The 115,343-nt window shown below is 65.2% G+C and carries 102 protein-coding genes and 1 tRNA gene (2 of these 103 cut by a window edge); 65 read left to right on the forward strand and 38 right to left on the reverse strand.

Annotation, left to right across the window (positions count from 1 at the left end):
- The 4 genes in view from mvaD to H6718_25870 are tightly spaced (at most 27 nt apart) and all read left to right on the forward strand, a layout consistent with a single transcriptional unit that may run on beyond the window.
- Positions 1–379: the end of a diphosphomevalonate decarboxylase gene (mvaD, locus tag H6718_25855; protein MCB9588863.1), read on the forward strand. Its footprint begins 590 nt before the window's first position; 379 of the gene's 969 nt are visible here — the last part of the coding sequence; its start codon lies off the left edge, out of view; the stop codon is at positions 377–379.
- Positions 376–1,284 (forward strand): hypothetical protein, encoded by a 909-nt coding sequence (locus H6718_25860; GenBank protein MCB9588864.1) that lies wholly within the window; start codon positions 376–378, stop codon positions 1,282–1,284. Before mvaD ends, H6718_25860 begins: the two co-directional genes overlap by 4 nt.
- A gap of 27 nt (positions 1,285–1,311) precedes the next feature.
- The gene (locus tag H6718_25865) at positions 1,312–2,598 is read left to right on the forward strand and encodes a hydroxymethylglutaryl-CoA reductase, degradative (GenBank protein ID MCB9588865.1); all 1,287 of its coding nucleotides are present in this window, start codon (positions 1,312–1,314) and stop codon (positions 2,596–2,598) included.
- A complete protein-coding gene (locus tag H6718_25870) occupies positions 2,595–3,629 on the forward strand; it encodes a tetratricopeptide repeat protein (protein ID MCB9588866.1) in 1,035 nt (344 codons plus the stop codon). Before H6718_25865 ends, H6718_25870 begins: the two co-directional genes overlap by 4 nt.
- A gap of 105 nt (positions 3,630–3,734) precedes the next feature.
- Here H6718_25870 and H6718_25875 read toward each other — a convergent pair whose 3' ends face one another.
- Complete coding sequence (locus H6718_25875; GenBank protein MCB9588867.1) at positions 3,735–4,658, reverse strand: hypothetical protein; 924 nt, start codon at positions 4,656–4,658, stop codon at positions 3,735–3,737.
- Between the two features lie 384 nt (positions 4,659–5,042).
- Here H6718_25875 and H6718_25880 point away from each other — a divergent pair, with 384 nt between their 5' ends.
- From H6718_25880 to H6718_25890, 3 genes are all read left to right on the forward strand, one after another.
- Positions 5,043–5,612: a DUF4352 domain-containing protein gene (locus tag H6718_25880; GenBank protein ID MCB9588868.1), complete on the forward strand. Its 570-nt coding sequence runs from the start codon at positions 5,043–5,045 to the stop codon at positions 5,610–5,612.
- Positions 5,613–5,790: 178 nt separating this feature from the next.
- Complete coding sequence (locus H6718_25885; protein ID MCB9588869.1) at positions 5,791–6,357, forward strand: DUF4352 domain-containing protein; 567 nt, start codon at positions 5,791–5,793, stop codon at positions 6,355–6,357.
- A gap of 51 nt (positions 6,358–6,408) precedes the next feature.
- Positions 6,409–7,017 carry a DUF4352 domain-containing protein gene (locus H6718_25890; GenBank protein MCB9588870.1) on the forward strand — a complete coding sequence of 203 codons (609 nt, stop codon included), beginning with the start codon at positions 6,409–6,411 and terminating at the stop codon, positions 7,015–7,017.
- Positions 7,018–7,117: 100 nt separating this feature from the next.
- Here the strand turns inward: H6718_25890 and H6718_25895 are convergent, their stop codons facing one another.
- Genes H6718_25895 through H6718_25925 form a run of 7 tightly spaced genes read right to left on the reverse strand, consistent with a single transcriptional unit; the run spans position 7,118 to position 15,934 of the window.
- Positions 7,118–8,659, reverse strand: coding sequence for an NADH-quinone oxidoreductase subunit N (locus H6718_25895; GenBank protein ID MCB9588871.1), 1,542 nt, complete (start codon positions 8,657–8,659; stop codon positions 7,118–7,120).
- On the reverse strand, positions 8,656–10,485 hold the full coding sequence (locus H6718_25900; protein ID MCB9588872.1) for an NADH-quinone oxidoreductase subunit M: 1,830 nt from the start codon (positions 10,483–10,485) through the stop codon (positions 8,656–8,658). The genes H6718_25895 and H6718_25900 overlap by 4 nt, the downstream gene beginning before the upstream one ends.
- A 17-nt stretch (positions 10,486–10,502) precedes the next feature.
- Positions 10,503–13,094, reverse strand: coding sequence for an NADH-quinone oxidoreductase subunit L (gene nuoL, locus H6718_25905; GenBank protein ID MCB9588873.1), 2,592 nt, complete (start codon positions 13,092–13,094; stop codon positions 10,503–10,505).
- Between the two features lie 17 nt (positions 13,095–13,111).
- Complete coding sequence (nuoK, locus tag H6718_25910) at positions 13,112–13,393, reverse strand: NADH-quinone oxidoreductase subunit NuoK (GenBank protein MCB9588874.1); 282 nt, start codon at positions 13,391–13,393, stop codon at positions 13,112–13,114.
- Positions 13,394–13,425: 32 nt separating this feature from the next.
- A complete protein-coding gene (locus H6718_25915) occupies positions 13,426–14,046 on the reverse strand; it encodes an NADH-quinone oxidoreductase subunit J (GenBank protein MCB9588875.1) in 621 nt (206 codons plus the stop codon).
- Between the two features lie 21 nt (positions 14,047–14,067).
- Positions 14,068–15,441, reverse strand: coding sequence for an NADH-quinone oxidoreductase subunit NuoF (nuoF, locus tag H6718_25920; GenBank protein MCB9588876.1), 1,374 nt, complete (start codon positions 15,439–15,441; stop codon positions 14,068–14,070).
- A 7-nt stretch (positions 15,442–15,448) separates the two neighbouring features.
- Positions 15,449–15,934, reverse strand: coding sequence for an NAD(P)H-dependent oxidoreductase subunit E (locus H6718_25925; protein ID MCB9588877.1), 486 nt, complete (start codon positions 15,932–15,934; stop codon positions 15,449–15,451).
- 503 nt (positions 15,935–16,437) lie between these two features.
- On the opposite strand from H6718_25925, the gene H6718_25930 reads away from it, so the two are divergent.
- Entirely contained in the window at positions 16,438–17,442 is a 1,005-nt protein-coding gene (locus H6718_25930) for a zinc ribbon domain-containing protein (GenBank protein MCB9588878.1), read from the forward strand.
- A 324-nt stretch (positions 17,443–17,766) separates the two neighbouring features.
- Entirely contained in the window at positions 17,767–18,114 is a 348-nt protein-coding gene (locus H6718_25935; GenBank protein MCB9588879.1) for a DUF2752 domain-containing protein, read from the forward strand.
- Positions 18,115–18,192: 78 nt separating this feature from the next.
- Here H6718_25935 and ychF read toward each other — a convergent pair whose 3' ends face one another.
- Positions 18,193–19,296, reverse strand: coding sequence for a redox-regulated ATPase YchF (ychF, locus tag H6718_25940; GenBank protein MCB9588880.1), 1,104 nt, complete (start codon positions 19,294–19,296; stop codon positions 18,193–18,195).
- A 423-nt stretch (positions 19,297–19,719) separates the two neighbouring features.
- On the opposite strand from ychF, the gene H6718_25945 reads away from it, so the two are divergent.
- From H6718_25945 to H6718_25955, 3 genes are all read left to right on the forward strand, one after another.
- Positions 19,720–20,904 carry an acyl-CoA dehydrogenase family protein gene (locus H6718_25945; GenBank protein ID MCB9588881.1) on the forward strand — a complete coding sequence of 395 codons (1,185 nt, stop codon included), beginning with the start codon at positions 19,720–19,722 and terminating at the stop codon, positions 20,902–20,904.
- 12 nt (positions 20,905–20,916) lie between these two features.
- Positions 20,917–22,059 (forward strand): acyl-CoA dehydrogenase family protein, encoded by a 1,143-nt coding sequence (locus H6718_25950; protein MCB9588882.1) that lies wholly within the window; start codon positions 20,917–20,919, stop codon positions 22,057–22,059.
- A gap of 150 nt (positions 22,060–22,209) precedes the next feature.
- The gene (locus H6718_25955; protein ID MCB9588883.1) at positions 22,210–22,614 is read left to right on the forward strand and encodes a TerB family tellurite resistance protein; all 405 of its coding nucleotides are present in this window, start codon (positions 22,210–22,212) and stop codon (positions 22,612–22,614) included.
- A 46-nt stretch (positions 22,615–22,660) separates the two neighbouring features.
- Here the strand turns inward: H6718_25955 and H6718_25960 are convergent, their stop codons facing one another.
- Together H6718_25960 and H6718_25965 are read right to left on the reverse strand one after the other, a co-directional pair.
- Positions 22,661–23,371, reverse strand: coding sequence for a glutamine amidotransferase (locus H6718_25960; protein ID MCB9588884.1), 711 nt, complete (start codon positions 23,369–23,371; stop codon positions 22,661–22,663).
- Between the two features lie 163 nt (positions 23,372–23,534).
- Complete coding sequence (locus tag H6718_25965; GenBank protein MCB9588885.1) at positions 23,535–25,001, reverse strand: VWA domain-containing protein; 1,467 nt, start codon at positions 24,999–25,001, stop codon at positions 23,535–23,537.
- A gap of 256 nt (positions 25,002–25,257) precedes the next feature.
- Here H6718_25965 and H6718_25970 point away from each other — a divergent pair, with 256 nt between their 5' ends.
- The 14 genes from H6718_25970 (at position 25,258) to H6718_26035 (ending at position 39,328) form a co-directional block, all read left to right on the forward strand.
- Positions 25,258–26,358, forward strand: coding sequence for a dipeptide epimerase (locus H6718_25970; GenBank protein MCB9588886.1), 1,101 nt, complete (start codon positions 25,258–25,260; stop codon positions 26,356–26,358).
- A gap of 62 nt (positions 26,359–26,420) precedes the next feature.
- Positions 26,421–27,905: an HAD-IG family 5'-nucleotidase gene (locus tag H6718_25975; protein MCB9588887.1), complete on the forward strand. Its 1,485-nt coding sequence runs from the start codon at positions 26,421–26,423 to the stop codon at positions 27,903–27,905.
- 110 nt (positions 27,906–28,015) lie between these two features.
- Positions 28,016–29,053, forward strand: coding sequence for a hypothetical protein (locus H6718_25980; protein MCB9588888.1), 1,038 nt, complete (start codon positions 28,016–28,018; stop codon positions 29,051–29,053).
- Between the two features lie 197 nt (positions 29,054–29,250).
- On the forward strand, positions 29,251–30,063 hold the full coding sequence (locus H6718_25985; protein ID MCB9588889.1) for an SUMF1/EgtB/PvdO family nonheme iron enzyme: 813 nt from the start codon (positions 29,251–29,253) through the stop codon (positions 30,061–30,063).
- 302 nt (positions 30,064–30,365) lie between these two features.
- Positions 30,366–31,046, forward strand: coding sequence for a MotA/TolQ/ExbB proton channel family protein (locus H6718_25990; GenBank protein ID MCB9588890.1), 681 nt, complete (start codon positions 30,366–30,368; stop codon positions 31,044–31,046).
- 3 nt (positions 31,047–31,049) lie between these two features.
- Entirely contained in the window at positions 31,050–31,499 is a 450-nt protein-coding gene (locus tag H6718_25995; protein ID MCB9588891.1) for a biopolymer transporter ExbD, read from the forward strand.
- Between the two features lie 2 nt (positions 31,500–31,501).
- Positions 31,502–32,386: a hypothetical protein gene (locus H6718_26000; GenBank protein MCB9588892.1), complete on the forward strand. Its 885-nt coding sequence runs from the start codon at positions 31,502–31,504 to the stop codon at positions 32,384–32,386.
- 72 nt (positions 32,387–32,458) lie between these two features.
- A complete protein-coding gene (locus H6718_26005; protein MCB9588893.1) occupies positions 32,459–32,929 on the forward strand; it encodes a cyclic nucleotide-binding domain-containing protein in 471 nt (156 codons plus the stop codon).
- Positions 32,930–33,073: 144 nt separating this feature from the next.
- A complete protein-coding gene (lexA, locus tag H6718_26010; protein ID MCB9588894.1) occupies positions 33,074–33,736 on the forward strand; it encodes a transcriptional repressor LexA in 663 nt (220 codons plus the stop codon).
- Positions 33,737–34,311: 575 nt separating this feature from the next.
- Positions 34,312–34,677 (forward strand): DUF4398 domain-containing protein, encoded by a 366-nt coding sequence (locus H6718_26015; GenBank protein MCB9588895.1) that lies wholly within the window; start codon positions 34,312–34,314, stop codon positions 34,675–34,677.
- Complete coding sequence (locus H6718_26020) at positions 34,674–35,819, forward strand: OmpA family protein (protein ID MCB9588896.1); 1,146 nt, start codon at positions 34,674–34,676, stop codon at positions 35,817–35,819. Before H6718_26015 ends, H6718_26020 begins: the two co-directional genes overlap by 4 nt.
- A gap of 168 nt (positions 35,820–35,987) precedes the next feature.
- Positions 35,988–37,712 (forward strand): hypothetical protein, encoded by a 1,725-nt coding sequence (locus H6718_26025; GenBank protein MCB9588897.1) that lies wholly within the window; start codon positions 35,988–35,990, stop codon positions 37,710–37,712.
- 193 nt (positions 37,713–37,905) lie between these two features.
- Positions 37,906–38,820, forward strand: coding sequence for a uracil-DNA glycosylase (locus H6718_26030; GenBank protein ID MCB9588898.1), 915 nt, complete (start codon positions 37,906–37,908; stop codon positions 38,818–38,820).
- A 7-nt stretch (positions 38,821–38,827) separates the two neighbouring features.
- A complete protein-coding gene (locus H6718_26035) occupies positions 38,828–39,328 on the forward strand; it encodes a DUF2085 domain-containing protein (GenBank protein ID MCB9588899.1) in 501 nt (166 codons plus the stop codon).
- 49 nt (positions 39,329–39,377) lie between these two features.
- Here the strand turns inward: H6718_26035 and trxB are convergent, their stop codons facing one another.
- The 4 genes from trxB to H6718_26055 form a co-directional block, all read right to left on the reverse strand.
- A complete protein-coding gene (gene trxB, locus H6718_26040) occupies positions 39,378–40,343 on the reverse strand; it encodes a thioredoxin-disulfide reductase (GenBank protein MCB9588900.1) in 966 nt (321 codons plus the stop codon).
- 283 nt (positions 40,344–40,626) lie between these two features.
- The gene (locus H6718_26045) at positions 40,627–42,288 is read right to left on the reverse strand and encodes an outer membrane protein transport protein (protein MCB9588901.1); all 1,662 of its coding nucleotides are present in this window, start codon (positions 42,286–42,288) and stop codon (positions 40,627–40,629) included.
- 25 nt (positions 42,289–42,313) lie between these two features.
- Positions 42,314–44,023: a hypothetical protein gene (locus H6718_26050; protein ID MCB9588902.1), complete on the reverse strand. Its 1,710-nt coding sequence runs from the start codon at positions 44,021–44,023 to the stop codon at positions 42,314–42,316.
- Positions 44,024–44,824, reverse strand: a complete 801-nt coding sequence (locus H6718_26055; GenBank protein MCB9588903.1) for a hypothetical protein — start codon at positions 44,822–44,824, stop codon at positions 44,024–44,026.
- A gap of 710 nt (positions 44,825–45,534) precedes the next feature.
- On the opposite strand from H6718_26055, the gene H6718_26060 reads away from it, so the two are divergent.
- Positions 45,535–48,228, forward strand: a complete 2,694-nt coding sequence (locus tag H6718_26060) for a hypothetical protein (protein ID MCB9588904.1) — start codon at positions 45,535–45,537, stop codon at positions 48,226–48,228.
- A gap of 103 nt (positions 48,229–48,331) precedes the next feature.
- Here H6718_26060 and H6718_26065 read toward each other — a convergent pair whose 3' ends face one another.
- The 4 genes from H6718_26065 to H6718_26080 form a co-directional block, all read right to left on the reverse strand.
- Positions 48,332–49,129 (reverse strand): helix-turn-helix transcriptional regulator, encoded by a 798-nt coding sequence (locus H6718_26065; GenBank protein ID MCB9588905.1) that lies wholly within the window; start codon positions 49,127–49,129, stop codon positions 48,332–48,334.
- A gap of 3 nt (positions 49,130–49,132) precedes the next feature.
- Complete coding sequence (locus tag H6718_26070; protein ID MCB9588906.1) at positions 49,133–50,992, reverse strand: sigma 54-interacting transcriptional regulator; 1,860 nt, start codon at positions 50,990–50,992, stop codon at positions 49,133–49,135.
- Positions 50,993–51,123: 131 nt separating this feature from the next.
- A complete protein-coding gene (locus tag H6718_26075; GenBank protein ID MCB9588907.1) occupies positions 51,124–52,278 on the reverse strand; it encodes a hypothetical protein in 1,155 nt (384 codons plus the stop codon).
- A 56-nt stretch (positions 52,279–52,334) separates the two neighbouring features.
- On the reverse strand, positions 52,335–53,378 hold the full coding sequence (locus H6718_26080; GenBank protein ID MCB9588908.1) for an NAD(P)-dependent glycerol-3-phosphate dehydrogenase: 1,044 nt from the start codon (positions 53,376–53,378) through the stop codon (positions 52,335–52,337).
- 82 nt (positions 53,379–53,460) lie between these two features.
- On the opposite strand from H6718_26080, the gene H6718_26085 reads away from it, so the two are divergent.
- From H6718_26085 to H6718_26120, 8 genes are all read left to right on the forward strand, one after another.
- On the forward strand, positions 53,461–54,540 hold the full coding sequence (locus tag H6718_26085) for a hypothetical protein (GenBank protein MCB9588909.1): 1,080 nt from the start codon (positions 53,461–53,463) through the stop codon (positions 54,538–54,540).
- A 102-nt stretch (positions 54,541–54,642) separates the two neighbouring features.
- Positions 54,643–55,965, forward strand: coding sequence for a signal peptidase I (gene lepB / locus H6718_26090; GenBank protein ID MCB9588910.1), 1,323 nt, complete (start codon positions 54,643–54,645; stop codon positions 55,963–55,965).
- Between the two features lie 310 nt (positions 55,966–56,275).
- On the forward strand, positions 56,276–56,944 hold the full coding sequence (locus H6718_26095) for a hypothetical protein (GenBank protein MCB9588911.1): 669 nt from the start codon (positions 56,276–56,278) through the stop codon (positions 56,942–56,944).
- A gap of 206 nt (positions 56,945–57,150) precedes the next feature.
- On the forward strand, positions 57,151–58,332 hold the full coding sequence (locus tag H6718_26100; GenBank protein MCB9588912.1) for a zinc-binding dehydrogenase: 1,182 nt from the start codon (positions 57,151–57,153) through the stop codon (positions 58,330–58,332).
- A 58-nt stretch (positions 58,333–58,390) separates the two neighbouring features.
- Positions 58,391–59,578, forward strand: a complete 1,188-nt coding sequence (gene kbl, locus H6718_26105; GenBank protein MCB9588913.1) for a glycine C-acetyltransferase — start codon at positions 58,391–58,393, stop codon at positions 59,576–59,578.
- A gap of 65 nt (positions 59,579–59,643) precedes the next feature.
- Positions 59,644–61,209, forward strand: coding sequence for a hypothetical protein (locus H6718_26110; GenBank protein ID MCB9588914.1), 1,566 nt, complete (start codon positions 59,644–59,646; stop codon positions 61,207–61,209).
- A 22-nt stretch (positions 61,210–61,231) separates the two neighbouring features.
- A complete protein-coding gene (locus tag H6718_26115) occupies positions 61,232–62,968 on the forward strand; it encodes a hypothetical protein (protein ID MCB9588915.1) in 1,737 nt (578 codons plus the stop codon).
- A 342-nt stretch (positions 62,969–63,310) separates the two neighbouring features.
- A complete protein-coding gene (locus H6718_26120) occupies positions 63,311–64,042 on the forward strand; it encodes a TetR/AcrR family transcriptional regulator (GenBank protein ID MCB9588916.1) in 732 nt (243 codons plus the stop codon).
- 173 nt (positions 64,043–64,215) lie between these two features.
- Here H6718_26120 and H6718_26125 read toward each other — a convergent pair whose 3' ends face one another.
- From H6718_26125 to H6718_26140, 4 genes are all read right to left on the reverse strand, one after another.
- On the reverse strand, positions 64,216–64,398 hold the full coding sequence (locus H6718_26125) for a hypothetical protein (protein MCB9588917.1): 183 nt from the start codon (positions 64,396–64,398) through the stop codon (positions 64,216–64,218).
- A gap of 191 nt (positions 64,399–64,589) precedes the next feature.
- Positions 64,590–64,961 carry a hypothetical protein gene (locus H6718_26130; GenBank protein MCB9588918.1) on the reverse strand — a complete coding sequence of 124 codons (372 nt, stop codon included), beginning with the start codon at positions 64,959–64,961 and terminating at the stop codon, positions 64,590–64,592.
- Between the two features lie 66 nt (positions 64,962–65,027).
- Positions 65,028–65,780: a serine/threonine protein phosphatase gene (locus H6718_26135; protein MCB9588919.1), complete on the reverse strand. Its 753-nt coding sequence runs from the start codon at positions 65,778–65,780 to the stop codon at positions 65,028–65,030.
- Positions 65,781–65,823: 43 nt separating this feature from the next.
- Complete coding sequence (locus H6718_26140; GenBank protein ID MCB9588920.1) at positions 65,824–67,245, reverse strand: MBL fold metallo-hydrolase; 1,422 nt, start codon at positions 67,243–67,245, stop codon at positions 65,824–65,826.
- A gap of 349 nt (positions 67,246–67,594) precedes the next feature.
- Between H6718_26140 and H6718_26145 the strand changes: the two genes are divergently transcribed.
- Positions 67,595–68,299 carry a peptidoglycan-binding protein gene (locus H6718_26145; protein MCB9588921.1) on the forward strand — a complete coding sequence of 235 codons (705 nt, stop codon included), beginning with the start codon at positions 67,595–67,597 and terminating at the stop codon, positions 68,297–68,299.
- Positions 68,300–68,317: 18 nt separating this feature from the next.
- The gene (locus H6718_26150; GenBank protein ID MCB9588922.1) at positions 68,318–69,061 is read left to right on the forward strand and encodes a hypothetical protein; all 744 of its coding nucleotides are present in this window, start codon (positions 68,318–68,320) and stop codon (positions 69,059–69,061) included.
- Positions 69,062–69,076: 15 nt separating this feature from the next.
- On the opposite strand, the gene H6718_26155 is transcribed toward H6718_26150, so the two are convergent.
- From H6718_26155 to H6718_26185, 7 genes are all read right to left on the reverse strand, one after another.
- Positions 69,077–71,683: a hypothetical protein gene (locus tag H6718_26155; GenBank protein MCB9588923.1), complete on the reverse strand. Its 2,607-nt coding sequence runs from the start codon at positions 71,681–71,683 to the stop codon at positions 69,077–69,079.
- Positions 71,680–73,080, reverse strand: coding sequence for a DEAD/DEAH box helicase (locus tag H6718_26160; protein MCB9588924.1), 1,401 nt, complete (start codon positions 73,078–73,080; stop codon positions 71,680–71,682). The genes H6718_26155 and H6718_26160 overlap by 4 nt, the downstream gene beginning before the upstream one ends.
- The gene (locus H6718_26165; GenBank protein MCB9588925.1) at positions 73,064–74,998 is read right to left on the reverse strand and encodes an ATP-dependent DNA helicase; all 1,935 of its coding nucleotides are present in this window, start codon (positions 74,996–74,998) and stop codon (positions 73,064–73,066) included. Before H6718_26165 ends, H6718_26160 begins: the two co-directional genes overlap by 17 nt.
- Positions 74,999–75,019: 21 nt before the next feature.
- Complete coding sequence (locus tag H6718_26170; protein MCB9588926.1) at positions 75,020–75,772, reverse strand: hypothetical protein; 753 nt, start codon at positions 75,770–75,772, stop codon at positions 75,020–75,022.
- 3 nt (positions 75,773–75,775) lie between these two features.
- The gene (locus H6718_26175) at positions 75,776–76,024 is read right to left on the reverse strand and encodes a hypothetical protein (protein ID MCB9588927.1); all 249 of its coding nucleotides are present in this window, start codon (positions 76,022–76,024) and stop codon (positions 75,776–75,778) included.
- A complete protein-coding gene (locus H6718_26180; protein MCB9588928.1) occupies positions 76,021–76,899 on the reverse strand; it encodes a hypothetical protein in 879 nt (292 codons plus the stop codon). Before H6718_26180 ends, H6718_26175 begins: the two co-directional genes overlap by 4 nt.
- Positions 76,900–76,996: 97 nt before the next feature.
- Positions 76,997–77,239 (reverse strand): hypothetical protein, encoded by a 243-nt coding sequence (locus tag H6718_26185; protein MCB9588929.1) that lies wholly within the window; start codon positions 77,237–77,239, stop codon positions 76,997–76,999.
- Positions 77,240–77,481: 242 nt separating this feature from the next.
- On the opposite strand from H6718_26185, the gene H6718_26190 reads away from it, so the two are divergent.
- The 15 genes from H6718_26190 to H6718_26260 all read left to right on the forward strand — a co-directional run bounded on the left by H6718_26190 (position 77,482) and on the right by H6718_26260 (position 88,296).
- Positions 77,482–78,102, forward strand: coding sequence for a TetR/AcrR family transcriptional regulator (locus tag H6718_26190; GenBank protein ID MCB9588930.1), 621 nt, complete (start codon positions 77,482–77,484; stop codon positions 78,100–78,102).
- On the forward strand, positions 78,099–78,536 hold the full coding sequence (locus H6718_26195; GenBank protein MCB9588931.1) for a hypothetical protein: 438 nt from the start codon (positions 78,099–78,101) through the stop codon (positions 78,534–78,536). Before H6718_26190 ends, H6718_26195 begins: the two co-directional genes overlap by 4 nt.
- On the forward strand, positions 78,533–78,958 hold the full coding sequence (locus tag H6718_26200) for a hypothetical protein (protein ID MCB9588932.1): 426 nt from the start codon (positions 78,533–78,535) through the stop codon (positions 78,956–78,958). Before H6718_26195 ends, H6718_26200 begins: the two co-directional genes overlap by 4 nt.
- Positions 78,955–79,377 (forward strand): hypothetical protein, encoded by a 423-nt coding sequence (locus H6718_26205; GenBank protein MCB9588933.1) that lies wholly within the window; start codon positions 78,955–78,957, stop codon positions 79,375–79,377. The genes H6718_26200 and H6718_26205 overlap by 4 nt, the downstream gene beginning before the upstream one ends.
- Entirely contained in the window at positions 79,374–79,922 is a 549-nt protein-coding gene (locus H6718_26210) for a cytochrome b/b6 domain-containing protein (GenBank protein MCB9588934.1), read from the forward strand. Before H6718_26205 ends, H6718_26210 begins: the two co-directional genes overlap by 4 nt.
- A complete protein-coding gene (locus H6718_26215; GenBank protein MCB9588935.1) occupies positions 79,922–81,100 on the forward strand; it encodes an efflux RND transporter periplasmic adaptor subunit in 1,179 nt (392 codons plus the stop codon). Before H6718_26210 ends, H6718_26215 begins: the two co-directional genes overlap by 1 nt.
- Positions 81,097–82,308, forward strand: a complete 1,212-nt coding sequence (locus tag H6718_26220; protein MCB9588936.1) for an ABC transporter permease — start codon at positions 81,097–81,099, stop codon at positions 82,306–82,308. The genes H6718_26215 and H6718_26220 overlap by 4 nt, the downstream gene beginning before the upstream one ends.
- A gap of 2 nt (positions 82,309–82,310) precedes the next feature.
- Positions 82,311–83,021, forward strand: a complete 711-nt coding sequence (locus H6718_26225) for an ABC transporter ATP-binding protein (GenBank protein MCB9588937.1) — start codon at positions 82,311–82,313, stop codon at positions 83,019–83,021.
- A gap of 515 nt (positions 83,022–83,536) precedes the next feature.
- Positions 83,537–84,058, forward strand: coding sequence for a hypothetical protein (locus tag H6718_26230; GenBank protein MCB9588938.1), 522 nt, complete (start codon positions 83,537–83,539; stop codon positions 84,056–84,058).
- A gap of 54 nt (positions 84,059–84,112) precedes the next feature.
- On the forward strand, positions 84,113–84,766 hold the full coding sequence (locus H6718_26235) for a hypothetical protein (GenBank protein MCB9588939.1): 654 nt from the start codon (positions 84,113–84,115) through the stop codon (positions 84,764–84,766).
- The gene (locus H6718_26240; GenBank protein ID MCB9588940.1) at positions 84,763–85,947 is read left to right on the forward strand and encodes a PD-(D/E)XK nuclease family protein; all 1,185 of its coding nucleotides are present in this window, start codon (positions 84,763–84,765) and stop codon (positions 85,945–85,947) included. Before H6718_26235 ends, H6718_26240 begins: the two co-directional genes overlap by 4 nt.
- On the forward strand, positions 85,947–87,083 hold the full coding sequence (locus H6718_26245; protein ID MCB9588941.1) for a 3'-5' exonuclease: 1,137 nt from the start codon (positions 85,947–85,949) through the stop codon (positions 87,081–87,083). The genes H6718_26240 and H6718_26245 overlap by 1 nt, the downstream gene beginning before the upstream one ends.
- Positions 87,080–87,418 carry a hypothetical protein gene (locus H6718_26250; protein ID MCB9588942.1) on the forward strand — a complete coding sequence of 113 codons (339 nt, stop codon included), beginning with the start codon at positions 87,080–87,082 and terminating at the stop codon, positions 87,416–87,418. Before H6718_26245 ends, H6718_26250 begins: the two co-directional genes overlap by 4 nt.
- Positions 87,415–87,840 (forward strand): hypothetical protein, encoded by a 426-nt coding sequence (locus tag H6718_26255; GenBank protein ID MCB9588943.1) that lies wholly within the window; start codon positions 87,415–87,417, stop codon positions 87,838–87,840. The genes H6718_26250 and H6718_26255 overlap by 4 nt, the downstream gene beginning before the upstream one ends.
- Positions 87,841–88,200: 360 nt before the next feature.
- Positions 88,201–88,296, forward strand: a tRNA-Sec gene (locus tag H6718_26260).
- A 50-nt stretch (positions 88,297–88,346) separates the two neighbouring features.
- Here the strand turns inward: H6718_26260 and H6718_26265 are convergent.
- From H6718_26265 to H6718_26275, 3 genes are all read right to left on the reverse strand, one after another.
- Positions 88,347–88,928: a hypothetical protein gene (locus H6718_26265; GenBank protein MCB9588944.1), complete on the reverse strand. Its 582-nt coding sequence runs from the start codon at positions 88,926–88,928 to the stop codon at positions 88,347–88,349.
- Positions 88,925–89,482: a recombination-associated protein RdgC gene (rdgC, locus tag H6718_26270; protein ID MCB9588945.1), complete on the reverse strand. Its 558-nt coding sequence runs from the start codon at positions 89,480–89,482 to the stop codon at positions 88,925–88,927. The genes H6718_26265 and rdgC overlap by 4 nt, the downstream gene beginning before the upstream one ends.
- 196 nt (positions 89,483–89,678) lie before the next feature.
- Positions 89,679–90,434, reverse strand: a complete 756-nt coding sequence (locus H6718_26275) for a hypothetical protein (GenBank protein MCB9588946.1) — start codon at positions 90,432–90,434, stop codon at positions 89,679–89,681.
- Here H6718_26275 and pip point away from each other — a divergent pair.
- The 3 genes from pip (at position 90,417) to H6718_26290 (ending at position 93,718) form a co-directional block, all read left to right on the forward strand.
- Positions 90,417–91,499: a prolyl aminopeptidase gene (gene pip / locus H6718_26280; protein ID MCB9588947.1), complete on the forward strand. Its 1,083-nt coding sequence runs from the start codon at positions 90,417–90,419 to the stop codon at positions 91,497–91,499. The two genes, H6718_26275 and pip, sit on opposite strands and share 18 nt — an antisense overlap.
- A gap of 162 nt (positions 91,500–91,661) precedes the next feature.
- On the forward strand, positions 91,662–92,615 hold the full coding sequence (locus H6718_26285) for an ABC transporter ATP-binding protein (protein ID MCB9588948.1): 954 nt from the start codon (positions 91,662–91,664) through the stop codon (positions 92,613–92,615).
- The gene (locus H6718_26290) at positions 92,612–93,718 is read left to right on the forward strand and encodes an ABC transporter permease subunit (GenBank protein ID MCB9588949.1); all 1,107 of its coding nucleotides are present in this window, start codon (positions 92,612–92,614) and stop codon (positions 93,716–93,718) included. Before H6718_26285 ends, H6718_26290 begins: the two co-directional genes overlap by 4 nt.
- A gap of 57 nt (positions 93,719–93,775) precedes the next feature.
- Here the strand turns inward: H6718_26290 and H6718_26295 are convergent, their stop codons facing one another.
- Positions 93,776–95,854, reverse strand: coding sequence for a response regulator (locus tag H6718_26295; protein ID MCB9588950.1), 2,079 nt, complete (start codon positions 95,852–95,854; stop codon positions 93,776–93,778).
- A gap of 139 nt (positions 95,855–95,993) precedes the next feature.
- Between H6718_26295 and H6718_26300 the strand changes: the two genes are divergently transcribed.
- The 3 genes from H6718_26300 to H6718_26310 all read left to right on the forward strand — a co-directional run bounded on the left by H6718_26300 (position 95,994) and on the right by H6718_26310 (position 99,318).
- Positions 95,994–97,049, forward strand: coding sequence for an alpha/beta hydrolase (locus tag H6718_26300; GenBank protein ID MCB9588951.1), 1,056 nt, complete (start codon positions 95,994–95,996; stop codon positions 97,047–97,049).
- The gene (locus H6718_26305; protein ID MCB9588952.1) at positions 97,046–98,473 is read left to right on the forward strand and encodes an MFS transporter; all 1,428 of its coding nucleotides are present in this window, start codon (positions 97,046–97,048) and stop codon (positions 98,471–98,473) included. The genes H6718_26300 and H6718_26305 overlap by 4 nt, the downstream gene beginning before the upstream one ends.
- A gap of 203 nt (positions 98,474–98,676) precedes the next feature.
- Positions 98,677–99,318 (forward strand): hypothetical protein, encoded by a 642-nt coding sequence (locus H6718_26310; GenBank protein ID MCB9588953.1) that lies wholly within the window; start codon positions 98,677–98,679, stop codon positions 99,316–99,318.
- A 39-nt stretch (positions 99,319–99,357) separates the two neighbouring features.
- Here H6718_26310 and H6718_26315 read toward each other — a convergent pair whose 3' ends face one another.
- Positions 99,358–100,356 (reverse strand): NADP-dependent oxidoreductase, encoded by a 999-nt coding sequence (locus H6718_26315; GenBank protein ID MCB9588954.1) that lies wholly within the window; start codon positions 100,354–100,356, stop codon positions 99,358–99,360.
- A 113-nt stretch (positions 100,357–100,469) separates the two neighbouring features.
- On the opposite strand from H6718_26315, the gene H6718_26320 reads away from it, so the two are divergent.
- Positions 100,470–101,456, forward strand: a complete 987-nt coding sequence (locus tag H6718_26320; GenBank protein ID MCB9588955.1) for a hypothetical protein — start codon at positions 100,470–100,472, stop codon at positions 101,454–101,456.
- On the opposite strand, the gene H6718_26325 is transcribed toward H6718_26320, so the two are convergent.
- Complete coding sequence (locus H6718_26325; GenBank protein MCB9588956.1) at positions 101,450–102,991, reverse strand: hypothetical protein; 1,542 nt, start codon at positions 102,989–102,991, stop codon at positions 101,450–101,452. The two genes, H6718_26320 and H6718_26325, sit on opposite strands and share 7 nt — an antisense overlap.
- A 58-nt stretch (positions 102,992–103,049) precedes the next feature.
- Complete coding sequence (locus H6718_26330; protein MCB9588957.1) at positions 103,050–104,507, reverse strand: serine/threonine protein kinase; 1,458 nt, start codon at positions 104,505–104,507, stop codon at positions 103,050–103,052.
- A gap of 357 nt (positions 104,508–104,864) precedes the next feature.
- Between H6718_26330 and H6718_26335 the strand changes: the two genes are divergently transcribed.
- From H6718_26335 to selB, 6 genes are all read left to right on the forward strand, one after another.
- Positions 104,865–107,441, forward strand: coding sequence for a PAS domain S-box protein (locus H6718_26335; protein MCB9588958.1), 2,577 nt, complete (start codon positions 104,865–104,867; stop codon positions 107,439–107,441).
- 225 nt (positions 107,442–107,666) lie between these two features.
- Complete coding sequence (locus H6718_26340; protein ID MCB9588959.1) at positions 107,667–109,058, forward strand: ATP-grasp domain-containing protein; 1,392 nt, start codon at positions 107,667–107,669, stop codon at positions 109,056–109,058.
- 102 nt (positions 109,059–109,160) lie between these two features.
- The gene (locus H6718_26345; GenBank protein MCB9588960.1) at positions 109,161–110,891 is read left to right on the forward strand and encodes a propionyl-CoA carboxylase; all 1,731 of its coding nucleotides are present in this window, start codon (positions 109,161–109,163) and stop codon (positions 110,889–110,891) included.
- Positions 110,891–111,484, forward strand: a complete 594-nt coding sequence (locus H6718_26350; GenBank protein MCB9588961.1) for a hypothetical protein — start codon at positions 110,891–110,893, stop codon at positions 111,482–111,484. Before H6718_26345 ends, H6718_26350 begins: the two co-directional genes overlap by 1 nt.
- Positions 111,485–111,521: 37 nt before the next feature.
- A complete protein-coding gene (locus H6718_26355; protein MCB9588962.1) occupies positions 111,522–112,295 on the forward strand; it encodes a dienelactone hydrolase family protein in 774 nt (257 codons plus the stop codon).
- Positions 112,292–114,292: a selenocysteine-specific translation elongation factor gene (gene selB / locus H6718_26360; GenBank protein ID MCB9588963.1), complete on the forward strand. Its 2,001-nt coding sequence runs from the start codon at positions 112,292–112,294 to the stop codon at positions 114,290–114,292. Before H6718_26355 ends, selB begins: the two co-directional genes overlap by 4 nt.
- A gap of 14 nt (positions 114,293–114,306) precedes the next feature.
- Here selB and H6718_26365 read toward each other — a convergent pair whose 3' ends face one another.
- Positions 114,307–115,343, reverse strand: partial view of an MFS transporter gene (locus H6718_26365; GenBank protein ID MCB9588964.1) — the end only. 1,132 nt of this gene lie beyond the right edge of the window; the window shows 1,037 of its 2,169 coding nt (coding positions 1,133–2,169); its start codon lies off the right edge, out of view; its stop codon occupies positions 114,307–114,309.

Here is a 115,343-nt window from a genome sequence, read left to right on the forward strand (position 1 = left end):
CCCATATTACCCGGCGTGGGTTGAGTCTGCGCCGGCGGTGTTCGAGCGCGGCAAAGCGGCACTGCTAGCGAAGGACCTTCACGGCCTGGGCCACGCCATGGAACACAGCACGCTGTTGATGCATGCCTCGATGCTCGCTGCGGACCCTGGGGTGCTCTACCTGGCACCAGCCAGCATCGCGCTGATTGACTGTGTGCGCTCGTTGCGCGAATCCGGCGTAGAAGCATTCTTCACCATGGACGCTGGTCCCCACGTCAAAGTCCTCACCCGCAGCGACAACGCTGCCCAGGTGGCGCGAGCGCTCGAGGGCGTCCCCGGCGTACTCGAGGTGCTCCGCTGCACCCCCGGTCCCGGCGTAGAAATATTGGAAGCCCCGTGAGGACTGCGGCTCCGGGAAAGCTGGTGCTCTCCGGAGCCTACGCGGTGCTCCACGGCGCGCCTGCCCTGGTCACCGCAGTGGATCGCTACGTATTCGCTGATTCCGCAGGGCAACCCGCGTTTGAGCCTCCCGAGGTGCTAGCCGCGCTGAGGCACTACCCTGGACGCCAGGTCCCGAGGTTTGATGCCTCCGAGCTGCGCAGCGGCGACCAGAAGCTCGGCCTCGGCTCGAGCGCCGCGATCACGGTGAGCGCCGTCGCGCTCTGGGAACTCGAGGCGGGGGCCGATCCCCAAGCGAGCGACCTCGGCGCACTCGCCTATCCCGCGGCACTAGCCGCCCATCGAGAGGCCCAAGGAGGCGGCAGCGGCATCGACGTCGCTGCGGCGAGCTTCGGCGGCACGCTACGGGCGCGTCGGGCCGACAACGGAGACCTCGAGCTTCGCTCCGTCGAGCTTCCCCCTGAGCTCGCCGTGGAAGTGTGGTGGACCGGCGTGCCTGCCAGTACGCCTCAGCTGCTGCGCCAGGTCGCGGCGCTCGAAGCCAACGAACCCGCGCGCTTCGAGCGCCTGATGGGCGCCCAGGCGGAAGCGGCGGAGCGCACCGCAACCGCAGTTGAAGAGCAGCGGCTGGAGGCGACGTTGGCAGGCCTGCAAGCGCAGTTTCAAGCGCTCGCTGCACTGGGTGAGGCCGCGACCGCGCCAATCGTGAGCGTCGAACTCAGACAAGCTTGCGCCAAGCTCGATGCAACGGAAGAAGTCTGGCTGCCCGCCGGTGCGGGTGGTGGCGACGTGCTAATGCGCTACCGGCACCCCGCGTCGACTGCTGCGCCGCCGTCTGCTATCGAGCGCTCCGCGCAGCGTTTGCCCCTCACCTTGGCGGCGCGTGGCGTCCACTTTCGTCCCTGATCGGCTTTACGCTTTCCGTTTCAAACCATGAGTCAAGGTTCACGATTTCCAGGCTTCTACAAGCTTACCATCGACGAACGCCGGGAGCGTGTGTGTCAGGCCGCGGGCCTCGATCCCGCCGACCTCAGCCAAGCACTGACGAGCGGCGGCCTCGACCCGCACACCGCGGACAAGGTCGTCGAGAACGTGCTGGGGATCTACGGACTCCCTTTCGGCGTCGCGCTGAATGTGCGCGTAAACGGCAACGACCGCCTGGTGCCGATGGTGGTAGAGGAGCCCAGCGTCATCGCCGCGGCTTCTAACGCCGCGAAGATGATCCGTGCCGGCGGTGGCTTCGAAGCGAAGATGGCAGAGGACCTGATGATCAGTCAGGTGCAACTCTACGACGTCCCCGACCGCGCGGCTGCCGTGCGGAAGCTAGAAGCTCACAAGCAGGAGCTGTTGGAGCTCGCCGCGACTGCGGCAGGCGGGCTGATCGCCCGCGGCGGGGGGCCCAGGGAGATCGAGGTTCGCGATCTCGGACACGGCTGTGTGGTGCTGCACCTGCTCGTCGATTGTCGCGACGCGATGGGCGCCAACCTCGTCAACGGCATGGCCGAACAGATCGGGCCCCGCGCCGCCGAGCTTGCCAAAGGCAAGCTCGGCCTGCGCATCCTGAGCAACTTGTGCGATCGTCGCCGAGTGCATGTGCGCTGCAGGGTGCATGCAAAAGCGCTCACGCTGTCCCGCGGTGGCCACGTCGTGGTGCCGGGCGAAGAGGTGCTCGACGGTATCGTCCAAGCGTCACGCTTCGCTGAGCTGGATCCTTACCGCGCTGCAACCCACAACAAAGGCATCATGAACGGCGTGGACGCCGTGGTGCTCGCAACCGGGAATGATTTCCGCGCGGTAGAGGCGGGCGCTCACGCCTACGCCGCCCGAAGCGGTCGCTACGCGCCCCTGGCCGTGTGGCGCCGCGACGGCGAAGACCTGATCGGCGAGCTCGAAATGCCCCTCGCCCTGGGCATCGTGGGAGGCACGCTGCGTGTGCACCCAGTGGCGCGTACGGCACTGGCGCTCATGCGGGTCGAGTCAGCCGCGGAGCTGAGCCAAATCGCGGCGAGCGTCGGGCTCGCGTCCAACTTGGCAGCGCTGCGCGCGCTGGCAACCGAGGGCATCCAGCGTGGACACATGTCACTTCACGCCCGCAGCGTCGCAATCGCCGCTGGCGCCGCCGGCTCGGAGGTCGAGGCAGTGGCTCACGCCATCGCCGATGCTGGACAGATCAACGTCGAGGCCGCCGAGCGTGCCCTCGAGAGGATCCGCAACGCGTGAAGGCCCGCGGCGCCAAGCAGAGCGTTCGCCGCGCGTCGGCGCCGACATCACTCTTGCGCGCGGGCGGCGCGGTAGCGGTAGCCGCTTGGGCCATCCTCTCGGGTTGCTCTCCGTACGGAAGCGGTGTGACGCGCATCGTCGACGGGCGCACCCAGGAAGGGCGCTACATCCCCGTCACTGCTTACGCTGACTACGCGCTCGCTTCCTACCTTGAGGCTTCTGGAGAGCCTGAGCAGGCAGAGAATGCGTATATGCGTGCGCTGGCGGACGACCCGCGCAGTCCAGAAATGTGGACGCGCCTGGCAGCGCTGCGCTGCCGCCGTCAGCCGATGTCTGGCATGTCTGCCTTGGAGCGCGCATTCGCGCTGGCCCCCGAGTACGAACCGGCGTGGCGCGAAAAGGCCGCCTGCCATCTCGGAGCCAGGCAGCTCGATCAAGCCCAAGCTGCTGCGGAAAGAGCCGTCGCCCTCGATCCTGAACAGGAGCGCGCGACGCTGCTCCTCGCGCAAATCTACGAAGCTCGCGGGGAGAAGCAGCGTGCCCGTACTTGGCTCAACGCTTGGGTAGTGCTCCATCCAAGCTCCGATATCGGCTGGACGGCGTTCCTCGAACTCGCGGAGCGCGAAGGCAACGTGGTCGATCAACTGCGTGCCCATCGCGCCCTCCGGCTCCACCAAGACCCAATGCGCACCCCAGTCCTCACGGCTCCCCCCAGCGGGAAGGCGCCAGAGGACGCGCTGGACGTGGCAATCGGGAGAGACGACCTCGACGCTGCGCGGCGCGCCTGCCTCGCGCTGCACCTGCCAGCGGTAGAAGTCGCGATCCGCAGCTATCTGCGCGGAAACAAGAAGCTCGCGCGGGCCCAGGCAGAGCTAGTGCTTGGCGCCGACCCGAGCAACTCGGACGCGCGCGCCCTGCTGCTGCTGCTCGGCGATCAAGCTGCATCGAGTGAGCTGTGGGCGTCGCCCGATGCGTTGAGCCCACGGGTGCGCCAGCTGCTAGACGCCGAGCTAGCTCGCATCGCGGAGTGAACGACGCCCGCGACTCGCGTTTGGAAGTGAGCGCGCTGCGGCGCCGAGCGTCGAACCCAGAGGCACCTGGCGCGCCTCACCCCCAAATGCGCGGCAATCGAAAGCTCACTTCGACGCGCTAGGAGCTGCAGCCCCGGAAGGCGCTGAAGGGGCCGCGGAGCTCGAAGGAGCTGCTGAGGCTGAAGGCGCCGCGGCGGCAGCGCGATGCTGAATCACGAGTTCAACCTGCAGGGCCTCGCCCGCCTTGATCTCGACCTCTTTCCCCACGGATTCCATCGTGGGTGGCAGTAGGGCGTTGATCTTCACCTTGCCGACGGGGATCCCCTTGATCTCGAACGCGCCTCGCTCATCGGTCACGTCATGAGTCGGATACTGCAGCACGAACACAGCCGCAGTCGAAAACGGGTGAGAAGTATCGACGAGCTTGTAGCTCCTCGGGTGCTCCGGAGTGAGCGTGACGCCCTCGCGGTGAGGCGGAGCGACGAAGACCACACCCATGCGGTTCGGGCGCAGCTCGGGGATGTAGCTGAAGTCATCGCCGCTCTTGATCTCGAGCTGTTGGCCAAACGTCATCGCGATCGTCTGAGTGCCCCAAGAGCAGCCCTTGCCGACCACCTGCACCTTTTCTTGCTTCTCTGGCAGGTAGCCTTGGTAGCCAGTCACCGCGACCAACGCATCGACCAAGCCGCCCCCCTCAGCGACTCGGAACTGCTTGCCGTGAATCGCTCGCGCGGACTCGCACTTGGGCGTGAACTCAGCTTGGACATCCGCCGCCGCAGGTGGATCTCCAGCGACCCGCACGATGCCCTTCACACTCCCGGTGGGGCCCGCGTAAGGAGCGAGTCCTTTAGGATTCAAGGATTTCGCCAGGAGCGCGGGGTCCAGCCCACCCGGAGTATTGCTCGCGGCAGCGCTTGGGCTGGGACCGCTACTGCTCGAGTGATCGTCGCAACCGCTCAAGATCACAGCTGCTAGAAGTCCGATTGCCTGTGGAAAAACGCGCTGTGTGAAGGTGGGAGGGAAGCTCACTTCGTGTGGTCTCGTAGTAGGTGCGTCGGCTTATGAAAGTCGACTTGGTGTGCGGCTTACAACAGGACGGGGCGGCCTGTCTTCCCCGCCTTCTCCCCTTTCGTGCCCGGCCCAGGTGTTTGCCTCTGGGGCACGACGACCTCCCCTAACTTTGAAGCGTGCGTTGCTGGGGACGCAACGTAAGAAACATTGTTTCCGACGCGGAAGCTGAGTGATTTCGGCCGGATCCGCGGGCCGATACCGCCGGTGTTGGCCGATTTGAGTCGCCCCAGAGGAACGCAACAAAAATTTGCAGCCGTACGGTCGTGCATGGGTTTCCTGCCCTAGGTCGGTCGTGTAAGGTCGCTCGGCTCGCCAAACTGTCGAGAAAGGATCTTCGAGGAAATGAACACTCGCCGAGACACATTGGTCGTTGCCCTGTTGGTGATGGGCAGCTTGCTTGCTTGCAAGAAGAAGGAAACCCCTGCCCCCGTCGCCACCGAGGACCCGGTGGCCACCACCACCGCCACCGCGACGGCCACGGCCGCGCCGGCCGCCGACAAGACCTTCAAGGTCGGCGAGGAAGCCACTCAGCTGGACTACAAGATCAAGGTCAGCGAAGTGAAGGAGTGCAAGGCGCGCTACTACGAGAAGTCTTCGTTGAAGAAGGCGGGTCACCGTCTGGTCGGCGTGGAGATGACCATCGAGTCGATCAGCGACAAGCAGTTCACGCCCGGTACCTACAACATGAAGATCGTCGACGACGAGGGGCTGACCTACAAGTACAGCTTCCGCGGCACCTGTGAGCCCCGCTTGCAGAGCGGATCGCTGAACAAGGGTGAGAAGGCCAAGGGTTGGGTCACCTTCGAGGTGGGCGACAAGGCCAAGGGTCTGAAGTTCGCTTACGACCACCTGTCGATCCTGGGTCCGAAGCAGAACGTCAAGTTCGAGCTCGGCGACGTCGCCTCCAAGTGAGCCAGGGCGTCGGGGCGGGGTAACCCGCCGCTGACAGAGAACGGGCCGCGAGCAATCGAGGCCCGTTTCGTTTTGTGCGTCGTCCAGCGAGTCCCCTGCATTTGGCCCATGGCGGGCGCAGGCCGCTCGCATAAGCTCCGGCGGCTCGCCATGCCGTTTCGAAAAGGAGCGTCGAGCAATGAAGACCCACAGAGACACATTGGTCCTTTCCCTACTGGTGATGGGGAGCCTCCTTGCTTGCAAGAAGAAGGAAGCCCCCGTCGTAACCGAAGATCCAATCGCGACTTCGACTGCAACCACTCCCGACACGCCCGCGCCTGCCGCCGACAACACGTTCAAGCTGGGCGAAGAAGCGACGCAGCTCGAGTACAAGATCAAGGTGACCGAGGCCAAGGAGTGCAAGCCTCGCTACTACGAGAAGGCGCAGCTCAAGAAAGCGGGGCATCGCCTGATCGCCGTTGAGATGATCTTCGAAGCGATCGCGGATCAGCCCGTCACGCCGGCGACCTACAACATGAAGATCGTCGACGACGAGGGCCTCACCTACAAGTACAGCTACATGGGTAGCTGCGAGCCTCGTTTACAGAGCGGTAGCTTGAACAAGGGTGAGAAAGCCAAGGGCTGGGTTACCTTCGAGGTTGGCGAAAACGCGAAGGGTCTGAAGTTCGCCTACGATCACTTCGCCATCCTGGGACCGAAACAGAACGTGAAGTTCGACATCGGCGAAGTCGCGGCAGCCAAATAACCCTGAACTTTTCCGCTGCCCGCGGCCAATGCTAGAGGTTCTTGCAGAGCCATGAGCATCCCCGGCACACACACGAGCGCGCGTCCGAATCGGGCGCGCGCGTTGTTTTGTGTGGCGCTACTGCTGGGCCTAGTGGGCTGCAAGCGCGAGGCCGAAGCGGATGCAGTTGAACCCCCGCCGGACGCGGGCACGGAGACGAAACTTGCTGCCACGAGCTCGGCGGCGGCAAACGATGTCGGGGGCAAACCGCGCGGAATCGGCCAGGTCGCTCACGCTCCCAGCTACGAGATGGTGTTGCTCGGCGCGAAGACTTGTCCGCCCCCCGCGTGGCACCACATCAAGGCTGGCTACACGCGCCTTGGCGTGGAGGTCGAGCTGCGAGGTAAGTCGAAGTCTCAGCGCGTGCCGGCCAACCCGTTTTATGCGCGCCTGGTGGATCCCGAGGGAAAAGCCTATCGCCCGGTGTTCGGCGGTTGCGAACCGGATCTACGGCACACGCCCCTCGGGGTTGACGACAGCGTGCGCGCCTACATCACCTTCGAGATCCCAGAGGCCACGGGTCGCCTCCAGCTCCGCTATGACCCGCAACTGAAGAGCCCCGAAGCGTTGGAGTTCGACCTCGGCGTGTCGCCCGCTACCGCCGACTCCGCCAAGCCCTGAGCTTCGCCGAGGGCATCAAAGCGAACGAGCCGCCTCCGATGTAGGGGCGGCTCGAGCTGCTTTGGGGTTTGGGGGGGAGAGTGAACTCCCTGCACTCAACTCAAGGAGAGACTGCTCCGAGCGCCATCGCGAGGGGTGTGCCTGGAGCGATGCCCAGCGCGAGCACCAAGAAGCCCGCGATCACGAGCGCACCCGTCACCAAACCGGAGCGCATCGGCACCGCGAGGGGTGCACCGGGCGCCGGCTCACGGAAGTACATGAACACGATCACGCGCAGGTAGTAGTAGGCGCCGAGCAAGCTGTTCAACAGGCCCAACACTGCCAGCAGATAGAGTTCGCTCCCCATTGCCGCGCGGAAGATGTAGAGCTTGCCGAAGAAGCCAGCAGTCGGCGGCATGCCAGCCAACGACAGCAGGAAAACCGTGAACGCCAGCGCAGCCGCCGGATGGCGCTTACCAAGGCCCGCCAGATCTTCGTAGCTCACCGCCTCTGCGCCGCGGCTACCACACAGGATCAGCGCGCCGAACGCACCGGCCGTCGAGACCGTGTAGGTCAAGAGGTAGAACATCACGCTCGCCTGGCCTTCCGCCGGAGCGCGCATGGTGGCAACCAAACCGACGAGCACGTAACCCGCGTGGGCAATCGAGGAGTACGCGAGCATGCGCTTCACGGACTCCTGCCGGCCGGCAATCACGTTCGCGACGGTCATCGTCAGGATGGCGAGGAACGCCAGCACCGGCGGCCAGCCCGTGCCCCAGCTCATCAGGCGCTCGTCGCCAAAGCTGGTGAGCAACACGCGCATCATCACCGCGAACGCCGCGGTCTTCACAGCCACGGCCATGAACGTCGTGGCCGGCGTGGGGGCGCCTTCGTAGGCGTCGGGGGTCCACATGTGGAATGGCACGGCGCTCACCTTGAAGGCGAGACCGGCCAGGTTCAGCACCAAGCCGAGCACCACGAGTGCGGCGTTCACCTTGCTGTCTGGCTGGCCAATGCTCGCAACGGCTTCACCGATCCCCTTGAGGTCGGTGTGCCCCGTCGCACCGTAGAGCAGCGCTGCGCCGAAGAGCATGAGCGCGGCAGCGAAACTCCCGAGCAGGAAGTACTTCAGCGACGCCTCGGCAGCGCGAGGGCTGCCACGACGTAGACCGATGAGGGCGTACACGCCGAGGCTCATCGTCTCGAGTCCGATGAACAGGCTCAGCAGGTCACCCGAGGCCGCGAGCACCTGAGCGCCGAACGTCGCCAGGATCACCAGTGGGAAAAACTCGCCGCGGTCGATGTTGTGCTCGGGCAGGTAGCCCCCAGCGAGCAACGCCGCGAATGCGCCACCCAGGCAGAGCACGAAGCTCATGAAGAGCGCCACGCGGTCCATGACGAGCCACGGCTCGAGCAGCTTGAGTTCGGGCAGGTTCTGAGGCCCAACCATCCACACGGCGACGCTCAGCACAGCGCCCGCGAATAGAATCACCGCGGCGCCGAGGCCCAGCTCGCCACTGCGGCCAGCTCCAGCGTCGACGATGTGCTCAGTGCCATGCAGCTCTTTGTCGACCTGCGGCTTGCCGAACGCCTCAGCGAGCATCAGGAGCAGCGCGCCGAAGCCGACCGCCAGAAGCGGGGAGAGAGGGAACAGCAGATTCATTGTGCGCTCTCCTTGTCGAGCGCGGCAGTCGCGCCCTCAGGAGCCTCAGTTTGTTTCTTCGGATCCTCGGGGTAACCCGAACTCAACGCTCCCGAAAGCCGCGGCAGCAGCACAGCGCGGTCGGGGTTCGTGTCCATCGCGTTGCGGAACTCCCGAGTGGAGTCCATGAAGCGGGCGGTCACGCCTGCGACGCTTGGTTTCATCACGTCCAGGAACAAATTCGGGAACAGGCCCAGCACGAACACCATGGCGATGAGCGGTGCGAGCACCACTGTCTCGCGGATGTTCAGATCCTTGAGGTTCTTGTTCTTGGGATTCGACAGCGGACCAAAGAAGGTCTTCTGCACCATGCTGAGCATGTACACCGCAGCCAAGATGACGCCGAAGGCGGCGAGGCCACCTTGGAGCTTGCCGTGGCTGCCGAGGACGCTGGAGGTGAACGAACCCATGATCACCATGAACTCGCCCACGAAGCCGTTGGTGCCCGGAACGCCGATGCTCGACATCGTGATCAGCACGAAGCACGCGGTGTAGATCGGCATCACCTTCGCAAGGCCACCGAACTCGCTGACCAAGCGCGTGTGGCGGCGGTCGTAGATCACGCCGACCAAGATGAAGAGCGCGCCGGTCGAGATGCCGTGGTTCACCATCTGAAGCACGCCACCGGCGATGCCGGCCTCAGTTGCGGTAAACAGGCCAAGCATCACAAAGCCCAGGTGCGCCACCGAGGAGTAGGCAATCAGCTTTTTGATGTCGCTCTGTTTCCAGGCAACCAGCGCGGCGTACAGGATGCCGCCGCCGATCGCCACGCCCGCCAGGTTCGCTGCGGCGGCATACGCCGGCCCGGCAAACATCCCCATGCAGAAGCGAATGTAGGCGTAGGTCCCGAGCTTCAACAGCACCGCGGCCAGAATCACGGAGCCGCCCGTTGGCGCCTGGACGTGAGCGTCTGGAAGCCACGTGTGCAGCGGGAACATCGGGACCTTGATCAAGAAGGCCAAGGCGAACGCCGCGAAGCACAGGTAGGCGGCGGTCTGGGGCAACACCAGACGGCTGAGCGCCAGGTAGTCGAAGGTCACGTAGCCAGCGACCTGCTCGTGAGTCCAGACCATGTACAGAATGGCGGCGAGCATCAGCAAGCTGCCGGCCATGGTGTAGAGGAAGAACTTGTAGGAAGCCTTGATCTTCTCAACGCCACCCCAGATGCCGATGAGGATCAGCATCGGCACCAGCATCAGCTCCCAGAACACGTAGAACAGGAACAGGTCGAGGCTGACGAACGCGCCGAGCATCGCGCCGTGCAGCAGCAGCAAGCTGAAGCACAGGTCCTTGGTGCGTTTCTTCAGGGAACCGAAGCTCGCGTACGCGGCGAGCGGCGTGGTGAAGGTCGATAGGATGACCAGCCAGATGCTGATGCCGTCGACCGCCACGTGGTAGCGGATACCAAATCCAGGGAGCCACTCTCGCACATACTGGAAGTGCCAGCCGTCGGTCATCGGCACCTTGAGGAGCCAGAGCGAAGCCACGAAATCCAGGCCGAGGATGACCATCGTCACGCGTCGCAAGAGCTCGGGCGACTGCCTGGGCATGAACAGGATCGCGACCGCACCGACAATCGGCAGGAAGACGATCAAGTTGAGCAGCTGATCCCACTCCATGGGGGGCGCTGCCGCGGTCTCGACGGCCTTCTCGGGCCACATCGAGGAGATGAAGGCTGCTGCGAGGAGCCCGACAATGCCCAACGCGAAGCGCTCGAACTTCGACTCGCGACGCGGAATCAACGCGCCAACGGCGAAGGCGGCGGCGTAGGGCCACGCCTGGACCAAAGAGCTTGAAAGCGAGTTCACTGCGTGTCTCCCTGCGGAGCCGGATGGCCAGGCGGCATCACGATATGCGGGCGGCCTTGCGCGTCCTGTTGAATCACCATGTTGGCGGGCGCTGAACCAGGCGGCCGATCGTCCTTGGGACGGGTGACCTCGTACTCCCAGCTCGAGTGATGCCCGAACGCATCTTGCACTTCGAGGCGGACAGTGCGCGCAGCGCCCCGATCCAAATTGAAGCTGGTTGTGCGCTGGGTGCCGAACTCCTCACCGCCGTCGTACTGGAAGTCCCCTTCCCCTTGCTTGCTGCTCCAGCGATAGGAGTAGCCAAGGCCGGGTGCCGCTTCCACGCGGTAGCTACCGGTGCGGTGGTTCTCGAATGGCTTTGCCGAGGCGTGAGGCGTCAGCATGAACCAGCCAAGGCACGCGGTGCCGGCCACCATCGCGGCGGCGTAAGCTTGCACACGCCCTGTCTGGGCGTAGCGCAGCACGGTTCCGGTGACTTGCACGATGCCAGCCGTGAGCCTGGCCACGATGCCGTCGACGATCCACTTGTCAGCCCAGGTGAAGAACTCCGCGAGAGCGTCCACAGCGCCGATGAAGGTCTCTTCGTAGAACTCGTCGACCCACCACTTGTTCATCAGGAAGCGATGCACACCGGGAGCCTTCTCCGCGAGCTGCGCGGCGGGTTCGCCCCCCTTCGAGATGTAGAAGAACCAAGCCAGCCCGACGCCGGCCACTCCGACCAGCACTCCGGGCACGGCCAGGGTCAACATCATGTGGTGATCCGGGTCGATGCTCTTCACGCCGGTGGAGGCGAGCTTGAACACCGGTTCGAGCCAGTGCTCGAGAGCGTGCATGTGGAGCAACGGGGCGTTCAGGAAGCCAGCGACCGCCGCCAGACCCGCCAGGATGACCAGCGGAGTGGTCATCTGCCAGGGCGATTCGTGGGGCGTGGGCCCCTCTCGAGGCTCTTCGGGATCGAACGCGTGGTGATCGTGTTCGTCGTGGTGGTCGTCCCCGTGAGCGTCGTGCGCGTGGGGGTCGACCCAATTCTTCACGATCTTCCAGCCCTTGAATTCTCCGTGGAAAATCCGGAAGTAGAGGCGGAACATGTAGAACGCCGTCATCACAGCGCCCAACAAGCCCATGCCGTAGATCGCCTTGCCAGCCCAAGCTGGCCACTGAGCGAGCTCTGGATAAGCCGCGCGGACCGAGTCCGGCGCCGTCACCCCTTGGGTGTACGCCATGTAGAGGATCTCGTCCTTGGACCAGAAACCGGCGAGGGGCGGGATGCCCGCGATCGCGATGCAGCTGATCAGGAAGGTCCAGTGGGTCAGGGGCATGAACGCCTTCATGCCGCCCATGTTCCGCATGTCCTGGCTTGCGTCCGTGTCATGGATCCGCGCGTGCATCGCGTGGATCACCGAACCCGCACCGAGGAACAAACACGCCTTGAAGAAGGCGTGGGTCATCACGTGGAAGAACCCCGCGGTGAAAGCACCGACGCCGGTACCGATGAACATGTACCCAAGCTGGCTGACGGTTGAGTACGCCAGCACCTTCTTGATGTCGTTCTGTACCAGCGCGATGGTCGCTGCGAGCAATGCGGTGAACGCGCCCACGAGGGCGATCACCAACATCGCCGTCGGCGCCATCACGAACACTCCCGACATGCGGCACATCAGGTAGACACCTGCGGTCACCATCGTCGCGGCGTGAATCAGCGCGGAGACCGGGGTCGGGCCCGCCATGGCGTCCGGTAGCCAGACGTACAACGGGAACTGGGCGCTCTTGCCGGCGCAGCCCAAGAACAGGAATAACGCGACCAGCGTGGAGCGGTCGGCGTAACGGGGCTGGCTCAACCAGTCGCCCAGGTAGTGAGCCAGCGGAACGTCGTTACCAAGCGGCCAGATCTGGGTCTTGCCAGCCAGGCCGGCCGCTCCAGCATCGATACCAGCCCAGTCGAGTGCGCCGGTGTAGCTGAGCAATAGGCCCATCGCACAGAGCAGGCCGAAGTCGCCGATACGGTTCGCGATGAACGCCTTCTTGCCCGCCGCCGCGTTTGCATCCTCGTGGAACCAGAATCCAATCAGGAGGTAGCTGCAGAGGCCGACGCCTTCCCAACCCACGAACAGGATTGGCAGGCTATCGCCCAAGATCAAAACCAGCATCGAGAAGATGAACAGGTTCAGATAGGCGAAGAAGCGGTAGTACCCAGGGTCTTCCTCCATGTACTTCGAGGAGTACAAGTGGATGAGGAAGCCGACGCCGGTCACGATCAAGCTCATCGTGGAGTTCAGCGCGTCGAGGCTGAACTTCACCGACAGAGTCGGTCGGGCATTGGGCGTGCTCAGGGATAGCCACTCCCACGCGGTCCAGCTGAAGCGAACCGCGTGCTCCTCATGCCCCTGCGCGGTGCGCAGCATGAAGAAGGCGGTCACCGCCGCGATGAAGGCACCCCCCACGGCGCTGAGCGCCATCAGCGTCACGCCCTGACGGCCGAGACGCTTGCCGAAGACGCCGTTGATGAAGGCACCAATCAGCGGCAGGCCAAGAATGACCGCGAGCAGCGTGAAATCTGTGTCCGGGAAAACAACTTGCAGCGTGTGCATGGTCTCGAGTTGCCCGTCTAGTGGCGCAGAGCGTCTGCCTCGTCACTCTGGACGGAGGAGCGCAAGCGGTAGAAAGCGATGACGATCGCCAGGCCGACGGCGGCTTCAGCTGCCGCGACGGCGATCACGAAGAAGGCGAAAACGTTGCCGGTCATGTTGCCGACGTGGACGCGGTTGTAAGCAACCAGCGCGAGATTGACTGAGTTGAGCATCAGCTCGATGCACATCAACTGAACCAGCACGTTCCTACGCACCAAGAACCCAACGGCGCCGATCGAGAAGATCAGCCCCGAGAGCATGACGTAGTGCTCGAGTACGTTTCCGAGCAGATTCAATGTGCACCGTCCTTCCGGACTCCAGTGTCGACCTGAGCGGCCACGTCCCGGGGGTGAGCCGGGCCACCGAAGTACTTGCCCTTGGGTAGGGCACGAGGCTTGTCGATTCGCACAGCCTTGCCGCGCGCGATAGCGATGGCGCCGATGGCCGCGGCGATGAGCAGCGCGGTAGCGAGCTCGAAAGGCACGATGCCCTGGGTGAAGAGCTGGCCGCCCACTGCCTCGACGTCACCGTGGCCGGGCATGACCTTGGCGAACACCGTCGGGGTCGGTCCGCCCTTGGCCAGAAGAAACAGCGCGCCCGCAGCGAGCAACGCCATCAGCCCACCAGCGAACGCGCGGGAGATTTGCGCCTTGCCGGCTTCGACATCGGTTCGCGCGTCGGGGCCAAGCACCATGATCACGAACACGAACAAGACGACGACGGCCCCCGCGTACACCATCAGCTGGATTGCCGCGAGGAACTGCGCATCCAGCTTCAGGAACAGGCCCGCGATGCCCAAGATCGTCGCCAAGAGCCCGACGGCGCTGCGAATCGGATTGTGCGAGGTGACCGTGCCTAGAGCGCCCACGAGGGCCACCAGGGCGCACACCACGAAGAAGAGATTTCCAGCCATAGGTGACTCCGTTCGGCTTCCCTACTCCGCCGCCCGGCGGTCGGTCGCGAGCCAGCCGAGTTCACCGGTCTGGTTCTTTCCACCGGTCTGCACGTAGTCCTCGAAGTGCTTTCGGAACTTGCGGATGAAGGCCAGCATGGGGGTGGCAGCACCGTCGCCGAACGCGCAGATGGTGTTGCCCGTGATGTTCGAGGCGATCTCGTGCACCCGATCGAGTTCTTCCATCGTGGCGGTGCCTTGCACCACCTTGTCGAAGATGCGCTCGAGCCAACCGCAGCCTTCGCGGCAGGGCGTGCACTGACCACAAGACTCGTGCTTGTAGAAGTGAATCAGGTTCTGGCAGGCCAACACCGGGTCGGCGCGATCGCTCAGCACGATGGCGCAGCAAGTGCCGAGCATGTTCCCCGTGCGGCGGTAGGTGTCGACGCCCATCGGCAGGTCTAGGACGCTCTTGCCGTTGTACGCAGCGAAGCGCTCGTCGCCTTCGATGTTGACGATCTCGTCCTCCAGCATGATTGGGCAGCTGGATCCGCCGGGAATCACACCGAGCAACGGGCGGTCGTCCAGCATGCCGCCGCCCAGGTCGAAAATGAGTTCACGCAACGTGAGGCCCACGGCGGCTTCGTAGACGCCCGGCTTCTTCACGTGGCCGCTGACCCCAAACAACCGCGCCCCGCCATCGTTGAAGGCGTGAAGCTCGCTGAGCTTGGAGAAGGTGTCACCACCCACCTCGAAGACCGACGGCATGATGGCGATGGTCTCCACGTTGTTCACCGTGGAGGGCATGCCAAACACGCCGTACTGCGCAGGGAACGGAGGCTTCAGGCGAGGCTCACCGCGCCGACCCTCGAGAGAGTTGATGAGCGCGGTCTCTTCTCCGCAGATGTAAGCGCCTGCGCCCGTGTGGACGTAGACCTGCATCGCGTAGTCTTTACCGAAGGGCTTTTCCCCGAGGTAACCCTTGGCGCGGGCCTCCTCGATAGCGGCCCAGAGCCGCGCCTTGGACAAGTGCAGCTCGTCGCGCACGTAGATATACGCCGCGTGAGCGCCGATGCCGTAGCCGGCGATGATGCACCCCTCGATCAACGCGTGAGGGTTCATCTCCATGATCGTGCGGTCTTTGAAGGTACCAGGCTCCCCTTCGTCCGCGTTGACGACCAGGTAGTGAGGCTTGTCCCCCGGCGGAGGCATGAAGCTCCACTTGGTGCCAGCGTCGAAGCCTGCGCCGCCGCGGCCGCGGATGTGCGCAGCCTTCGCCTCTTCGATGACTTGCTCGCGAGTCATCGAGAGCGCTTTACGCGCGCTCTTGTAGCCCCCGCCTTGCTCGTACATCTCGAGCTTCCAGCTGTCGGGCTTCCCGTAGTTCTTGGACAGGTACTGCGTCTGCTTCAGCATCCGGACCTCAACCCTCGTACATCAGGCGGTCGAGGATTCGGTCGACCTGCTCGATGCTGAGGTTCTCGTAGTAGTCCTTGTCGACCTGCATCATCGGCGCGGTGCCGCATGAAGCGAGGCACTCGGCGGTGCGCAGGGTGACGCGGCCGTCTTTAGTCGTTTCTCCGCAGCGCACACCAAGCTTCTTTTCGCAGTGCGCGAGAATTTGGTCGGAGCCTCGTAGCGCGCAGGAAAGCGTGCGGCAGACCCACACCTGGTGCTTGCCGGGTTTGTGCTGGTTGAAGAGCGTATAGAAGGTGACGACGCCTTTGACGTGCGCCGCCGACAGCTCGAGCCGTTCTGCGACGAACTGGATGACGTCTTCGTTCACCCAGTTCTCGTTGGCTTCCTGGCACAAGTGCAGCGTGGGAATGCACGCCGCCATCTTGTTTGGGTAGCGCTCGAGAATGCTCTTCAGCTGGCGCTCCTGCTCCTCGTTCAGGGCGAATGCCATGACTTGTTCAATCCTGTGTAGTCGATGGGGTTGGCCAAGGACTGGTGCTGCGCCTGGCGCCCGCCGCCTCGGGGTGGGTTCTGGGGAGTTTGGTGCGCGCCAACGAGCGCGACCGGACAGACAAAACTGGCTTGAAAGACAGTCCCTGTGGCCAGGGCGAGCGCACCGTAGTGAGGTGCCAAGTCGGGTGTCAAGAGCGCTCTAGACGGGCTAAGTCAGCGAGACGCACGGCCAAACCCAGGGCTGTCTCGAGCCGTTGCTTACTCGGGGAGGAATCGAGTGGCCATGCCGCCTTCAGCCTCCCCGTAGCCGGGCCGGGTCAGCGTCCGGTTTCGCCACGAAGTGGGCTGACTCGGGGGCGGCACGAATCGGCTCTGCGGAAACGTGCGTGGGGAGCCCCAGCAACTTCCGCTCGAAACGCAACGCTGTGGGCTTGAGTCTCGGGCACTTAGCCGTGTAGGCTGGCGCCCTCGCTGAACCAGCGACAATGGAGGTAGGGCCGAGTGTTTTGTCCGAACTGTGGGACGCAGAACGAGGATAGTGCGAATAGCTGCGTCAAGTGCGGTTTCAACTTGAAGGGCTCTGCGGCGCCCAAGTTCAAGGGCACCATGCTGATGATGAATGCCCCCACCATCCCCAAGCCCGGGGAAGGGGCAGCACCACCAGCACCGGGAGGAGCTCCAGCGGCTCCGAAGCCCAAGCTAAAGGGCACGATGCTCGGCGTTGCGCCGCCGTCGGCCGGTGGCGTCGCGCCGCCTGACGCTCCAGCCCCCGCTGCACCTCCGCCACCAGCTCCCCCCGCACCGGAACCTCCGGGTGGTGGCGTGAATCCGCTGGGTGGAACGATGGTCGCGGACATGAGCCCCGTGGGTGATATCCCCGCTCCGCCCGCGCCTCCGATGCCAGATGCTGGTGGTGGCTTCCCGCCGCCCGGCGGTGATCCGATGGGCCCGCCGCCCGGTGCTCCAATGGGTGGACCGCCGCCGGGTGCACCGATGGGTGGACCGCCAGACATGGGTGGACCTCCTCCGGGTGCGCCGATGGGTGGACCGCCACCAGGTGGACCGCCGCCTGGTGCACCAATGGGCGGTGCACCAATGGGCGGTGCGCCGATGGGTGGACCGCCGCCAGGTGGACCGATGGGAGGAGCGCCGATGGGTGCGCCGCCGCCTGGTGCGCCGATGGGTGGACCTCCCATGGGCGGACCGATGGCTGGCCCAGTGGGTGGCGCGATGGCCGGCATGAATCAGATGGCCGGTGGCGACGACATCAAGAAGCAGGCTCAGACCTGGCTGATCTTGTCGATCGTTACCTTCTTCTGCGGCTGTGGTCTGCTCGCCGCTGCTCCTGCGTTCTTCGCTTGGAAGGCGAAGCAAGCGGCTGAAGCAGGAGACGTCCAGGAGTTCCAGTCGAAGATCAAGATCGCAAAGATCCTGACCATCCTCGGTTTCGTCTGGTTCGTCGTGATTGTGATCCTCCAGATCGTCTTGCAAGTGATGGCCAGCTAACCAATCGCGCCAACCCAACCCAACGCGCGGGCTCCTTCGAGCCCGCGCGTTTCGTTTGTGCTCCTGCACTTGGTGAAACCCGTGTGCGCTTTGAAAGAGGCTCGAGAGCGCTCTGGTTTTGTGCGCCTCGAGTTGCCCGAGCGACCGTTCGGCGGTACTCGAGTCGAAGTGCAGGTCGCAACGGGGACAACGGGGACAGCCGCTCAACCGAGCAATGAGCGTTCGATCAGGGACTGGGTGCTGCGCATCCTGCTCTGGGCGCTCGTGGTGGGTCCGCTCTTCTTCAGTCTGTTCACCGACTTCGTCGCCTGCCCTTCGGCGCGCATGTTCAATCAGCCCTGCCCTGGCTGCGGCCTGACCCGCGCCACCATGGCGGCGCTGCACGGGCACCTCGGTGAGGCCTTCCACATGCACCCGCTGTTTTTCCTCGCGGCACCGTTCAACGCGCTCGCGCTGATCTACGGCAGCTGGCTCTTGCTCGCGCCCAAGCGCTTTCAGCCGTCAAACGAGAAGCTCTTCTCCGCGGGCAAGCGCATCGGTCAAGCCTATATCGTGATCTCGATCCTGCTCACCGTGCTCTGGGTGGCGCGCTTCTTCGGTGCGTTCGGCGGACCCGTGCCAGTCGGCGCCAAGGCCGCTCAAGAGTGGCACCAGTCCGGTGAGGCGCTCTGAAACTGCGGCGCTCTAAAGCTGCAGCGCCGTGAGACGGCAGCGCGTCAAGCCACAGCGCCTATCTCGAAACCGAGCGGCTCAGACGTTGAAGCGGAAGTGGATCACGTCGCCATCGCGCACGACGTACTCCTTGCCTTCGATCGCGAGCTTGCCAGCGTCACGGCACTTGGCTTCCGACCCATACTTGATCAGGTCCTCCCACCAAATCACCTCGGCCTTGATGAAGCCTCGCTGAAAATCGCTGTGGATGGCCCCGGCGCACTCGGGCGCCGTTGAGCCTTTCCGCACGGTCCATGCACGGCACTCCTTCTCACCGGCGGTGAGGAAGGTCAGCAAACCGAGCAGCTCGTACCCCGTGCGAATCACCGAGTTCAGGCCCGGCTCCTTGAGCCCGACGCTCTCGAGGAACTCTGGTCGATCAGCGGGCTCGAGCTCCGCGATTTGCTCCTCGAGCTGCGCGCAAATCGGGATCACCTTCGCGCCCTCGGCCTCGGCGTAAGCCTTGAGCTTCATGAGGTGCGGGTTCGCGTCGAGATCAGCGAGGGAGCCTTCGTCCACGTTGGCCACGTAGAACACTGGCTTGCTCGTCAAGAGCTGCATATCCCTGAGGATATTGTTCTCGGTCTCGCCGTCGACCTTGAAGGAGCGCGCCGGCTTCCCTTCGTCCAGATGCTTGGCGAGCGCCTCGCACACCACGATGGCCGCCTTCTCTACGGCGTCGCCACCCTTGCTCTGACGGCGAGCGCGATCGAGGCGCTTGTTCACCGTGTCCATGTCCTTGAGCGCCAGTTCCGTGTGGATCGTCTCGATGTCGTCTACGGGGCTCACCTTGCCCTCGACGTGCACGACGTTCTCGTCTTCGAAGCAACGCACCACGTGGGCAACCGCGTCGACCTCGCGGATATGCGACAAGAACTGGTTGCCGAGGCCCTCACCCTTGGAGGCGCCACGCACCAAGCCAGCGATGTCCACGAACTGAATCGTGGTCGGCACTTCGCGCTGTGTCTTGTAGACCACGCTCAGCTGCTTCAGGCGCTCGTCGGGGACTGGCACCACGCCGACGTTCGGCTCGATGGTGCAGAACGCGTAGTTCGCCGCCTCCGCCTTGGCGGTGCTGAGGGAGTTGAAGAGAGTGCTCTTACCGACGTTCGGCAGGCCAACGATGCCGCAAGAAAAGCCCATGGGGGCGGGGCTCTACACCCGAGGCGCAGCCAAGTCGAGCACCGGCTGACCGGCAGCGCGCCTCCCCCCCGAAAAACTCGAGAGAACTCGCGGCAGCTCCACGTCGGCGAGCCTCAGCCGGCGTTGCTCGAGTGGCCTTGCGGCGCGCGTTGGGAGTCGCCGTGCGCTGATCCCCAATGCGCTGTGGGTGACGAACGCGTGCGGAGTCAGACTCCAGAATCCCGCGCTTGCTTCTCCGCTCTGCGCGCTCGAGCGAGGCTGGTTTTGGGGGTGAGGTCCTACGGTTTCCACTGAAGCTCGAGCGGGTTTCCGCCCTGGTCTCGCTTGCGCGCTGTGATACGGTCTCACGCCCGGGCCACTACGGAGCCCGACTACATAGTTGGCTCGCGACGCGGGCCCTGCGTGTCAGCGAGGAGAACAGCCATGGACATGTCGTTCACCCCCGAACAGGAGGCATTCCGCAGCGAAGTGCGCGAGTGGATTGCCCAGGCGATGCCGCCCCACATCGCGACCAAAGCGAACAACGACGGTGCGTTCTCGAACGCCGAAGTGATGGAGTGGCACAAGGTGCTCGCCGCCAAGGGCTGGGTGGCGCCCCACTGGCCCAAGGAGTTCGGCGGCCCAGGCTTCGACGCGACTCAGCGCTTCATCTTTGGCCAAGAGATGGAGCTCGCTGGCACCCCGCAGCTCTCGCCGTTCGGCCTTTCGATGGTAGGCCCGCTCATCATGCAGTTCGGTAACGACGCGCAGAAGCAGCGCTTCTTGCCGAAGATCTTGAGCGGTGAAGAGGTGTGGTGTCAGGGCTACTCCGAGCCCAACGCTGGCAGCGACCTGGCTTCGCTGAAAACCCGCGCGGAAAAAAACGCGGCGGGCAACTACGTGCTCAACGGGCAGAAGACCTGGACCACGTACGCGCAGTACGCCGACTGGATCTTCGTGCTCGCGCGCACCAACCCCGACGTGAAGCAGCAGGCGGGTATCAGCTTCTTCCTGGTAGACATGAAGACGCCGGGTCTCACCGTGAAGCCGTTCCTCACCACCGGTGGCACGCCGGCCTTCTGCGAGACCTGGTTCGAGAACGTCGAGGTCCCCAAGGAGAACCTGATCGGCCAGGAAAACATGGGCTGGACGTACGCCAAGGCGCTGCTCGGTCACGAGCGCACCCTGGTGAGCGGCGTGGGCATCAGCGCCCGCACACTGCTCCGCACGAAGCGCCTGGCGAAGGAAATCCAGAAGGACGGCAGGCCGCTCCTCGAGGATCCGGGTTTCCGCGCGAAAATTGCACGCTCGGAGATCAAGCTCGAAGCACTCCGCATGACCGTGCTCCGCTCACTGGCGAGCGCTCAGCTCGGCCACGCACCAGGCCCCGAGAGCTCCATCCTCAAGCTGCGCGGCACTGACCTCCAGCAAGAGACGGTCGACCTGTTGATGGAGGTGCTGGGCCACGACAGCCTCACCTGGTTCAACCCGGAAGGCACCGTGAACCCCCGCGGCGAGTCCGCACCGAGCATCTTCAACTACGTGCGCGCCGCGACCATCTACGCCGGCTCCAACGAGATCCAGAAGAACATCATCGCCAAGATGATCCTTGGCCTACCGAGCGCCTGAGGGAAACTGACCATGAACTTCGATCTGAATGACGACCAGAAGCTCCTCGTCGGTACCGTCGCGGACTTCTGCAAGAAGGAATCCACCGTGGAGCGCATGCGCAAGCTGCGTGAGACGGAGCTTGGCTATGCCAAGGAAACCTGGGCCAAGATGGGTGAGCTCGGCTGGCTCAGCGTGCTCTTCCCGGAGGAAATGGGCGGCCTTGGCGGCAGCTTCACCGACGCCGCGCTGATCATCGAGCAGCTCGGCACGACGCTGGTGCCGGAGCCCTACATCGCCTCCGTGGTGCTCGCTGGATTGGCGATCCGTCACTCCGTCAGCGACGAAGAAGGCGCGGAGCTCCTCGCCTCCTTGATCGATGGCTCCGAGGTGTTCGCCCTGGCGTACACTGAAGCTCAGAGCCGCCACGACGTGACCAACGTCACCACTCGTGCGGAAAAGAGCGGCGCTGGCTACAAGCTGACGGGCAAGAAGCGCTGGGTGCTCGCGGGCCATGGCGCGGACAAGCTGGTGGTCAGCGCGCGCACCTCCGGTGAGACGCGGGACCGCGAAGGCGTCTCGCTTTTCCTGGTGGACGCGAATGCGAGCGGCGTGAAGCGCACCCGCGTTGACATGATGGACGGCCACAAAGCCGCGATGATCGACTTCGAGGGCGCGGAAGCGCGTCTCCTCGGGGAAGCAGGCAAGGCAGCCGCCGTGCTCGAGCAGGTCATGGACTACGGCGCGGCCGCCGTCTGCGCCGAAGGCGCCGGCATCATGCAGACCGTGCTCGGCATGACTCGCAACTACCTGTGTGAGCGCGAGCAATTCGGCACCAAAATTGGCACCTTCCAGGCGCTGCAACACCGCACCGTCGATATGTTCGTGGAGACGCAGCTCGCCAAGAGCAGCGCCATCATGGCGATGATCAAGGCGGACGACGCGGATCCCGCTGAGCGCGCCCGCGCCATCAGCGCCGCCAAGTGCCAGCTCGCCCTGAGCGGCGGCTTCGTAGTGCGCCAAGGCACGCAGCTCCACGGCGGCATCGGCGTCACCGACGAGCACGACATCGGGCTCTACTTCAAGCGCATGCACAGCCTGCTCACGCTGTTCGGTGACGAGGAGTTCCACACCCAGCGCTACGCCAGCTCCGAGGCCTTCACCGCGCACGTGTGAGAGCAGAGACGTCGAGAACCGAGCGCCGGTGCCCGACGGGGGCCGGCGCTCTGCGTTTTTGTAGGCATTTTTCGATACTTCGTAACCCGCCGCTTGCCGGACGCGAATTTTCGGGCTCGCGTGACGCCCTGCGTCTAGACTCAGCGCGTCATGAGTGGCTACGACACTGAAGCACTTACCGAAGGTCAGCTGGGCGCGCTGATCGAGATCATGTTCCTGGCGGCCTTCGCCGACGGCGAGTTCAGCGCTCAGGAGCAGGCGAATTTCCGCGAGGTAGTGAGCCGCTTGGGCGACTCGCGGCTGACCAGCGACGCGCTGAGTGGCCTCATGCTGCGCGCCGCGGTGCAGCTCGAGCGTGAAGGTCGCGCCGCACGCCTCGCCGCCGCACGCACGGAGCTACAGGATCAAGACGCGCGTCGCATCGCCCTCGCCCTGGCCGCGGACGTCGCCGGAGCCGACGGCATCGAGAGCCGCGAGCGTGAGCAGCTGAAGGAAACCGCCAAGGCGCTCGAAATCAGCGACTCCGAGCTGGCGCGCCTCGTCGGCCAAGCCTGAGCAGATCAACGATATTGCCGCGGGCCAAAGCGCCCTCGAGCCAACGTCACTCGAGTGCAGCGCAGAAGCGCTCGATCACCGCTGCGCTCTCGGGTGTGTCGCGTGCATCGGCGAGGATCTGCTCGCCGTTCAGCCCCTCTTGCTCCAGCGCAGCCATGCGCGCGCTGATGTAGTCCCGCATCACGTCGCCATCGACCTCGGGGTGAAACTGCACGCCCCAAATCCGAGGCGCGAACTCCACGGCAGCGAACGGCTCCAAATCCGTGGTCGCGAGGATCTTCGCTTGGGGTGGCAGCTCCACGATGGAATCGAGGTGCGTCATGTTGGCCATGAGCTGCCCCTCGGGGAGCAGGGGGTGAGGCGCGCTCACTCGCACTTCGACACTCCCAATCTCCCGTCCGCGCGGGTTGCGGTCCACACGGCCTCCCAAGGCCTCACCGAGCATCTGGTGCCCGAAGCAAATCCCGAGAATGGGCGTGCCGGCATCGGTCAGCGAACGCAACCACTCGAGCCCACGCAGCATCCACGGCTCCTGATCCGTCAAGTGCGCCGCTGAGCCGGTCACGATCACGCCCGCGAGTTCTTCAGGTGCCGGGAGTGTTGCACCGCCGGGGAGATCGACGTCGAGCCACTCGCCTCCCCAGGCCCCTCGCGCCTGCTCGCGGATGAGCTTGGTGAAGCCACCGCGACGCTGTTCGGTATGAGGTAACGGGGCACCTGTGATCAGTACGGCGAGCCTTCCCACACACGCACTCATGGCTCAGGGGTGCGGTGATGTCCAGCCCACAGGTGCCAGCAGACAAACGCGCTGTTCCCGCACAGGCACCTCTACGAAGCGATTCCGTGCGGGAACGATAGCCAGCAACAGGGCCTCCGCCAGCGGAGCTAGCGAGGCCCATCTGCGGGAACCCGCTCAGGAATCAGCGCGGGATGTCTTCACGCTTGCAACCCAGGCGAACATCGACAGTTGCCGCGCCGGAAGCGGCGGTGAACTGATCGCAGGTCACGGGGCACATCACGATCGTCGACGGCGTCCCACCAGCGGCAGGATCGACGTCGTAGTACCAGCCCCCGAGAGTCGCGTCACAGCTCCCCGCGTCACCCACGTAAGGCACGGTGACGGTGCTGCTGCCGTCTTTGAACTCGACGTTGACCTTGTCGTAGTCGAGGGTGCCGGTGCTGGGCATCGGGATGCTGTACTCACACGAAAGCGCGGTACCTCGGATGTCGTTCAGCGCCTGGGTGAACTGCGCGCCAAGGGAACTGGATGCCGCGTCGACGACGAAAGCCGTCCCAGTACCACCGGCGTTGGCGATCGAGTTCGCGTTGCTCTGACCCGTGGTGTCGCCGTTCTCGAACACGCCAATCACGAAGGTCTGCACGGACGGCGTACCGTTGAGCGCCGCGGTCGCGAGGGCAGAGATCTGGTTGATGTTGGTGGGGTTGCAGCTCGTCGGCGTGCCGTCGGTGACGAGCACCACGACTACCTGATGCCCTGTATGGCTACCGGCCCAGCTCTGGGCGTGCTGAATCGCACCTTGGAGCGCGGGCCCGGTGGGCGTCGCACCTCGCGGCATCTGAGCGTTGAGAGAAGCTGTGATCGCCGCAGCATTCCCTGGCAGCTCCGCGATCCCCACGTCGGGCGCCTGGTAGTCGCCAACCAGGCAGGAGTCAGACTCGGTGCAGAAGCTGCTCGTCATTTGGTTGCAGGTCAGACCCCCGCCGCAGACGCTGGTGTCGCCCACCGGTGCGCACACGCTGTTCACGTCGGTTCCGCAGTTGCCCAGGTTCACGCACGATCCGAGGAAGCCGCAGTCGCTGTTGTTGCTGCACGGAACGAGGTTCGGAAACTGATTCGAGCATGCCTTGAGCACGCACAGCCCACCAGCGCCACTGCATTGACTATTGCTAGTGCAGCTCCATGCGGAACCAGCAGCGAGCAGGGGGAAGTACTGGATGCCTACGCCGATCCCTGCGGATTCCGGTGCAGTGAGGAAGCCCTGCAGCGCGGGCCGCACCGCGTCCCACTTGGTCACGCCAGGCGCGGCCTCGGCGCCCATCGACCCCGACATGTCGAACATCACGTACATATCGAGGGGCTTGCGCTCCCCTTGAGTCACCTCGCCCGCGCAGGTGTCCGCGTCGGGATCGAAGCCGCCAGTGCCTCCGTTGTTGCCACCATCGATGAGGCCACCGCTGCCACCGAAGTTGCCGGTGTTGCCGCTGCCCGCGACACCACCACTACCGCCGCCTCCGGTCCCGCCGCTGGCGGCGCTCCCGCCGGTCCCGCCACTGACCTGGTTTCCGTTTCCGGAGCTCGCGCTGCAGGCAGCGACCACTCCAACCGCACACATCGAGACCAACGCTCCCAGGAGGGGGCGCGACAACTGGGTTCCAAAAGCCATGACCAATTAGACCATGAGGCCGTGCGCTTCGCTATGGCGAGCTAGGCGCACATGCGGTGGATTGCGCTCGCTTCCGTACCGCGTGGTCAAGAACCCGCGGAACCGCTTTGGAGCCGCGTTCTTCGCCAGTACCGCGGGAACACGGAGGAATCCGAGCCAAACGAGCGTTTGTCCTCGGCAACTTGAGACACCCCGGAAACACTCGCCTTGATGCATCGGGCTGTGCCATGAGCAGCCCATGCATCGCGTGCAGAGCTTCCGTTGGCAACGGCTGGATATCCCCATGCGGGAACCCTTCGGTATCGCGGGTGGAGCGCAGCTCGTCGCAAACAACGGCTTGGTGATCGTGACGTTGGCGGATGGTACCCAGGGCGTGGGAGAGGCCGCGCCTTTCCCTGCGGTGAACGCTGAGACTCAGGCAGCCGTGGAGGCGAACCTCCTCGGCGCGCTTCCGAACCTAGAAGGGCTGGAGTTTAGCGACTGGCAGACGCTGCCCAAAAGCGTCCCGGCGTTCGACACAACACCCACCGCACGCACCGCCTTGGAGCTCGCGCTCGTGGACGCGGCGCTCAGGAGTGAAGGCAGGTCGCTGTGGGAGGTGTGCGGCAAGCAAGAACTCGAGCTCGAAACCGACATCACGGTAGGCACCGGTGACATCGAATCCGCACGGCAAGCATCACTGCGAGCGGCGGGGGACGGCTTTCGCTGCCTGAAGATCAAGGTCGGCAGCAAGCTCGACGACCCGCGCGCCGCACTCGAGCTCGACCGGGCGCGTATTCTCGCAGTCGGCGAGAGCGCCCCCGAGGCATCGCTCATCTTGGATGGCAACGCGGCGTACGACTCGATCCACGCCGTTGAGTTGGTGGAGTCGCTCGGCGACCTCAGGCGACGCGTCGCGCTCTTCGAGCAGCCCACTGCAAAACACGACATCCGAGGACTCCTGGAGGTTCAACAGCGAGCCCAGGTCGCTGTCGCAGCGGACGAGAGCTGCCAGGGTCCGGAGTCGCTCGCAGAGCTGCGTGGTGTCGCGGTGATCAACGTGAAGCTAATGAAGAGCGGCGTGCTGGGTGCCGTGAGGCTGATCGAGGAGGCAAAGGCGCGCGGATTCGGACTCATGATGGGCGGCATGGTGGAGTCCCGACTGGCTATGGGAGCGGCGGCGAGCATCGCGGCGGGCTTCGGAGGTTTCAGCTTCATCGACCTCGATACGCCGCTGTGGCTCGCGGAAGATCCCTGCTGCGAGGGGTACACCCAGGTGGGCCCCAGCATCCGGCTTGCGCCTGACGCGAAGGGGCACGGAGCGCGCGTCGCTCCTGCGTGGCTTAACGAACCAGCCTGAGCCGCCAGCGCTTTTGTCGCGAAACGTGGAAAGATCCGCAAACTGCAACTAGAACGGGGACTGTGAGAGCCAATTCGAGCTCCAGCGCTCCGACTCAGCTGTTCCTGCCGCTCCCAGGTATCGCCGTCACACCACCCGTCGCGCCGCGCATCCCGCGCAACGACCGAGTGTTCGTGAACCGCAACCTCGCGATGGCGAACATCGACTGGATAGGCTTCGACATGGACTACACGCTGGCGATCTACAACCAGCGCGCCATGGACACCTTGAGCATCGAGCTCTCGGTGGAGCGCCTCTTGAAGCGCGGCTATCCAAGCTACCTCCAGGACGTTCACTACGACACGCGATTCCCCATCCGCGGGCTCTTGATCGACAAGCGCCTGGGGCACGTGCTCAAGATGAACCGCTACAAGGCCGTGTTCACGGGCTACCACGGCCTGAAGAAGCTCCCTCGAGAGACCCTCGACGAGCTCTACTTGAACAAGAAGATCCGACCGAGTACCCCGCGCTACCACTGGATCGATACGCTCTTCGCCCTCTGCGAGGTCACTCTCTACTCGGTAGCCGTGGACGCGATGGAGAAGCGAGGGGAGCAGGTCGACTACGCCAAGCTCTTCGGAGACATTCGCGAGTCCATCGATGAAGCGCATCGCGACGGCTCTGTTTACCGCGCGGTAACGGCTGATCTGGCCAAATACGTCGAGAGGGACGAAGACCTCGCGCGCGCGCTGCACAAGTTCCGTTCGTCAGGCAAGAAGCTGTTTCTGCTCACGAACTCACCTTGGCACTACACGAACCGGATGATGACCTACCTGCTCGGTGAAGCCATGCAGGAGTATCCCAGCTGGCGTCATTACTTCGATGTCATCGTGGTGAGCGCGCAGAAGCCCAACTGGTTCAAAGAAGGGCGCCCCTTGATGGAGCGCGACGGTGAGGTCTTGAAGGACCTCAACGGCCCGCTGGAGCGCGGAAAGATTTATGAGGGCGGGAACCTCCGCGAGTTCGAGCGCCTGACTCGCACCGTTGGTTCGAAGATCCTCTACGTCGGTGACCACATCTACGGAGACATCCTGCGCAGCAAGAAGGAAAGCGCCTGGCACACGGCGATGATCATCCAAGAGCTCGACCAGGAGGTCGCTGCCCTGGAGATGTGCCTCGGGGAAATGGCACGTCAGCGAGAGCTGAACGAAAGCCGCGATCGACTCGAAGATGAGCTGCGCTTCTACCAAGCACGCTTCAAAGAGCTGTCGAAGCAACCGACCGAAGAAGGCGACGCGGACCGTCTGCGCGTCAAGCGCGCCCTCGAGCAGGTGCGCGGCGAGCTCCGTTCCATCGAACGCGAGCTGACGAGCCTGGCAGAGACGGTGAACCTTACGTTCCACCCATACTGGGGCTCACTCCTCAAGGAAGACAACGAGATGAGCAGCTTCGGCCTGCAGGTCGACACCTACGCGGACCTCTACAGCCGTCGGGTGAGTTGCTTCCGCGAGTACTCCCCGCACCAGCACTTCCGCTCGCCTCACGACCTGATGCCCCACGAACTCTAGCAGGCTGCGGATTAGCGGCGTGTCCTTCAACACCCGCTAGGCGGAGCTTTTTTGCGAGCAACTCGAGCTGCGCATGGCCGACAGGGGACCACTTCCCTGAAGACCTCGCCATGCCTCGTCGACCAACTGCCATCCGCTTCGCCACTCTGCTCACTGCCTCGTGGCTCGGCCTATCCGCCACTGCCCAGGCGCAAACCCCCCAGGAGATCGCGACGGCGAGGGAGCACTTCCGGAAGGCACAGCTGCTCGAGACCAAGAAAGACTGGAGTGGTGCGGCGAACGAGCTCGAGGCGGCGCTCGCCGTCAAGGAGACGCCGGGCCTCCGCTATCACCTCGCCTATTGCCAAGAGCAGCTGGCGAACTACGCAGCCGCGCTTCGCGACTATCAGCGCGCCCAGCAGCTACTGGCCGAAGGACAGAAAGCGGCGGATGTCTCACGCTTGCTCGGCCCAGCTCTGGAGCGCGTCCGTGCTCTGGTCGCTGAGGTCATCGTCGTCGCTCCAGACGCAGGGGACTACGAGGTGCTTCTCGACGGCAACCCGACGAGCTTGGGCGTTTCCGTGCACATCGATCCCGGCTTGCACACTGTGAAGGCGATCCGCGGGAAACAAACCCAGCTGCACCAGTTCGTTGCGTCACCCAAAGACGAACACCGTATCGTTCTCACCCCCCCTCCCGCGTCAGAGCCGACGCAGAGCCAAGCCGCTCCGTTGCCCACGCTGCCAGACACAGCACCGCCAGAGCGATCCGCTGGGACGCTGAGGGTCCCGCTCCTGATCGGAGAAGCTTCGCTCACGGCGCTCGCGCTCGGTGTGGGCGTCGGGTTCACGTTGCGCGCGGCTCAAGCAGGAGCCGAAGCAGATCGTGCCCTTCTGGATGTGAACACGCGAGCTCCCGATGCACAGTGCTCGAGTTCGGATCCTGGCGTTCAGTCCGCGTGCAGCCAACTCGCTGACTTCAAGCAGCGGGAACAACGCGCGCGCACCACGGCCACCGTGGGTTTCGCCGCTGCCGGCGCAGGAGCTGCGCTCTTCCTCGCAACCTGGTTTCTCTGGCCAGAATCAACTGAGGAGGCGACAGGCGCGCCTCGCGTCCTCGCTGGATCCGATGGGCACCGAAGCTTCGTCAGCCTGCAGGGAAGCTTCTGAGTTCGAGCGGCTGTCCTACAAAAGCGCTTCAGTAACTTGACGAAGCCGGCTCCGTGCTTCTGAGTGGGGGTCCAATGCTCGGACACGGACAACCCCGCTCCGCTCCGAACGGCTCTCGCAGGCGTGCCGCACGGCTCTTTCTGGGAGGACGCGCATGGGAACGCGTTGCTCTGCCGTTGTGCGTTTTGAGTGCAGTGGTGGCCACCGTGCTGATCGCGCCGAATACCCAGGGAGCCAAAGGCTGCCCAAGCGGCATGGCGAGCATTCTTGGGCGCTACTGCATCGACCGCTACGAAGCGAGCATGGTCGTGGTCAACAGCAAGGGCAAGCGCCTACGCAACCACTCCCCGTACTTCTCTCCGAGCCCCGATCAGCTCGTCATGGCCACCAGCCGCCGCGGCGTGGTCCCCCAAGCGTACCTCACCCAAGAAGAAGCGACGATCGCCTGCGAGTCCGCGGGGAAACGTCTCTGCACGGATGAGGAATGGGTCACAGCCTGCAAGGGTCGCGACCCGACCCAATATCCCTACGGAGACAAGCACATCGTCGGGCGCTGTAATGACGCCGGAGAGTCGTCGCTGCTCCGCGTCTTCGGCAAGTTGCCGGACGCGGAGCTGTACCACATCGACCGTATGAACGATCCGCGGCTGAACCGTCTGCCCAAGACCCTCGCCAAGACCGGCGCCTACAAAGGCTGCAAGAACTCGTTCGGGCTGTACGACATGGTCGGCAACCTGCACGAGTGGACGGCGAACCGAGGCGGAACGTTTCGGGGCGGTTACTACTTGGACACGCACATCAACGGTGAGGGCTGCGGGTACCTCACGACGGGCCACAACACGAAGTACTCGGACTATTCCATCGGCTTTCGTTGTTGCAGCCGCCTGGGCGGAGAATCTCGCCCGAAAAAACTCCGCAGCCCGATCCCCGCAGGCTCGCCCCGCGCTCGCGATTTCGAGCGCAAGAAGCGTGAACGCGCGCGAAAGCGAGCGGCCGCCAAATCCCGCTGAGCAGCGCAAATTAGGCTTCGGAAACACCGAGGTGTGACGAAGTGCGCCTAGCTCGGGTGTGAACCACGGGGCGCACCGAACCCATCAAGAATTCGAAAGTGTCACTCGCAAACCGTAGAGCTGGCTAAAACGTAGGGAAGTTTGCCCCTTGTCAGCCGCCCTCCGCTGCGCTTTGTTCTCGGCCCGATTGGGCACGCAAGTTGCCGCATTACCGGGTGGACGGGAGCCGCACTGGGCCCCATCAAGCAAACACTTCCCTCCCCCCTCCCGCTGACACACGTCCGACTGCACGAGGAATCCCGATGACCAACAACCTGGTCCACTGGCTCGAACGCCTAATGACCAACTTTGGAGCCGGCTGGGTAATGTGGCTCCTGATCGGCTTGAGCATCATCTCCGTCGCCATCATGCTGGAGCGCGCCTATTTCTACTGGCGCCTGCGAGACGACATCGGGGGTCTCGCCCACGAGCTCCGCAGCTTACTCCGCAAGAACGACATCCCGGGCGCCATCAAGCGCATGCAACAGTCTCCGAGCGCAGAGGCCGCGGTGGTCGTCGCCGGGCTCCTGGAGGCCGATCGCGGCGCCAAGTCCGCCGAGGAGGCCATGCAGGGCGCCGCGGCGCTGCAGCGCATGAAGCTCGAGAAGTGGCTCGCTTACCTCGGCACCCTCGGCAACAACGCGCCGTTCATCGGGCTGTTTGGTACCGTCATCGGTATCGTTCAGGCGTTCAAGGCGCTCGGGAAATCCGATGCTGCCACCAACGCCATGGCAGCAGCGCCGCAAGAGGTAATGGCAGCCATCGCCGAAGCACTGATCGCAACCGCGATCGGTCTCTTGGTGGCCATCCCAGCGGTCGCGATGTTCAACCTTTTCATGCGCATGTCGAAGTCGATCCTCGCCAACACCGAGGCGCTGACCCGGGTACTCCTGAGTCACCTCACCGCAGAAGGCGCTGGTGAGTCTGCCAGCGAAGAGGAGTAATCAGTGGCTGGCGGAGCTTCCAACGACGACGATGGAATGATCGCGGGTATCAACGTGACGCCGCTGGTCGACGTCACGCTGGTGCTGCTCATCATCTTCATGGTCACCGCCAAGATGATCGTGAGCCAGGGCATGCCGATGGACCTGCCGAAGGCTGCGAGCGGCCAAGACATCCAGACGGTGTTCAGCGTCGAGCTGAGCGCCGACGGCAAGACCATGGTCGATTCGAAAGAGGTCCCTGACGACGAGGCCGTTAGTGGCCTCGCAAAGTCGGCGAAGGCCAAGAACAAGGACATCCGTGCCGTTATCCGCGCGGATAAAAAGGTAGAGCACGGTCGCGTGATTCACGTGCTCGATCTGCTGAACCGTGCAGGCATCAGCAAGGTCGCGTTCGGCGTCCAGCAAGCCGCCCCGGGGGAAACCACCGCAAAGCCAGCCAGTAGTGACGGATAGCTATGACTGTCGCCGCCCGCCCCACAGCAGTTGATTCCCATGCAATTGGACAAAAGAACCTCGACCCACTCGTCGCGGTGCTGTCGCTCGATCGTGGGATCACGCGTTGGGGCATGCTCCTCGGCGTCGTAGGTGGGCTGTTCCTGCACGGAGCCGCGGCGGCGAAGGGGCTCAGAACCCCGTTCTGGATGGATGAGTTCACGTCGGCCGTGAGCTACGCGGTGGACAACGCCGTCGTCGACGAGATCGATATCCAGATGGATAAAGAGCCGCCGAAGCCGCCGGAGCCGGAACCCGAGCCTGAGCCGCAAGAGCAAGAGGTGGTTCAGGAGCAGGTCGCGGATCCGATCAAAGAGACGGCGGCTCAACCCGCGAGCGCGGGCAAGACGCTCACCGCAGAGGCCGACCCCACGGAGCCCGTTGACATGACGGACTTCACCATGACCCAAGGTGAAGGGGACCGGTATGCGGGTGGAACCACCGCTTCCTACGGCACTTCGGACACCGCCGTGCGCAATCCAGTGACCAGCAAAGACGGCGTGAAGGGTGGCGAAGGCACGAAGTCGAAGCCCCCACCTGCGCTCCCGCCTCCGCCGAAGGAAAACAAGTCGCGGGCCGCGGGAGCCCGTGGCACCAACTGGTCAAGCTGCGGCTTCCCGGCTCAGGCCGACATGGAGCAGATCGACTTCGCTCGCGTGCGGCTGAGCGTCACTGTGGATCCGAGTGGAAAGGCCACCTCGGTTCAGGTGCTCTCCGATCCAGGAAATGGCTTTGGCTCCCTGGCGCGCTCCTGCGCATTCCGGATGCGCTACACGCCGGCGCTCGATCCCAGCGGGAAAGCCATCACCGCCAGCACGCCACCATTCACCGTGACCTTCACGCGCTGAGGACGCCGCCGCTCACGCTTGGTGGGCGCCAGAAAGGCTACGCGGAGCCATCAGGTCGTGTAGAGTCCGTTCATCATGGCCTCCGAGCGAGTCGAACAGCTGCGCAAGGTGGAACTGTTTGCCGGCCTGAAGGACGAAGCTCTGGAGCTGATCGCCAAGGTTGCCGTCGAAGAGACACACCAGCTCGGCACCAAGATCTTCGAACACGGCGACGCGGGGGATAAGCTCTACCTGATTCTCGATGGTCGCGTGCGCATCAGCCGCGAGGTACCGGGCATGGGTGAAGAAGCGCTGGCCATCCTGGGACCGGGACAGATGTTCGGCGAGATGGCTCTGCTCGACGAGTCGCCGCGCTCCGCCGACGCACGGGTTCACAATACCTGCCGCGTCCTGGCCATCCCGAAGGATGGTTTTGACGACCTGCTCTTCCTCCACAAAGACCTCGCTTACGAAGTGCTGTGGTCCATCGTTCGCATGCTCGTTGGGCGCCTTCGCGAGACCACCAACAAGCTGACGTTCCTCTCCATCAGCGGGAAATTCTGAGCGCTCGAACGCGGAATATGCCTGCGCTCTGCCCCCAGAGGCGCTTCCGGGGCCCGCATGAAAAGCCTTGATTTTCAAGCTTCTAGAAAATCAACGTGCACAGAATTTGACGCCCACACACCCGTTCAGTAGCCTACGCGAACCATGCAAGGGCTGACCAAGCGCCAAGCGCAGACGCTGGATTACATTCGCAAGTCGATCGAAGAGCGCGGCTATCCCCCGACGCTACGAGAGATTGGCGAGTACATGGGCATTCGCTCCACGAACGGGGTGAATGACCACCTGCGCGCTCTGGAGCGCAAGGGCTACCTGCGGCGGGAAGACATGAAGAGCCGCGCGCTCCGCCTGGTGAACCAGAGCGACGACACGCCAGAGAGCGTCGCGGAAGCCGCTCGGGTCGCGGGCGACGACGACTCGATGGAGATCCAGATCCTCGGCCGAGTTGCCGCTGGCCTTCCGCTGCTCGCCGACGAAAACGTGATCGACACGGTGCGCATCGACCGGGTCCGGGTCAAAGGCGGTGGGCGCGATGTCTTCGGCCTGCGAGTCCAAGGTGACTCGATGATCGAAGCCGGTATTTTGAGTGGCGATTACATCTTCGTACGCAAGCAGTCCACGGCGAGTCGCGGTGACATCGTGGTGGCGCTGATCGGCGACGAAGCCACGGTGAAGTACTACTACCCCGAGAAGGACTACGTGCGCTTCCAGCCCGCAAACAGCGGGATGGCGCCGATCCTGGTGCGGGCGACGGACTTCCGCGACACGATGTTGCTCGGTGTCGTGATTGGTCTGTATCGCGAAATCTGAGTACCAGCTCAGCCACCGCGGTCGCGTACCGCGGGTCTCCAAGCCGCGCCGAGTCTAGCCTCCGCGCGGCTTTTTCCGTGCTGAAGCAGCCGGCCGAACTGATCCCTGAAAAGCCGGCAATGGGGCTCGCGCCCGGGAGCGCGAACGAACAACGATTGGGGGGTGAGGCGCGCTGCTCGGTCGCTCCATCCAACCTAGGAAGACCTGCAGGGTGTGTCAGCCCAGCCGCAAACAGACTGTAGTCTGTTTCAGGAAGTGACGGCCAAAGGCGCTTCCGCTGGAAACTTCCAGAAGTCCGACTTGGAGGCTCGATCCACTAGAAAAGTCGGTAGTTGACGCATGAGTCGTCGCGTTGCTAGCGTCGCATCCGGCTTTGGTGAGAGTCGTCGACTCGCGTTCACACGGACCCGTGCGGACCACCTCGGCTGCTGCGTTTTGCAGCGTGAAGGGATCCCTCGGCTGGCTACGGCGCGAGGCGGCGGAGGCTAGCTCCTTCGGAGCAAGTCAGAAGTGAGATCGAAGAAACATCCAACGTGGAGTTCGATGTGATCGAAGGTGACGGTTCTTGCGTGCGAATGACTCGCGCGGCCCGCAATCCAAGGCTGCCTCTGAAAGCTAACTTGCAAGCCACCGGTCTCGGTGCGCGTGTGCTCTTTGCTTTGACCCTGCTCGTTGCCGCAGGCAGCGCTGGCTGTGGCAACACGCTCTATGCCATCCAAGCCAACTCCGCCTCCAACAAGGTGGAAGAGGCTCGCGAGCTGGACGCTGAGAAGTACGCTCCCTACGAGTACTATTACGCGAAGGAGCATCTCGAAAAGGCCGAGATGGAAGCCGCTGAAGCCGACTACAGCGACGCCTCGAACCTCGCGGAAGTCGCTGAAGAGTACGCGGACAAAGCCATTCGTCTCACGCGCGAAGCGCGGCGAGGAGCCGGACGATGAAGCAGCGTCTGTTGCGTAGCTTCGCGCTCTTGGCGGTGAGCAGTGTCGCCGTCGGTTGCGGACAAGCGCCGAAGCTCAAAGGCCAGATCGCGGGCCTCGAAGAGATCACCAAGCAGGCCGAGCGCAACGGCGCGGTCCGCTGCGCGCCTCGCGAGCTGGCGATGGCCCAGAGCCACCTCAAGTTCGCGCAGATCGAACTCGAGCAAGGCTTCATCTCCAAGGCGCAGAAGCACTTGTGGATCGCCGAGCCCAACGCCCACGCCGCAAACTTCCTGTCGCCTCCGGAGTACTGCGCGGAGCGCGGCTTCGTGGAGGCTGCTCCTCCCCCCAAGCCGAAGCCCAAGCCGGCTCCTGGGGATCGCGACGGCGACGGCTACTTGGATCCCGAAGATGCCTGTCCGGATGAACCGGAGAACTTCCAGGGCTACCAAGACTCCGACGGTTGCCCGGACGATCCCGACACCGACGGCGATGGCCTGACCGACTCCGTCGACTCGTGTGAGCTCGAGCCGGAGGACAAGGACGGCTACCTGGACGCCGATGGCTGCCCGGAGCTCGACAACGACTCCGACGGCGTGCTCGACGCGACCGACAAGTGTCCGAACGATCCGGAAGATCCCGACGGATACGAGGACGACGACGGCTGTCCGGACCCAGACAACGACGGCGACAAGGTCCCCGATATCAAGGACCAGTGTCCGAACACCCCCGGCTCGGAGACTCAGGAGCCCCTGGGCTGCCCGACCAAGCCGGCGCTCGTCGTGGTCACGGACTGCGAAGTCAAGATCAAGCAACAGATCCACTTCGAGTTCAACAAGTCCAAGATCCGCCCGGAAAGCTTCCCGGTGCTCGACGCAGTCGTCGAGGTCATGGAGAAGAACCCGAAGATCAAGCTCGAGGTCCAAGGTCACACCGACAACAAGGGCAGCAAGGCGTACAACAAGAAGTTGAGCGGTGCGCGTGCCGAGTCGGTGATGAAGTACCTGGTCAGCCACGGCATCGATCCAGACCGTTTGACCAGCAATGGCTACGGCTTCGATCGACCGCTGGTGCCAAACACCTCGGAGCGCAACCGAGCCCTCAACCGTCGCGTGCAGTTCGTCCGCACCGAGGGCTCAAAGGAAGGCTGCGACAAACCCTGAAGTTCTGGGTCGCCTCGAGCGACCCTGAGCTGCTTCAGCCTCAGCTCGCTGCACTCCCCTCACCCCCAACTCTGCCCAGGCGAGTTGCTTTAAACCTCAAGTACCTTCATGGTGCTTTCGCTAGAACCCACCCTTCCGAACTACCGCTCGCTCAGCGGAGGATGACCCGTGTACCGCCGTCTACTTTGGCTCTCTGCCCTCGCCGTCGCGCTCTTCGCAGCGACGGCTTTCGCCGCGCCTCGCGACAACGCCGCCACCAAGAAGATCGACGAGGCGATCAACCAGCACTACCTCGCGACGGAGTTCGACAAGGCCGAAGCCATCCTCACCGGCACCATCAAGGCCTGTGGCGATAAGTGCAGCGGCCCGGTCATCGCCAAAGCGTGGATGTACGTCGGCATCGTTCGCGGAAGCGGCAAGAACGATCTCGCTGGCGCGACCGACGCGTTCCAGCAGGCGCTCAGCATCGACCCCAAGGTTTCCTTGGACAACGCGCTGGCGACCGATGACACGAAGAAGGCGTTCGCTGACGCTGCCGCTGCTGTGGGTGCGAACCCGAGCACCGGCGGGAGCGGCGGTGGCGGCGGCACCGACACGCCTCCAACCCCGAAGCCCCCGAAGCCCGCGGCGGGCGCCATGGACTGCCAGCCCCGGGTCAGCGAAGTGGAGACGCGGCGGCCCATCCCGGTCAGCTGCACCACCGAGGAAGACGCGACGTCAGCCGAGCTCAAGTACAAGGAGTTCGGCGGAGACAAGTGGGCGACGCTGAAGATGCAGAAGAAGGGCGACGCGTTCGTCGCCGAGATCCCCTGCACCGCAACCAAGCTCGTGGGCGCCCTGAAGTTCTACGTCCGCGCGAAGGACGCCGCAGGCGACACCATCGACAACTACGGCACCAAGCGCGAGCCGGTCTCCATCAACGCCGTCAACGCGACGGATGAGGAGCCGCCCTCCTTCCCCGACCAAGACCCGCCGAACCGCTGCGCTGAAGAGGTCGAGTGTCCCCCCGGGATGCCGGGCTGTGGCGCGGGCAAGCGCGGCGACAAGGGCTGGGGCGCCACCTGTGAAGAGACCCGCGAGTGCCAGTCAGGCCTCGTCTGCGCAAACGGCACCTGTGAGACCGGCGGGCAGTGCTCCTCCGACTCCGACTGCAGCGATGGCGCTTCGTGCGTCGACGGCGAGTGCGCTGGCGGCGGCGGTGGCGGCAGCGGCAAGAAGCACAAGCTGTGGATCGGTGCGGAGGTCGGCTTCGACCTGGCCTTCCTGAGCGGCGACGACGTCTGCTCTCAAGACAGCCAAGCGAACGAAGGCTTCGCCTGCTTCGATCCCGGCACGGAGAACCAGTACGCCGAGAACCCCCAGCCTGGTCAAGGCAACAAGATCAGCGGTGGTTTCGCCCTGGGCACCATCCGCGTGATGCTCCACCCCGAGTACTTCGTGACGCCGAACATCAGCCTCGGCGGGCGCCTGGGCTACGCGTTCAACGGTGGTCCGACGCCAGAAGGTGGCAACGCCTTCTTGCCGTTTCACGCGGAGGTGCGCGGCTCCTACTGGCTCGGCGACTCGAGCGCCCTTGGCTTGCGCCCGTTCCTCCACCTGGGTGGTGGCATGGCCCAGGTCGACGCGAGCTTGAAGGTCACCATCTCCGACTGTGGTCCGTTGCAAGGGACGAACGAATATGAGCCTTGCATTACGGGTGAGGGTGCCAACGCTCCGGCGAGGCAGCTCGACGCGTTCAAGAAGCTCGGCCAGGGCTTCGGCGCGATTGGCGGTGGCGCCATGTACGCCATGACCGACAGCATGGGCCTGGTGCTCGACTTGAACATCATGTTCATGCTGCCCTCCTCGGGTCAGGTGATCGAGCCGAGCCTTGGCATCATGATGGGCTTCTGAGCCTTCGCAACCCAACACGCAAACGCGCCGCCTCCCCCGGGAAGCGGCGCGTTATTGCATTTGCTATAAGACGACAATGAGCGAGCCCGACGCCTCAGCAGCCAGCGACTACGAGCTGGATCCGAGCGCCGAGCTGCTCGAACTCACGCGCCTGTTGAGGGTCCACCTCGAGTGGCAAGTGGAGACCGGCGCGATGGGCCTCTCCATCGCAGACCCCGAGCTGCTCGCGGCGCGCCCGAGTGCGCTCGGTGAGCCGCCCGCCGAAGAGCCGCAACGGGAGCGACCGCCGGAAGCTTTCCGCGCGGCAGCGCCGGCGAGTACGCCGGCACATTCCGCTCCAGAGCGGACACCAGCCCCCCACGCACCTTCACCTGAGCGCATTCGCGCACCAGAGCCCCCGCTCCCCGCGCCGCCGACGCACGGGAGTCCGCTGCCGCCGAGCGCCGCCTGGGAGCGCGACCGGGGAAGCGCTCAGCTGCCTGCGGCAGCACCGCCGTTGCCGCCACGGGAGCTCCCGGATTTCGCTGACCGGCAGTCGGCCCTGCTGGCGCTAGCCCAACGCATCACGCCGTGTCAACAGTGCCGGCTGTGTGAACAGCGCACTCAGACAGTGTTTGCACGCGGAAACGGCCAAAGCGGCGTGTGCTTCGTCGGTGAGGGGCCCGGCTTCGACGAAGATCAGCAGGGGCAGCCGTTCGTGGGCAAGGCAGGGCAGCTGCTGGACAAGATGATCGGCGCCATGGGTATCGAGCGGGAAGACGTCTACGTTTGCAACATCGTGAAGTGCCGCCCGCCGAACAACCGCAAGCCGGCTCCCGACGAGATGCTAGCCTGCCGCGATTACCTCACGGAACAGCTCGAGCTCGTGTCGCCGCGGGTGATCGTCGCGCTCGGCGCCACCGCCGTCGAGGGCCTGCTCGGCAGCACCGGAGGTATCACACGCATCCGTGGCCGCTGGCGGCTCTACAAGGGCCGCATCCCCGTGATGCCGACGTTCCACCCCGCATACCTGCTGCGTAATCCGCGGGCCAAGCGCGAAGTGTGGGACGACCTCAAGGCGGTGATGGCGCACCTGAAGAACCCTCCAGGTAGCACGCCTCAAGGCTGAAGCGACCGTGGCCGAGCCCGACCTCAGCGAACCCACGCCGACTGTGCGCCGGTACAAGGCGCTCTACTGGAGCGTGCGCGTCGCGCTTCTGGTGATCGGCTTTTCGCCGCTCTGGGTGTGGGCGATCAGCGACATCCCAGCGCTCTCCTGGCTCGGCGCACCCTTCGACGCCTGGTTCAGCTACCAGTGCCATCGCGAGCCCGAACGCTCCTTCGAGATCCTCGGGCGTTTCCTCCCGGTATGTAATCGCTGCCTAGGGATCTACTTGGGTTTGGGGTTAGGCGCGTTGTTCATGCGCCCGCGCCTCAGCGTGTGGCCGCTCCGTCTATGGGTCGGCTTTGCGGCGGCCGCGATGATCCTCGACGTGTGGACCGAAGCCTTGGGCATGCGACCGCCGAGTAGCGCCATGCGGCTCGTGACCGGCATCTTGCTCGCCTACCCCGTCGCCGTGGCGGTGGCGTGGACCGCGAAAGAAGCGGGACAGAGCGAAGACACACCCCCAGACTGAATTGTCGCGCGGAAATTGCTAGCCTTCCGCGCGACGGGCTCGCGGACGCTCAGTGGCTGTCTTGGGCGCTGAGCCAACGCTCGGCGTCCAGGGCTGCCATGCAGCCGGTGCCGGCGGCGGTGACGGCCTGACGGTAGGTCCAGTCAGCGACGTCGCCGGCGGCGAAGACGCCTTCCATGCTGGTGCGGGTCGAGCCGGGGGTGACCTTGAGGTAGCCGTTGTCGTGGACATCGAGCTTGCCCTTGAAAAGATCCGTGAGCGGGGTGTGACCAATGGCGACGAACATCGCCTTGGCAGGGACGTCGCTGAGCTCATCCGACTTCAGGTTCTTCACTCGCACGCCGCTCACCGCGTCCTCAGCAACGCCGAGCACCTCGGTCACGACGTGGCTGTAGAGGATCTTGATCTTGGGGTGGTTCACCACGCGATCCTGCATGGCCTTGGAAGCGCGGAAGTCATCGCGACGGTGGATGAGCGTCACGCTCTTGCAGAGGCCGGCGAGGTAGTGCGCCTCTTCCATCGCGGTGTCACCACCGCCCACGACGATCACGTCTTGCTCACGGAAGAGCGCGCCATCGCACACCGCACAGGCGCTGACGCCTTTGTTCTTGAGCTTGTCCTCGCTCTCGAGGCCGAGGTAGTTCGCGCGCGCGCCGGTGGAGATGATCAACGCCTTCGCGAGGTGGAGCTCACGCTCCTCACCGACGTAGACCTTGAATGGCCGCGCGGAAAGGTCGACCTCCGTGACGTCGTTGGTGATGAACTCGGTGCCCTGGCGCTCCGCTTGCTCGCGGAAGTCCGCCATCATCTTCTGGCCGCTCACTCCCTGGGGATACCCCGGGTAGTTCTCCACATCGGTCGTGAACATCAGCTGGCCACCCGGCATCAGGCCACCGGCGTTGAAGCCCTCGATACACAGCGGCTTCAGGTTGGCGCGCGCGGCGTAGATGGCCGCGGTGAGTCCCGCGGGGCCGGAGCCGATGATGATGACGTTGTGAGTGGCTGCTTCGCTCATGGGGTGGTCCTGTGACTAGCTGGGCGCGCACGGGGCGCGATGGGTCGCTCTGGCGGTTGGAGCCAGCTCGGGGGAATACGATTCGGCGCGGCTATGCCTCGCTGGCGCCGCCCCGGGTTGCTCCGAGGGATGGATGCTTAGTGCCAGCGGACGGGTGACGCAATCCGCTCCGGCCTCTAGGCGAAACGGCTTGAATGCGGCGGCTAGGTCGGAAAACGCCGCCCCTCACCCCCGAAAAACGGAAGGGGACAGCCGTCTCCTCCCGCTCCATGAGCTAGGCCGTTCAGAACTTGGCGCCGACGCCGGCCGAGATGATGTGGGCGGTGCCGCTGATCTTGCCGCCGTTGACTGCGTAGGGCGAGCGACTGCCAAGGCCCTGGTTGCCGCTGATGGCGGTGATGGATCCCTTACCCTTGTTGTCCATCTCCTGCAGGCTCACCAGCATGTAGCCGAGCTCGATGTCTACGGGGGCGATACGGAACTGACCGCCCCCAGACAAGCCGAAGCGCGCGCCGCCGACGGGCGAAGGATGCAAGTACTCGCTGTCCGCCGCGGCGGTCTGAAACCACATGCCGGCGCGGACAGCGAGCATATCGGGAACCGCAACGAAGTCGCCGCCAAGGCGCACGCCGAAGGTGTCCTTCATGTTCAGCGCGATGTCTGAGTTCTCCGGTACGGCGCCAACCGAGGCGGTGCCGCTGTAGATCAGGACCGTATCCTTGGGGACCCGCACCTTGATCGCGTCGAAGTCGCTGTTCTTCGTGTACTCGAGATCGAGCTCGATATCGAAGACGTCTTGGCTCAAAGGATCGCGCTCTGCCGCTTCCGCGAGGTAACCAGGCGCCCCGTCTCGAGGTTGGCGAAACGCGACGCCAAGGCGCACCTGCAGCGGATTCGGGATCTCCAGAGAAACCAGATCCTCTCCTGCGTCCTGACTCTTGGACGCGGTGCCACCATCCGGCGAGAGGCGGCCGTTGGCTCCCCAGTAGCCCGAGGTCGCCGTGATGTCGCCCTTGCCCTTGAAGGCATCCTGCCAGTGCAAAGCGAAACCGATGTCGATCTGATCGGTCGCTGAGTACAGCGCACCAAACACGAACCCCGGGATGAACAGGTCCGTGACGTCGACCTCCGCCTTCACATCGCCGGAGACGTTGTCGCGCGTATCATTCGCGCTCGGCTGAGCCATGGCGGCATTGGAGAGCTTCAGGTTGCCAAAGCCGGCGACAAAGCCGAGGCCGAGACGGATTTGATCGCTGACGGCGTAACCCACGCTCAGCGTCGGGTTGAGCAGCACGCCGTCGACCTCGAGGATCATGTAGCGTTGAGGCGATGCGAACTGCACCGTCGTGTTGCCCGCCTTGGCATCCGAAACCTCGGGGAAGGTGATCTTGCCGAGGGACGACGGAGGCAGGAACGCCAGACCGATCCCCAGGGAATCGCTAAGTCGCAGGTTGCCAGCGAGGTGCGGGATGGGGTTTGGCGTACCCGAGTTCTCGTTGCAGACCTCTTGGTAGGTCACGCCTGGCACGTTCGGCCGAGCCGGCTGGCCATCGGTGTCGAGCCGCGTGAAGCACTCCTTGTTGAACACCAGGTTGGTGCCCAAGAGCGCGCCGCTTTGCAGGCCGCTGAGGGCCGCCGGATTGTAGTAGGTCGCCAGGGAGTTGCTTGCCCGCGCCACCCAGGCGCCGCCGCGCGCCATCTGTTGTGTGCCATTGTCGGGCACTTCCAGCGCGCTGGTCGCGAAGGCAGAGCTCGCAACCAGACTAGCGCCGAGGGCGACTCCCAGCGTGGTCAGCCGACGTATGCCACGACGTCTACTTCCCCGAGGAAGCGACCGCCGCTCCTCTTCAGTGGCCCCACCGCCGAGAGCCTGAGCTCCAGCGGGAGAGCGACCGGACAGCCGGCTGGCGACGCGAATGGCGAGTGTCTCCTGTGGTCCCTGCATCTGTTCCCCTGCTTCGAACCCGGCCTTAGTCCTTGATCGGACTTGCCTTGAGGGCGGCCTTGCCGTCCTTCACGTAGACGCTGAACTTGACCCGGCTGCACTGGTGGCGGCTCATCAAGGCCTCCCGGGTCTTCTTCAGGGTCTGCTCGAACTTCTCGTAAGTGAAGCCCTCCGTCTTTTCGCCGCATTGCTGCTTGGTGGCAACGAAGTCTTCATACACCTGACGCCATTCCTCGGCCTCGGAGGGCTCGCCCCCGGCTTCGGCGGACGCAGCGGCCTCAGCCGCGGGCGCGGCGTTGGGCGCTGACGCACCGGGTCGACCTGGGGGCTTCGGGAGCGGACGCTTCGGCGGGCTCGGCGCAGCGCCAGGGGAAGATGCAGCAACTGGGGAGGACACCACGGGGGAAGGCGCAGAGCCTTGAGTCTCCGCCATGGGCGCCTTGGGCTTCGGCTTCGGCCGCGAGGGCTCAGGCGCGGCGCCCGGGCTCGAGGGCTCGGGCGTCGCATTTGAATCCCCGGGGAAACTAAACGCGCTCATCACCGGTTGGTCCGGGATGTCGCCGAGCACTCTGCCGAGGTCCGCTGCGCGTCTGGGAGAGCCGCCGCCCTTGGCCACGACCTGGTCAATGCCGTCGTTCACATCCGAGGCGATCTTACGGAAGATGCCGCGGAACTTCGACGGAGTGAGCTGATCGATCTCACCCTTCGCGAGCTTGATGCACTCGTTCTTGAAGGTGTTGATAGGCCGCGTGTGCTCGAGGAACGAGAAAATCAGGCCCAGGAACGCCGCAATGGCGACCGCACCTGCCACCAGCCCAACATTGGCCTGCGCCTTGTCCTTGTCGTCCGCCTGCTTGAAGAAGGCCAACGGGGAATCGACTTGTGCGGGAAGACGACCCACGACGTAGCCTGCGCCGAGCTGCCCAGCCTCACCGGGTAGCTGCGAGTAGACGACGCGAACGTTTCCGCCCAGGGTGCGCGCCGGGCTACGCCCCACGGAAACGTAGTTCTCATCGAGCAGCGCCTCGCTGAGGTCGCTGTTGATTTGATCGAGCTGGCTCTTGTCGAAGCCTTCGGGGGCTGCGGAGACGGTGCTCGCGCCGTCCATGTAGAAAGCCACGGCCGCGCCAGTACGCTGAGAGAGCGTGCGCGCAAACTTCTGGTCGATGACGCGCGCGCCGATCACCGCACCTGCAGGCATTGACCCAAGGTCGAACTCGACGGGTCGCGCAACCACACGGTAGAGCCGGTCGAGCTGGAGGGTGTCGTCCCGAATGTAGCCGTGGAGTGCGTCAGCCACTACGGGGTAGCCGCCGAGCTCAAAGTCTTCCATACCGCTCGCCTGCTCATAGCCCAGGTGGGCCACGACGCGACCGTTTTGGTCCACCGCGAACACCGCGTCGAAGGCGTCTTCCTCGGGGATACGTGAGTTGACCTTCTTCAGCGCGTCGAGGAGCTTGTCCCGCACGTCGCTCGGGATCTTGCCCTCCGCCGCGGAGGCCTTGGAGAGCTGCTTGGCGATGTCCTGGTTGAGGGCGAACTTGATCAGCTGGGCCGAGCGCTCGCGCGCGTCGTTCTTCAAGTACCAGCTGACGACCTGCGAGTCGGAACTCAGGCCCTCATCCATCGCGCGCAGACCCGCGCGGTTGTACATGCTGGTCGCCAGCAGCAAGACGAAGATGCTCGCACCGAGCACCAACGCCAGCACCACGTACCAAAAGCGTGAGGCGAGCATCTACTTCTTGTCCTTGTCCTTTGCCTTCTCGTCGTCGTCGTCCTTCGCCTTTTCCTTCTTCGGATCGGGCGCGACCTTGATCTCATCCTTGATGGTCAAGTCACGCGAGACGCTGACGGGAGTCGCTGGGCCGACCTTCTTGCCGGCGAAGAATGCCTGGATGTCGTAGTCGCCGGCCTCTTTGGCATCGAGCAAGAACTCACCCTTGAGGTTGGGATACGCGATCGCCGCGACGTTGCTCTCGGCGACGATCCACATGCGGAGCGACGGAGCGCGCTTGTCGCGGATCTCGTAGCTGCCGGCCTTCGGCACCGTCCAGTCGCGGGTCCCACCGCGCACCGTGTTCGCCGGGTTGAACGTCGGGATCCCGACACCATAGAGCTGGTGGACGAACGGGTCCGTGTTCTGGAACGTGAACTGAGTTCCCGGAGGAACCACGATGGTCACCGGGGTGGTTCGCCCGCCACCGACGCGGATCAGGATCGGCTTCGGCGGCTTCTGTACGGACTTTGCGATGAGAGCGACGCACAGCTCTTTGGGGATGTGGGGGAAGAGCTTGCGGAACTTCGCGGGCACGGTGGGGACCGGCTCACGGAAGGAATAGCCGCGATTCTTGGGCTCTTTCGCCTCGGCCCAAACCGGGTTCTCCAACTCCATGAAGTTGGTGACCTTGCCCTTTACCTTCGCCGCCTCGACCCCTGGAGCGAGGAACGCGAGACCCGCCAAGACCATCGCTGGTAAGCCGAGTCGTCCACCCAATCGCCTCCAGTGGAGGCGCGCTGTGATCCCGTCAGTCCCCATATCGCGCTGACCGTAGCCGACCGAGCCGCGCGACGGAAGCCTTGGAAGATTCTCACGTTTCCGTACACGACTCGCCGTGACAGGATGTTTCCACGCTGGCTTGGGCCAGCCTCCGTGGGCTATCGGGCGACGCTGCAACCTGTCGCTGACAGTGGATCCGCGAGGTGTCGCTACGCGTCTTCGGAAAGGGGAGACAGCCCCCCAAAGGCGAACGGGCCGGCATAGCCAGCCCGTTCAGGGAAGCCCGTACCGCAAAGTTCGCTGGTATTGCAGGACGAATGAACCCCTAGCTTAGCTAGGTGGGCGACTCCTCACATCGATCTGGCTTCCCAGTGAGTTGGTCTGGGCCTAGCGCTCCTGATGTGTTCGGTCTCCCGGGTTCAACGCATTGTAAGGGATTCAATTGTCTGCACCTGGCGAACCCCGCAGAGGGGCCATGGACGAATGTATTTGTCCCGGACGAGCTACGTCAACGGGGTCAGATCAAGCTTCTTCGAATTCCCCAAGTGGCTGGATTCAGCCGGCTTGATAGAGCGCGTCGAATTCCCTTGCGCCAGGTCGACTGACCCAGGTGGTCACGACCGGCTCGATCTCGCCGCTAGGGTAGCGCTTTGCAACAGCGCTGAGGGACGCCCGGGGCCCGCCCAGCGACGCCCGAGCTTTGCCAAAAACTTTTCCCAGCTCGGGTCTCTCTGGCACTGGGGTTATGTATGTCGATGCATAGCGAGTGGGAACGCGGTGCTGCTTTCAGCCGGGATGCGGTGCTTGGCCCCGCGGGTGATGCCCTGAAGCTGACGGGGGCAACGCCGCTGCCCTCGCTAGGGACAAGTGTAGTTTCCGCGCTGAGTTGGCCCGTCACCGCCGAGGCGCGGCTGGTCACCCGCAAAGAACGGTCCGAGCTGCGCGCCCGCGCGGAAAAGGCGGGCCTGTTGTGGGTCAGCGTCCCGGCGCCCAGCGCGCAGCAGCGGGGACAACTCGCGCTGGTAGTCGATGCCGCGATCGAGGAGCAGCTAGCCGGAAGGGCCGCCGGCCCCGCTGGCTTTGGAGCAGCAACGAACCTCGAGGCAACGTTGAGCGATCAGCTCTACCGCGCGCGCAGCGTTGGCGCGACGGGCCTCGTGTTGATGTTCGACACCCTCGCGCGCCTGACGAACCTGGCTGGGGCGCTGGACGCTGAAGACAGCGCGGTGCTTCGCTGGTGGCTGCGAGCGGCCACCGAGAAGCGGGTGCGACTGTTGTTCGATGTGCGCGATCGCTACCTCGGGATCTACACGCGCCCCGTCGCGCTCGAGACGCTCCTCGTGGACAGTCCCGTGGGGATTCAGCTCGAGGCAGACACCGAGGAGGAGAGCGAGCAGCTCTCGGACTGGTTGGACGACGACGGCCAGTACTCCCCCGCCGACCTCGCGAGGGCACTGCACGATGCGAGCCCGCCGCCTCCGCCCAGCCGTCTCAGCGCACCTCCCCCGCCTCCCCCGCGGGCGGGCGTCGCTCCTGCCGCACTAGCGGAAGAAACCAGCGCGCTGGAAGCTGACGTCGAGTCAACCGAATCAGAGCTCGAAGAGCCGTCGCCCCAGCTGGAACTCGGACTAGATGCTTCCCCCGCGGAAGCGCAAGCTGCCGCGCCTGAAGGCGAACCCGAGACGCGGCTCGAGCCGTCCGAAGCTGCCCTCGGCTTGGCGGAAGCCGCAGCAAGTCAGCCGGAGCCTCCGGCCGCAGACGCAGCGCACGCGAGCGACGAGGTGGATCCCAGCGACGAGATCGCTGCAAACGCCGGCGACCAAGTCAGCAGCGAACTGCCGCCTGCAGCGCACGACGTCGCGGCGCCCATCGCCGCACTGGCCGAGGTACCCCAAGATTCCCCTGCGGAAATTGAAGGCGGCGCACGCCAACTGGCTTTCCGCTCCGTGCTAGCAGCCCTGGAAGCCATCGAGCACGAAGAGCTGGACGAGTCTCCCATGCTGCCCGAGAGCGACTGGCAAGCCGCCGACGAGGCAACGGCTGAGGCCGCAGCTCAAGCCGACGCGGAAGACGTCGCGTTTGGGGGGGAGAGCGAGCCGGACGAGGCGCCTGCACCCATCGCAGTGCCCGAGCCCTCACCGTTGAGCGACGGGTTCACCGCCATGCTCACCCAAGAGGAGAGCCCGCTGCCGACGCGTGCGATCCACTACGATTCCAGCGCGCCGAGCGCGTCTTTCGAGGCGAGCGACTATCACCAGGACGCGATGGACCGCAGCTCTCGGGCTCCCGAGGTCGCCCCCATCGACCCGCCCTTCAGCTCCGACGAGGAAGCACCGCTGGTGAGCGCGGATGCTGAGGTCGAAAGCGACCTAGCCACGGACATCGTGAACGAGGAGGCGGAGTCGCAGCACACCGTGGTCGAAGCCCCCGTCGCCGCGGTCGAGGGTGAGCGCCTCGCCCTCGTACCCAGCGAGAGCGAAGCGGTCGCCGCACCCAGCCTCGAGGTGCTCGAGGGTGACCTCGACACCTCAGCCCCGCTACCCGAAGCCGAGGCGGCCGCGCTCGAGCCGGAGCCCGCCGAGAGCAGCGAGTGTGAGTTCGACCCCGTCCCTGACGCGACCTGGCAAGCGTGGGTGCGCGACCTGGAAGCGGCGCGGGGCCCGAAGCCTCTCGCCGTGGTCGAGCGGCTCTTCACCTCGGCATACATGCCGTTGGTCGAAACTCGCCTCGGGCAACCCCTGAATGCCCAGGCAGACGCCGCCATCGAGAGTTGGGGGACGGCCTTCGCGAAGAGCTACTCCGAAGCCTTTGATGCCCTGCGGATCCGCGGCAAGCGGCCGACCATGGTGCTCGACGTGCCTGACATCGCGCTGCGCCATGGTCGCATGCACGGCGCTCGGCAAGCGCAGCTGCTGTTGGTCGATGGGCTGCGCTTCGACCTCGGTCAGATGGTGCACGAACACCTCAAGGAGCTTGCTGGACGAGACGCAGCATGCGTTGAGCGCCTGCTGCTCTGGTCCGCGCTGCCCGCGAACACTGCAACCCAACTCGAGCTCCTGGGGCGCGGTCCCCAGGGCCTACGCGAACCCGTAGCGAGCGAACGAGATGCACCGGTGGCAAGGGGCCGCGCGGCGTCGACCCTACGACGGGTACGCGCTGGACACCGCGACGTGATGAAGCTCGACCTCGTGGAGTCTCGCATCACAGAACCGGGCGCCGCGCGCCCAGGCGCGCTCTGGAGCCTCGCGGCGGAGGTGGCAGAGGTACTCTGGGCTCACATGGCTGGCTTGCCGCCCCGCACATTGGTCATGATCTTCGGCGACCATGGCTTCCGCGTGGATCCAAAGAACGGCCGCGTCAGTCACAGTCCGGGACAAGGCCTCGCAAGCCCCGAAGAAGTGATGGTGCCGGCCTTTGCCTGGCTGACCGGCAGCGTGCACTGAGCTCTGACACCCGAAGCACCTCGAGGGGCGCCGAGCATCGGCGCCCCTCTTGTCATTTGACCACACCCAAGCTGCGACAACACCCCCGGCATGGTCGCGCGGACTACTCGCGGCGGGCGATGCTCGTGACGAGCAGCGCGCCGATGCGGTCTGCCCAAGACAGCTGGCCTGGGCGTTGCTCGAGATCACGCAACAACGTCTCGAGTACCGCGATCCAAGCCTCGATGTCGTTGCCTGGTTCCAGCTCTCTCCGCCGGGCGAGCACGGACAGCCACTCCGCAACGCCTCGCCGAAAGTCGCGCTCGCTCTCGTCTAGCAGCGTCTGGGCGTCCTCTGGGCCCGCGCGCCGCAACCAGGCGAGCGCCATGGTCGTGCGGGGAACCGCACGGCAAAACTCCAAGCGACGCCTGAGCAAGAGATCCACACCGAGTCGAAGCTCGATTGCTGCGCCTCCCCCACGGGTACCCTCACTTCGCGATCCGCCGCGCGCCGGCGCTTGCCCCTCTCCCCCCCACAAACCGGAAGTGTCGTAGAGGCCGGTGAGGTACTCCGCGATGGCGACCAAGAGGTCGCGCTTGTGGGAGAAATGCCAGCTGATGCTGCTTTTGGCTACGCCCGCCGCAGCGGCGAGCTCCGCAACCGACGGTGCCCCTTCACCGCTCGTGCCCCACTGGGCTAGCGCGAGGTGCACCAAGCGTTCGCGCAGGGACTCTGGGGCATGGGCGCCTCGAGTTTCCTCAAGGATACGTCGCAGGCGCTGCTTGTCGCCCAGATGGCGCACCACGGTGGGTCGGCTGACACCCGCTCGTTCTGCCACATCGATGATCGCGATGCGGTCTAGAGGACGTTCGTGGGCCAACTCGGCCAGTGCGACGAGCAGGCGCTGCTTGGTCGTGGTCACCGCTCAGGAGTCGCGCTCAGCGCCGCCAGTCGCTCCGCTTGGCATGGGATTCTGCTCTTTCTCGAGGTAGCGGAAGATGGTTCGCGGATCGACGCCCAGGTCACGGGCCGTCTGAGTGCGGTTGCCGTTGTTGCGCTCGAGCACTTCGAGCACATAGCGACGCTGGAAGTCTTCTTTGGCCTTCTCGAGGGGGACGATGGGCTCCTGCGCCTCGGGGCCGAGGTCCATGTCCTCGGGGGAGAGCAGGCTCTGGTCGCACAACACGAGCGCCTTCTTGATGCGGTTTTCCAGCTGCCGGATGTTGCCCGGCCAGTTGTACTTTTTGATCGCCGCCAGCGCCTGAGGGGAGTAGCCGCGCACGCTGCTCGCCATCTCGTCAGCGTACTTGCTGAGCAGCGCCTTGGCGATGATGAAGACGTCGTCTCCGCGGTCTCTGAGCGGCGGGAGCCACAGGTTGACGACGTTGAGCCGGTAGTACAGATCCTCGCGGAACTCCCCGGTCTTGATCATCTCGTCCAAGTTGCGGTTCGTTGCGGCGACGATGCGGATGTCGCACTTCTCGGGCTTGCTGTCTCCGACGCGCATCACGACGCGCTCTTGGATGGCGCGCAGGAGCTTCACCTGGAGGGACAAGGGCAGCTCCCCCACCTCGTCCAGGAACAATGTGCCACCGTCGGCCTGCTGAAACTTGCCGGGACGACTCGCGATGGCACCCGTGAATGCGCCCTTCACGTGGCCGAACATCTCGCTCTCGATCAGGTTCTCCGGGATGGCGCCGCAATTCACGGTGATGAATGGCCCGCGCTCACGATTGCTGCGGCGATGGATCTCCCGGGCGATCAGCTCCTTGCCGGTGCCCGTTTCCCCGGTGATCAACACACCGATGTCCGTCGCGGCCACTTTCTGCAGCTTGCGGAAGACTTCCATCATCGAGGGGCACGCACCAATGATCTGCCCGAAGCGCTTGTCACTGAGCTCCGCCTCGAGCTTGCGCTTGTCGGCGCGGAGCGCCGTCAGCAGCATCGCGTTCTGCAAGATGAGCGACGCCTGCCCCGCAAACACCGTGAGCACATCCAGCTGATTGCGCTCGAACAGGTGCTTCACTTCGTCATTCGCCACGTAGAGCGCACCGATGACGTTGCCTTGGCTGAGCAGCGGGGCACACATCACGCTGGAGAGCTGCAGGGCCATCACGCTTTCGCTCGATCCGAAGGTGGTGTCGCTCAGCGCATCGCTCACGATCACCGGACGCTTCGAGTCGATCACTCGCCGCACGATGCTGTCGCTGATCTGGCCCGAGGGATCCTCGATGGCCTCGCGGCGCACATGACGTGAAGCGCGGACCCGGGGCGTGCTCTGGGACTCTTCCGGGTCCACCAGCAGCACGACACCACGCTTGGCCCCGGTGAACTCCACCACGGCGTCTAGCAGCGTCTCGAGCAAGTCGTCGACCGAAGCCGTCGTCATCAGTCGCTCGCTGAAAGCGTGCAACTTGCGCAAGCCGCTGACCTCGTTGATGCCCGACGGCGCGCCGCCGCTTTCGGTTGTTTCCTCGCGGCTCGGGCGCGGCAGCTCGCTGAACATGCTGAAGCCGAGGTGCGCCTCACCCAGGGTTAGACGGTCCCCATCGACGAGCCGAGCGCGCCGCTTCTTCTTCCCGTTGATCAGAATGTCGGCTTGGCGATCCAGCTCTTCGAGCTGAAAGTCTCGGCCGTTGAACACCACCTGCGCGTGGTGGTCTGCAACGCTGCGATCGGGGACGTGAACGTCGTTGCCCAGGGCTCGACCGATGGTGGTCACCGGCTTGGTGATGGGCACCAGGATCGGCTGACCCTGGGGCGCGAAGTAACGGATGATCGCCATGGAGTGGCAGGGACCTTAGCCCGGAATCCAAACCTCGGACAGGCTTGGTTTCAGAGGGATAACTGCGACGTCTCCAGAGGCGCGCTTGCTGCGACGGCTGTGACCTGCAGCAGCGAGCCGTGGTGCGTCAATCAGAAGATCTGCCCACCAACCTGCATGCCGAACGCATTGGAATCCGCGAACGGCGCGACGTAGTCGATGCTGACGCCGGGTGTGGCGCGCGCGTACTCGGTCGCGCGCTGCTCGTTCGCGCCGAAGTCCGATGGATCCGAGGAGAAGATCGCACCTGCCGCTAGGCCGAGGGTCGTGGCCGTGCCCGTGAAGATCAATCCTCGCTTGGCTGGTGGCCCGCCATCGCCCGCGTAGAACAGGAATACGGGCAGCGAAGCAGCAGCGCCAATGCCGGCGCCGGCCCACATCCACGACAAGCTCTCCCAGCTGGGAATGTAGACCGCGGACAACCCGGCGGTCGCGGCCAGACCAAGGTTGAACCCGATCAGACCACCCAACGCGGCCTTGTCATTCGCTTGACCGTAATCCTGATCGGCGTTGCTGGCGCCGTATCCGAACATCGCACCGATGGCAGTTCCCCACACCGTGCCGCTCGAGACGAACATCGCCGTCTTGGGCGACGGTTCTTCGTAGTACGCCAGCGCGTACCCACCGACCGCGCCAAGCGTGGCGCCGAGCGACACCGAGCGCGCAAGACCCCTGAAGCCCCAGGCGTCTTGTTCGTCCGCGGTGACGAACTGATAGCCGGCGATCCCGATCCCCTCGCCTGCACCGATCACCATGCCAGCAGCGATCGTGCTCGGCATGCCGCGTGGCATCTCCGGGTCGTCCAGGAAGTAGACACCCACCGGAGCGGCCACACCCAAAATCGCGGGTGGGATCAAGGCGAGTCCCGGGTCATCGAGTCCAGCCTCTGCGTCAATCCAGACGCCGAGCCCCACACCATAGGCCACCGACGTCCCGTAGAGCGTCCCGATCTCCAGGTCCGTCGAGCGAGCCTTTCCTCGCGGAACCGTGGGTTGGGGATAGTAGCCCGGCTGCCCATAGGGCTGCTGTCCGGGGTATGGCTGCTGTTGCGGGGGATATTGCTGGGGCGGATATTGCTGGGGCGGATACTGTTGAGGAGGGTACTGCTGAGGCGGATACTGTTGCGGGGGATACTGCGCTGCTGCGTGATCGCTCAGGCTGAACACCCCCAGCGCAAGCAAGGCGCTCGCACAGCGCGCGGCGCGCCGTGAGTTACTCGCGTTTGGTTTCGACGATCCGGCTCTCATGGGCTTTCAGTTTGGACACGTACCGCGATGGCGAGATTCAATCCAGTTTCTCTCGCTCAGTCGAGCTCACGCTTGAGAGGTCGCGTGAGGACGTCTTCCACGGCTCGATGCGGGGACTTGCCCTCGTAGAGCACTCGGTAGACCTCGAAGCAGATGGGCAGCTCAACCCCCAGGCGTTGGGCGAGATCGTAGGTGCTGCGAGCGGTTTTGACGCCCTCCGCAACGTGACCCAGGCCGCCCAGCACGTCGCTCAACTCGCGGCCGCGACCGAGCTCGAAGCCGACAGTGCGGTTACGGCTGAGTTCGCCCGTGCAGGTCAGCACGAGATCGCCCATGCCCGCGAGGCCCGCCAGGGTGAGCGGATTGCCCTGTTTGGCCACCGCGAGACGGCTCAGCTCCGCAAGCCCTCGAGTGATCAACGCCGCGCGGGTGTTGTTACCGAACCCCAAACCGTCGCAGGCACCCGCAGCGATCGCGATCACGTTCTTCAGTGCGCCGCCGACCTCTACTCCCACAGGGTCGTCACTGGAATACACGCGGAAACGCCCGGTAGCGAAGTGCTGCTGCAGGCGCTCGGCGAGCTCCGGATCGTGCGCCGCGATGACGATGTTCGTGGGCACGCCCGAGGCGACTTCCTTCGCAAAGCTTGGGCCGCTCAACACGCCCACCCGCGCACTCGCCTGCGACCCGAGGACATCGACGATGACCTCGTTCATCAGCATCAAGCTGCCCTGCTCGATGCCTTTGGTCGCGGTGACCAGGCTCGCGCTCGGGGGAATCAGCTCCCGCGCCCGCTCCAAGGTCTCTCGAAAGACGTCGGAAGGCACGACCAGCAGGACCACTTCAGCCTCGGCCAGCGCCACGCCCAGGTCGCTCGTGATCTGCATGCTTGGCGGCAGGGGAAACCCAGGCAAGAACTCCTGGTTCTCCTGCTCCTGGCGCATGCGCTCGGCGTGAGGCTCTTGCCAGGTCCAGAGTGAGACAGGCAGGCCTTTGCCCGCGAGCAGGAGCGCCAGTGCGGTACCCCACGCGCCGGCGCCGATCACGGCGGTCTTCGCGCCCGGACGGTCGACACCAACAGGCTCTGAGTGCTGCGTCATCGGGAGCGACTCTGAAACCAGCTCGCGCTGGCTGTCAACGGAAGGCCTGGACTCAGCCGACGCTTTGCTATGCTGCGCCGCGATGCGCCTGAAACGTTTTGCTTGGTTGTGTGCCGCGAGTCTGCTCGCGCCAGCGTTGGTTGGCTGTCCAAATCAGGAGGCCTTGGGGTACGACGCGGTGACGGTGCTCGGCCCCGGCGTGATCAACGACCCCGAGAACCGCTCGTTGCGCTTCGACATCTTGAAGTTTGGTCTCGACCGCTTCTGCTTCGAGATGACCCGCCGCGGTGTGCCACTGAAGCTGGCAGACGACCAGCCAGTCGCCGGTCGCTTCTTTGCGGACAGCTGTCAGTCCCAGCTGATCGACGAAGAGAACCGCAAGAGCATCGTCGTGCAGTACTCCGGCAAAGGCTACGGCTGGACAAGCCTGAGCTCGCGCATCGGCTTCACCAGCTCGGGGCTCATCGAGTACGCGCCGGACTTCCGCGTCAAGGATGACGCGATGTACATCTATTTCCGCCCGAGAAATATTCAGGCGACGAACTTCAACGTGGGCTTGGTCGAGTCGAGCTTCGCCAAGGCTGGAATGTCGCTCGCGGGCTTCGATGCCAACGCGGCGGGACGCAAGCTCGTCGACTCCCAGCTGAGCCGTGGCTTCACCGTGATTCGCTACAGCGACAAGGGTGAAACCGACTTCGGGATGGGCGTGATCGCTTTGGGCGGCAAACCCTTCAAGCCCTTCCAGGTGAGCAAGACCTCCAAGGTCGCTCTCGAGAACAACCGAACCGAGGTCCACCAAGGGCAACAGGAGTTCATCGGCGGCTTCGAAGTCACCGACGACGATCAGGCGCTGTACTTCACCGCGGCGCTCGACGGCGCCGCCGCCGTGGACGTGTTCGTGCTCCCCAAAGGACCCGGCGATCAGATGCTTCAGCAATACGTCACGAACCCAGGCCCGGCCGCGCTGCCCATGCAGCCGCTGCTGGACAACGTCGTGACCCAGGGCCAGCCGTGGAAGGGCTACCTGCCGCTGCCCAAGGGGATCTACTACCTGATTGTGGACAATGCTTCCGGGGTCGGACAGACCAACCCGCCGCAAGTGGCAGGCGACGATCGAGCCGCAAAGCTCGACTACCTGGTTCAGCTCGGGGACCGGCAGTAGCTTGCCCAGCGGGCCTCTCCCCCCAAAAAACCCGCCCCGGCTCCGTGCTCGAGCCCGGGAGGTTGCCCAGAGTCAGTCCGACAGGTAAGAGAGTCCCGCGCTTTGGCCGACTCCACTACTTCCGTGCGCCCGCAACCTGCTCTGCGGTACGTGTTCCTGCTGGTCTGGTTCTTCCTGATACCGCTTGCGGTCGCCTGGCTTGCGGTGACTGTGCTGGCCGCGTCCGACGACACAGACACACTGAGCCTGCTCGGGCGCATGGCGTGGTTGATCAAGGAGCAGCCAGTACCGGCGGGGATCGCGTTCTTCACGATCGTGGAGATGGTGCTGTATCACTATCGGCATCAACTCCCGTTGTCGAAGCACCTCGGTGTTGGTGGACGCGCAGACGTGCCCCCAAAGCTACGCCGCGACTACGAGCACGCGGCTCAGCTCCTGGACGAAGCCGCACGGATACTCGATCGCCGCGCGGAACAAGTGAAGCGGCTGGTGAAGACCAGCGCCCGAGAGGAGCTCGACTTCGCCCTGGAGACGCTGCGCGTGGAGCTCGAGCGCATCCCCTTCGATGAAACCGGTTTCGAGAAAGCGTACGAGAGCGCGAGCGTGCTGGTGGATCGGCACTTGTCTCCGTGGCGCAAGAGCGAGGTGCGCGAGTACGCGGAGTCGATTGGCGTCGCGATCCTCGTGGCGTTGTTGCTCAGAGAGTTCGTCGTCGAGGCCTTCAAGATCCCGAGCGGGTCGATGCTGCCCACGCTGCAGCTTCAGGATCACATCTTCGTCAACAAGTTCGCTTACGGCCCGAAGCTGCGTTTCACGGACACGCGCTTGTTCGCGAGTCTGCCGCCGAAGCGCGGCGATGTGATGGTGTTCATCTACCCCGATCCGAACCCCGACAACGTACGCCAGGACTACATCAAGCGCGTCATCGCGCTGCCTGGAGACACGCTGGCAGTCCAAGACGGACACCCGATCCTCAATGGTTGGAAGGTGCCCTACTGCAAGGTGGGCCACTACGAATACATGGAGGGCGACGATCCGCGTCAGGGTGACCTCTTCGTCGAGTTCCTCGGGGATATGAGCTACCTCACGCTGTTTCAGGACGGCGAGCGCGATCAGTACGAGGGTCCCTACAAGGTCAAGCCCGGCGAGGTTTGGGTGCTCGGCGACAACCGCAACAACTCTCAGGACTCTCGCGCGTGGAATGGCGGTCGAGGTGGCGGTGTGCCCTTCGACAACATCAAGGGTCGCGCGATGTTCGTGTGGCTCTCGAGCGGCGAGCTGACGTTGGACCGGGTAGGACTGAACGTGATGGGTAAGCCCACGCTCCCGAAGCACGACAAGGCCGAGCTGCACGCGGCGGTCGATCGCTGCCTCAAGCAACGCCCGCCCGTGTCTGAAACCACACCGCCTGCCCCCAAAGACTGAGCGTTTCCGCAGGCTCGCTCACAAGGCGTGAGCTGAAACCATCTCGCGTTTTTTTGGACTCGCGCCCGGAGCCTTCGCAAATGGCGAGCGGTTTGGGGGTGAGGAACGCCTGTGGTCCTCACCGAAGCCCCGCGGCCTGATGTTTCCACGGCGCCTCGTGACGGGCCAGCGCGCGAAGGTTCAGGCGGCTCCGCTACCGAACGCGAAACCGACGTCCGGCGTTGGGATCAAAAGCCTAGGTCGAACGTATTGCGCTGTGGGCGCCCTCATGGCTTTCGTGTAGGGTCCGGCCCCGAGGAGGAACTTACGGATGGTTATCAACCCCGCACGTGCGTCCACTGCCATCGCCGCAGCTGGTCTGATCTTTGCGCTGCTCGCCTGCAAGAAGGAAGAAGAAGCGCCGGCAGAGCCGTCAGCGACGGCCGCGCCTGAGCCAGCGGCGTCCAGCGCGGAACCCGTTGCAGAAGAGAAGAAGGACGACGAGGTCGAGCGCTACGGTGACAAGGAGGTGAAGATGGGCGGCACGGTGCGTGTGCTCCTCAACAACCTCCGCGTGTACAAGAAGGCCGACACTTCAACGGACTTCATCGCCACTCTCAACCGGGGCACTCTGGTCAACCTGAAGGCCAGCTACGGGAACTTCCTCCTGATCGAGTACCCGTCGGGCTACAAGCAGCTCAGCCCCGGCTGGGTCCAAGCGCGCGTCAACAGCCCGCAGCTCAAGACGGAGACCGACGTCAAGCCGGAGGACGTCGAGAGCCAGGACGCTGGCGTGACGCCGAACCCGTCAGCGAGCGTCGCACCTTCAGCCTCGGCTAGCGCATCCGCTTCGGCTTCCGCGTCCGCGGAGCCCTCAGCGAGCGCCTCCGCAAGCGCGTCGGCAGAGCCGTCGGCCTCCGCTTCGGCAGCGCCGTCGTCGTCCGCCCCGCTGATCCGCCGCCTGCCCAAGTTGAAGCTGCCCACGCCGGCTGGCACCTGAGTTCAGCGGCAGCTGAGTTCGCTGCCGCCGCACCAACCAGCGCATCGACGCCGCCTCGACCGAGGCGGCGTCTGCGTTTTTGTCTCGCGCGTTTCCGGTCAACGCCTGCACAACACTGCTGACGCGCTGCGACGCCCGGCAGCAAAGTATCGGCGCTCAAGGCACTCGGCTTGCTCCCCCTCCACGGAGGGTCGTAGAAGTCGCCCATGGCCGAGAGCATGCGTGCGCTGGTTTACGATCGAGCGAAGGATCCGTGGGACTCATCGAAAGGCCTGCGGGTCGAGGAAGTGCCGCGGGTGACCCTCGACGAGCGCAGCGACTACCACGACCGCAACCGAGTGCTGATCAAGCCGCGCTACGTGGGCTTCTGTGGCTCGGATCGTGGGATTTGGTTCCGCAAGGCATTCAAGGACATGATCTGCAACTCCCTCGACAACGAGGCCAAGGCCATGCGCCACGCGAAGGATCAACGCGTGATTGGCCACGAGCTGTTCGGCGAAGTCGTCGCCGTCGGCAGCGAAGCTCGCCGCAGCTTCGGCCTCGAGGTGGGTGACCTGGTGAGCGCGGAGAGCCACATCTACTGTGGAGTCTGCCACCAGTGCCGGAGCGGCGACCACTACGTGTGCGCAGACGATCTGATCATTGGTATCAGCTACGACGGCGCGTTCGCCGAATACGTGAAGCTGCCCGCAAAGGTCATCTGGCGAAACAATATGGAACGCCTGCGTCCTGAGGTCGCCGCAATCCAGGAGCCCTTCGGGAACGCCGTACACGCCTGCACAAAGGTAAATCTACGCGGAAAACGCGTAGCAATCGTCGGCTGCGGTACGATCGGCTTGTTTGCTGTCGCGATCGCGCGAGCGATGGGTGCAACCTACATCGTCGGCGTGGAGCCGGTGAAGCACCACGCGGAAATGGCCCGCAAGCTTGGCGCCGATGTCGTGCTCGAGCCCGGCGCAGGAGCCGAAGACTACGCCCATGACCCGAACCTATGCGCCGAGATCAGGCGCCTGACGGACGGCGTCGGAGTCGATGTAGCACTCGAAATGAGCGGCATGAACTCGTCGGTCAACAACGCCATCCACCTGGTCCGACGCGGGGGCGACGTCATCCTGTTCGGGTTGAAGAGCGGCGACGCCATCATCGAGAGCTTCGACCGTGTCATCGTGGACGGGATCAACATGCACAGCGTGATCGGGCGGCGGATCTGGGAGACGTGGCACATCACGCGCCACCTGCTGGAGTCCCGCGACCCGAACATCCATGACCTCGTCTGGGAGGTGATCCTCAACGGCGGGCAGGGACCAATCGTGCCCTTCGACGAGTTCACCCCGGAGCGCTTCGAGGAAGCCATCAGCACTTACCCGAAGGTAGTGCTCAAGTTCTAGCCGGCGTCCTCAAGGACACGCTGACGACTTCTGCCAGATAACCGCGAGCGGAGACACCATGTACGACCAAGCCCGAGGCATCTTTCAGACTGAGCTCGATGGTATCGAAGCCGCAGGCCTCACCAAGCGCGAGCGCATCATTACCTCACGGCAAGGGGGCGCGATCACCGCAGGAGACCAGCAGGTCCTGAACTTCTGCGCGAACAACTACCTTGGGCTGTCATCTCACCCAGAGGTGATGGCCGCGGCCAAGCAGAGCCTCGAGACCCACGGCTTTGGCCTCTCCAGCGTGCGCTTCATCTGTGGCACCCAAGATCTGCACAAGCGCCTGGAAGCGAAGCTGAGCGGCTTCTTCGACACCGAAGACACAATCCTCTACTCGTCTTGCTTCGACGCGAATGGTGGACTGTTCGAGACGCTTCTCGGAGCTGACGATGCGATCATCAGCGACGCCCTGAACCACGCTTCAATCATCGACGGCATCCGCCTCTGCAAGGCCGAGCGCCATCGCTACGCCAACGGGGACATGCAAGAGCTCGAGCGCTGCCTTCAGGAGACCCAAGGCAAGCGCCTCCGCATGATCGCCACCGACGGCGTGTTCAGCATGGACGGCTACCTCGCAAAGCTCGACCAGATCTGCGATCTCGCAGAGCGCTACTCCGCCCTCGTGATGGTCGACGACTCTCACGCAACCGGGTTCGTGGGACCAAACGGGCGGGGTACGCCCGACCACTTCGGCGTGATGAAGCGCATCGACGTGATGACCAGCACCCTCGGCAAGGCCCTGGGCGGCGCCAGCGGAGGCTTCACCACCGGGCGCAAGGAGATCGTCGCGCTCCTGCGTCAGCGCTCGCGTCCCTACCTGTTCTCGAACACGCTAGCGCCAGCGATTGCGGGCGCGAGCATCGCGGTCATCGATCTCTTGGAGCGCTCCAGTGAGCTCCGGCTGACGCTGAAGGCCAACGCGCAACGTTTCCGTGAAGGAATGACGAAGGCAGGTTTCGAGCTGAAACCTGGCGAGCACGCGATCGTTCCGGTGATGGTTCACGACGCCAAACTCGCCTCAGATATGGCGGACAAGCTGCTCACCCGTGGCATCTATGTCATCGGGTTCTCCTACCCAGTGGTTCCAAAGGGCGAGGCGCGCATTCGGGTGCAGCTCTCAGCGGTGCACACACCCGAACAGATCGACCAGGCGGTCGAAGCATTCACCGCCGTGGGCCGGGAAGTTGGCGTCATCCGTTAACTGCGCCCAACGCCCGACGCTCTGAAGCGTTGCCTCTGCGCGGCGCTCACATTAGCGTCGTCCCGATGCGCGCTCCCCGCTTGGCCTGCGCCCTGGGCCTCATGGCGCTGGGCACGTCCGTCTGCCCATCTGCGCACGCACAATCGGACGCGGACTCGAAGGCTGCCAAGCCGGACAGCGCCACGTCGCGCGCCGAGCCGAAAGAGCAGTCAAAGAAGGCTGAGAAGCCACCAAGCTACACGGCCGATCCTGACGCACCGCTGACCGGCGATGAGCGGAGCCTGCCAGACTACGACGGTCGAGAAGAGCCCACGACGGCGGGGGACGTCCTGATTTGGATCCCGCGCGTGTTGCTCTCTCCGCTCTATTCCGTGAGCGAGTTCGTGATTCGTCGCCCGCTGGGGTTACTCGTAACCACCGCAGAGCGGGACGACTGGGTCGAGGCCGTCACGGACTTCTTCACGTTCGGTCCGGACGACAACATGGGCGTCGTGCCGACGGGTCTGATCGACTTTGGTTTTCGCCCGAGCATCGGTCTCTACTACTTCTGGAACGACGCCGGTCACGAGCAGAACCAGGTGCGCGCGCGAGCCGCGTGGGGCGGTGAAGACTGGCTGAATTTTCAGCTAACAGACCGCGTACTCATCGACGAAGACACCGACATCGCGCTGGCCGGCGAATATCTCCAGCGCCCGGACTACGTCTTCTATGGTCTGGGCCCCCGCTCTCGTGGCCCTGACCCGCGTTACCGCAGGGATATGCTCGAGGCGCGACTGGACTTCACGGGCTATCTCAAAGCGCGCCCCCATCACCCGCCCAGGAGCCCGGCTGAACAGCCCACGGACTCCATGTTGCGGGCAGCGCTGGGTGTGCGCGACACCAGCTTCAGACTAGGCGACCGCTGTTGCGGCAGTCCCTCGGTTCAGTCGCAGATCGACGCGGGAGAGCTCACAGCACCCCCCGGCTCGGCCGATGGCTACACCATCGCCTTCGAGCGAGTGGACCTCGATTTGGACTCCCGGCGCCGCCGGGAGAAGCTCTTTGACGACGACGCGAGCGACTGGGTGCAGCCGAATGGAAGCGGCGTTCGCCTCGCGCTCCGCGGTGAGCACGCCACTGGCCTCCGGCGCGTCGAGCCGACCCTCGCGGAAACGACGACGGACCGCCAAGCTTGGCTCAAGTACGGCGCCTCTCTGGGGGGCTTCGTCGATGTGAACGCCGAGCGCGTCGTTGGTCTACAACTGATCGTGGACTTCGTGGACCCGCTACTCAAGGGCAGCGAAATCCCCTTCAACGAACAAATGACCCTCGGCGGGGATCGCCCAATGCGCGGTTTCCTCGAGGGCCGCCTGGTGGACCGCAGCAGCGCGGTGCTGCGTTTCGACTACACCTGGCCTGTCTGGGTATGGCTCGACGGGGCGATCCACTACGCGGTGGGCAACGTCTTTGGCGAGCACCTGGATGGCTTCGAACCTGGGCTGCTTCGCCAGTCCGCGGGGCTCGGCCTGCGAGCCGTCGGTTCCCGCGATCACGTGTTCGAGATGCTGCTCGCGTTCGGAACCGAACCCTTCGACGAGGGCGCCGAGCCAGAGAGCCTCCGCTTCGTGTTTGGAGCAACCAGTGGATTCTAGAACCGCATCGAGGGCCCGTTCGTTGCAACACGCCTGGCCGTCGAACAGCGCCTGGCCGTTGAGCAGCGCGCTTCAGGGTGCAGTGCTCGCGCTCGCCCTCGCCAGCACCGCCTGCGCCGGGTCGATCGAGAAGTTCCCGCTCAAGGAGCCAGTGTGGAGGGATTCCGACCGCCACGCCTTCGCCAAGGAGCCCGAGGAGTACTTTTCGCCGTTCGCATGGGACGGCGCAAACCAGCTGGTGTTTCGTCCCGTCAGTCGTTTCCTCGCGGTTGACCCGCTCGGCGAAGCAACGAACGTCAACTCCGTCGACGAAGTTCCCGATTCAAGCTGGTTTCGCAATCGCATCGGTCTCCCTTTCGCCAAGGGTGGCCCGGAGATGCCCCTCGACGAGTTCGAGAACGGCGCCTGCGTCACGGAACCCCTCGATCCGGCTGGACCGTGGACGGTTACCGGCGCCAAACCCAACGGCTTCAACCCCGGGTTCATCATCAAAGCGGCGAACGGCTTCCGCTATCTGATCAAGTTCGATGGCACCACTCAAGGTGTTCGGCCCACCGCCGCAGACGTCATCGGCTCGCGCATCTACCACGCTGCAGGCTTCTACACCCCGTGCAATCGCGTCGTCTACTTCGACCGCGGCATCCTGCAGATCGATCCTGAGGCAAAGGGTGAAAACGCCGATGGGGATGAAGAGCCGCTGACCCAGCGACATCTCGACACGGTGTTCAGCAAAGCCCAAGTCCTGCCAGACGGCAGATACCGCGCGGCAACGAGCTTGTTCATCGATGGCAAGCCCCTCGGCCCCTGGACCTACGAGGGGAAGCGCAGCGACGACCCGAATGACGTCATCGACCACGAGATGCGTCGCGAGCTGCGCGGCGCTTATGTGCTCGCCGCGTGGACGAATCACTTCGACTCCCGAGAGCAGAATACGCTCTCAGCCTGGGTCAAGGACCCAAAGCACGCAGGTCTCGGCTACGTACGCCACTACTACATCGACTTCGGCGATTGCTTCGGCAGCATCTGGGAGCCACCGCTGCTGGGGCGCCGCATCGGCAACGCCTACTATCTCGACTTTCCCTACTTGTTCGAGGACTTCCTGACCCTCGGTCTGCAGGAACGCCCCTGGGATACGGCCCGCTTCGGCAAGTCGGGTCCGGTCTTTGGTTACTACGACGTCGAGCATTTCTACCCGGATAAGTACCGTCCCGGCTATCCGAACCCTGGGATGGTCGCGATGACCGAGCGAGACGCGGCATGGATGACCCGCATCCTCGCGAAGTTCGACGACGCCCACGTGCGGGCGCTGGTCGAGTCCGGCGACTTGCGCAGCGACCTGCTCGAGGACGAACTCACTCGAATCCTGATCGGTCGCCGGGACAAGCTGCTCCGGCGCTACTTGGGCAAGCTCTCACCGTTCGCCAATCCCCAGGTCGACAGTGGCAAGCTGTGTGTAGAAGACGTCGGTGTCGCCGCCCACGTTGCCCCACGAAAGCGCAAGTATCAGGTCACGGCTTTCGTTGGGGAGCTGCTCCAGAGCCAGAACCTCGCGGCCTCCCGCACGGGCGGCAAGGTCTGTGTGTCGCTCCCCACCAGCGCTGGAGCGAGCGCCCAATCCCCTGAGTATCTGATCGTCGATCTCACCGCGGTCGACAGCCACACGCTCTTTCCAACCCGGGTCCACCTGTACCAGCTGGGGCCACGAGACTTCCGGGTGGTCGGCTTGGAGCGACCCGAGAGCCTCTCGCCTCCCGGTTGAAGCTCGAGCTGGAACTCGCAACGCTACCGCGCCCTTATGGGTCGCCCGGGGCGACGCACACCTACATCGACACCTGCAGAACGCGCCCGCAGGTGTTGACACTTCGAACCCATTCCACCAGGTGTTTGTTGTTGGAACGCCGCGAGGCGCGAAGAGCAAGGGTCGAGCGCTCGCCAGTCGATGGAGCCCTTCACCGCTTGCGCCAACCCCCTCAATAGAGGACACCTAAACCTAGGACACCTTTCATCGGCCAAAAAGCGCCCCCACTCGGGAAGCGGACTCTCCCACCCGCCTCCGAACGCCCGTCTGCCCGGATGGGCCGAGTAGAACCCCAATCACACCATGAGCCAGTCGTCTCCCCTCGCCGACTTAGACCTGCCCCAGAGTGAACCTCGGGAGGACACCGCCGTTCAGCGCATCCCGCTGCGCGAAAAGAAGTTCGCCCGCACCAAGCTCTCGCTCATGCGGGCCGCGGTCAGTCGCCTGCGAGAAAAGCCGTTCTGCGACATCACCGTCAAGGAACTGAGCGAGGAAGCCCAGGTCAGCGAGGCCACCTTCTTCAACTACTTCCCGAAGAAGGAAGACGTCCTACGCTACTTCATCCAGATCTGGACCGTCGAGGTCACCTGGGAGGCTCGCCAGGCGGCCGGTGGTGAAGACGGCCTGCGGTTCATCGAGGAGCTGTTCGACATCATGGGTCGCGAGCTCGAAGAGTGCCCACGCATCATGATGGAGGTGATCGGTTTCATGAGCGTCGAGCGGGGCGACGGTGGCTGCCCATTCAGCTCCGAGCTCTCCCTCGCCGAGCGCCTCCAAGCATTCCCCGAGATGGAGTGCGCGATGAACGTACCGTGTCGCAAGCTCGATCAGGTGCTCGGCCAGCCCATTCAGGCGGCCATGGCACGCGGTGAGCTCCCGACAGGCACCAACATCGAGACCACGGTGATGGCGCTCCTCAGCCTATTTTTCGGCATTCCGCTGCTGCTGAAGGACACCCCGTCGCTGATCCGCGAGACGTATCGTCGACAGCTGCGCTTGGTGTGGGCCGGCGTCCGCAATACGTCGGATAACTGAGCCGTAGAGAGCGCCTCTCCCCCTAAAAAATGGGGCGATTCGCGCCGACGGTGAAGTCCCGGCTGCTTTAGGGGGTGAGCCTCAACGGTTGCCACCCGGGCGTCCAACTGCCACGCGCCGGGCGTCCTCGTCCATTCGTACCCGCACTCACTGTTGCCGCACGGCAACACCAATCAGGCAGCGGGCGAGATCGAAGGCTTTGGAATGCGGTGAACACCGCTGGTGGACGACGACTGCACCCGCTCCACTGATTCAGGGGCCGGCTCTGCCTCCACGACGGAGCATGCCTCTTCGGCCTCGATTTTCAGCAGCCCTGCCAGCAGGATGCCGAGGGCTTGGGTGGGATCGTTCGGCATGTGCGCTCCGTTATGTCCGGTTTACGGCCTGGGTGTGAACCATCTTCCCGTGACACCAGAAACCGAGAGCTTCGCGGCGAATCCCCGAAGACCAGCTCGCACCCGTGCCCACCTACAACCCTGTGGGGTGAGACAAGGGCATCACGCAGGAGTCACGTTACCCCAGCGCTGGAAGCCCTCACGGTCTCGGCTCAGCTTTCGCGGCGGCTCTTGAGAGCGATCCCGAGGTCTCCGCGCATCGCGCGTCCCTTGGTGCCAATCAAAGCAGAGATGATGAGCGCGAGCCCCCAGCCAAAGAAGATGCTCATCCCGACCGCACGGATGGACCAGACCGGAGGCTCGTAGCGCTTGATGACGTAGATCCAGGCGAAGTTCAGCACCAACTTCGCGATGCTCGCGTAGGCGCCAAGGCTGTAGGCGAACAGCTCCTTTTTTCGCCACTCGGCGAACGCCGCAGGATCGACGTGGGGGAAATCCTCCGCGCGCTGCTTCTGGATATCCAGCTTTCGCACCGTGTTCCAGATGAGGAAGAACACGGCGATGATGTCGGTGAAGTCGGCCATCTCAGAAGCGCTCCGACTATCAGGGAGCGCGGCGGACCCTAGCCCACGGCGTGGGACTGCGCCACGTCACTCGCGCGACTCGTAGACGTTGCGCGCTGGTAGCTCGAGCCCCGTGAGAAAGCCGCCATTCCCGCAACCTGTGTCGATACCGACGACCGCCGGGCCAGCCCACAGATCCGTGGGATCGTCGGGGGTGTAGTCACTCAGTTCCGGAGGCAGGTACTCCGTGCGCGTGTGCCCGAACACCACCATCTTGCCGCGGTAGTTGCGGAAGAAGGCCTCGTCGCGACACCACAAGAGCGCGATGGGCGCCTTCACGTCCTTCGGGTGGAGGAACCCATCCGGTCCATGAGGCAGACCGGCGTGAACGTAGATCGCGTGGTCGTCCTCGTACCAATACGGCAGCGAGCGGAACCAATCGACGACCTCTGGGGGAAAGAAGGACCCTGTGAGCATCGAGGCGCGCTCTTCGACCGTTGGCAACTCACCCTCTTCGGGGATCGCCCCACCGACGAAGGAACGGTACGCGGCCAGGCAGCCATTACCCGGCGGCAACACAAATTCGTCCCAGCCGCGATCGATCACGCGCAGCCAGGCGTCTTCGTGGTTGCCGCGTAAGGCGATCACCTTGGCTGGGATGGTGCCGGGAAGATTGCGGATGTAGTCGATCACTTGGGCGGAACGAGGTCCGCGATCGATGTAGTCCCCCAGGAAGATCAGCGTGTCTTCTTCGTCCAGCGTGGGAAAACAAGAAAGCAGCTTGAACAGAGCCTGGGTGTCCCCGTGAACATCCCCAATCGCAAACGTGCGGCCGGCCATCTCCCTATCCTGTCAGCACCTGGTTGAGCTGGGAACCCGGTTTTCATTGGCCTTTGCCCTTTCGGCGCAAGTCGTCGACTCGGCGCCACGTCGCGGTCTCGAAACTCTCCTCGTAGCCGGGGGCCGAGTACACGAACAGTGCAGGTAACCAGCTGATTCGCTCAAGGGCTCCGCCGCTTTGCCCGTGGACCACCCGATAAGCGCGATCCGAGCAGCGGAGCTGACCAGACAGCAGCAGCTCGCCCCAACTGGACACGCCGTCAAGGACCCGCAGCAGGCCCCCGAGGCTGACTGCCACGAGTTGATCGTAGCTTGGGTCGATCCCGGGCTGGAGACTCCAGGAACCCACGGTCAGCAACAGAGTCCAGGACGCCGCCGAGCGCGCGCAAGCCTCACCGACGCTTCCGTACGGTTTGTCTCCGCTGCGGAGATCCAGACACAGTGCGACCGGAAGCGAGTTCTGCCCCTCGCCTGAAAGCCTGCTGAGCTGGGGACCTAGCTCGTTTTCGAGCCAGTTTCGGATCCGCGCCACAGCATCTCCAGACGGACACGGCCACGGGTCGCGTAGCGGAGCGACCTCGAATGGGACAAAAGTCGGCAGTTCGCCACCGTCGACGGCACGCACATAAGGGCTCTTGCCGGGCCACCGCTGGGTCACGCCCCGCTCCACCGTCAGCGTGTCGCCCACGTTCAAGTCCAGCAGCCGAGCGTTGGGCGACAGCGCGCTGAGGTCGCGGGCAAACTGCGCGCGGGTGACCGGAAACGCGTTACTGGCGAGGGCATCGTTGGGAGCGAGGGGCACGACCGAGACCGCCGCGGGGGCGAAGCACGTGGGCTCGCTCGCCAGGACCGCCAGACCTTGAAGCAGCTCCGCATAGGTCCCGCGCGGAAAGCCAATACGGCCAGCAAGTTGCGCCGAGACCTCGAGCACCGGACACCAACGGGCCAGATGTAGGTTCACCCCCTGCCCCGCAGCACCTCGCAGCACCTCGAGCGTACGTTCAGCTTGATTCGCGCTGCCAAGCACCGAGTCGACGTGATTCCACACCACACCGTCGGCGCTCGACACGGCAACTCCCCACTCCACGCACGTCCCATAAGAGGGAGTGGTCGTTAGCGTGCCCCCGCACAGCTCCACCTGTTCCCACAACCCGAGCACGCGCACCTGGACAAAGCTAAGTCGTCGGCAGACCGCAGCGACCAGCTCGTCTGACGTGAGGACCACACACTCAGGGTCAATCGCCGCGAGCCACGCCAAGCTATCCACGTCGAAATGATCGGGATGGCGATGGGAGACCACGACGAAATCCGGCCGAAGCAGCTCGCAGGCGAGTTCCCGACGTGGGCTCACCGAGGACAGTCCGTCGTCGTGCACGTCGTGCAGCAACGGATCGAACAGCACCCGCGTTCCTTCCTCCCCGAGTTCGAGGAGCCACATGGCGTGCCCGAGGTAGTGCCAGCGCATCCGGGCGAGTATCACAGATGGTCGGCGCGCCAGACCAGCACACGCGCGCCGCGTTTCAGGCTAACCTGGGGTCGTGAAGCGAGTGTTCCTCACGCAAAATGGAGAGCTCTCGGAAGAAGTCGTCCGGAGTGCTGCTGTCAGCCTCGCTAGCTACCTCGTTGGTGGAGAGCACGGACTGACGAAGCACCGCGACCCTCACGGGTGCTTCAAGCGCGTAGTGGAAGGCCGCGAGGACTACCCAGGCTACCTCACCTGCGAAGACCTGCATGGCGCTTGGCTTTGGCTGCTGTGCGGTGACCACAGGTATTCTGGCCCCGCGATGCGCGAAGCGATGGAGTTCTTCAATCGCATGGAGGCGTGGGGTTGGAACCCAAGCGAGACGATCCCGAAGCTCAGACGCCACGCAGGCTTCGCCTGGAAGGAGTACCTCGCGGATACACCCTGGGACATCAAGCCAGGAGACGTGATCCAAGTCAGCGGCCGACGGGGTGCGCATACGCTGACGGTGCTCGGCGTCACTCGTGAGGGGGACGCTCCGACATCGATCGATCACGCGGACTACGGTCATTTCAGCGACGCCGACCGGGACGCCGAAGTACCTGTGAGCCACACGGCGCGTGTTTACCGCGGGGATACGATTTCCCGCAGCGAGCGCGGCTACTGCCTAGCCGGCCTACCCATCCTTGGGCGCCTGGACACCTGGGCGTTGATCCGTCAACTGCAACACGTCCAAGCGCTCAAGCCGGCGGTCGTCCCCGACAACTTTGACGGGGGGCAGGTCGAACGCGGGAACGAGCCCCTCGTCTCCGCCGTGCTGCCACGCATTCTGCGCATCGGCTCTCGGGGAGACGACGTGCGCGGCTGGCAGCGCATCTTGAACCTGCCGCCAACCGGTGACTTCGACCATCAAACGGAAAAGGCGACCCGAAGCTGGCAACGTGACCGCGGCCTGTTGGACGATGGCGTCGTCGGCCCCGCGACACGAGCAGCCGCACGCAAGGACACCCGCCCCGGCGGCTTCAAAGCCGCAAAACCGATCAAGGACTCCGACTGACTCGTGGGGGACACTGGGATGGCCCTCACTTCCAAATCACCGGTCTTTTGGTTACCTCTCGCTGGCTTCTTGGGTTTGGGGGGTTGGGTCCTCTTGCGAGACGACGCGCCTGACGCGCCTGACGCAAAGCTCCTCGCGTCCGCGGCAGCGGGAGCGCCGAACCTGCCCGATGAAGCCAGCTCCGCGGAGGCCGAGCCAACACCAACGGCTCCTTCGAGCAGGGACATCCCGTCACCTGCTCCCAGCGAGAGTGCCCCAGCGAATGCGCAGATCCCAGAAGCCATCGCTCAGGCAGCCGCTGCGGAGGCGTACCGCACCGAAGACAACTGGGAAGCCAAGGCTCAGTCGCAAGTCTGCTTGAGGCTGAACCCGCGCAACCTCGCGTGCTCTCGCACGCTGCGCCTCGCCTGCGGGCGCATGGGAGACTTCGTGTGTGAACGCGCCGAGGTCGACGAGTGCCTGGAGCGCGACCCCAAAGACTACGAGTGCTTGGTTGAGCGCGCGAAGCTCAACACCATCAAGTTGCGCTTCAAGGACGCGGAACGAGATCTAGCTGAGCTGCGCAAGCAGCAACCGAACGGCATCTGGACGATCCTCACGGAAGCAGCCATCCACGAAGCCAAGGGCGAGCTGCCCCAGGCCCTGGAGGGCTACCGCAAGGCCTGCGACGAAGGCCAAGAGTCCGCCTGCATCGCCTCGAACCGCCTCGACACCAAGCTCCACAAGAAGCCCGCGCCCAGCGCGAGCGTCCGCAAGCCGTAGACGCAAGCTGCCTGCCTATGGCAGCCTAGGAGGCGGAAGCGCGAGGCTAGCTGGCGCGGCTCCCGGTCTTCGCTGCCACCCCGGATTTTGGCGGTGTAAGGCGTCGCACGACGTCTTAGGTGGGTGGCACGCCTGCGGCTTGCGCTGCTGGCACTTGCCTCGACTTCGCGCCCGCGCAGGCGCGAACAGAAAGGGAGCGATTCCCATGCGCTTCCGCAGCTGCCTATGGCAGCCTAGGAGGCGGAACGTGGGGCGTGTCTCGCCCGCGACGCAGACGGGCGCCTGCAGGTGGTAGCTGTTCACCTTGAGGTCAGGACGCCCGCGCTCCTCGGTCTCGCCTCGGTACAGGCGGCGCAGGTAGCGGTGCAGGGTGTTCAGCCGCTGGCGCTGCATGTCGTAGGGCTTGTACTCGTCGATGAAGACGGGCACCGAGCGCGTCGACGTGAGGAGCTTGAGGAGCGCGAACTCGGTCTCCGTCGCGGAGTACGGCTCGGCGTCGCGGATGCCGAAGAGCGGCCACATGATGTCGATGCAGAGGCTCGACTTGCCCGAGCCCTGCGTGCCCCAGACGAAGAGCGTCGGGAACGTGCCGACCCTCTCCATGAAGCGCGGCTTCATCGGCGTGGCGAAGAACCAGCCGATGACGGGCAGCATCACCTCGGGCCGGTTCACCTGCGGCAGGCAGCGAAAGACCGTCGCCGCGACCTCGAGGAACGTGTCCTCGTCGACCTTCACGTAGGCGATGCGCTTGTCGAGCGAGGCGCCGCTCGGGACGTACATCACGGGTGACGGTTCCATGAAGCCCTCCTTCCCGATGGCGCAGTTCGGCCCGAGCCAGACGTGGTGCTCGCCCTTCTTGTAGTCGCCGAGCATGTTGGAGCCCGGACGACGCGGGATGTCCCGGCGCGCGAGCACCCGCAGGAGCCCCTGGACGTTGTTGTCGCTGCCGGTCCACTGGAGGTCGGCGGACGGGAGCTGGCGAATGAGGTCGCGCTTGCTGTGAAACGCGGTGAGCGGGAGGCGCAGCCCCGGCACCTTGCCGTGCTTGTCGGTGAGCGCGTCGCCGAAGATCATCTCGCCGTCCTCGGTGAGGACGCGCATCGTCGGCTCGATGGTGAACGACGAGATGACCTTCGACTCGCCGCGCGCGGTCATGCAGTAGTAGCAGGACGCGTCCTCGAAGATCGCGCCCTCCATGTCCTCGTCGCTGCTCTCGGGATCGGTGCCCTCGCCGTCCTCGCGCGCGGGCGTGGTGGCTGCCTTGGCGACCGCTTTGCGCAGGTCCTTGGCCTTCAGCCCGAAGCGTTTCTCGACGGCGCCGAGGTACTTCGACTGCACCGACGGGTCGCGGTGCGCGATGGCGTCGAGGATGGGCTTGAGCCGGTACTCCAGCTCGCGCGCGGGCGTGTCGGCGGGCACGGCCTCGATCGCCTTCTCGATGTCGAAGACGACGTCGTAGAGGTCGCAGCGTGCGGTCGGCTCGACGTTCACCTTGCAGAAGCCGATCTTCTGGAGCGAGTGGCACGGCGGCGCGATGGAGCCGTCGGCGCGCGCGGTGGCGAGCACCTTCTCGTGGGCCTTCGCGACGTAGCGAACGCCGTCGCGACCGCGCAGCTTGCCCAAGCCCCGGCGGTCGTACTCGATCACCAGCTCGGTGATCTCATCGAGCCCGAGCCCCTTGTGCGCGAAGAAGCGCACCATGTCGAAGATGGCGACGCTGCGGTCCTCGGCGCCGTGGTCCCAGAGCCGCTGGATGGGGCCGCACATCTCGACCGGGTGTTCCCAGTCGTACTCGCCCTCGGGCGTTCGGTTCGCCTTCGTGGTGCCGGGCGCGGCCACGTTGCCTACGATCGGGAGCGAGACGCGCGGGGCGGCGACCGGCAGCGTCGGCTCGGGCTCGACGTCGAGGCGTGCGAGGAGCTTGTCGTCTTCGCTGCGGTCGAAGCCGGAAAGCGCAGCGCTCACGCGGTGCGGGCGGTCGCCCTTGCCGTCGCCCTTGTGGCTGACGGTGCCGATCACCTTGATGATGCGCGCGACGTCGTGGATCGAGTCGACGTGGACCGCGTCGGTCTGCGCGCGCTCGCGCACCTTCGTCTCGAAGGCCTTGAGCCCGGCTTGGAGCCGCTCACGGCGCTCGCCCTCGAGCGCGGTCGCCGGCAGCGCGAACCAGAGCTGCGCGCCGTTGCCGCTCATCATGAGGCGCGGGCGCACGAGCCCCTCGGACTCGCACCACGCGCTCGCCTCGTTCGCGGCGGCCATTGCCAGGGCGAGCTCGGCGTCGGTGCTGGCAGTGTCCTTCGGGCGCACCGGGTCGAGGTCGATGACCGTGGCGGTGATGACCTCGATGTCCTTGCGACCGGCGCCGGTCTTGAGCGGACGCACGACGTTCGGGGCCGCGTCGAAGAGGCGGCATGGGCGCGGCTGGATGCCGACGTAGACGTTGCCCGCCGCGTTGGTGCGCACGCACTCGCGGACGAAGGCCTCCTCGTCGTCGAAGAAGCCGATGCCGATGATGCCGCCCGCGGGACGGATGACGCGCACCTCCGAGACGCCGTGCGCGCGATGGGCGAGCCAGCGCCAGGTGGCGCGGATGGTGCTCTCGTCGGGGCCGAGCGCGCTCATGCGGCTCCCTGGCGCGTGCCGAGCTTCGACGCTGGCACGCCGAGCACCTCGGCGTAGAGCTTCCGGCGCTCGAGGTGGTGGCGCCGCAGGAGCGGCACCTTGCGGTCGACGAAGTCGAACAGGGCGGCGTCGGTCTTCTCGGCGTGCGGGCGCATGAGCCTTCCGAGGCGCTGCACGGTGCGACCCCGCGCGCGACCGGGGTACGCGAGGAACACGCGCGAGAGGCGTGGCAGATCGAGGCCCTCGTCGGCGAGGCTGGTGGCGACGATGACCGCCAGCTCGCCGGCGCGGGCACGATCGAGCAGCTCCTTGCGGACGGCGCGCTTGACCTCCCCGGTGAGCACCGCCGCCGAGACGCCCTCGGCTTCGATGGCGGCGGCGAGCGTGTGGCAGTGGTCGATGCGGCCGGAGAGCACGAGGCAGACGTGGCCGGCCTGGGCTTCGCGAGCGACGTGCTCGACGATGAGCGCGTTGCGCGCGGGATCGCTCGCGACGGCGGACAGCATCGGCGCGTAGTCCTCGGCGCCGGTGTAGAGGTACGTGAAGTCCGTCTCGACGCTGTGGATGTCGGGCACCGTGAGGACGCCCGCCGCGACCAGCTCGTCGTGCGTGACGGTGACGAGCGGCGCGCCCAGGAACAGGTCGAGCAGCGCGGTCAGCCCATCTTCGCGCTCGGGCGTCGCGGTGAGCCCGAGACGGTAGCGCGCGGGGCAGCGGTCGACGACCGAATGGAACGTGCTCGCAGCGACGTGGTGGGCCTCGTCGAGGATGAGCAGGCCGAAGCCGCCGAGGAACGCGTCGAGCTTCGACGGCTCGCAGCGCACCAGCGCCTGGATGACGGCCACGGTCACGGGAGCGGGGCGCTCCTCGCCATCACCGATCAGCCCGGCGTCGAGGCCGACCTTGTCCTTCAGCTCCCCGAGCCACTGCTCGGCGAGGTCGAGGGTGTGGACGAGGATGAGCGTCGGCGTGCGCAGCTTGGCGATCGCCCCCATGCCCACGCGCGTCTTGCCGCCGCCGCACGGGATGACGACCGTGCCCTGCGTGACCTTCACGAGCTTGTCGACGGCGTTCGATTGGTAGTCGCGGAGGGCGAGCGCGGGTACATCGAGCGTCACCTCGGGCAACACGCGTGCGTCGTCGCAGGCGACGATGAGCCCGTCTTGCGCGGCCGCGCGCCTGAGCACGTGGATGGCGCCGCGCGGGAGGCGTAGCTCGCCGCCCACCTGCTCGACGAAGCACACCGTCTCGAGCTCGGCGCCGGGGTTTAGCCCGAGGCGCAGGCGATCGAGGAAGGCGGGGTTCGGGAACGACAGCATCCGGCACAGGCGCTCGACGACCTTCGGTGGCACCTCCCGGGCGTCGAGCGTCAGCGCCGCATCAACTCGCGCGCGCATAGGCAGCCTCCTCGAGGAAGCGGGTGATGTTCTCGACGTGCCGGGTGGTGAGCATCGGCGGCAGGCTCTTGAGGAACTTCTTCCCGTAGCCCTTCTCCGCGATGCGCTTGTCGAGGATGACGGCGACGCCCACGTCCGTCTTGCAGCGGATGAGGCGGCCGACGCCCTGGCGCAGCGCGATGATGGCGAGCGGCACGAGGTAGTTGTCGAACGCGCGCGGATCGCGCTCGCAGATGGCGTCGATGACCGGGTCGTCGGGCGGCGGGAACGGCAGCTTGTCGATGACGAGCCCGGTGAGCGCCTCGCCGGCGACGTCGATGCCGGTCCAGAAGCTCTCCGTGCCCAGCAGGATGCTGCCGACGTCCTCCTTGAAGAGGCGCGTCAGCTCTGCGCGCGGAAGCTCTCCCTGGCGCAGCACGCGGTGCTCCCGCCCATCGAGCCGCTCGTAGACGGCGTTCAGGTTCCGGTACGACGTGAAGAGGCCCAGCGTGCGGCCGTCGCAGGCGTCGACCACGTGCTGGAAGATCCGCGCGGCCTCGTCGATGAAGTCGGCGTCGCGCGGATCGGGCAGCCGCTCGGGCACGACGAGGAGCGCCTGCGACGCGAAGTCGAACGGCGTCTCGGCGACAACCTCGAGCGCGCCCTCGGGCACGCCGAGCTCGCGGCGCACGAAGTCGAAGGTGCCCGAGGTGGTGAGCGTAGCGCTCACGAGCGATACCGACGGGCAGCGCGCGAACAGCTCCTCGCGCAGCAGTTCGCTCACGTCGATGGGCTTCGACCGGAGCTTGGTGCGCCCCTTGTTGTCGAGGTCGAGCCAGTAGACGCAGGCGGGGTTCGACTGCGCGAGCCCCTCGGATAGTCGCGCGGCCGCGGTGGCTGCGTTCTTGGCCACGTTGCGCGCCGTGGCACGCTCCTTCTTGTCGGCCAGCTCGTCCTCGGCGCGGGCCTTGGCGAGCGCCAGGAGCTTGCCGAGGGCGCGCTGGAGAACCGCGTCGTTGGCGAAGCCCGGCGCCTTGAGCCGCTTCTTGTAGCGGGGCGAGCGGGCGAAGTCGGCGAGCGTAGCGAACAGGCGCTGCGCCTCCTGGCGAAGCTCGCCCGCGAGCTGCTTGTTCCCGAGGTCGGCCGCCGCCGAGGCGAGCCGCCCGAAGGTGTGCTCCGACAGCGTGAAGCCGAAGAACTCGCGGGCGATCTCCGCTGCCTCGTGCGCCTCGTCGAGCACGAGCAGGTCGAACGCAGGCAGCACGAGGTCTTGCCCCGTCGCCTGACGCACGGCGAGGTGCGCGAAGAGCATGTGGTAGTTCGTGACGACGATGTCCGCGCCCTGCGCCGTCGCCTTCGCGCGCTCGGCGTAGCAGTCGTCCCGGAACGGGCAGCCGTCGCCCTTGCACTCCTCGGAGCCGACGGAGAACTTCGACCAGACCTGGGCGTGCGGGATGAACGTTAGCTCGGAGACGTCACCCGTCTTCGTCGTCTCGGCCCACGCGAGCACTTCGTCTACCTGGCGCTGCTGGTCGTCGTAGTAGAGCCCGCGCAGCTCGCCGCGCGCCTCGCTCTCGGCCATGCGGTCGAGGCAGACGTAGTTGTTGCGGCCCTTGAGCAGCGCAAAGGTGAACGGCCACGGCAGCACGCTCGCGAGCATCGGCAGGTCCTTCCTGACGAGCTGCTCCTGCAGCGCGATGTTCGCGGTCGCGATCACGACGCGCTTCTTCTCGTGGTGCGCGTGGTGAACGGCCGGCACCGCGTACGCGACCGACTTGCCGGTTCCGCACGGCCCTTCGCCGAGGGCGTGACGCCCGCCGCGCATGGCCTCGTCGACCATGCGGGCGAGCGCCACCTGGCCCTCGCGCATCTCGTACCCGGGGAACCGCGAGGCGAAGAGCCCGCCGTCCCCGAAGACCTCGGAGAGGTAGTCATTCATCGGTGGCTCCTCGCGGCTCGCTCAGGCGAAGGGATCGACCTCGGTCTCGGCGGCGGCGGGCGCGGCGCTCTCCGTCTGGAGCTGCTCGACGAACGCGCGCGCCTTCTCCACCTGCGACGTCGGCAGGTCCTTGATGCGCTGGACGCCGAACTTCGCGAGGAACTTGTCCGTCGCCTCGCGCGGCAGCGCCTTGAGCGCAGTGACGAGCCCCTGCGCGACGTTGGGGGCCACGGTGCCGTCGCCCTTCGCGTCGCTCTTCTTGTCGTAGCTGTCGAGCGACTGGCCACCCTTCGCGCCGCCGTCCGCCTCGCCGGAGTAGAGCTTCGCGAGGTCGTGCTGCGGGAGCGCCTGGAAGGCCTTCTGCTGCTCGACCGAGAGCTGGTGCTCCGGGAGGATCGAGTACGTGGTCTTCGGGTCCTTCGCGGCGCCGTGGCGCTGGATCTCGAAGGCCCACTTCTCGAGGCCGTACTTCTCGCGGACGCGGACGAGGTCCTTGAAGAACATCACGCCCTGCTCGAGGACCTTCACCTCCTTCGAGTCGTAGAGGGCGACGTTCAGCGCGACGCGCAGCGAGGCCTTCGTGCCCGCGGCCTTCATCTTCTCGTCGACCTCGACGTACTTGCCGTCGACGAAGGCCACCTCGCGCGGGTGCGGCTCACCCAGGAAGACGACGACGGCCTTGTCGCCATCGCCCGCGAGCTTGAGCCAGAGCGAGCCGCCCTGGTCGTGCTTCTTCGCCATCTCTTCGGTCTGCTGCCACATGCTGTTCGTCATTGGTCACTGCTCCTTCTTGTTGGGGTGGGTGGTGCTGCTGCTGTCGGTGGTCGTGTTGCGGGTGCTGCGGCGCTCGCGCCGGTACACGGCGATGAGCTGCGTGCCGTCGGCGGCCTCGCCGGCGTCTTCGAGGTGGAAGTCCGCGCCGAGCTCGATGACGTCGTTCAGCTCCCAGCGTCGGAAGAGGCCCGGCAGGCGGATGAAGTCCTCGTCGCCGGGCAGGTCGTGGATGGGGATCGGTTCGTGGGTCATGCGGTCGGCTCCTCCGGGCGGTTCATCCGGTTCGTGGGGAGGCAAACGCGGCCCGCGAGGTCGGAGTGGGACAGCGAGCTCGCGAGGTGCTCGCGGAGTCGGCCGAGCGCGCGCTGGAAGCGCTTGCGAGCGGCGTCGTGCGAGAGCCCGAGGCGCTGGGCGGCCTCGCGCTGGTTCTCGTCCAGCACCAGCACCGCGAGCAGCAGCTCGGCGTCGGCGCCGATGATCTCGGTGAGCCACACGCGCAGCTCGGCGACGTCGTCCTCGAACGACAGCCCCTGCGTCAGCCCGAGCGGGGCTTCCGCCTGCGACGCCTCCCACTCGGCGCGCGCAAGGCGGTCGAGATGGCTCGCGACGATGATGCGGTCGTCCTGGTCACGTACCGGCTCGAAGGTGTCCCGGTAGACGATCCGGTCAGCGTCGGCCCACACGCGGCGGCGGCGATCGATGAGGTCGCGCGCGGTGCTGCGCACGAGCGTCGCGGCCACGCGGTGGACCACCTCGAGGTCGAGCCGCTCGATGATGCCCGTGAAGACGTCGGCCAGCTCGGCGATCAGCTCCTCGGGCTGTCCCCGGAAGTTGCGCTGCCGCCGCCGGTAGACGGCGTCGAGGCCGGGCCAGAGCCCGAGCCACAGGAGCCCGCTCACGAGCTCGTGGTGCTCGCGCCGCTGCACGAGGGTCACGAGCACGCCGAGGAGGCGATCCTTCTCGTCGAGGTCGCCGCCCTTGCTCGCGAGGTACTCGACCACCTCGAAGGGCTGGTCGAAGCGCGCGAGCGCGGGGTGCTGCCTTGCCTGTTGAAACGCCTGCTCTGCCTGAAGAGAACGAACGGAACGGTCGAGGGCTGCATGCAGCGCCTCCCAACGTGCGCGCATGACGCGCCGCCTTTCCGGCGGGCGTCAGGCGCTCCTTGGGGCCGTGGTTAGGGCGTCATGCGCTCGGTGGACTTGAGGTGAAGGAGGGCGCCGCGAGCTACGCGGCGCTCGCCCTCGGGAGCGCGGGCACGGGCGTCGGCGGCATCGGCGTGCGCGACGCGAGGACGTTCAACGTGCGGCAGCGGTCGCGGTAGCAGGTGACGGCGACCGTGCTGTCGCCGCTGACGACGACCTGCATGTCGCCGCGCCGGATGGTGAGGCCGTCGCGATCGCGCTTCGCCAAGAGGGCGCCGCAGGCCTTGCAGCGGCAGTCGGTGGCGGTGGTGGACTGGGTCTTCATGGGCTGTCTCCTCGCGACCCACCGGTCATCGGCGGGTACGAGGGCAGCCTCGTTGGAGAGGGGAAGGTGGAAGCCAGGGCAGGATCGGGCGCCGGTTCCGGGGTCCCTCTCTCCCGTCCCCCAACCGGAAGCTCCGAAGCGGAGAGTCGCGGCGCCGGCTCGCGGACACAAAACAACAAGCACTCCAATAGCTTGCGCGCGCCTACTTGCCTGTAAGCAAGTAAGTGCTTACTCTCGTGCGTATGGGCGAGCTTCGGCGCACATCCTTGGATCGACAGGTCGAGCTGACCGACGCCGCGCTGCACATCATCGCGACCAAGGGCATCGCGGCCTTGAGCACCCGCAGCCTCGCGGCGCAGGTCGGGCTCTCGAGCGGCGCGATCTTCAGGCACTTCGCATCCCTCGAAGCGCTGCTCGACGCGGTCGTGACGCGCGTTGAAGCTGTTCTCGAGTCCACCTACCCGCCATCGACGCTTCCGCCCGTTGAGCGCCTCGAACGCTTCGTCGAGGCTCGAAGCACCGCGGTGGGCAATCAGCTCGGTATTCTGCGGCTCGTTCTCTCGGAGCAGTTCCTGCTCGCGCTCCCTCAGAGCGGCTCGGCCCGCCTTGCGGCCTGCGTGCAGAAGACGCGCGCGTTCGTGCTCGAGTGCGTGCGCCAGGGCCAGGACGCAGGCGAGCTGCGCTCAGATCTCCCCGCCGAGACGCTCGCGCCGATCGTCATGGGCACGGTGCAGATGCTCGCGCTCTCTCCCTCGAAGGCTCGGCAGCGAGATGCCGAAGCGCGCGCAGTTCTGGGCAGCCTGCTCGCGCTCCTCCGTCCGCCCGCTGTCGCTCCCACGTCGAGCAGAAAGAGTTCCCCATGATGCGTCTGATTCTCGCCTCCACTTTCTCGGTCGCTGCGCTGTCGCTTGGCGGCTGTGCCACGCAGTCCGCGACGCAGCACCACGCACCCACGCTTGGCGGACCAGCAAGTCGCGTCGTCGAGCTCCCCGGCACGCCGAGCGCGGGCGAGCCGCGCGAAGTGCGGGTGCTCGTCGACGAGCCCGCGTTGAAGCTCGCGAGCATCGTGCTTCGGGCCGGCACCGTGCTGCCGACGCACCACTCCGAGGTGCCGGTGACGATCACGGCGCTTCACGGTAGCGGCACCGTGGTGGCCGGCGCCGAGCGGCTGCGCCTCGACCCCACACACGCGGTCGTCCTTGCGCCGAACGTTCCGCACTCCGTCGAGCCGGACACCGGGACCGACCTCGTGCTCCTCGTTCATCACCTCGGAAGTGGAGAGGAGCATCACCAATGAAGACCGGTCGCTACAACGTCGGCGTGGGCCTGCTCGTCATGGCGGGCTTCATGCTCTACGGGTTCCTCCTCATCTACCTGCGTGACTTCGCGCCTGACAAGGAAGCCTGGGTCGCCAGCTACTCGGTTGGTAAGCACTTCGAGGCCCGCCTCGCGCACGTACACGGGAACCTGTTCGCGCTGCTCAACCTCGCGCTGGGGTTCGTGCTCGTGCGTCTCGCGGCGGCGAGTGACAGGGCGCGCACCGCGGCGGCCGGGCTCGGCCTCGCGGGCCTCCTGATGCCCGCCGGCATTCTCGGTGAGGTGTACCTCGGGCTCTCGCCGATCTTCGTGCTGCTCGGCGCCGTGTCGATGACGGCTTCCGTGGTGCTCACCGGCGTGCTCGCGCTGAAGCACTGGGGTGACGCAAGGAGCGCGACATGACCGGCGCGACGGTTTCCTATCCCCAACCACGCTTGAGGCTTGGCCGCTGGGCGCTCGGCGCGACAGCCGTCCTGTTCGGCGTCGCGACGTTGGTCGAGGGGGGACACGTCCTCTTCGGCGGCCCCGCCGCTCGACAGGAGGCCGGCAACGTCGTCTCGTTCGTGCTGCTGTTCAACTTCGGCGCGGGCTTCGCCTACGTGCTCGCAGGCCTCGCTGCGCTGCTCGGCGGGTCATGGGCCACCTGGATCGCCCGAGCGCTCGCGGTCGCGACGCTGGTGGTCTTCGTCGCGTTCGGCGTGCATGTGCTCGCGGGTGGTGCCTTCGAGCTGCGCACAGTCATCGCGATGACCCTGCGCTCCGGGTTCTGGGTCACCCAGGCGCTGCTCCTGCCGCGCGTGCTCGATCGGAGGATGCCATGAAGGAACGTTGGTCCAACGCGAGCGTCGCGCTCCACTGGCTCGCTGCAGCACTCATCGTCGGACTGGCGACGGCGGGGTTCGTCATGACGGACCTTCCGGCTGACTCGAGCGGGCGGCTGCTCATCTCGCGGCTGCACACGCTCGGTGGGGCAACGCTGATGCTGCTCACGGTCGCGCGTCTCGTCGTCCGGCGCCGCGGGCCAGCGGTGAGCCCACTGCCCGTCTCGGACCTGCACCGCCGAGGTGTCGGCGTGATTCACGCGCTCCTCTACGTGGTGACCTTTGGCATCGGCGCCACTGGCTTCGTCACCGGGGCGCGAAGCGCGTGGCCGGACTACCTGCGAGGGCAGCTCGCGGAAGCCCCGGCGCTCGAGGCGCTCGCGTCGCGCGAGGCGCACGAGGCGCTCGTGTTCGCGCTGCTCGGCCTCGTGCTCCTCCACGTGGGTGGCGTGATGCTCCAGCAGGTTCGCCAAGGTGGAGTGCTCAGGCGGATGGTGCCGTTCCTGGGCGCTGAGTCGCCTGCTCGCGAGGGAGGTGCGCGGTGATGTCCGCGGCTGCTTCGACCGTCTTCCGTCGAGCGCTCGGCCTCGTACGGCGCGGCCTATGGGGCGTCGTACTTGTCGCGGTCGTGTTACTCGTCGCGTGGTTCCGGGTCTGGTCGCCGGTCCGCGTGGAGGTCGCTCGCCTCGACCGCGGCACCATCACGCAGGAAGCGTTCGGACGCGGAACCATCGAGAGCCAGCGCGAAGCTGCCGTGGGGTTCGACCTGGTGGGACGGCTCAGCGACGTTCTGGTCGATGAAGGCGCGCGCGTCACCCTTGGCCAGGAGCTCGCTCGCCTTGAGACAAACCAGGCCCAAGCGGACCTTCGCTCTGCCCAGACGGGCATCAGCGCAGCACGCGCCTCATTGCAGCGACTTGCCGCGGAGGAAGAGCGCGCGCGGGCGCTCCTCGCAACTGCCGAGCGCGAAGCGACAAGGACGCAGGCACTCGCTGACGCTGGGGCAGTTCCTGGTCAGCAGCGCGATGAGGCGAGCGATCGCCTGCGTGTGGCGCGCGCGGAGCTCGATCGCGTCCTGGCCCAACGTTCCGAGGCGACTCGTGGCATCGACGTCGCGACGGGCGGTGCAGAGCAGCGGCGCGTCGCCATGGTACGAGCCACGCTACTGGCGCCCTTTGATGGCCTCGTGACACGCAGGCTGCGCGAACCAGGTGACACGGTCACCATCGGCTCGACGGTGCTGCGCATCGTCGACACGAACCGGGTGTACGTCAACGCCGCGGTGGACGAGACGATGCTTCCGCTGCTCGCGGTGGACCAAAGAGCTGCCATCTTCTTTCCGGGCACGGATGCGTCATTGACGGGCCGCGTGACGAGGATCTCCTGGGAAGCGGACCGCCAGACCCACGAGTTGCTCGTCGAGGTCACGCCTGAACGACTTGAGCGGCGTGTTGCCATCGGCCAGCGCGCCGATGTGCGTGTCGAGGTCGGGCGTCGAGAGCATGTGCTTCGAGTTCCGATCCGCATGGTCCAGCACGACGATACGGGAGCCTTCGTCTACGCCGACCGCGATGGCAGGATTGCTCTGGTCCGGCCGAGGTTCGGCCTCACGGGAAGCGACCAAGTGGAGGTGCTGGACGGACTCGCGGAGGGGGACGCGGTCCTGTCGGCGCCGGGCGTGGTCGCGACGCTCCCGCTCGGGCGGCGCTGGGTGGCACCATGAACTTGGCGCTGCGGGACGTTCGTAGGCATCTGGCCCGGTTCGTGGGTACCGCTGCGGGGCTCGGGCTTCTCCTGAGCGTCGTCGTGGCGATGCAGGGCATCTACGCGGGGATGGTCGATGACGCCACCATCCTCACCCGCGCAATGCATGCCGATCTCTGGCTCGTTCAGCGCGACACGCGCGGTCCGTTCGCGGAAGGATCTCGGCTCGACCCGAGCGTCGAAGCGCGTGCGGCCGCGGTGCCTGGTGTTCGCACCGCGCGTCCGTACACGTATCAGCTCATTCAGCGAGAGCACCGCGGCGCTGTGATGCGCATCGCGCTCGTTGGCCTCGGCTGGCCCGACGACCCCGGGCGCTCGTTGCCGCTCGTGCGGGGGCGACGTCTGCAGCAACCACATGGAGAGATGATCGTCGACGCCTCGCTCGGGCTTGGCATCGGCGAGAAGCTGATGCTCGCGGGCGAGCACTATCGCGTGGTGGGGCTTACGAGGAACGCGCTCACCTCCGGTGGCGACTCCGTCGCCTTCATGACCGTGAGCGACGCCGAACTCGTCGCGTTCGACCAGCCACCTGAGGCTGCTGTGCTCGAACGTCAGCGCGTCGTGGAGCGCCTGCGCCGCACCGACCTCGGCCGTGGGCAGCCCGCGCTCGAGGACCTCGCGACCGACCCCCGCTGGCGCGCACCTGCGCTCGCATCGCCCCCGGTAGCCGCCGTGCTCGTCGAGGCGGACCCGCACCGACTTGCCGAAGTGCGAGAGGTCATGCGGAGCTGGGGCGACGTCAGCGTCTACTCGCAGAGCGAAGAGGAAGCGCTCCTCCTCGGTGGCGTCGTCCAGCGGGCCCGAATGCAGATCGGGCTCTTCACCGCGATCCTCACGCTCACGGCTGCAGTGATCGTCATGATGGTCATGTACAACCTTACGCTCGAAAAGACGCACGATCTCGCGGTTCTAAAGCTCATGGGTGCGCCGAAACCGCGCCTCCTTGGCCTCGTGCTGCAGCAAGCCTGGCTCCTCGGTGCGTTGGGCTATGCCGTCGCTTTCGCGCTTGGGGAGATCGTCTTCCCCATGTTCCCTCGGCGGGTTCTCATCACCGAGACCATCTCCATGGTGGCTCCGATTGCCACGATGGCGATCGTCACGCTCGCGAGCATCCTCGGACTCACTCATGTCATGCGCATCGACCCGTCGCGCGCGCTGGAGGGCTGACGATGGAAGACGCAGTGCGCGCCGTGGACCTGAGCAAGACATACGGAGTGGGTTCGGCCGCGGTGAAGGCGCTGGACCATGTCAGCCTCACGATCGCGCGCGGTACGGTCGCCGCGTTGCTCGGTCCCAGCGGCTCTGGCAAGTCCACGCTCATCAAGGCGCTCGGCTTCGTCTCGCCTGCCGATGCTGGTGAAGTGTTCTTTGAGGGGCGCCTCGTCGTGAAGGACGGCGTGCCGCTGGCAGATCTTGCCTACCTGCGCAGGCGGCACCTCGGCTTCGTGTTCCAGAAGGCGAACCTGACGTCGTTTCTCACGGCGCGGGAGAACGTCGAGATCGCTTGCGAGTTCGGAGGCAAGAGCGACGGCAGGAAGCGCGCTCGCGAGCTGCTGGACTACCTTGACGTCGCGGGCCGTGAGCATTCCTATCCCGAGATGCTGAGCGGCGGCGAGCAGCAACGCGTGGCCATCGCCAGAGCGTTGGCCAACGAGCCTTCGCTGATCCTCGCGGACGAACCGACGGCCGCGCTCGACAGCGTTCGCAGTCGAAGCGTCATGGAGCTCTTCCGAAGGGTCGCGCACGACCGCGGGGCTGCGGTATTGGTGGTCACTCATGACCACCGCGCGCTCGAGGTCTTCGACGTCCTGTACGAGATGGAGGACGGGCGGATCCGGCCTCATCGAAACGAGCGCTCAAGTGTGTCAGCGTCGCAGTGAGCGGTGCCTGGACGGACGCATACCCAGCGGCGGCGAGCGCGTCGCCGGCCCCTCCGCACCTCCCGGAGGATCGTCACAGCGCGCTCGCTCACTTGCGAAGGCCTGAAGAAGGCGCGCTCAGCGCTGGGACATTTTGACGGGCCGTGGACAGTCCCAGGACGGCCCTCTGTCCCTTCTTTCTCTCTTCTTCTTCAATAGTTACGTATCTCTTCTCTCTCTGGACAGCTTTTGACGGGTAGGTCTACTCAGAAGCGATTCGCGATTTCTTCGCGAGGGTCCCCTCGAGTCATCGGCCCTTCGAAAATGAGATCTCGCTACGCCTGTGGTGCTACCCGCTGGCGGCTGTCCATGTCCGCGAGGGCGCGCAAGTGCCTGCGGTTGCTGGCGAAAGAGGGCGTTGGCGGGCGGTCGGGACGGAACAGGTAGCTGTCCTGCTGTCCCAGCCGAGCGTGCGGGCCAGGGCCGCGTTCGCGGTGGTGTCCCAGCGCGTCGGGCGAGGTCGCGTTTTCGTCCCCATGAACGCGCGCCAGCCCGACGAGCCGATCCCGTTCCTCACGAAGGAGGAGCGCGACGCGCTCGTCCTCGAGTTCCAGCGCCTCGCTGCCCGCCTCGCGCAGGTAAGGCTCATCGCGCCTGCGACCTCGACGCGCCTGATGCGGACCATCCACCGCGAGCGGCGCCTCGCCGATGAACGGCAGGGCCACCTCGCAGACCTGGTGTTCAACATCCTGGTCAGCATCGAGGACGGCACGCTGAAGGAGGGCGAGCACTTCGCCCGACTGCCCGACGAGCGCGTGGCCGTCCATCCCGAGGCGGTGGCCACGGCCCTCTACCGGGCCGAGCGCGGGCGGCTCCTCCGGCGCGAACTTCGCGCGCTCCTCGAGCTCGGGTGGCGGCACGAGCGCGAGGTCGTGGTCGCGCGCTCCGAGCGCGTGCGCTTCGACCACGAGGGCGACCGCCGCCGCTGCGCCGTCCTCCACCTTCCCTCGGCGCGGAAATTCGTCGGCGGTCGCTCGAAGCCTGTCCCAGCCCGCTGAGCCGACCCGCGTTTCCTTCCCCACCGGCGCTTCGTGTCGCCGGCCAGGAAGCGCATGGCCATCAAGGACCTCGTCAGACCGGAGCTGCCGCCGCCGACACCGGCCGCAGAGCGACCGCCGAACATCACCTGCGAGAAATACACGCGGGGCGAGGACGGCAAGCGCTGCATCCACTTCCAGCAGGGCGGCACGTGCGCCTTGCCCGACGAGTTCGTCTGCACCGAGTGGCAGAAGCACAACGGGCCGAACAAGCGCACGTTGCCCGTCGTCGCGCCTGCGCCCGTCGTCGAGCATGCGCCGGCACCGAAGCCCGTCGCGCGCGACCTGTTCGGCAACCCGCTGCCCGACGTCGCGCAGCCCGCGGCGAAGGTCTCGACGGCGCCTGCGCCGATCGCGCTCCTCCCGAAGCCCGACGCCGACGCGCAGCCCGCAGTCGACGTCGATCAGCTTCGCGGCTTCACCACCGAGGACATCGAGAGCTTCAAGGCGCTCGGCGTCGAGGTGCTGCTGCACTCGGAGACCTACGGCGACGTGTGGCTGGTGCCCGCGTACACGGGCCGCGAGCGCAAGGAGATCACGCCCGAGCACGCCGCGACGCTCGCGCGCGTCATGAGCGTGTTCCCGGGCTCGCACATCGTCTCGTTCGAGAAGACCGCCAAGACCAACAACCCTGAGCGCCGAGAGCGCCCCCTCGAGGAGCGCTCATGACCAACGTCGCCCCGTTCAAGAACCAGCATCTCAGCTACAGCAGGCTCTCGAGGTTCGAGACCTGCCCGCTCTCGTACCGCCTCCACTACATCGAGAAGAAGCAGGCCGAGCCAGGGCTGCCGCTCCGGTTCGGCAAGACCATCCACGCCGTCCTCGAGCGCCTCATCAAGGAGGTCGTCGACGACGAGCGCACGGGCCCGCTCTCCGAGGAGCGCGCCATCGAGCTCTATCGCGAGGCGTGGGGCGCCGAGCGGCTCACCGGCATGGACGTCTTCGCCGAGGGGCTCGCCATCCTCCGGCGCTTCATCGCCGAGCAGGGCGTCGTCGACCACCGCGACGTCCTCGCCATCGAGAAGGAGTTCCGGCTGCCGGTCGGGCCCTTCGAGGTCCTGGGCTTCATCGATCGCGTCGACTGGATCGACGACGAGACCGTCGAGGTCATCGACTACAAGACCAACCACCAGCTCTTCACCCGCGACGAGGTCGACACCTCGCTGCAGATGAGCCTCTACGAGGTGGCGGTGCGCCGCCTCTGGCCGTGGGCGAAGAAGGTGAAGCTGACCTTCTGGATGCTGCGCCACGGCGTCCGGCAGGAGACGACGCGCACCGAGGAGCAGCTCGCCGACGCGCTCGCCTACGTCGAGACGCTCGGGCGGCAGACGGAGACCGCGACGGAGTACCCGGCGCGCCTCAACACCAACTGCTCCTACTGCGACCACCGCAAGCAGTGCCCGGCCTACGCCGACGCCCTCAAGGGCAAGCGCGAGTTCATCGTCGAAGACCTCGCCGATCTCGAAGGCGTCGCCCGCGAGCGCGAGGAGGTCGCTCGCCTCGCGAAGGCGCTCTACGCGCGCAAGGAGGAGCTGGAGGACATCCTCAAGGCGCAGCTCAAGGAGCGCGACGAGCTGGTGCTCGGCGGCGTCCGCTACCGGATGTTCGCGACCACGAGCCTCGACTACCCGCTGGAGCCGACGCTCTCGTTGCTCGCGGACGCGACGGGCCTCTCGCGCGACGAGGTGCTCGGGAAGCTCGGCGCCATCGACAAGAAGGCCCTCGACGCGCTCCTCAAGTCGCTGGGCAAGAAGCTCGACAAGCCGCGCGTCTCGCTGCTGAAGGCCGAGCTCGAAGCGCACGCGGACAAGCGCATGTCCCCGCGCCTGTGGGCGAAGGAGGTGGCGTGATGCTGCTCCCGCCGCCCCTCGACCCGGCGTCGGCAGCCGCCGCGCCCATCATCGCCCACGACGCTCCGCGCCTCGCACGCCGGGCACCGAAGACGACCATCGCCTTCGTCGACCTCGAGACCACCGGGCTCGATCCGTCGCGGCACGACATCATCGAGATCGGCATCGTCCGCGTCGACGCGCGCACGCTGGAGGTGCTGGACGAGCACGAGGCGCTCGTCGCACCCGAGCGTCTCGGAGAGGCGCAGCTCGACGCGCTGGCGATCAACGGCTTCACGACGGCGGCGTGGGAGCACGCGCTCCCGCTCCGCGAGGCGTTGCTCGAGGTGGCCCCGCTCCTCGACGGCGTTCTCGTCGCCGGCCACAACGTCGGCTTCGACTGGGCCTTTCTCGAGGCCGGCTTTGGACGTGCCGGGCTCGCGCTGCCGAACGTCGACTACCACCGGCTCGACACCGCGAGCCTCGCGTGGCCGCTGGTCGTCACCGGCGAGCTGCCCTCGATGTCGCTCGATCCGCTGGCGAAGCTGCTCGGGCTCGAGCGCCCGCACCTGCACCGTGCGCTCGCCGATGCCCGCTGCTCGCTCGAAGTCGCCCGACGCCTGGTGGAGCGCATGCGCGCGGGCGGCCTGGTTACCGGGCTCCCGGTGGATGAACGGCAGATCTGCGACGCGCTCCTCGGTCGTCTCGCGCAAGGTCGGCGTCAGTACGGGCCGTGGCGCCTCGATGACGGGCGCGACTACCCGAGCGAGGCCTACGCCGAGGTGCTCGACGGTCTGCACTACACGGCCGCCGAGCTGGTGCGCCGTCGTCGCATCGAGGCAGGTCGGCGTCGCCGCGTCTACGTCTGCCATCCGTTCGCGAACGACCCGGCCGGCAACATCGAGCGGGTCCGCGCGATCAGCCAGTTCCTCATCGACGACGGCGCGCTCCCCATCGCGCCGCACCTCTACCTGCCGCAGCTCATCGACGAGACGAACGGCCGCGAGCAGGCGCTGGCGCTCTGCCTCGAGCTGCTCGCCACCTGCGACGAGGTCCGCGTCTTCGGCGAGATCGTCACCGAGGGCATGGAGCGCGAGCTGCGCGAGGCGAAGCGGCTGGGCATCCCGGCTCGCTTCGTTCGGGAGGTGCGGGCATGAGCGGCGCGCACTCCCGGAGGAAGGGCGCTGGCTTCGAGCGCGAGCTCGTCCAGCGCTTCCGCGAGGTCATGCCGGACGCGAGCATCCGGCGCGGCCTCCAGTTCCGCACGGGCGAGGAGACGCCCGACGTCGACTGCCCGGTGTTCTGGCCCGAGGCCAAACGCGGCAAGCAGCCGAACGTCCGGGGCGCGCTGCGCCAGGCCACGAACGCCGCGCCGCCCGGACGCATCCCCATTGCCATCATCCGCGACGACCGCGCCGAGCCGTTCGTCGCGCTGAGCCTCGACGACTTCCTCGAGTTCGTCGCCGAGTGGTGGGCGCGGAGGGACAAGTGAAGAGCGCCCTCCGCAACGACCTCGAGCGGCTGCGTCGGGACGCGCTCTCCGAGCGCCACCGCCATGCCTTCGAGGCGGGCCGCGCGAAGCAGCCCGCCATCGCGGAGCACGCCGACGCGGCCTCCGTGCTCGCCATGCTCGACGACGAAGCGGAGGGCACCTACGCGGCGCGCGAGGCGCTCACCGAGGCGATCATCCGCGAGCACCGGGCGAGCCGCGCTGCGGTGTGGGCGTCCCTCCTGCTCGGCGCGTTCAAGCCGATGCTGGTGCGCCTGCGGGGCCGCCTCGTCAGCGACACGGTGCCGGGCGACGAGCTCGACCAGCTCGTCGTCACCGCGTTCCTTGCGGCGCTCACAGAGGTGCCACTCATGGATCGCCTGCCGATGCGGCTGCGCCAGCGCACCGAGCGAGCGCGAGGCTAGCTGGCGCGGCTCCCGGTCTTCGCTGCCTCCCAGGTTTTGGCGGCGTAAGGCGTCGCACGACGTCTTAGGTGGGTGGCACGCCGAGCCGGCTGCTGGATCAGCAGCCGGCGTGCTTCTCCGCGCGAATTGCGACGTCGGCGTTGGCGAGACCCAACAAGGTGAGGCCTCGCCAACCCCACCTCTCGCAAAGCTCCGCACGGGCACGATGGTGTTCATTGCGGGGCACGCCCCGCTTGGCGCGCACCTCGGCAACCAGCGCTGCGCGCTGGCACTTGCCTCGACTTCGCGCCCGCGCAGGCGCGAACAGAAAGGGAGCGATTCCCATGCGCTTCCGCAGCTGCCTATGGCAGCCTAGGAGGCGGAAGCGCGAGGCTAGCTGGCGCGGCTCCCGGTCTTCAAAACCGGTGTAAGGCGTCGCACGACGTCTTAGGTGGGTTCGATTCCCATGCGCTTCCGCCGCTTCCGCGGCGAAGCGCGTGGGAATTCCGAACCCGGGTGGAATGACGTTAGCCCCCGGCGCGCTTCAGCATGCCGTTGTAGGCGCGCACGGTGAGTTCGGTCTCGCCTTGGACCCAGTCGCGCATCGCGGGTGCGAGCTCGCCTTCCCACAGGGGGCTGACTCGCAGCGTGAGGAACTCGGTGTAGAGGGCGCCTAGGATTTGGTCGAGTTGCTCCACGAGCAACATGCGCTCGTAGAACACTTCGTCGCCCTCTTCCACTACCGCGGGGATCTTCAGGTTCGAGACGGCGAAGGCGACCGCGTCGAAGCTGAAGCTGAAGTTGAGCTTGCCGTGGTTCAGCTGAATGCGCGCGCGCACCGGCATCTTGCCTTGCTTCATCGCGGTCAGCGCCTCGGGGGAGCCGCTCGGCGCCATGCCCTTCAGCGTCGTGCGTTCGCCCGAGTCGATCTGCGACTCCAGCACCAGCTGCGTGTCGAGCCAGACTTCGATGGTTCCGAAGCCTTCCACCTCGAGCTCGGAGCCGAAGAGCTCACTCTTGAACCACAGCCACACCAAAAACTCGGGCCCGATGAAACGCGTGTTCTCGACGGTATCGAGGTCGACGCTCGCGTGTTCTTGACCGCTCATTCGCCGATCCTCTTGGCGTTCTGAGTGAAGAAGATGGTCTCCTCCACCCCACGCAGAACGTGGAGTTGCTCGTCGGTGAGGCCACACTCGACCGCCGCCATGAACGGGCTCTCCGGGACGATGCTCAAACCGAAGGTCTTCTCGAAGAGCGCCGCCAGCTCGTCGTGCAGGCGCCGCGAGTTGCTCCAGAAGAGCACCACTCCGGTGTCGAGATTCCAGCTCACGTCGTAAGCGCGCATCACCGGCAGGGTGCGTTTCCGCAGGCGAATGGTGATGCGCTGCTTCAGGTCCGCCTTTTGTGCGCGCCCCAGCTTGTTCAAGCCCTTCTTGGCCTTGAGCTCCTCTTCGGCTTCTTGAAGCTGCGCCTTGAGTAGCGCCGGCGGCACGCGCCAGCGGTCCACGCGCATGCCAATGTTCAGGTACGAATTGTAGAACACCTTTTCGTGGTCGAACTCGAGGTCGAAGACGCGATCGATCACGCACCAACCGCTGCGCTCGCTCTCTTCGTCTTCCGCAGTCAGCGGCTCGAACTTGCGCAGCTTGATGTTCTTCATGAAACGGTCTCGAAAACCGTCTGGCAGCTCACCGCGCACGAAGAAGCGGGTGAAACTGAGCGCTCCGCGTAAGGCTCCCACTAGGTCTGCTCTCCAATTTTCGGGGCGGCGCGCTGCAACTCGAGCTCGGCGCGCGACCGTTCGCTAGGGCGCGTAGCCACACGCCGACGCCGGGTCAAGGTTCCGTCGCCCCCCGCTATTTGTTCGCGCTGTTGAGCAACGCGCTGAGCTTCTGATCGCGCTCCAGGTAGCCGCTGGTGAAGACAGAAACAACCGATGGCGCGGACGCGGAGCCTGGGTCGGCGCTCCCTACCCCGCCGCGGATCGGGTTCTGAATCAGGGCAACCAGGCCCTTGAGGGGGGAGGCCGTCAGCTCGCAGTGAAAGCGCTCTTCTGCGCCGGAGCGCCACGCGTGAACCAAGCGGTGCCCGCCAAGATCGCTGCAAACGACCCGTGAGGTTACTTCCGCCTGGAAACGATACACCCCCACAGCGTCGCGCTCGAGGTAGCGGACGGATGCGGCGATGCCACCGGGGAGCTTTCTCTCCCCCAAACAAAAGCCGAAATCAGGGGTTCCACGGGCGGCGCACTGCTCGCCCTCCACATGCTTGTCGTCGGACTCACGCAACTGCTTCACCCAGTCGATGAACGGTGTGAGCGGCACGCGCTCTGCCGCTCGGGCCTGCTCCCGGGCGCGTTCCTCGCGCATGCGCTGCTCTTTGCGGTCAATCTGTTGCTGAATGCGCGAGAGGTCGAAATCCAGCTGCTTGTCGCAGGTCTTCCGGGCCTCAGCGAGCTTCGCTTTGGCTTGCTCCAGATCATCTTTCAGCGCCGCGTCTCGCGCCGCATCGCGCGCAGCTGTGCACTCCGGGTTTGCGCCGCGCTTGCAGCCCGTGGTCAAGACCAGCGCGCACACAAGGGTGATCCACTGAGGATGAGTTCTGCTGAGCAATCCGCGCACGCTGAGTTAGGCATACCGCAGAGCAGCGCTCGCGCACACACTCGCGTGGCCGAGGTGCGACGTCTGGCAACGCTGGTGCGCCTCGGGTATAGCCCCGGTGTGACTGAACGACGCACGCTGTACCCGGAAATCGAAGCCTACGAGAGCGGTCAGCTCAAGGTGAGTGACGTCCACTCGCTCTACTACGAGCAGTCGGGCAATCCTCAAGGCAAGCCGGTGGTCTTTCTCCACGGCGGCCCGGGCGGAGGCAGCGACCCGAAGCAGCGTCGCTTCTTCGATCCAAAACACTACCGCATCGTGCTCTTCGACCAGCGTGGCTGCGGCAAGAGCACGCCTCACGCGTGTTTGGAAGACAACACCACCTGGGATTTGGTGGCGGACATCGAGCGCCTGCGGGAGCACCTCGGGATCGAAAAGTGGCAGGTGTTCGGCGGCTCCTGGGGCAGCACGTTGGCTTTGGCTTACGCGGAGAAGCACCCGGAGCGCTGCACGGAGATCGTGCTGCGCGGGATCTTCATGCTGCGGCCGAAGGAACTCAGCTGGTTCTACCAGGAGGGCACGAGCCGCTTGTTCCCCGACGCGTGGGAAAAGTACCTGGCGCCGATCCCCGAGGAAGAGCGCGGGGACTTGATGCGCGCGTACCACAAGCGCCTCACCAGCGATGATCCGAAGGTGCGCCAAGAGGCGGCGCGCGCCTGGAGCGTGTGGGAAGGCTCGACCAGCTTCTTGTTCGTCGATCCCGAGCACGTGGCCCACACCGCGGAGGACGACTTCAGCCTCGCGTTCGCGCGCATCGAGTGCCACTACTTCGTGAACGCCGGCTTCTTTGACGAACCGAACCAGCTGCTCAGGGACGTCGATCGCATTCGTGATATCCCTGCGGTAATTGTGCAGGGGCGTTATGACGTCGTGTGCCCGATGGAGAGCGCGTGGGAGCTGCACCGCGCCTGGCCGGAGGCAGAGCTGTGTATCGTGGCGGACTCGGGGCACTCGGCGTTCGAGGCCGGCATCACGGATCAGCTGGTGAGGGCGACGGATCGCTTTCGCGACGCTTGAGCCGCGCCCAACCGCCGCTCGAGATTTTCTCCACGGCGACCCCGAGGTCGCTAGCTAAGTAGCGAATACCTCGGGGGAAATCCCCGATCCGATATTCCCTACAAAGCCTGTTGCAACAATCGCAGCAGTCCCGGCGGTTTTCTGGTAGCACCCGGACCGATCATGACGCTGGCCGTCGAAACCAAATCCCTCACGAAGATCTACCCTAAAGGCAAGGTCCATGCGCTCAAGGCGCTGGATCTCAAGGTACCGCAAGGTTGTGCGTTCGGGCTCCTGGGCCCCAACGGCGCCGGCAAGAGCACCTTGGTCAAAACCTTGCTCTCCATCATCTCGCCCACCAGCGGACACGGCTGGTTGCTCGGGACGGACATCTCCAACAAGGAGGCGCGACGCAATGTCGGCTACCTCCCTGAAGGTCACCGTTTCCCGAACTACCTGACCGGGCGCGGCGTGTGTCGCTACTTCGGTAGGCTCTCGGGCCTCGAAGGCGCCGAGCTAGAGAAGGAAATTGACGAGAAGCTCGAGCTCGTCGGCATGAAGGAGTGGGGGGACACGAAAATCGTCCGCTACTCCAAGGGCATGAACCAGCGCGTGGGCCTCGCCCAGGCGATGCTCGGCAAGCCGAAGCTCGTGATCTTGGATGAGCCGACGGACGGCGTTGACCCCGTGGGTCGCCACCAAATCCGCGAGGTTATTCTCAACCTGCGCAAAGCCGGCACCACGGTTTTGATGAACTCTCACCTGCTGCTCGAGGTCGAACAGATCTGCGATCAAATCGCGATCATGCACCACGGCAAGGTGCTCCAGCAGGGCAGCACCGACGACATCCGCAACGCGGTCAGCGTCGACGAAGGCACGGTCACCGTCGCCTTCGAGTGTGGCGAAATCTCCGATGAGCTGGACGAGAAGCTCGACAAGCTCGGCGAGCGAGAAAAGGGCGTCAGCGGGTTCGACATCACGCTGCCGGACCGCGATCACATCGACAAAGTCGTCGACCTGCTGCGTAAGAACAAGGTGAGCATCTATGCGGTCAAGCCCCGCACCGCGAACCTGGAACAGGCCTTCATCGACGTCATCAGCGCGCAAGAAGACCAGCACGTGGGAGGCAGCCGATGAACGCTTTCATGGCCATCGTTGGCGACACCTGGCGCCAGAGCAAGCAGCAGATCGTCTTCTTCATCCTGGCTGGTCTGTTGCTGCTCACCGGCATCGGCTTCATCGCCGGCTTCAAGGTCAAGACCAACGACGCTGACGAGAAGGTCCTCGGGTTCCCATTTGGTGGAGACAAGGCGCAGCTCAGCCTCGACTTGCTGTGGGACGCTCAGTACCGCGAACTCATCCATCAGGAGCTCGGGCACGACAAGGTGCTCAAGGAGAAGAGCGAAGCCTACGACGCCACCAAGGCGCGCTTCGAAGCCCTCGCGCGGAACCCCAGCGCAAACCAAGACGACATCCAGAAGGCGAACGACGACCTGACGGAGCAGCGCAAGGACCTCAAGGCACTGCAGCAAAAGCAGTCCGAGGAAGCTCAGGAGGTCGTCGAGAACCGCACGAAGAACCTGAACCGCTTGGATAAAGGCGTGGAGATGTGGCTCCACTGGGCGGTGGAGTTCCTGTTCAAGTTCTCCATGTGGATATTCATTGCCGGCTGCGCGGGGTACTTCCCCAATATGCTGTCGGCTGGCGCCGTAGACATCCTCGTCTCGAAGCCGGTCACTCGCGCTCAGCTGTTCTTTGGCAAGTTCCTCGGCGGCCTGGTGCTGTATGCGGCGCTGATCACCGCGGTTTACTTCGTGGTGTTCCTCGGCGTGGGGATCCGCACCGGCGTATGGCACCTGCGCTTCTTCGCCGGCATTCCCACCACGATCTTCGCGGCAGCGTTGCTCTACTCCATCGTCGGCTGGATCGGCGTCTTCACCCGGAGCACCGCGTTCGCCATCATCACCGGTTACCTCTTCTACTTCATCATCGACACGTTCGTCGGCTGGACCCAGAAGCTTGGGGACGTGTTCGCGTTGGAGGAGGGCTTCAACACCCTGAAGAGCATCAGCGATTTCGCCAAGATCGCCTTCCCCGGCTTCGACCGCTTGGAAGACGCAGCCGCAGCAACGGTAATGAACGTGCCGATTTGGGAGTTCCAGCCGTTCCTCGTCGCTTCGTTGTGGATGGCGATCTGTCTCGGCACCGCCTACTGGCGCTTCCAGAAGCTCGACTTCTAGAGCGCGCTCAGGGGGCGCAGCCAACGGCGCCGTCACAACCCACCAGCGCCCGACCTGCTAATCGGCAGGCTCGGGCGCTGCTGTTTCTAGTACCTCACGGATACGCCGCAGCAGCTCGGGTGCGCGATAGGGCTTGGGGATCACGTGTTCCCCGGGTTCGGGTGAGAAGACACCGCGCGCGCCCAGATCGTAGCCGCTGGTGAACAGCACCCGGGTGCTCGGGGAGAGCTTCTTCACCGCTTCGCGGACCTCCCTCCCCCCCAACTTGGGCATCACCACGTCGAGCAAGATCAGATCAACCTCAGACGCGTTGGCCTGAAAAACCTCCAGCGCCTCTTCCCCGTCAGCAGCGACGAGCACGCGGTAACCCGCCTGGGAGAGCAGATTCAGCGCCAGCTCGCGCACCATCGGTTCGTCCTCGACCACCAGGATCGTCTCCTGACCACCAGGCACTTCGTCGAGGGTTTCCGGGCGGCTTTGCTCCGGGCGGCCATCGGTCAACGGCAGCTTCACCTCGAAGCAGGAGCCCTTCGCCGGCTCGCTCTCCACGCTCACGAGGCCCGCGTGTTGGCGCACGATGCCGTAGACCACGGAGAGCCCGAGGCCGGTCCCCTTGCCCGGCTGCTTGGTGGTGAAGAAGGGCTCGAAGATGTGTTCCTGGATTTCCGGCGTCATGCCGCAGCCATCGTCGAGCACGCGCAGGCTCACGAACTGCCCCGGTGCGGCCCAGGGCTGATCGGCGGTGACGCGCTCGACCTGTTCAACGACGGTTTCGAGCCGAATGGAGCCGCGGCCTGAAACGGCGTCTCGCGCGTTGAGCGCCAGGTTGACCACTACCTGCTCGATGGCGCCTGGATCCGCGCTGACGTACACCGCCTCAGCGCTGGGAGTGAAGCTCAGCTCGACACCTTCACCCAGGAGCCGCACCAGCATCTTCACCAGGCGCTCGAGCAGCTGGTTCAAATCGAGCACGATGGGGCGGATCACCTGACGCCGACTGAACACCAAGAGCTGCTGGGTCAGCTCAGCGGCGCGCTCAGCGCCTCGACGAATTTCCCCAAGGATATCTTGAACGCGCACAGGATCATCGTTGACCCCCAGCGCGAGCTCCGCGTTTCCGAGGATCACCTGCAGCAGGTTGTTGAAGTCGTGGGCCACGCCTCCGGCAAGCTGCCCCACGCTGTCCATCTTCTGAGCTTGGCGAAGCTGCTCCTCGAGCGAACGATGCTCCCGCTCTGCGCGGCGCCGTTCGGTGACGTCCTGCACGGCGCCGAACACTCGCAGGGCCTTGCCTGAGTCGTCGGTGATCGTCTCCCCTTCGGCCCACACCTCCCGCACTTCACCGTCGGGCCAGACGACGCGGAACTCGAGCGGCCGGTTGGTGAAGCTCGACATATCCGCGCGGGTCGCTTGCTCGAACTTCTTGCGGTCTTCCGGGTGTACCGTGCGGATCGCCCCGCGCGCACTGCCATCGAACTCGTCGGCCGGCATCCCGAAGATGCGATGCATCTCGTCCGTCCAAACCACGATGTCCCGTTGCAAGTCCCAGTCCCAGGAGCCGACCTTCGCGATCTCCTGTGCCTTGCGTAGCAAGTCTTGACTGCGGCGAAGTGCGTCGGAGGAGTCTCTCCACGCGGTAATGTCGAGCACGCTGTGCACGGCGCCGAGCAAATGACCATCTACCGGGTGCTGCACCAGCAGCACCTGATGCATCGCCCAGGTGACCAGATCTTCCCTGCGCCGCAGGCCCATGCGAATGGGACCCTGGTTCTCCCCAGTCTGGATCGCCTTGGCGAAGGGTTCTTCTTCCGTGGGGCAAGGGCTTCCGTCATCGCGCAGGCACAAGAGTTCCTGGTTCGGGCGCAGATCCCCATGTTCGTCTCGGTGCAGCCCCAGGATCGCAATCGCCGCCGGATTCGCCTGGAGCACGAGTCCATCGACTCGACGATGCGCCACCCCGACGCCGAGCAGATCGACCATTCTGCGCTCCGCCCGCTGCCACACTTCGCGCACCACGGGGTCGCCGGCCGACGGCCCCAGGTTGGCCCTGCCAAGTGGCGAGACGTGGCGCTCTTCGAGATTCGGACGCAGCACGCCCTCGGCACTCGAGCTCGCTGGGGGCTTGTGCGTCGACATGGGGCGCTTTGACGCTACCCCGATCCACCACAGATCAGCAATCCACGCGGGGAACGTGTAGGGTGCGCCGAGCGATGCGTGGCGCGCCCGGGCGCTGCACCGAAACTACAGTTCTCAGCAACTGCACACCCGAGTCCCAGTGCCGATCCAACAAGAACCAAGTCGCTTGAGTGGGCATCGTCCAGCAAACCTCGCGTCCCGCCCGTGGCAACACTGGTTTGGTGACCTGACCAACGACTCGCGGCCGCGAGAACTCCATGGCGTGAGCGCCCACGATGGTGTGGAGCTGGCACTTTGGCGCGTGAACGGCGGGGGTGAGCCGGTGCTCCTACTTCACGGGTTGGGCTCGAACCGCCTGGGTTTCGACTGGCCCGGACGCTCGTTCGCCGAGTGGCTGGCGGCGCGGGGATATGACGTATTCCTCCCGGAGCTGCGCGGACACGGGCGAAGCGAACGCCCAGGACGCGGCTGGGATCTCGACGACTACCTCAACCAAGATTTGCCCGCGCTGCTCTCCGCGGTGACCGCGCTCTCGGGCCGCCAGCAGCTGCATTGGATGGGGCACTCGATGGGTGGCCTACTCTGGTTCCTACTCGCCACCCATGGCGATCCCGTGGCTGTGCGCTCCGCGATCGCGCTGGGTTCGGCGCTCGACTACCGGCCCGGAGCAAGCGGCTTTCGCTCCCTGCTTGGCTTGAAGCCCCTTGCTCGCAAGCTCCCGAGCTTGCCTTACGGTGGGCTCATGCACTGGCTAGCTCCGCTATTCGGTCGCGCCCACGCGACGCCAGACGCCTTCAACGTGCGCCCATCCAACGTCGAGGCGCCGCTCAACCGTCGACTCCACGCGAACGCCTTCGAGACGATTCCGACGGCGCTCCTGGAACAGTTGAGCTCGGCATTCGAACCGACGGGCTTGTCGAGCCGCGATGGCAGCGTGCGCTACCTGGAGCCGCGCCAGGCGCTGCAAACTCCCACCCTGCTGGTCGCTGGCTCCCACGACCCACAAGCCACACTAGAGGCGATTCGCGCCAGCGCCACGCTGCTCGGTGACGCCGCCCAAGTGCTTGAACTCGGCCGTTCACAAGGCTGCCGAGACGAGTATGGTCACTGGGACTTGCTGATTGGGCGACGTGCGCCCCAGGAAGTGTGGCCGAAGCTGCTCGGTTGGCTCGAGCAGCATGCAATGACGAAATGAGCAGTTCCTCCCCCTCCCGCCAGCCGGGCGCTCTCGAACGAGTGCTCGGGCTGATCACCGAAGTTCGTCCAGGCGAGAGCGCCGGCGCGCTGCTCCTGACGCTGAACGTCTTCTTGCTGCTCGCCGCCTACTACGTGATGAAACCCGTGCGCGAGGGGCTGATCCTCGAACTCAAGGGTGGCGCGGAGCTCAAGAGCTGGATGAGCGCGGTGATGACCGTGCTGCTCGTGTTCCTGGTGCCCGCGTACAGCGCCTTCGCCAACAAGGTGAAGCGCAACCGCCTCGTGGTGTCGATCACGCTCTTCTTTGCCTCTCACCTGCTGCTGTTCTGGCTCGGGAGCAGTTCCGCGTGGATTCGCGAGCGGATGGGCCTGGTGTTCTTCGTCTGGATCGGCATCTTCAACATGATGGCCGTCGCGCAGTTCTGGGCCTTCTCGAACGACCAGTACACGGAAGAGCAAGGCAAGCGCCTGTTCGCGCTGGTCGGTCTCGGCGCGTCCCTGGGTAGCGTCGCCGGGAGCAAGCTCTCCTCCAGCTTGCTTCCAGCGATCGGCTTGTATCCAAACCTGTTGGTCGCGGGCGGGATGCTCGCTGCCTGCGCCGGGCTCACCCAGCTAGCCTACGTAGCCAACAAGGAGACCCGGGAAGCAGCCGAAAGAGCCGAAGCAGCTTCCGCAGACTCCGGGTCCGGGGATGGGGGTGAGGGAGCGCCGAAAGGCGACGCGCGCGGCGGCTTCTCCTTGGTGCTCTCGAGTCGCTACCTCACGCTGATCGCGTTCTTTTCGTTGGCGTTCTCGATGGCCAACACCAACGGCGAGTACATGCTCGGGAGCCTGTTCAGCGCCTCGGCGAAGGCATTGGCCACAGCGGGTGAGATCCCCGCGGATCAGGTTGGTCGCCACATCGGCTCGATGTATGCCGACTTCTTCTTCTGGGTGAACCTGATTGGGGTCACGCTGCAGGCCTTTGTGGTGTCGCGCTTGGTCAAGTATGGCGGCATCAAGGCAGCGCTGCTCGCGGTGCCGCTCATCGCACTGACCAGCGGCATCGCGATCGCGTTGTTCCCGGTGCTCGCGGTGGTGCGCATCGGCAAGACCGCGGAGAACTCCTCCGACTACTCGATCAACAATACCGCGCGGCAGCTGCTCTGGCTCCCGACGAGCGCGGACGTGAAGTACAAGGCCAAGCAGGCGGTCGACACCTTCTTCGTGCGCTCCGGCGACGTGTTGAGCGGCCTCTTGGTGTTCATCCTCGTCACCTGGCTTGCGGCGCCGCTCCGCACCTTCGCCATCTGCAACCTGGTGATGGTGGTGCTCTGGTTGGTGCTCGCGCTAGCTATCGTTCGCGAATCGAAGCGGATGCGCTCGGCGCGCACCTCGGATCCGGCAGCCGACGAAACAGCGGGCGAGCAAACCAGCGCCTAGCTCCGGGAACGGTGTAGGCACATGGCACCTCTCCCCCAATAAGCCCCTATCTTCGCCGACCTAGAGGCAGCTCGCCCCCGCGGACCGATCGGCAAACCAGAGACGCGCGAACCAGAGAGCCGGCGAACCCGTGAACACGAAACAAGTTCATGGTTTTGCGCTGCCCATCGACTTGCTCGCGAGCAACGTGTAACGATTGAGCGGTGAAAGATCCGGGTCGCACGCTGCAGTACGGGGAACCCGCAAGCGCTCCAGGCGCAGACTCTCGCCCGATGAACAAGACGCCGGTGATGGATCCGCGGGAGATGGCTCCGGCGCCTCCGGCGCCTCCGTCCCCGGTTCCATTTCCCGCGGAGCACCGAATTTCCAACCCGGATATCTCACCGGTGTTGCCGCCACTGCCTCCAGGCGCGCCTGCGTGGATGCAGCGGGCCCGAGAGCTCTCAGGTTCCCTCGAGTACTGTATCCAGAGCGGCAGCCCACCGAGCCCACAGCTGCACGCTTGCATGGATCGGGCGTGGGAGTCTTGGTACCCCGAGGGCGTCAGCTGGCGAGACATCCAGCGCACCATCAAGGTGATCCAGCGCGTGGACGAACAGCTCCGCGCCACGCCGCCCGAAGGCGAGTCTGCGCTGGTAGTCCTCGCGGAGGTCACGCGGCGCTCACTACCCAGCGCGATCCGGCGCATCGCTCCGCTCAGCACCGTCGTCAGCATGCTGCGTGAGCTTCAGCGCGAACGCATTCAGAGCCTCGCGCAACGCCAGGCGCTGGTGAAGCTGCTCGGCTGGCAGGACATGGTCGAGCGCTGGGCTCACCGCGTGATTCAGCTCGTCAATGAGGGTTGATTCGGGCGACCCAGCGCTTTTGTTGGGCGACTCGCTAGCTCAACGCACCTGAATCACGACCTTGCCGCGCGCTCGCCCCGTCTCGGCATAGCGGTGCGCTTCCACGATCTCCTCGAGGGGATACGTCCGATCGATGAGCGGCTTCACGCTGCCATCCTCGACCAGGTTCATGATGCGCCCGAGCAGCTCCCCGTCGCTCTTGCGCATCAGGTTTGCCGCACGCTTGCCCTTGAGCCGCGCGCGCAAGCTGAACCCAAGCATCTGTACCCCAGCGACCAGCACACCTAGATTCGGGCCATACTTTTCCGTTGCCGTGGGGATACCAGCCACGATCGAAGCCAGGGCGCCACCCTTCTTCAGGACCTTGAACGCGCGCTCCTTGTGCTCTCCACCAAGCGCATCGAGCACGATGTCGTAGTCGCGCAGCACCTCGTCGTATTCCTCTTTGGTGTAGTCGACGACCCGGGTGGCGCCGAGGGACTCGACCAGCTCCACGTTGCGTGTGCTGCAGGTCGCCGCGACCTCCGCCGCTCCAAAGTGGCGAGCGAGCTGGATGGCGACGCTACCCACGCCCCCCGCCCCAGCTTGGACGAAGACCTTCTGCCCTGGCTCCAGGCGCCCGAAACCGAACAGAGCCTCCCAGGCGGTGAGCGCGACGAGCGGCAAGCTCGCGGCCTCTGCGTGGGTGATGCGCGCAGCCTTCTTCGCCACCATCGCCTCGTCGATCGCGACGTATTCCGCGTAGCAGCCCTGCCGTCGATGGGTCGGTGAACTCACGACCTCATCTCCCACGCGGAAACGTTTGACCTTGGCTCCCACCTCCACGACGACACCCGAAACGTCGAGTCCAAGCGTCCACGGCAGGCGATAGCGGATCACCCCGCGCTGGTAGCCCCCGCGGATCTTGAAATCGACGGGATTCACGCTGCTCGCGTGGACCTCGATCAACACGTCCCTGGGGCCGCACGTAGGCTCGGTCGTGTTTTCCACCTGGAGCACACTCGGGGGGCCGTACGTATGGATTCGCGCAGCAAGCATGGTGGCGCGATATCAGGCGACCATGGCAGGTTGTCAACCTTGGGTTTTCCGCACGCTGTGCGGCGATTGGGGGTTGCCTTCAGCAGCCTCGGGTCACAGGCCAAGATTGCTGTATGGGATTACGAGACCACAAATCATCACTGCGCCCTGCTACCACGCGCCGCTTTCTCGCGGGCCCGTGTGTGAGGGCGCTTGCGGTCCTGCTCAGCGCGAGCGCCACGGTCGGCGCCCAGCAGCTCGAGGAAGAACCAGACACCGCCACTCGCGGGCTCCTCCTGGACCTCGAGCGCATCCTCGACTCCCAGGAAGGAAGCGGCTGGTTCCTCGACCAGCACGAGCTCGATGAGGCGTACCCGACGTTGCTCGAGAGCGTCTGCCGTGCCCCGACCAGCGCGCGCCAGGCGGCGCTGCGCGAGGTGGAGCGACGAGCGAAGCGTGCGGGGGATCCGCGCGCGAAGTTCGAGCGGCAGCATGAGCTCGACAGCGAAACGGAGGCGGCGCTGCACGCGACGCGACGGCTGCAGCTGCTCCAGGCGGCGCTCGACGGCGCCGAGGCGGACTGCCCGTTTTGGGTCGAGCCCGACGCCGAGTTCACGGGGCGCCAAACGGACAATGGCGGCTGGACGCTGAACCTGGAGACTGGTGGAGTGCTACAAGTGCGCCAAACGGAAGGCAGCTGGACCTATGGCGGTGGCGGCGCCGGACGCATCTTGGCTGGCAAGAACTTCGACGGTCCGCTGACGCTACTGTTTGGCGGTGAGTTTGGCGGCGGTGCGATGCTCAAGCCGAAGACGACCCCCTCTGAGTTCGTGCTCAATTATTTCCCCGCGGTACCCGTTGTGTTCCGTGTCCGCAGCGGCAGCTGGCACTACGAACTGGAGACGGCAGCCGTCAGCCTCTTCCAGGCGGACAACACCAACTTCAGCTTCGGAGGTCGCATTGGGGCCGGCATTGGACTCTGGGCTCTGCGCACTCGAAACGTCTTGCCCTGGGCAGGCTTCGCCGTCGCGTACGAGTTTTATCCCGAGGGCGGCAGCCGAGAGCGAGCGCACTTCTTCCGCGGCGGCCTGCGCGTGGGATTCAGCTTCGACGGTCAGTGAGCAGCAGAGGCAGGTGGCTTCGCGATGGCCTCCGCGGTCTGCTTGGCCGCGTCGGCTCGTTCCTTGGCGCGAGTAGCAGCTTCACCCTTTAGGCGCTTCTCGGCCGCCGCATAGCGCTTCGCCAAGTCTTGCCAGTAGCTTGCCTCCGCAACCTGCGGCGCAGTGAGCTCGAGCAGAAAGGCTGCATTGAAGGCCGCCATTGCGGCGACCTCTCCCTGGCCTCTCGCCAGGGTGTCGAGCGCCTTGACGTTTGGCTTCCAGTCACCGAAGCCTCCAAGCATCATCTTCGCGGCGTCATCCGGCGCTCCGACCATCGCCTCACCCAGAGCACTCAAGAGCTTCGCGCGAGCGCCGTAGGTCTTGTCCTTCGCAATGCCTTGGGCGACTTTGCCGGCGCGCTCGAAGTCAGCGCGCGTGAAGTAGCGCTGGCTCAAGTGGGCCAGACCGAGCGCGTAAATGTAGGTCTTTTCCGCCGGGAGCGGCTTTGCGCCGGGCGCTTCGATGCTCTGTTGCAACGTCGTGGGCAATCCACGCTCGTACACTCGGTCAAGCTCCTCCTTGAGCTTTTCCGCTGGGATCAACTTCCCGGCATAGTACGTCGGCATGGCACCGAGCCCTGCGACTTGGTCTGCGCCCTCGATTGCGGGCAACATCAGTTGCTCTAGGCGATCGATACGTCGCCCGTTGTAGAGCAACGAGAGCAAACGGTGGGCGCTACTGAGCCGGGCGTCTGCAATCGCGCCCACTTCGTGAAAGCGCCGCAGCCCCACCAGAGCCGCGTCTCGACCACGCGTCTTGCGTGGCTCGAGTGCTTGATCCAGCGCCGCGAAGTAGACTTCCTCCACGTCGCGGTCGCCCGCCATTTCCTCAGGGAGCCGAGTCTTTCGCATGAGCTCGACCATGCGCAAGTCAGCGAGTCCGGCTTGGATGGCCACCACGCCCATCGCGTAGCCGTGTAGCCCGGCTCCTTGCTTCGAGAGGCTGTCGATGGCCTTTGCCTGAGCAACCATCCACGGGGCGAGCCTCGAGCTCAAGAAGTCCAAAAATCGCGCCTTGTCGTACGGCGGCTCCAGACTCGGAGGCTCACCAGCCAGCCGGGCCAGGCGGGCGGCGACGCCGAGGCCGGTCAGCACCTCGCGCACCTCACCACTCGGCGCCGGAGCCCCCTCTGCGGGCTCGACCAGGACGTCCGCGCACTCGATCGGCGAGAGCTCCGCGACCAGCGCGCGCATCAACCCTGCTTCCACGCCCGGACAGCGCTCCCAGGCCAGCAGCTTGGTCGGAGAGGACAGACGCCCCTCGATTGCGCTGGCTATTTCCGCGGGGCATTCCTCGGCAGCCACCGGCTGCGCAAGCTGCCGACACTCGGCGCTCGGCTCGGGGATGATGTCTTCCGGCGTGGCCATCACCGGAGGCTCCGTGGGCGGCGCCACATTGGGCGCAGGTGTGGGCGCCGGAGACTCTGGAGGCGGCGGTGGAGCGCCGGCGCAAGCTGTAACGAGGCCGAGGAGTGCGACCGGGAGCAGCGACTTCATGGCCGCGAGCCTACACCAGACTGAGAGCGCTTGGGTTCTTCGACTCGGGGGCTGCGCCTCAGGCTGCTGGCGCCCCTCGAGAGAAGCGTACAGCGCCGCGCTCACACAGCTCCGCGAGCAGGCACAGCGCGCGTTCGCGCGGCAATCCCGACACATCTACGGCTTCTTCGGGGGTCATCCCCGGCTCGAGCCTCGAGAGCAGATAGGCGTGCTCGACGTTCTCCGCGTGGAGCAGCGGCGCGCTGTACTCGATGCGCCCCGTCAGGCCGTAGCAAGCGCGCGTCAGCTCTGGAAGGAAGGTGGTTAGCCCCCCAAGCCAGCGCCGTAGCTCGGGCGACAGCGCGGCCTCCGGCTCACCGCCTCCCTTCAGTAGATCCTCGAGGAGATGCAGGCTCGCCAACATGCGATCCCGGTCACCGAACACCGGCGGAGGACAGGGTTCGGTGCGTGCGACGCCGCTGGGAGGCGGAGAGCTATCCCTGACCGAAGCGCGAACCATCGGCCCGGAGTAGCGCGGAACAACCGGGATCGAGACCCGGCCCGACGCCGGCAGCGAGGAGGGGGTCACGCACGGCGTGGGCAGCTCGCGCCGCACGTCCGGGGTCATCACTCGGATCCGCGCGTGACTCGAGCGCTCGTCCTCGTCGAACGCCGCTTCGCAGGCTTCGACCGTCTCACGAAGCACGGTCGCAAACTCCAGCACGCTCCCAAAGCGCCCCTTGGGGTTCTTGCTCAACGCACGCTGGATCACGTCGTTTACTTCCACGGGGATCCAAGGCGCAAACGCCGTCAGGTCTGGGGCTGGTTCGTGCACCACGCGATACAAGATCTGCATCGGGTCATCCGCGTCGAAAGGCACGTGTCCAGACAGCATCTCGAACGCCAGCACCCCGAGTGCAAACTGATCTGCCGCTGCGTCCACCCCAGAGCGCCCCTGCGCTTGCTCGGGTGACATGTAGTCGGGAGTTCCCAGCACCACCTGTTGGCGCGTGAGCGGGCGTCCCTTCACCTTGCAGATCCCGAAGTCGAGCACCTTCACTCGCTGCTCCAAGCCGTCAACCAGCATGATGTTGTCGGGCTTGAGATCTCGGTGCACCACGCCTGCGCGATGCGCGGCGTGCAGACCCTGGGCGATCTGCGTCACCAGCCGAACGACTTCATCGGCAGCGAGCGCGCCCCGACGGTGCAGGAAGTCCCCGAGGCTCTCGCCCTCCAACAACTCGAGCACCAGATACGCATCGCCGCCGACCTCGAATGAAGCGTCGAGCAAACGCACGACGCCAGGGTGGCGCACGCGCTCAAGGGCGTGTGCTTCGAGCTCGAACCGCGCGACGACCTCGGGGCTGGCGGCAAACTCACGGGCGAGGAGCTTGATGGCTACCGGAGCCTGCGAACGCAGGTCGATGCCCTCGAACAGCACGCCCATCCCCCCGCTGTTGATGCGCGACTTCACCTGGTAGCGGCCGCCAAGAATGCGGCCTACGAGGTCGTTGGAGTCTGCACGGTGAGCGGTCATCGTCTTCCCGCAAAGCAAGGCGCGGGCCACATGCCGTGGCGCTTGTGATACGGCCAGTTCGGCCACTTGAAGGGCGCTAGGTGGGTCGCGGCGGCGCCACCGCCTTGACGTCTAGCGTCACGCGCTTGCGCCACGCGGCCTGCGACTGCGGTGTCACCGGGCGAGCGGCCTACAAAGCGTTGCCCAACCCGCAAGGCGCTGAGTACGCTGCGAACGCAGCCAGCCAGCTGGCGCCCCCTCCCGCCCCTCGAGCCGAACGTTGCTTCCAGACGACCCCGCTCTTCAAAGAGCTGAGCCGCCCGCTTTCGATCCGACCAGTCCTCACCACGGCGACCAACTGCGCCCGGGGGTGTTCGCATGATCGTGCTCGTCTTGAAGCCGCAGCGACTCTCGGACGAGCTGAAACAAACGCTCGAAGGCGCTGGCTTCGAGCTCTCTACGACCAGTGGAGCTCCCGACGTCGTGCTCTTCGACCGCTCGCACGATCTCCCAGGACTTCGGGGACGCTTCCCAGAGGCTTGGCTCGTGGAGTTGGGCGACGTCGACGCGCCCGCGCTCTTGGACGCGGACGACACGTGGCTACCTCAGGATCGCGAGCTCGGTCGTCGAGTTCGCGTCGCGGTGCAACGCACCCAGCTCAAGCAGGAGGCCCAGCTCTACCGTGAGATGGTCGAGACGTCTCCCGCCGGATTTTTCCGCACGGAACATAGCCGACTCACCTTCGTCAACGAGTCCTTCTGGCGCATGCTCGAGTACGAAGACTCGAGCACGCTCCTCGGCCAAGACGTCGTAGCGCAGTACGCCGACCCAGGGGACTGGCAAGGCCTGATCGACACGCTCAAGGATCAGAGACGGGTGAAGGCCTTCGAGATCACCGCGGTGACCAGCGCAGGCAGACATCGCCGCCTTCTGTTGTCGGCCAATCGCGCCGGCGACACGGTGGTCGGGTCGCTCGTAGACGTGACCCAGGTGAAGCGAGTCGAGGCCGATCTCAGGGCGAGTGAAGAACTGATTGAGCGCCTGCTCGACGGGGTTCCGGGTGGGGTCGTGTTCGTCGGCCTGGATGGGAGCGTGGGCATGGGGAACGCAGAGGCTCAACGCATCCTGGGCCTCTCCTATGACGAGCTCACCCAGCGCTACGTAACCGACTTCAGCACTGTCACGCTCCGCGAAGACGGCAGCCCACTCCCCGCTGAAGAGTACCCGGTCAGTCAGGCGTTGCTGACCGGACGAGAACAGCCTCCGATGGTGATTGGAGTTCGCACACCCGACGGTGAACTCAGCTGGGCGGTGTTCAAGGCGGTCCCCGTCCGCGATCCAGAAACCGGCGAGCACACCGGAGCGTTGGTGACCATCCTGGACATTACCGCAAGGAAACGTGCGGAGGAGAACGTCCAGCGCAGCGAAAATCGCTACCGCGAGCTGGTCGAGCGCTCCCCTGACCCGATCTCGATCGTGGTTAAGGGCAAGATTGCTTTCGCCAATCGCACCGCGCTTGGGCTCGTTCGAGCGAACGCTGCGAGCGACGTGATCGGTCGTTCGGTCTTCGACTTCTTCGACCCGGCGCGGCGCGAGGCTCTGAACCATCGCAGCCTGGAAATCCTGGATGGAGCGAGCCTGGCGCCGTTCGAAGAGCGGCTACTTCGCCTCGATGGAACTGACGGTTGGGTGGAGCTGTCAGCTACGGCGGTCACGTTCGAAGGTGAACGAGCCTTGTTCGTCTCGTCTCGAGACATCACGGCGCGCCGAGATGCCGAGAACCGTCTGCGTCGGTACGAGGCGCAGATGCAGCACACACAGAAGCTCGAGTCTCTGGGCATTCTCGCGGGAGGCATCGCGCACGACTTCAACAACCTCCTGGTAGCGATCGTGGGCAACGCCGACCTCGCGCGGCTGCGCCTGGGGAACACCTCTCCCGCGCTGGAGTGCCTCGATCGCATCCAGGCGGCGGCCCAGCGCGCAACCGATCTCACGAACCAGATGTTGGCCTACTCGGGCAAGAGCCGCTTCGTCGTCACGGAGGTCGACCTAAGCCAGCTGGTGGCAGAGATGAGCGAGCTTCTCGGCAGCGTGATCTCCAAGCGAGCGACCCTACACCGCGATCTCGCGGAGGGACTGCCAGCGGTCGAGGCCGACCCCACTCAGCTGGGACAGGTCGTGATGAACCTCATCACGAATGCGTCTGATGCACTGGAGGGTAGCGAGGGCGACGTCTTCGTGTCGACGCGACTCGTGGACGTGGACCGCGGATTCCTGCAGCAGACCTATCTCGACGAAGGCCTGCCGGAGGGGCGATACGTCTGCCTCGAAGTTCGCGACACTGGCTGCGGGATGGACGAAACGACCCGCTCGAAAATCTTCGATCCATTCTTCACGACCAAGGCGACGGGGCGCGGCTTGGGCCTCGCGGCAACGCTCGGCATCGTCCGTGGGCACCGCGGCGCGATGCGCATCGACACCGAGATCGGCTCAGGCACCCTGTTTCGCATCTATTTTCCCTGCAGCAATGCACCCTCGAGTCGCGCGCCAAGCTACGCCACGAGCATCCCGCCCAAGGCCATGGCCGGCGCGGGGATCTTGGTAGTCGACGATGAAGCACCGTTGCTCGAGGTGCTGCGCGAACAGCTGGCCGGCATGGGATTCCGCGTGCTGACCGCTGAAAGCCAGCAGCAAACCTTGGAGCTTCTCGCTAGAACGGAGTCGATGGTCGATGTAGCCCTGGTCGACGTAAGTCTGGCGAGTGGAGGCGAAGGCCGGCTCTTGCGGCAACTGATCGACATCGCTCCGCGCCTACCCATCGTGCTGACCAGTGGCTACACCGAACACGAGATGCGCGAGCGCGTCGGGGGCCCGTTGGACCAAGTCGTGGGTTACCTGCAAAAGCCGTACACCCACGCGACCCTCAAGCGCGCCTTGGGTCGAGCGCTGCGCTGAGGCCCGCTGCTTCTCCAGATGCGGCGCGCCAGCACGTGATGGGAAACTGGTTGAGCCAGCTTCCCATCAAGCACCGTACATGGCCTCGCCGTAGCAACACTGAGCGGTCGACCCGCGCGGCCCGGATTCGGCCGGGGCGACTCGGTTACACGCCCTGACGGGTCGCTGAAGAATCTTAGCGAGAGCGTTTCTAATTCGTTCAGCCTGATTTAGGGTGCCCCGCGCATGGCTAACCCTCAACTGTTTCACCGCCTGTTGATCGCAAACCGGGGAGAGGTCGCCGTTCGCATCGCTCGCGCCTGCGACGCTTTGGGCATTGAGCCAGTCTTCGCTTACTCGGAAGCGGATCGACACGCGGCGTACCTCGAGGGGCGCCGCGGCGTGTGTCTTGGGCCGGGGCGCGCTTCGGATAGCTATCTCGATGCCGCTCGGGTCGTTCAAGCCGCCAAGCAGACCGATTGCTCGGCGCTACACCCAGGCTGGGGTTTCCTCTCGGAAAATTCAGCCTTTGCGAGCCTATGCGAGGCGCACGGCGTCAGCTTCGTCGGGCCTCCCGCTCACGTGATGCACCTGATGGGAACCAAGTCGCCCGCCAAGCGCGCGATGAGGCAGGCTGGCCTGACGCTGATCCCGGGAAGTGATGGCCCACTGCGCTCCGCGGAGCACGCAAAGAGCGTCGCAGAAGAGGTCGGCCTACCCGTGCTGATCAAGGCTGAGAGTGGCGGTGGTGGTCGCGGTATGAAGATCGTCCGCCAGCTCGCCGAGATGGAGGAGGCGTTTCACGCCGCTCAGCGCGAGGGTCAGGCGTTCTTCGGGGACCCGCGTGTCTACCTGGAGAAGCTGGTCGAGGGTGGGCGCCATATCGAGATCCAGGTGATCGCAGATCGCTACGGCAACGTCTGCCACTTGGGTGAACGCGACTGCACGATCCAGCGCAACCACCAGAAGTTGATCGAAGAGTCACCCTCCCCGGTGTTGGACGACGCAGAGCGCGAGCGCACCCTGCAAAGCGCGGTGAAGGCAGTTCGGGACATCGGCTATGTCGGCGCCGGAACTTTGGAGTTCCTGCTAGACACCCAGAGCGCTGCCCCGGGACAACCCGCGGTCCTGCGCTTCATGGAGATGAACACCCGCCTGCAGGTGGAGCACTGCGTGAGCGAGATGCGCAGTGGAATCGACTTGGTAAGGGAGCAACTGCTGGTCGCCGCCGGGCACCCGCTAAGCTTCGAGCAGGCGGATATCAAGCTCAGCGGACATGCGATCGAGTGCCGTATCAACGCTGAGGACCCGAGCCTTGGCTTTCGTCCGTCCCCGGGCACCATCAGCAAATGGAAGCTCCCGGACCTTCGTGACGGCAGTATCCGCGTGGATACTCACGTCCTCGAGGGTTATACAATTCCACCTCACTACGACAGCCTCATCTGCAAGGTCATTGCCCACGCGGACGACCGCGAGGCGGCGACCCGAACGATGCTCGAAGCATTGGGGGAGCTGGAGTGTGAAGGCGTGAAGACCACCATCCCAATGCACCAAGCCGTACTCGCTTCGGCGGAGTTTGCAGAGAACCGCTACGACACGTCCAGCATCCCCGGAGGGAGCTACCTCGCGCGCGCCTAGCGCTGCGCAGCTCTTTCCCTTGAGTGCCGCTCGAAGCGCGAGCCCGCACACGCCCTGCAACGGTGTTCGTCCGCGTCGACGAAAACGGAGTCGAACAGACACATGGCCCACATCCCCTTGAGTCCCATCGGTAAGCCACGCGCAGCCGCGTTGGACGACCAAAGCTACAATCAAAACCTCGAACGGGCTGTGCAGCTCGAGGAGCGCCTCATGGCTCGACGCGCGGAGGTCCACGCCGGCTGGGGCGAGAAATACAAAGAACGCGTTCACGCGAAGGGCAAGCTCACCGCTCGAGAGCGCATCGAGCTCTTGAAGGATCCGGACTCACGCATCTTCGAGGTTGGCACCTTCGTAAACTTCGAAGACGAGTTCCCCGGCGGCCTGAAGTCTCCAGGCGCTGGTGTCGTCACGGCCTTTACGCTGGTGAGTGGGCGCTGGTGTATGGTGATCGCCAACGACAACACGGTGGCTTCCGGTTCCTGGTGGCCGCGCACGCCGGAGAAGATCCAGCGCGCGCAGACCATGGCGCTACGCCTGCGCATCCCCACGCTCTACCTCGTCGACTGCAGCGGCCTGTTCCTCCCGGAACAGTCCAAGAGCTTTCCAGGCGCGCACGGCGCGGGCCACATCTTCAAGATGAATAGCCTGCTGTCCGCCCACGGCGTCCCGCAAATCGCCGGAGTGTTCGGCGACTGCATCGCCGGTGGCGGGTACATGCCCATCATCAGTGATCGCGTGTACATGACCGAGCAGGCGTATATGGTGATCGCCGGCGCAGCGCTGATCAAAGGCGCTAAGAGCCAGAAGATGACGAGCCTAAGCATCGGTGGCCCGGAGGTGCACGTACATCAAAGCGGATGCGCCGACGTTCGGGTCCCCAACGACGACGTGCTGATCGATTGCATGCGTCGGGAGGTCGAACGGCTACCGACCAGCGCAGCGGAGTTCTACCGTCACGGCTCAGGGGCGATGCCGCCTCGCGAGCCAGCGAGCGAGCTGCTCGGTCTGCTTCCAACCGACCACCGCGTCGCGTACGACGCGAACCAGGTGCTTGCCCGGTTGTGTGATCAGAGCCTGTTCTGGGAAGTGCTGCCAGAGGTTGGCGAAGAGATGATTTGCGGCGTCGGACGCGTCGGCGGGCTCTACGCTGGATTCGTCATCAATCGCCAAGGTTTAGTGGGAGATCCAGAACACCCCGGCAAGCAGAGGCCCTCTGCGATTTTATACCGTGCCGGGATCGCGAAGATCTCCGCATTCTCCCGCGCGTGCAACGCAGACGGCATCCCGCTGATTTGGCTGCAAGACATCTCCGGCTTCGACATCGGGCTCGAAGCGGAACGTCAGGGGCTCCTGGCCTACGGTTCGAGCCTCATCTACACGAACTCGACGAACGATGTGCCGATGTTCACCGTGTTGCTGCGTAAGGCATCGGGCGCCGGCTACTACGCCATGAGCGGCCTGCCGTACGACCCGGTCGTGCAGCTATCCACGCCGATCTCCAGGCTGAGCGTGATGGAGGGGCGCACGCTGGCCATCGCCGCGTACAATACCAAGCTCGACGACGACTTCGAGATCATCACCAAGGACGCCGAGGAGCGGGCGAACATCGAAGCCGGCATGAAGCAAGTAGAGCAGCGTATCGAGGGCGATATGGACCCATACGTTGCCGCACGGCAAATGGACACCGATGAGATCGTGTCCCTTGGCGAGTTGCGCGCGTACCTTGAGATGCTCGTCGAAGCTAGCTACCAGAACACAGGTAGTCGACGCATCAAGAACCCGCGTATCTGGTCGCTGCATGACCTCGCCGTGTTGGTTCAGGAGGTGCGGTAATGAGCAGCCGGCTACACGCTGAACACCTGCAGGTCGGTAGCTCTGCGCTGGAAGCTGGGCGTGTCCGACTCACGTCACCCGGAGTGGGCCTGGTACGTGGTCTGCCGCGCCCAGGCGCTCTCGTTACCGCGGGGCAACGCATCGGGGAACTGGTCGTGCTCGGCAAGCTCGTGATCCTGGAGGCGCCCCAGGGAGTCCACGGCATCGTCAGCGGCGAGCGTCGGCGGACCTATGCAGCGAAGCTCCCGGTCGGTTTTGGCGACGCACTACTGGAACTCGAGCCGGTCACCCAAGGCGATCTGCAGAACACGGAGGCGGCCGCTGGGGCGAGCCTCGGCCTAGTGTTCCGGGCACCTACCTCGGGCCGGTTTTACACTCGACCGGGACCCGACCAAGACGTGTTCGTCGCCGGGGGACAGGAGATCCAGACCGGGCACAACGTCTGCCTGCTCGAAGTCATGAAGACGTTCAACCGTATCGCCTACGGCGGGGACGGGCTGCCCGCCAAGGCGCGGGTCGTGCGGATACTCCCTGCCGACGGCGATGACGTGGAGCAAGGCGATCCGCTGTTGGAACTCGAGGCAGTCGAGTGACGGTTCACCTCGGTAGCTAGGCGAGTATGCTCTCTGCATGACGAGAGCAACGGCCAGCGAACGGAGTCGTCATCAGGTGCGCGACCGAGAGGTTCGCATCCCGCTCGCAGAGGGGCACACCATGCGTGGCTACCTCGCCGAGCCTCACGAGCTCGAGCAGACGCCAGGCGTCTTGGTGCTGCACGAGATCTTCGGGCTCAACGACGACATTCGACGGATCACCCGCCGATTTGCGGAACATGGCCTAGTCGCACTCGCACCCGATCTGTACGACGGCCCGGGAGTTCGATCGCTGTGTGTGCTGCGGACGGTGCTCGGCTCTACCACCGGTCGCGGCGCCGTCTTCGATCACCTCACGGCGGCTCAAGCGGCTCTCAAGGACGTGCCCCGCTGCGACTGCGAGCGCATCGCCGTGGCCGGCTTCTGCCTTGGAGGCGGCTTCGCGATCTTGCACGCGCTCAAGAGCTCGAACGTGCGCGCAGCAGCGCCGTTTTACGGGATGGTCCCCAAGCGGGCTCGAGACTTGTCTGGGATCTGCCCGGTGGTTGGCTCGTTTGGCGAACGCGATGCGATCTTCGCGCCTCAAGGCAGGCGTCTGCGTCGGCACCTGGAGTCACTGGGCGTCGCGCACGACATCAAGCTCTACCCCGATGCGGGTCACAGCTTCATGAGTCATCACGAACCGGGACTCACCACCAGCGCCGGCAAGCACGGTCCGATGAAGGTCGCCTACAACGAGGCAGCCGCAGAGGATGCCTGGAGCCGTATGCTCGACTTCTTCGCCACCCACTTTGCCTCTCCCCCGAGATGACGCGAACGCGCAAGGCCGGGCCGCAGCAAACCCAAGCAGCGGCGTCTACCAGCGTCGCAGAGGGCCGGCTCTTGGTGGCAACCCTAGGTCACGTCGATCATGGCAAGACCAGCCTGCTACGAGCGCTAACGGGTACCGACACGGATCGACTGCCAGACGAGAAGCGACGCGGCATCTCGATTGAGCTCGGATACGCGGAACTCCCGGACCACCCGCTCAGCTTCATCGACGTCCCGGGCCATAAAAAGTTGGTTCACACCATGATCGCCGGACTCGGCGGCGTCGACGTGGGTCTCTTGGTTGTCGCCGCGGACGATGGCGTCATGCCCCAGACTCGCGAGCACCTACAGATATGTCGGCTTACGGGCATGGAGCGTCTGGTCGTGGCGCTCAGCAAAGCAGACTTGGTCGACGACGAGATGCGCTCACTAGCGGCGCTGGACGTCCAGGCGACCCTGAAAGAACTCGGCTTCGAGGACGCGCCAATTATCCCCACGGATACTCAAAGCGGAAAGGGGCTGAGCGAGCTTGCCGACGCGTTAACCGCCGTGCGCAGCCGGCGAGATGCTTCCGAACCGAAGCTGCCCACTTGGCTCGCCATCGACCGGGTGTTCAGCGTAAAGGGTGCTGGCACGGTGGTGACGGGCACGCTAACGCGCGGCCAAATGGAGCTGGACCGGCCGCTCACGCTGCTCGGCTCGGGTGGCTCACGGCAGGTACGCTGTAGGAGCCTCGAGGTGCACGGGCGGGATGTCAGTCGAGCGACGGCACCCTGTCGAGTCGCCTTGAACCTCGCGCTCAGTCGCGGTCAGGAAGTGGAGCGCGGCGACGCACTCACGGATGGGCTGTTCGGTGCCGAGAGCAAACGCATCGACGTAACCCTTAGAGTCTTGGAGGAGGCACTTCCCGAACTCGAGGATGGCGCGAGCGTCCTATGTCACATCGGCACCAGCTACCGCCAGGGACGGCTGACCTGGTTCGAGCAACCGTCACCAGAAGCGACGGGATACATCCGAGGCGTTGCGCACCTGGCGTTTGCCTCTCCGATGCCTGTTCAGCCCGGCGTACCGTTGGTATTGCGTGGGTTCCGCACGGCAAAGTCTCGAGGCAGCGTCCTCGCGGGTGGCGTAGTCTTGGATGTGCACGCCGCAGCTCTGCCGCGGCGAAAGTCGCGCATCCGCGGCGGTAACACCTCGCTCTGGCACCACCGGAAGAGCGCCCTCGAGGCGCTGCGAGACCAAAAACTTGGAGATGCCTGCGAGCACTGGCTGCTCTACGGCGCCCCTCGATCCGCTGCTCTGGAGTCGCTGGCATCCCGCTCGGGTTGCTCCGTCGACCGCCTCTCGAGGGCGATCCAAAAGCACCCTCGGTTGCTGATCCTGGCGGAAGCGGTTACCACCAAGCACTCGCTCGAGGTACTCTCGCAATCAATCGTCGATGAGGTCCGCGCACATCACGCCACGGCGCCCCATGAACTCGGGATGCCACGGGAAGCTGCGTTGGCCCGCCTGTCACGCCTTGCAGGCCGGGCCGTCGCCGAACGCGTGCTGCGTCAAGCGTGCGATGACAGCCAGCTCTCAGAAGTCGCTCAACGCCTCGCCACCCCGGAATTTCTACGGACCGGTAGCGCCTCGCTCACACGCAATCGAGAACAGGTCGGGAAGCTGCTCGGCGAGCGGGGCCTCCAGGGCGCGTCGGAGCGCGAACTGTGGACTGAGCTCTCGATGGCGCCTCAAGCGCTGAAGAGCGTGCTGTCGGAGCTGGCTCGCCAGGGACTGGCCGTATCACTGTCCGAGCTCTGGTTCCCCGCAGACGCGCTCGAGGCGCTCAAGGCGAGCGTGCTGGCGCGCTTCGAGGGGCATCCGACGCTTTCCGTTGGGGACTTGAAGGACCTGGCGGGAGTCAGCCGAAAGCAAGCCGTGCCCCTCATGGAGTACCTCGACCGAGCCAGGGTCACCCGACGTGTTGGCAATGATCGGGTTCCCTACGGCACTTAGCCCAAGTTAGCGGCTCAAGGCAGAGACATCAGCGATAGTGCGGCATCCACAATCTCTTGCTCCTGAACCAACACGAGATTTGCGGCATCTCCCAGCGGGATGAAGGAGTCCGCGGACGCCACGCGCCGCCACTTGATGGGATATCCGGCGTCGAGCAGCACGGCTGCCACCGCCTCTGAAATCCCGCCACTCTGCCGACACTCATCGACCATCAGCACGCGGCCCGTAGCACGTGCATTGTCCAGGATGTCAGCCTCGGGAAGCGGCGCCAACCATCGCAGATCGACCACGCGAGCCGCGACGCCTCGCTCTTGCAGGAGGTGCGCGGCCCGCAGGGACATGAAGAGGCCGTTGCCGTAGGTGATGATGGTCAAGTCCGCTGCGCCCGCCTGATAGACCCGTGCGCGCGAGAAGTTGGAGCCGACGTCGCCGCCGCGCGCGGCGGCATCGGCGGCATGCGCGAGCCACTGACCGTCACCCTCTTCGTGTAGATCGCGGGTGTGGTAGAGCGCGATGGGCTCGACCACACAGACTACACGGCCGGCAGACTTGGCCAGATGCAGCGCCTGACGATAGATCTCGAGCGCGTCGTCGGCGCGCGCGGGGACCGCGAGGGCGATCCCTGGAATGTCGCGCAAGACGGCCACTGAGTTGTCGTTGTGAAAATGACCGCCGAAGCCCTTCTGGTAGGCGAGCCCGGCGATTCTGACAACCATCGGATTCGTGTACGCCCCGTCCGAGAAGAAGCTCATGGTTGCCGCTTCCCCACGGATTTGATCTTCAGCGTTATGCAGGTAGGCCAGATACTGGATCTCGGGGATCGGCAGCATGCCCAAGAGTCCGGCCCCCAACGCCATCCCGAGGATCGTCTGCTCGTCGAGCAACGTATTGAACACTCGAGCGGGGCCAGCTTGGCCGAGCAACCCCTTGGTCAGGCCGTACACACCGCCCTTCTTTGCGACGTCTTCACCAAAGACCAGCGCCTCAGGGTATGCCTGCAAGGCTTCACGCAGCGCGAGGTTGATGCCTTGCGCCAGCGTAAGAGGCTCTT

This window comes from Polyangiaceae bacterium, from assembly GCA_020633205.1.
In the GTDB taxonomy this organism is placed as follows: Bacteria; Myxococcota_A; Polyangia; order Polyangiales; family Polyangiaceae; genus JAHBVY01.

Coding starts and splice junctions, on each gene's coding strand:
- H6718_26225 (MCB9588937.1), top strand. CDS start 82,311: ATGGAAGACGCAGTGCGCGCCGTGGACCTGAGCAAGACATACGGAGTG.
- selB (MCB9588963.1), top strand. CDS start 112,292: ATGACGCGAACGCGCAAGGCCGGGCCGCAGCAAACCCAAGCAGCGGCG.
- H6718_26140 (MCB9588920.1), bottom strand. CDS start 67,245: ATGCGCTGGCACTACCTCGGGCACGCCATGTGGCTCCTCGAACTCGGG.
- H6718_25915 (MCB9588875.1), bottom strand. CDS start 14,046: ATGGCTGGAAATCTCTTCTTCGTGGTGTGCGCCCTGGTGGCCCTCGTG.
- H6718_25970 (MCB9588886.1), top strand. CDS start 25,258: ATGCATCGCGTGCAGAGCTTCCGTTGGCAACGGCTGGATATCCCCATG.
- H6718_26245 (MCB9588941.1), top strand. CDS start 85,947: ATGCTGCTCCCGCCGCCCCTCGACCCGGCGTCGGCAGCCGCCGCGCCC.
- H6718_26175 (MCB9588927.1), bottom strand. CDS start 76,024: ATGACCCACGAACCGATCCCCATCCACGACCTGCCCGGCGACGAGGAC.
- H6718_26205 (MCB9588933.1), top strand. CDS start 78,955: ATGACCGGCGCGACGGTTTCCTATCCCCAACCACGCTTGAGGCTTGGC.
- H6718_26180 (MCB9588928.1), bottom strand. CDS start 76,899: ATGCGCGCACGTTGGGAGGCGCTGCATGCAGCCCTCGACCGTTCCGTT.
- H6718_26125 (MCB9588917.1), bottom strand. CDS start 64,398: ATGCCGAACGATCCCACCCAAGCCCTCGGCATCCTGCTGGCAGGGCTG.
- H6718_26080 (MCB9588908.1), bottom strand. CDS start 53,378: ATGACGCAGCACTCAGAGCCTGTTGGTGTCGACCGTCCGGGCGCGAAG.
- H6718_25880 (MCB9588868.1), top strand. CDS start 5,043: ATGAACACTCGCCGAGACACATTGGTCGTTGCCCTGTTGGTGATGGGC.
- H6718_26095 (MCB9588911.1), top strand. CDS start 56,276: ATGGTTATCAACCCCGCACGTGCGTCCACTGCCATCGCCGCAGCTGGT.
- H6718_26285 (MCB9588948.1), top strand. CDS start 91,662: ATGACGCTGGCCGTCGAAACCAAATCCCTCACGAAGATCTACCCTAAA.
- H6718_26350 (MCB9588961.1), top strand. CDS start 110,891: ATGAGCAGCCGGCTACACGCTGAACACCTGCAGGTCGGTAGCTCTGCG.
- H6718_26075 (MCB9588907.1), bottom strand. CDS start 52,278: ATGAGAGCCGGATCGTCGAAACCAAACGCGAGTAACTCACGGCGCGCC.
- H6718_26000 (MCB9588892.1), top strand. CDS start 31,502: ATGACTGTCGCCGCCCGCCCCACAGCAGTTGATTCCCATGCAATTGGA.
- H6718_26240 (MCB9588940.1), top strand. CDS start 84,763: ATGACCAACGTCGCCCCGTTCAAGAACCAGCATCTCAGCTACAGCAGG.
- H6718_25890 (MCB9588870.1), top strand. CDS start 6,409: ATGAGCATCCCCGGCACACACACGAGCGCGCGTCCGAATCGGGCGCGC.
- H6718_26160 (MCB9588924.1), bottom strand. CDS start 73,080: ATGCGCGCGCGAGTTGATGCGGCGCTGACGCTCGACGCCCGGGAGGTG.
- H6718_26170 (MCB9588926.1), bottom strand. CDS start 75,772: ATGACGAACAGCATGTGGCAGCAGACCGAAGAGATGGCGAAGAAGCAC.
- ychF (MCB9588880.1), bottom strand. CDS start 19,296: ATGGGCTTTTCTTGCGGCATCGTTGGCCTGCCGAACGTCGGTAAGAGC.
- H6718_26030 (MCB9588898.1), top strand. CDS start 37,906: ATGGGCCTCTCCATCGCAGACCCCGAGCTGCTCGCGGCGCGCCCGAGT.
- H6718_26100 (MCB9588912.1), top strand. CDS start 57,151: ATGGCCGAGAGCATGCGTGCGCTGGTTTACGATCGAGCGAAGGATCCG.
- lexA (MCB9588894.1), top strand. CDS start 33,074: ATGCAAGGGCTGACCAAGCGCCAAGCGCAGACGCTGGATTACATTCGC.
- H6718_26340 (MCB9588959.1), top strand. CDS start 107,667: ATGGCTAACCCTCAACTGTTTCACCGCCTGTTGATCGCAAACCGGGGA.
- H6718_26230 (MCB9588938.1), top strand. CDS start 83,537: ATGAACGCGCGCCAGCCCGACGAGCCGATCCCGTTCCTCACGAAGGAG.
- H6718_26335 (MCB9588958.1), top strand. CDS start 104,865: ATGATCGTGCTCGTCTTGAAGCCGCAGCGACTCTCGGACGAGCTGAAA.
- H6718_26215 (MCB9588935.1), top strand. CDS start 79,922: ATGTCCGCGGCTGCTTCGACCGTCTTCCGTCGAGCGCTCGGCCTCGTA.
- H6718_26250 (MCB9588942.1), top strand. CDS start 87,080: ATGAGCGGCGCGCACTCCCGGAGGAAGGGCGCTGGCTTCGAGCGCGAG.
- H6718_25955 (MCB9588883.1), top strand. CDS start 22,210: ATGAGTGGCTACGACACTGAAGCACTTACCGAAGGTCAGCTGGGCGCG.
- H6718_26325 (MCB9588956.1), bottom strand. CDS start 102,991: ATGAAGTCGCTGCTCCCGGTCGCACTCCTCGGCCTCGTTACAGCTTGC.
- H6718_25990 (MCB9588890.1), top strand. CDS start 30,366: ATGACCAACAACCTGGTCCACTGGCTCGAACGCCTAATGACCAACTTT.
- rdgC (MCB9588945.1), bottom strand. CDS start 89,482: ATGAAGAACATCAAGCTGCGCAAGTTCGAGCCGCTGACTGCGGAAGAC.
- H6718_26130 (MCB9588918.1), bottom strand. CDS start 64,961: ATGGCCGACTTCACCGACATCATCGCCGTGTTCTTCCTCATCTGGAAC.
- H6718_25945 (MCB9588881.1), top strand. CDS start 19,720: ATGGACATGTCGTTCACCCCCGAACAGGAGGCATTCCGCAGCGAAGTG.
- trxB (MCB9588900.1), bottom strand. CDS start 40,343: ATGAGCGAAGCAGCCACTCACAACGTCATCATCATCGGCTCCGGCCCC.
- H6718_25895 (MCB9588871.1), bottom strand. CDS start 8,659: ATGAATCTGCTGTTCCCTCTCTCCCCGCTTCTGGCGGTCGGCTTCGGC.
- H6718_25980 (MCB9588888.1), top strand. CDS start 28,016: ATGCCTCGTCGACCAACTGCCATCCGCTTCGCCACTCTGCTCACTGCC.
- H6718_25935 (MCB9588879.1), top strand. CDS start 17,767: ATGTTCAATCAGCCCTGCCCTGGCTGCGGCCTGACCCGCGCCACCATG.
- nuoF (MCB9588876.1), bottom strand. CDS start 15,441: ATGCTGAAGCAGACGCAGTACCTGTCCAAGAACTACGGGAAGCCCGAC.
- pip (MCB9588947.1), top strand. CDS start 90,417: ATGAGTTCTGCTGAGCAATCCGCGCACGCTGAGTTAGGCATACCGCAG.
- H6718_26060 (MCB9588904.1), top strand. CDS start 45,535: ATGTCGATGCATAGCGAGTGGGAACGCGGTGCTGCTTTCAGCCGGGAT.
- H6718_25865 (MCB9588865.1), top strand. CDS start 1,312: ATGAGTCAAGGTTCACGATTTCCAGGCTTCTACAAGCTTACCATCGAC.
- H6718_26165 (MCB9588925.1), bottom strand. CDS start 74,998: ATGAATGACTACCTCTCCGAGGTCTTCGGGGACGGCGGGCTCTTCGCC.
- H6718_26210 (MCB9588934.1), top strand. CDS start 79,374: ATGAAGGAACGTTGGTCCAACGCGAGCGTCGCGCTCCACTGGCTCGCT.
- H6718_25885 (MCB9588869.1), top strand. CDS start 5,791: ATGAAGACCCACAGAGACACATTGGTCCTTTCCCTACTGGTGATGGGG.
- H6718_26305 (MCB9588952.1), top strand. CDS start 97,046: ATGAGCAGTTCCTCCCCCTCCCGCCAGCCGGGCGCTCTCGAACGAGTG.
- kbl (MCB9588913.1), top strand. CDS start 58,391: ATGTACGACCAAGCCCGAGGCATCTTTCAGACTGAGCTCGATGGTATC.
- H6718_26120 (MCB9588916.1), top strand. CDS start 63,311: ATGAGCCAGTCGTCTCCCCTCGCCGACTTAGACCTGCCCCAGAGTGAA.
- H6718_26045 (MCB9588901.1), bottom strand. CDS start 42,288: ATGCAGGGACCACAGGAGACACTCGCCATTCGCGTCGCCAGCCGGCTG.
- H6718_25925 (MCB9588877.1), bottom strand. CDS start 15,934: ATGGCATTCGCCCTGAACGAGGAGCAGGAGCGCCAGCTGAAGAGCATT.
- H6718_26330 (MCB9588957.1), bottom strand. CDS start 104,507: ATGACCGCTCACCGTGCAGACTCCAACGACCTCGTAGGCCGCATTCTT.
- H6718_26155 (MCB9588923.1), bottom strand. CDS start 71,683: ATGAGCGCGCTCGGCCCCGACGAGAGCACCATCCGCGCCACCTGGCGC.
- H6718_26290 (MCB9588949.1), top strand. CDS start 92,612: ATGAACGCTTTCATGGCCATCGTTGGCGACACCTGGCGCCAGAGCAAG.
- H6718_26345 (MCB9588960.1), top strand. CDS start 109,161: ATGGCCCACATCCCCTTGAGTCCCATCGGTAAGCCACGCGCAGCCGCG.
- H6718_26355 (MCB9588962.1), top strand. CDS start 111,522: ATGACGAGAGCAACGGCCAGCGAACGGAGTCGTCATCAGGTGCGCGAC.
- H6718_26220 (MCB9588936.1), top strand. CDS start 81,097: ATGAACTTGGCGCTGCGGGACGTTCGTAGGCATCTGGCCCGGTTCGTG.
- H6718_26200 (MCB9588932.1), top strand. CDS start 78,533: ATGAAGACCGGTCGCTACAACGTCGGCGTGGGCCTGCTCGTCATGGCG.
- H6718_26195 (MCB9588931.1), top strand. CDS start 78,099: ATGATGCGTCTGATTCTCGCCTCCACTTTCTCGGTCGCTGCGCTGTCG.
- H6718_26145 (MCB9588921.1), top strand. CDS start 67,595: ATGGAGGCGTGGGGTTGGAACCCAAGCGAGACGATCCCGAAGCTCAGA.
- H6718_26020 (MCB9588896.1), top strand. CDS start 34,674: ATGAAGCAGCGTCTGTTGCGTAGCTTCGCGCTCTTGGCGGTGAGCAGT.
- H6718_26235 (MCB9588939.1), top strand. CDS start 84,113: ATGGCCATCAAGGACCTCGTCAGACCGGAGCTGCCGCCGCCGACACCG.
- nuoL (MCB9588873.1), bottom strand. CDS start 13,094: ATGCACACGCTGCAAGTTGTTTTCCCGGACACAGATTTCACGCTGCTC.
- H6718_26085 (MCB9588909.1), top strand. CDS start 53,461: ATGCGCCTGAAACGTTTTGCTTGGTTGTGTGCCGCGAGTCTGCTCGCG.
- H6718_26135 (MCB9588919.1), bottom strand. CDS start 65,780: ATGGCCGGCCGCACGTTTGCGATTGGGGATGTTCACGGGGACACCCAG.
- H6718_26185 (MCB9588929.1), bottom strand. CDS start 77,239: ATGAAGACCCAGTCCACCACCGCCACCGACTGCCGCTGCAAGGCCTGC.
- H6718_26110 (MCB9588914.1), top strand. CDS start 59,644: ATGCGCGCTCCCCGCTTGGCCTGCGCCCTGGGCCTCATGGCGCTGGGC.
- H6718_26320 (MCB9588955.1), top strand. CDS start 100,470: ATGGGATTACGAGACCACAAATCATCACTGCGCCCTGCTACCACGCGC.
- H6718_26315 (MCB9588954.1), bottom strand. CDS start 100,356: ATGCTTGCTGCGCGAATCCATACGTACGGCCCCCCGAGTGTGCTCCAG.
- H6718_26295 (MCB9588950.1), bottom strand. CDS start 95,854: ATGTCGACGCACAAGCCCCCAGCGAGCTCGAGTGCCGAGGGCGTGCTG.
- H6718_26055 (MCB9588903.1), bottom strand. CDS start 44,824: ATGGGGACTGACGGGATCACAGCGCGCCTCCACTGGAGGCGATTGGGT.
- H6718_26190 (MCB9588930.1), top strand. CDS start 77,482: ATGGGCGAGCTTCGGCGCACATCCTTGGATCGACAGGTCGAGCTGACC.
- nuoK (MCB9588874.1), bottom strand. CDS start 13,393: ATGCTCTCGGGGCTGATCTTCTCGATCGGCGCCGTTGGGTTCTTGGTG.
- H6718_25950 (MCB9588882.1), top strand. CDS start 20,917: ATGAACTTCGATCTGAATGACGACCAGAAGCTCCTCGTCGGTACCGTC.
- H6718_26015 (MCB9588895.1), top strand. CDS start 34,312: ATGACTCGCGCGGCCCGCAATCCAAGGCTGCCTCTGAAAGCTAACTTG.
- H6718_26070 (MCB9588906.1), bottom strand. CDS start 50,992: ATGGCGATCATCCGTTACTTCGCGCCCCAGGGTCAGCCGATCCTGGTG.
- H6718_25960 (MCB9588884.1), bottom strand. CDS start 23,371: ATGAGTGCGTGTGTGGGAAGGCTCGCCGTACTGATCACAGGTGCCCCG.
- H6718_26265 (MCB9588944.1), bottom strand. CDS start 88,928: ATGAGCGGTCAAGAACACGCGAGCGTCGACCTCGATACCGTCGAGAAC.
- H6718_26050 (MCB9588902.1), bottom strand. CDS start 44,023: ATGCTCGCCTCACGCTTTTGGTACGTGGTGCTGGCGTTGGTGCTCGGT.
- H6718_26150 (MCB9588922.1), top strand. CDS start 68,318: ATGGCCCTCACTTCCAAATCACCGGTCTTTTGGTTACCTCTCGCTGGC.